The following is a 115,343-nucleotide window of genomic DNA, read 5'->3' as shown; positions in this document are numbered from 1 at the left end:
CGCTATCTGGTGATTTCCCGCCAACGATGTTGCCTTGGTCATCACGTTCAATATCCACTAATTGTGTTTCGGTATAAAAAGTTTCATCTGGAACGGAGTACCAGCCTTCATATTCATCAAGATAAATATCTCCTTGCGCTAAAAAGCGTTCAAAAATATCTGCGACAACTTTTTCATGTGCAGGATCAGTTGTGCGGATAAACTTATCATTGCTGATTTCTAATAATTTCCATAATTTTTGCATGCCTTCAGCCATTTGATCGACATATTTTTGAGGCGTAATGTTTAATTCTTGGGCCTTGTTTTCAATTTTTTGACCATGCTCATCGCTACCTGTCAAATAAAAAACATCAAAGTCTTGCATCCTTTTGTATCGTGCCATAACATCACACGCAATTGTTGAATAGGCATTTCCAATATGCAATTTTCCACTTGGATAGTAAATAGGTGTTGTAATATAAAATGTTTTTTTCTCAGTCACTTTAGGTGCCTCCTTAGTAGGTTTAACTACTCCATTCTAACCATCTATCAAACACTCTTTTAGAAAAGAAGGTACGTTTAGATAAAAAATGAGTAGGGTGCTTTTTTATTTAAATTGATTTTTCTCAAAAGCTTTCTGAAATAGTATACCACAGAAAACTACTGAAAATAGGAAATTGCGCATGAATTCTTTATATCTTAACTAAAGTTTCCCCTGATATTTCCAAGACTTTTTACGGTACTAAATTCAATTTTTGTAAACCTTTTAAAATGCCATGGTTTTCTGGAGATGCTGTAATGTCATCTGCAATTTCTTTCAACTCTGTACGTCCATTTTCCATGGCTATTCCCATACCTACTGCCTGCAACATTTCAATATCATTCAATCCATCTCCAAATGCGACTGTTTCACTTATATCGATACCTATATGTTCAATTAACTTTTGAATGCCTACTGCTTTAGACATTCCTTTCGAGATCACATCTACTGAATAGGGATTCCATCGTGTGAAATGACAATCCGGAAAAGCTTCTTGGTAAAAAGCATCATATTCTTCTGTTGTATGGATGATGCACTGGTAAATGGTTCGGTCTTCATAGTAATGTGGCAAAATCGGCTTCACTCTTTTAGAAGAGCCAACATAGCGCATAAGCAATTGCATCACTTTTTTAGGTGGAGCTATTGGAACTTGCTGAATCATTTTTTTCAATAATCCTTTTTGTCCAAAAGTAACCATAGAAGTCCCTAATATTTCATCGCTTCCACAAAACGCTATGCGTTGCTTATTTGTTTCTGCAGCTAGTGCAAGTCGTTTAACAGAATCCACCGACAATGGATTTTGGTGAATCACCTCTCCCTCATACACAACATACTGACCGTTCAATGTGATATGTGTTTGAATGTCTAAGGATGCTAGAATTTCATCAATTCTAAACGGCGCTCTTCCAGTGGCAATAACTGGTATAATCCCTTTTTTCTTCAAATCTTGAATAGCTTTTCTAGCAGAATCTGGAATTCTTTTTTTATCTGTTAATAATGTTCCATCAATATCAAAAAATATAACCTTATACATTTTAAGTGCTCCTCTGATTTTCATATTCAACTACTGCCATTTTTATTTTGTATCAATCGCAGTGAAACAAAATGTTTCGCGTGAAACATTCGTATTGTTATTTAATATACTTCAATTGTGTTTCTTTCTATCCATTTAAGTGATAAATTTTATAAAAAGCTTTTACTTTCCTTAATAATAACGGTTGCGGTACAATAAGGCTAATGATTTATTACTCAAGAAAGAAGGAGTCACAATGATTTCTATTGGTTTAACGGGTTGGTCTGATCATGACTTACTAACCGTCCGAAAATCGAAACGATTGGAAGATTATAGTTCACATTTCCCTTTTGTAGAATTGGATACCAGCTTTTATGCTATTCCTCCTGATAAAAACATTTTCTCATGGATAGAAAAAACACCAGCTACTTTTCAATTTATCCCTAAAGCTTTTCAAGCGATGACGTTACACAAAGATTGGCTGAAATTTTTCCCGACTGAACAACAAATGTTCGAGCATTACATTGCGATTTTTGAACCTATGATCACCGCGCATCGAATCAAAACTTTTCTATTTCAGTTTCCACCTTATTTTGATTGTACAAAAGAACACGTTCAGTATTTAAGGAAAGTCCGTCAATACATGGGTGAACTACCAATAGCGATCGAATTTCGTCATTCTAGCTGGTACAGTGACACGAATAAAGAAAACACATTGGCTTTTTTAACGGAAGAACAATTTATTCACACTGTTGTCGATCAACCTCAGACCCCCGGAAATAGCGTTCCTTTAACCGTCAAAGGGACCAACGACGAACTCACACTGTTTCGCTTGCACGGGCAAAACTATGAAGGTTGGTTAGATGCCAGTGGACCCAATTGGCGGGAAAAACGAACACTTTATGATTACAGTTCTTCTGAATTGGATGATTTCGTAACCATTATTCGCCAATTAGAAACAGAGTCAAAAGAAGTTGCCGTTATTTTCAACAATAATTCTGGTGGACATGCCGCGAAAAATGCAAAACAATTGCAAAAAAAATTACAGCTTACATTTGATCATCTTGCTCCACAACAAACCGAATTGAATTTATTTGAGGAAGATTTTTAATAATTTTATAGAAAAAAAACGGACCCATTAAGAGTCCGTTTTTTTAAAATTATATACACTATACATTTTCAGAATTTTTTTCATGCCAATTCCTTACTAAAACCGACAATGCGAAGCAAATAATAAAATAAACAACTGCTAAGAAACCATAAATCAAAAACACTTCAGAAGTTTTTGTTACTTTTCCTAAAATAACTTGGCCACTTCGTGTAAATTCCATGATTCCTAGTCCAGCAAGAAATGACGTATCTTTAATAGTTGTAATCACTTGTGACAGTAAAGAAGGAATAATTTTTTTGAAGGTTTGTGGCAAAATAATATACACTAGTGTTTGAAAAAATGAAAACCCTTGAGAATGAGCAGCTTCAAATTGTCCTTTCGGTATCGAATTTAATCCGCCACGCACAATTTCTGCCACTACTGCAGCTGTATAAAGAAACAACGCTATGGAAGCTTTCACTAATATCGTACTTCCTGGTATCAGGAAAGCACAACCGAGCATCCATAGTAACAATGGCGTATTACGGAATAACTCGATGTAAAATCCAGCTATTTTTCCGAAAAACTTCTTTTCATAGTTTCTGATCAACCCTAGGAGTGTTCCAAACACGATTGAAAGGATCACCACACATAAAGAAATCAACAATGTAGTCCACAATCCATCTAACAAGAACAATACGTTAGGCCGTGTAAAAACGGTTTCTATGGAGTTCATCATTCCATCACCTCCGGAATATCCACAACTAAGGAATCATTCTTTTTTAATTTCTCTTCGTATTTCCTTGAGAACGTAGCCAGCGGGAAACAGAGAATGAAGTAAAGCAATCCTGCAACCACATAGGATGGTCCATAATTCAAGCTAAATGAAGCATAAGAGTCCGCTGCATACATTAAGTCTGCTCCTGCGATAATAGCCAACACAGAAGTATTTTTTATCAAATTGACCGCTTGATTGGTTAATGGAGGCAAAATACCTTTAACCATTTGTGGCAATATGATGTAGCGCATGGTTTGTGTATAACTAAATCCTTGAGCATACGCAGCTTCTTGCTGGCCTTTAGGAACAGATAAAATACCCGCACGTACCACTTCACCAATGTAAGCTCCATGATACAACCCAACCCCTACTACCCCAATCGTAAACTCGCTCAAGACCAATCCTGCCATTGCTAATCCGTTATACATAAAGAAAATTTGAATGACAAGAGGGATATTTTGAAAAATTTCGACATATACTCGTGCAATCGAACGCAGAATCAAATTGTGGGCAGTTGATAATATCCCAATCACGATTCCGATTATCAATGATAAAGCTAATGCTAAGATGGCCACTTGGAGTGTTCTTAAAAATCCAGAACTAAAATTATCAAAATTTTGAAAAAGATCCTCCCATCTCCAAAGAGCGAATGGATTTGTACTTTTCATTATTCACTCAATCCCCACTCTGTAACCAATCCATTAAGAGTATCATCTTCTCCCCAAGTAGTGATCAACCCATTTACATGCTCTGCTAACTCCGTATTTGTTTTCTTTGTTGCGATTCCATAATCTTGCGTTGCGAAACGGTCTGGCAAAATTTCAGTTGAATCATCTAAATAACCAGCCAAAATAGATCTGTCCACACTAAATGCATCTACACGACCTGAGTCTAACGCTGCTTTAATTTCTGGATAAGTAGCATATTCTGAAAATTCTACTGTGATATCATATTGTTCAGCTTCTGATGTGATGGCTTCTGACGTTGTAGAACTTTGTGCCACACCAACATTTGCTCCATCCATATCTTTTAAACCTTCATAGTTTTTGTCTTTTTTCACTAGTAAACCAACTGCATCTTCATAATACGCATCTGAGAAATTATATGTTTCTTTGCGTTCTTCAGTAACTGTAAAAGTGGCGATAACCATATCAACTTCGCCATTATCCAATAATGGACCACGTGTTTTAGCCGTAACAGGCGTTAATTCAATGGCATCTGGATCGCCTAAAATGTCTTCAGCAATTTTTTTAGCAATATCAATTTCAAATCCTTCTATTTCTCCTGTATCTGTATTCTTCAGCCCAAAGTTTGGAACATCTTCTTTTACTCCTACTTTTAAAACGCCGGCTTCTTTGATTGATTCAATCGTTACTTGATCCGACCCTTTTGGTGTGTCTGCTTCTGTTGTTGAACCGTCATCTGACGAGCAAGCACCTAAAAATAATACACTAGACAAAATGACTGTTGCTAATAAGTTTCTTTTTTTCATTTGTTTTTCCTCCTAAGGATATCTTTATTTTTCATCTTAAAATTTTACTTAAAAATTCTTTTGTTCTTTCATGTGTAGGGTTTTCAAAGAAATGCTCTGGTGGCCCTACTTCTAAAATGGTTCCATCATCCATAAAAATGACCCGATCTGCTACTTGTTTAGCAAATCCCATTTCATGGGTCACAACGACCATTGTAATGTTCATGCTAGATAGTTTGATCATAACATCCAATACTTCTTGAACCGTCTCTGGATCTAAAGCAGATGTAGGTTCATCAAATAGAATGATTTTCTTTTCAGAACAGAGCGATCTAGCGATAGCGACTCTTTGTTGTTGGCCTCCTGAGAGTGTTGAAGGGTATGCTGTTGCTTTTTCTCGCAACCCTACGATATCTAGATATCGATAAGCCAGTTCTTCTGCTTCTTTTTTTGATTTATTCTGTAATTTTATAGGTCCAATTGTCAGATTTCCTAACACCGTCATATGCGGATAAAGGTTGAACTGTTGAAAGACCATTGCAGAAGAATTTCGCACCATTTCTAATTTGTTTTTTTCTGTTATTTGATTGCCATCTATATAGACTTCTCCTGTCGTAGGTTCCTCAAGAAAATTCATACATCTAACTGTGGTACTTTTTCCAGAACCAGAAGGGCCTATGATAACGACTTTTTCCCCTTCAGCCACCTCTAAATTAACATCTTTTAGTACATGGTGGTCGCCGAAATATTTATTTACATTCTGTAGCTTGATCAACTCTGTATCATCTCCTTTACAAAAACATTGATGGTAATTAGTAATTTTTTAAGCAGGCGAGGTCTTTCTTGCTGCTTAAATCAATAGTATAAATACACATTTATGAGAAATCAATTAACATATACCTTAATCATGTAACGTTTTCTCACATGGACTTAATACAAAAAGTCTAAAAATCCTTTATTTACCCTGTTTAAACACCATTAAAAAATTATCATCTTTCTCATTATTTTATTAAAAAATAAAAAAACCACTTCCAACCAATGACTATTCCTTGGTTGGAAGTGGAGGTGATTTATTATTTGTTTAGTAATTCTTTGGCTAATAAACGATACACATCTAAGCGTTTTTCTTGTGAATGGGGAATACTACAGATCATTGCTTCATCAAAACCATATTTCTCTTGATCTTCTAATAATTTTGCAGCGATTTCTTTTGGTGTACCTACTAAATGTAATTCGCGTCCTTGTTTTATTGTTAATTGATCAATTTCGGTTAAAGGATAATGTTGTGCTTCTTCAGGTGTCAGCAATTGACCCATCTGTCCTTTTCTCATCAATAGACGTGCAATATCTTGTGGTTTAGCTTCATATTCTGCTTCTTCTCTAGTTTCAGCTGTTGTAACAAGATACGCTACATTGATGTATGGTTTGTCCATAAATGCAGAGGGTTGAAAATTAACTTTGTATTCATCCAAGATATCTTTTGTCATTCCACCCATAAAGAATTGAGCAAACGAATAACCTACTCCCATTTGGGCTGCCTTCCGCGCACTGCTGCCGCTCGAACCAAGTAGCCAAGCTTCAGGCAACTGAATATGTGAAGGAGTAGCAATTGTTCGGGTGTATATTCGTTCTTCAGGCACTTCATCATTGATTAATTTTAATGCGGTATCGAATTTTTCATACATATTGTCCAACATCGGCTGACGACCTTCTGATAGAGCATAAATAGAATTATTATCGCCACCCGGAGCACGACCTACTCCAAAATCGATTCGTCCTGGCGAAAAAGCACTTAACGTTTTAAAAACTTCCGCTAATTTCAAAGGTGAATAATGCATCATCATGACTCCACCTGTGCCGATTCGAATATTTTTTGTTTTTGCCGCTAAATGAGCTGCAGTGATTTCAGGAGCTGAACTTGCAAAACCATTTGTTCCATGGTGCTCTGCCATCCACATACGTGTGTACCCTAATTCATCCGCTAAAATAGCTAGTTCTTCAGCTTTTGCTAAAGCATCTGCAGCTGTATTTCCACTTGTAATAGGTGCTTGATCTAAGACACTTAATCTCACTACTTTCCACTCCTTCATTATCCGAACACTTTTGTAATCACTTTTAACTCGTATCTGTCTAACTTTTTTTGCCACAGTTTGCCACAGTAATAGTTATTTTTGTTCCCATGTTCATCATTATAAAGAAACACGGGTATTATTTCTATACACACGGGTTAGCTACTGTGGAAATCATTAAAAAAAAAAACGAAACAAAGATAAGAATACCCTATTAGATTAGGTAAAAAACCAAATCTCACAAGATATTCTACGTTTTTTTGTAGAAATTAGTTCTTATTCAAAATCTTCGCTTAATATTTTCACACGATCTTCAAAAGATACTTCTTGATGGATTTCGTGCAGCATCCAAACATAACCAAAGCTGTCTAAAAACATTGCATTTGAAATACCCATTTCCTCCATTTTTGTAATTGGTTGAATAACTGTTGCTCCTGCAGCAACTGCTTTATCAAATACTACTTGAATATTGGGTACCACTACATTAAACCAAAATGATTGGTTACTATCTTCTTTTGGTGCAAACAATTGGTATTCAGGATTTTCATCGAGCATATGGAAACGAGTACCATAAATTGTGAAAACTGCTTCGTTGTTTCCTACTTTAAAATCTGTTGCCTCAACTATTACAACCTCAAAAATGGAGCTGTACTGTTCCAAAGCTGCTTTACTATCTTTTACAACAAAATCAATTTCAACTCCTGTGATCATTTATGCACCCTCCTAGTACTATTTTTTATCACTTATAGTATACCATCTATAAAAATTAGTAGAGTTATACAAGGACTACTACAACTATAATTTTTAATTATTTAGAGAGAAATAAGCAAAATGATAAAACAACTCCCATAATTCATACCAAACTCGAGGATTTTTTCCAGTTGATTCTTCAATTTTTTGGATTCTATAATTCAATGTATTTCTATGGATATGAAGTTCTAGCGAAGTATCATTGATGCTTTTATTATTTTGCGCGAAACTAATGAGTGTTTCTACATATTCCGGTGCCACTTCCTTTATCTTATTCAACAGTTCTTGGTTAGGAGGAAGAGAAAATGAGAATAAATTGGCTAAATAGCAGCTATCTGTTTTATTGACTCCTTCTTTCTTTGTGTTTAAAAAAGAGAGCATTGCATATGTCTGTTTGATTTCTTGAAGATTTTGACTAATATTTTTTTCACTAGAACTTACAATAATAAATTCTTTAGTAGTTGGTTCTAATGAATCAACGTTCTCTACAAAAATAATAAAACCTCCAGACCATTCAAACAATTCTTTCTTAGACGCAATTGCTCTTAGTATTTCCTTCCTTTCAGCAAAAACGCCATAATAAGGTTGCCCTAATTCTAGGTCATATTTTTCATGTGCTTCTTTTTTTAACGATTCTGTATATATACCTTCTGACTGGATAATTTGTTTCAAGAGGTTATTCTTTGCCACTCTATTCTCTTCTTTTTGTTTATAAATATTTAATTCTTCAATAAGGAGTAGCGAAACCGTTTTAACAATTTTTGTGAACGGACGAACTTCATTAGGGTCACCTGTAATTCCGACTACTCCAATGATAGTGTCTTCATATATTATTGGCTCGTTTGTCCCTTTTTTCTCTAAATGCGTATCTTGATAAACCTCTATGATCTTCTTTTCTTTGATTGCTCGTTCAGCTGCTCTATGCGAAGTTCCAATACGATTACTGTCACCACTTGCAATAATAATACCTAATTCATTCATAATATTGATATTGTAAGGAATATCTCCCATAAGTTTACTGACGATTAGACTAGCCTGACTACTCGTTAACACGTTACTTCTGCCACCTTTTCTATACAAAAAACAGTTTAGAATGATACATCCTAAACTGTTTTTTCTTATCTTCTAAGTTAAAGTATCTTCTTATAAACTTAAAATATCAAGTTTATCTCCTAAAATAGATGAGGCTTATTTCTGTTCACTGGTTAAGAATAAGATTCGAGCAATATTTTCACATGTTCGTTCTAGATTTGATTCGCCATTCTTCAAAGCTTCGTCAATTGATTCGGCTTTTGAGAGAATCCCAAAAATAGCCGTTATCCCCTCATCATATAGCACCTCAACATCTTTTCCAATATAACCAGCACAAGCAAAGACAGGTTTTTGATACTGTTTCGCAACTTTTGCGACCCCATATGGCGCTTTTCCGAATTTAGTTTGAAAATCCATGCCACCTTCACCAGTAAAAATAAAATCAGCTTCAGCAATCTGTTCCTCTAATTGATTGATCTCAATGACTATATCAATTCCAGGTCGTAGTGTGGCATTTGTAAAGGCTAATAAACCAGCACCTAGCCCACCCGCTGCTCCAGCCCCTGGTAGATGTTCAATAGATTTTTGAACATCTTTTTGAATGATGTGCGCGTAGTGTTTTAAATTAGAGTCTAATTGTTCCACCATTTCTGGTGTCGCTCCCTTTTGAGGACCAAATATATGAGCAGCCCCATGCTCTCCAGTCAATGGATTTGTAACATCGCTAGCCACTTCAATTTCGATTTCTTTTATTCGAGGATCTAATTCAGCAGTATCGATTGATACTAATTGATTTAAAGAACCTCCTCCTTGAGGAATCGATTGTCCGTTTCCGTCTAAAAACTTCACACCCAATGCTTCGGCCATCCCAGCCCCGCCATCATTCGTTACACTACCGCCAATTCCGATAATGATTTTTTCTACACCGTGATCTAGAGCCGCTTTAATCAATTCTCCAGTACCATACGTAGAAGTGATCAATGGGTTTCGACGCTCTTTTGGTAATAATTCTATCCCGTTTGCTTTTGCCATTTCAATCACTGCTGTTTTATTGTCACCTAAAATCCCAAAATATGCCGTTACTTTTTCCTCAGGAATCGGACCAGATACTTCAACATTGATTCGCCTTCCTTTTGTTGCATCTACTAATGAATCGACAGTTCCTTCACCTCCATCAGCCATTGGAACAAGACTAATTTCTGCATCCTTAAATACTTTTTTGATTCCTCTAGCCATCGCTTCACAGGCTTCTTTTGCGCTCATACTTTCCTTAAACGAATCTGGTGCAACAACAAATCTTTTTACCATTATATTTGCCTCTTTTCCCTTAATTAGTTAAGAATAAATCCATACAAAATAGTTGCAACTACAGTCATTGCCCCACCTACACACATCTCGTAAGGAATAACCTTCAATCTTTCTTTTATCGTCATGTTCATACTATTTGCACTAATATGGAAATAATTCCCTTGAGGAACACTATCAATAACGGTTGATCCTGTGTGAACCATTACAGATGCTGCTAAAGAAGAAGTTCCTGTATCTAGAATGGCTTGTCCAAATGATCCAGTAGCCAATATAACAGCAGTAGACGTTGATCCTACAGCTAATCCCATCAAGATACCTGAGATTGGAGCTAAGAATGTTCCAGAAATACCTATTGTATCAATTAATTTTACAACTTGAACAGATAAATCAGAAGCAGATATCAATCCTGCAATTGCACCGGCTCCAATCAAAATAAGTACCGTATCTGTTACCCGTTTAATTCCTGAAGAAGCGTATTCACTAATTTTGTTCGCATGTCCCATTGCAATCGTTCCTACGACTGAAGCAAAAGGAAGAATATATAAAGCATCAATTTTTAAATTTGTGAGGACCTCTATTTTTAGTAGGGTTCCAATTGGGTTAATCAATAAAAGAACAATTGAAAGTATCGGCGCAATCAACGCTTTTCCCAATGGCATTAATTCTTTTGCTTCTTTTTTAAGAATATCCCTATCTCTTACCATTTCACCTTTACTTTTAATTAGATTGGCCACAATAACAGCGGTTGCAAGTCCGAATAAAGCAGGGATAAAACCAGCCAACATCACACTGCTCAAATTCAAACCAAAACCATCTGCTGCTGCAATCGTATTTGGATTAGGAGAAATAATATTTCCTGCTTTCCCTCCACCTGATAAAGCCGTTAATAACGCAATCTTACTAATCCCTGTTTGTTTTCCAACGGATAATGCAATTGGAGCAACAATTAGGACTGCCACTGGAATAAATACCCCTACAGCCGTTATGATCATTGTTGAAAGAGCCAATGATAAAATGGCTTTTTTATCTCCAAGTTTCGTTACAATCGCGTTCGCAATGGATTCTGCCGCTCCAGATTCCATCATTACACCTGCAAGCATTCCTGCAGCAAGAACGCGGATAGCGGTTCCAATAACGCTTTGTGTACCACTGATTAGTATATCAATAGTATCCACCAAGGAAGCTCCACCTACTAAACAACCAACGATGGCTCCAAAAAATAAAGAATACACTGGATTGAATTTTTTCAATATAAGTAAAATTGCAACGATCAATCCAATAATTGCTGCAAACCATGGAATCGTAATATCTAACATCTTTAAACATCTCCCAACTTCATCTGTGTGCGCTTACATTATATTTTTCATTACAAGAAAAAGCTATTGTCATCTTAACAAATCTATTTGTGCAAATGCACAACCCTTAATAACAAAAAAAGCGAATTATAAGGCTAACATATGCCCATAACTCGCTTATCCCTTCCTAGAAATATTTTTTTAATTTAATATTGTTAATACTACTTGCAAATATAATTTAACAACCATATTTTTAAACCATTACGATTAATACTAACAAAAATTATGTAGTAGTTATTAACTAGTTCTTTCGGTATGATTAGAGAACAGCCACAATTGAGTATATATGCTATCAAAGGAGTGATTTCAAATAATGTATTTATTAATTATTGTAGTGTTAATCTTATTACTATTAAACTATATTCAAACAACAGAAATCAAAAAATTGAAGGCTCTATTCACATATGATCAAGATAAAATGATAGAAGATTCAAAAGAGTATTTAATGACTATGAATGAAATACAAACGATTAAGAAAATCAGAACCCAATACTATCCTATCGACTTAATTCAAGCTAAAAAAGTAGTCGACAAAGCGAATTCAATTATTAAATCATGATATTTCATAAATAATTTTTTAAATGCTGATTTTTGAATTTTTAGTATTTCATCAAGGTCATTTTCATTAGCTAATTCAAGTGTTATTATTTTCATAGTTCTAACCTCCACATCTCACTGTTTAACAAATAATTTATTGTTTAATAGTAAAATATTAAGTCCTAATAGATTTTCATTTTATTTACGATTATTTTTCAATGCTATCACTAACGCACAAATTGAAAATAGTACCGCCACTACACCATATAAAAGATTTTTTAATGTGACAGATAGGGTGCTAAATAAGCAACTTGATGTCATAAATAGAATCCAATTGCTACTTTTTGCTTTTTTTATTGTATAATCTTGTGTTGTAACTTTCATTATTTTCATTAGTGTTCGCCTCATATTATCTAACAATTTAGTTCACCTTTACTACTGTGAATTCACGACTATATAAGTTTGATGGATAGATATAGTAGAGAAATTTTTTATTATCACCAGTTTCCGACTTTACGTATACGGCTGTCTTAGTTACTTCATTACCTTTTGTTACTTTTAGCTTAAAATGATCCATTTCATTTGGAACGTTTACAAAAATGCCACCCAATGGATCAATATTACCAAATAGATGTTGTGCACTTCTTTTAGTGACCTTAGTTCCATTTTCTTCACTCCAACGGAAACTATCTCCTGTTGAGAATTTAGTTCCTTGATTTGGTTGATTACCTGCATAACCGGAAATATATTCAACTGTTTTACTAACTTTTACATATTCATATATTGGATGTTGCGGAACAGTTATTACCTTAACTTGATCATTAAAAGGGCTCGTCACACTAGTCTCTTCAATATAAATTAGATCAATCATCGTAAAAGCCAAAATAAATCCTATTAAAATAAAAAGGAACCAATAAAAAGGCTTTTTTTTCATAGACCTTATCTCCTTAGTTTATTCATTCATGTTTAAAAGTTGAGAAACAACTTCAGCACTACCGGGTAAAAACATAAAGAGTGACATTAAAACAAGTAAACTACCAAAAATAAATAGTATCATGACAAGTTTAACTTCACGTGAAACACCTTTCTTTAACCACCCCGCTACAAACAAAGCAATTCCTATAAATAATATTAAAAAATACCAAAAACCCATTAAATCTCCTACTTCCTTTAATTATTAACCTTCGTTAAATTCACTTAAAAGGCTTTTTTTAATATGATCATATTAAAAAAAGCTATAGTAAGCAACTAATTTCTTTAGTCATCAAGAAGCTTAATAGAAAAATTGCCGCATTCGATTATCAGCACTGCTTGTGAGAAAAAAATTATTTCATGTCTTAATCGATCATTATTTATTAAAGTTAATTCATCAAGTGACCATTCATCTAACCCTCGATTGAACAATATTTTTTGGGTTTCAACTACTTTATTTCTAGAAATATCAAAGTCAAAAGAATATACCGTAACATCTTTCCATGATAACTCATATAAAGTATCATCCCAGTACTTTATTTTAGCCGAAACGGTTACAATACTTTTTTGGGAGTCATCAGGTACTTCGGGAACATAGTCGTTTGATACTTTTATTTCACATACCAAACTATCATGAAATGAGGTATTTAATAAAAAATTATAAGTGTTAGCATCGAGTACTTTATCTAAAAATTTAAAATTATTCCTGTAACCCTCAATATCGTGTTTTTCTTCAGTAAAGTATTCCATAAGTTTCTCCTCACATAATGAATAATACATTTCTCCCATTTATTATCTCTAATTTTGATTGGAAAGTAACGCACCCATTGGTTTACATTTAGCAACCAACTGTTTACATCTAATGAAAATTCAATTAAATAAAGCTTTATGCTATTAGTTATCTTCAGTCCTATGTCGTTAGCGTTAGAAATTTCAGTTCTTCATAAAACAAATCATTCAAGGTTAATTCCTTATATTTAATGATCTTTTTGTGCTTTAAAGGCTCATTTTCAAAACTATTCAGACAGAATAATAGTTCAATATAAGTAGCATTAGTATGATCAAAATGATCCTTCACATAGCTCAGAAGTTCGGTTAGAGCTTTTTTATGTCGTTTGTTTATTTTATTTTCGTTTTGCTCTGGTAAGTTTTATTTAAATAGATTTTTATACACAAAAACACCTTCGATTAAGTCTTATCCTTTCGAAGGTGTTCCTCGTTGTCTCATTAACTTGTTTTAGCTTCATACTTAATAGAAATCTCTAAACTATTTTTTATTTTTTTAATTCATTCACATGAAATTGGATGTGTTCTTCTATAAAAGTCGCAATTGTAAAGTAACTATGATCGTATCCTTTTTCTGACTGATAAAAAACAGGTTTATCTCCTGCTGCTTTTAAAAATTCACTTTCTTGCAATTGCACATCATAAAAATTATCAGATGTACCTTGCGTGATTAAGATAGGAGGAACTTTATCTGTTTGTTCAATCAAGCTTGTAGAATCCCATTCTTGCCACGAAGATTCATCTGAACCTAAATAAGCTGTGAAAGCTTTTTTACCCCAAGGTACTTGTGCGGGATTTAAAATTGGTGCAAACGCTGAAATAGAAGCAAATCGTCCCGGTTCTTTTAATCCCATCATGATTGCTCCATGTCCACCCATTGAGTGTCCCATAATACTTTCTTTTCCTGAAAAATGTGGAATCAAACTATGCACTATTTGAGGAAGTTCTTCTTTTAGATACGTATGCATTTGATAATTCTCGACCCATGGACCTTCTGTTGCATTTAGATAAAAGCTTGCACCTTTACCTAAGTCCCATCCTTCATCGTCTGGTACTTTTTCTCCCCGTGGAGAAGTATCAGGGATAATCACGGCTACCGCCTGATCTGCAGCAGCTTTTTGAAACCCACTTTTTTGACTAAAATTATCATCTGTACAGGTTAATCCTGATAACCACCAAATAAGCGATAATTCCTTTTCTTCAAACAACGGTGGCAAATAAAGGCTAAACACCATTTCACAATTTAATACGTTAGAAAAATGACGGTATTTACGCTGCTCTCCTTGAAAAGAGAGATGCATTTCAAGTTGTTCGACAACCATTTAATCACTCCCCATAAGTTAAAATAGTGCGAATTGATTCACCTTTGTGCAGTAAATCAAATGCTTCATTTATGTCTTTGAATGCTAAGTGATGCGTGATAAACGAATCCAGATCAATTTCACCATCCATGTAATCTTGAACCATTCCTGGTAATTCTGTGCGTCCTTTTACTCCGCCAAATGCTGACCCGCGCCATACACGACCCGTTACTAATTGGAACGGACGTGTATGAATTTCTTTCCCAGCACCAGCAACACCAATAATAATACTTTCTCCCCACCCTTTATGGCAGGCTTCAAGTGCTGATTTCATTACCTCTACGTTACCGATACATTCAAAACTGTAATCTACACCACCATTAGTCATCTCTACTATAACTTCTTGGATTGGTTGATCATAATCAGCTGGATTAACAAAATCAGTCGCTCCCATTTGTTTAGCTAATTCCCATTTATCAGGATTTAAATCTACAGCAATAATGCGTTTTGCATTGGCTTTCTTTAATCCTTGAATTACTGCTAAACCAATTGCTCCTAGACCAAATACTGCTGTTGTAGCACCTTCTTCAACTTTTGCCGTATGTTTCACAGCTCCCAGACCCGTCGTGACACCACAACCAAACAAACAAACCTTGTCTAAAGGAGCATCTTCATCAACTTTTACTAAATTGATTTCATTGACTACTGTATATTCACTGAATGTACTTGTTCCCATATAGTGATAGATAGGTTCTCCCTTATACGAGAATCTAGTCGTTCCGTCAGGCATTAAACCTTTTCCTTGAGTCTCACGAACTGCACTACATAAATTGGTTTTACCAGAAAGACAGAACTCACATTTCCCACACTCTGGTGTATATAAAGGAATGACATGATCTCCTGATTTTACAGAAGTTACTCCTTTACCCACGGATACAACTACTCCAGCTCCCTCGTGTCCTAAAACAGCTGGGAAAATCCCCTCTGGATCTTCTCCTGATAACGTAAATGCATCGGTGTGACAAACAGATGTGTACAATATTTTCACTAGTACTTCATTTTCTTTTGGCTCTTCTACATCAATCTCAACGATTCTAAGTGGCTCATTTGGTCCAAATGCTACTGCTGCTCTACTTTTCATAATTTTCCTTCTTTCTTTCAAGCTGTTCTTTCTTGCAAATCTATTGTAGTGTATAATGAATAAAAAGTTAATACTGATATTTTTGTCACTATGAAAATCAAGCTACTTATTGAGAAAGAAGTTGTTTAAACTGATCAATTATAAAGATAAAGAATTTTACACAAGTAAAGATTTAGCTCTTTCTGTTATTGGCGGTCGCTGGAAAATCGCGATTATTTGGGCTTTACTACAAAAATCTCCTTTACGTTTGAGCGAACTACAAAGACAATTTCCAGATATTAACCAAAGAACATTAATTCGACAACTAAGAGAACTGGAAGAAGATAACATTATTCAACGGACCATTTATCCAGTAGTCCCTCCCAAAGTTGATTATACATTAACGGCTCTTGGATTAAGCTTAGAACCGGTTGTAACAGCTATATGTGATTGGGGAGATATATTCCATCAGTCTTTAGGATCTAATTAAAATTGTTGTTATATTAAGTTAAGCAGATCAACTAAATACCAGGATAAATAAGTATTAGTTAATCATATAAAAGGTTAACTGGTGTTAAGTTTTTATGTATTTTTTTATAGACCACAGAAAAAATCTTAGGAGTAACTAACTATTTTTTGTTTAGTTTGGAATGATTTACTCACTAAAAAAAGACTACAATATCTGTAGTCTTTTTGTTGATATTTTTATTTATTACTTCCAAGTTTCTGGAATAATTAAAAAAACTCAATCTAAAATCTCTCAAGATATCACAACTAGAACTTACTTTAATTCCAAATGGAAAACGTTAAGTTTATGTCCATTCGTCGTATTTGTCTAACTCTTTTTCAAATTTTTTCATTTCTTTATCATCATATTTTTCATACTTATTTACATCATGCAATATTTTTTTAATATCATGAATCGCCTTTTTTTCGTAATACCATTTTTTCAATCTATGTTTCTTCTTAGTATCATCACCCAAAGCGTCTACTGTCATTAGATTTTCGTCTAATTCCTCAATTACAGTTACCAGATTTTCCAAAACGCGTTCCTTTTTTTGTTCTAAGTCAGCCATTGTTTGTCACCTCCTTTAGTCTGATGATGTCATTTTACAACTTAAACTTAAATTTTGAAAGCGATAACTCTTCGATTTAACTATCTCCATTTATAGTTCTACTTTTTTCACACTACAATCCCTTGCATCATCACAAAAAGGGTCAAAGTAAAGATTTCTGTTTATTTTAAAAGAAGATTTTAAAAAAAGGATTCTTCTGCTTTTTAAGCGGTAGAATCCTTTTTGATTACTATTATTTAAAAAGATTAGATTTAATACTAAACTTTTTTTGCCTAATACCTTAACAAAGCTAATTCAATTACGTTTGTTAACTACTTATAAGTGTTATAGTCTGGAAAATCATTTCTAGATAGAACCCAGTAAATCATTCCTTCTGTTGCTTCATCTTCATCATTTGGAATCAAAATAACAGCATTATTTTTGTCTTTCTTGTCTGGGAAAACAAAGGAGTAACTTTTATCATCGAATTCTATTTTTTTATAACTAATATTATTTTTAAACCCGGTACCGGTTTGCTTATAAGGTACATTCCAATCATCTGATCCGTCAGAACTAAAAATAATGGAGTCATCCGTCAAAGTGATGACTATTTCTTTTCCCTCAGAATTTTCTGCATACCATTCACCCTGTATATCTTCTGAACCTTTACATCCTGTTAAAATTGCAAGCATAACTCCTAAAAAAATACCTATCATTAATTTCTTACTTTTCCTTTTAAACAAAAAAAAACCTCCTATTTTTAACTCACTTCTATCATAAGTCATTATGGATACTGTTTTCAAGTTCACTACATCTTTAAATAGACGAACCACTTTTTTGATACTTAAACCTACTTTCCTATAAATATCATCTAGTAAAAATTCTACTCTTAACATACTTATTTTCTATCTTGAATTTTCCTAGGTTTAAATTAAATAATCTGCATTCTTGATCATTCGAAATCACGTTAACTATTTAATCTTATAAAACTAAAAAAATCGATAGTTTACATACTAGCAACCATTGGTTGCTAGTATGTAAACCAATGGTTTATAGTCAACTATCCTCTCTTTCGGTATGATAGAGATAAGTAATACATAGCTAGGACTGAATGAAAAAGGAGTTACAGTAAAAATGGAAAAAACTAAATTAAATCGATTCAAAGAAGGTTTTTTATATGCGTTACTCTTTATGGGATTTAATGGATTAAAAAACCTCATTTTTGATTATGTAGAAACTAGTCAGCTTATCCGTGAATTAAGCCACGCACCAAAGGAAGTAATTGGAGTAGTTGCAATCACTCTTTTAGGTCTATGGCTAGTTATTGGTTTGCTAATTGGATTAAGTTTAATTGTTTCAGATGTTATGAAAAAATGATTTAAAAGGACTGTATATTTTACTCAATTCAAGTACATCATAAAATGTTAAATTTATTAGAAAGAAGGAATAGAAATTGTCGGATAAAGTAAAAAAAAAATTTTTAAAACATTTAGTTACGCCTATTTATCATTCATAGTAATAATTATAGGAACTAAATAGGAAGTAAACATTGTCATTGTAAATTTGCTTAGGAAGGAGATTTTGTAACTGATGAATGCTATTTTATTTCTAGTAGTTTTTTTTATTTTTTTGTATGGAGTATTTTCTATATTTTCCGATATTCATAATCGTAGAAATAAAAAAAACTAGTAAACTTGAAAACAGGATAGATAAATTTCAAACAAATAGAGGAAGGTTTTTCGTGAAAAAAAGAATATCTATGTTATTAGTAGTACCTATCCTTTTGCTAGGGATTTTTCTTGTAAATAAATCGGCACAGAAAAAAATCCCTACTTTAGTTAATTTTTCTGGCACTACATATGTTTTGACACATGAACCATATAAAGGATCTGTACAGCTTATTAAGGTCTATGTTGTTCAAAAAAAGGTAAATCGATATAGTTACCCAGAAAAGAACTTAGAATCTAATTTTTAAACCTAGGTACAGAAATCTACTTGCCAGAAGAAGCCAATGAATCCATTATCTGCTATAAACTAGATAATGGGTTATATGTGGCTAGAGAAAATCTGGATAAAAACGTAAAAACATCTCAATCTACTTTTTTATTACATCTCAAATAGAATAAAAACCGTTTATTTCTTGTTGATTTCATAATGTTTAGACTTTGTATTTCATTTAAAATCCCACTCTTCTCACAAACACGGTACATGATTTCGCTTATTACGCTACATAATAGTGTATTAAAGACCACTATAAAAATGGAACCCTATAGGTATATAATTATCTGATACACGATATTCTTAGTAAGAATAAATACTATAACTAAATAAGAAAAGTGAAATGGAGCGATTATAGTTGCTTAAAAAACAAACAAAGTTTTTTTCAACATTAAGTATCATTTTTATATCAATTTATATTATCCTATTCTTATCAACTGGCTTAGATAAAATATGGACATATAACATATGGTTTGAATTTTCATTATCTGTTTTTCTATCCGTTGGAGGATTTATTTTATCGATCTTATCCATTATTGGGAAAGGAAAACAAGTACCGGCTTACTTTCTAGTAGTATTCTCGTTTTTATTAATTCTTTTTACAGTTTTTATATATCTTTTACCTGAAGCTGGAATACCACCTTATATACCACTATTTTATTAAGCTCCTTGATACACATTTTTAAGCAACTTCATGTATTGAGATGTTTTAAAGAAATAATACATTTATAATAAAAGATAGTTAAGTACGAGGGGATAAAAAATTATGAAAAAAAAACTTAACCTAATTTTTTTTGTAGTAGTTATAATTATTATTTTATCAAGCTTATACATAAGATCTAAGGATTTGTTAGTAAATCTAATAACAAAAAATGATATTTCTGGAGAAATAGAGTATGTTTCTATTTATTCAAACGGAAGTAGCAAGGAAACAGATATGTTCAAAAGTGAAGATTTTAAGCTATATAACGCAGATTCAACTAGTTTTTCATCCTATATTTCTAACGGAAAAGTTCTTAATAAGGTACATAAAATTATACTTAAAGATTCTTTAGGAAATGTTGTCAATAATGATGAAATAATTACAGGGATTTTTCAGTCAGCAGAAAAAATAGAACATGACATTTGGGAATTCCAAATTTTCAAAGTTTTGGATGATTATTTTGTTTTAGTAAAATTAAATGTAAATTGGCAATCGCCTTGTAATTTTTATGAATACGATATAGCCGACAAAGAATTAAAGCTTTTGCATAAATTTCAAGATATTAACGTTATAGGTTTATCATTACCAAATTAATTGGATCTCTATGCAACTTAGTTCTTAGCGTCTAATTAAGGTACAAATTCATGTATCGACGAGATGCTATATTAATAATTAACAGTTTTATCATTACTCGGTTATACTGTATATTTCTTATACTATTTAAATTTATTTCTCAATGATAGTGCTTCTTGAAATCGTTCATTCATAATTATCAGCACTTCTTTATTATGTAATAAACTTCTTACAAATCAGTATACAGTATAGATAAAAATAATTAATTTATTTATGAGAACGGTAGCTATTTATATGTAAAATCATGTAGCAACAAAAATCGTACGCTATGTTATGATAATAGAAAATCGATTGAGAACGGATACATTGAAAAGGAGAGATACTATGACAAAATTAGGCTTACAAATTTCAAGCGTTAAAAAATATCTTCAAACCCCTGAGGACGTCTTGGAATCGTTCAGAAAAGTAAGCACTATCGGTTATGATACCATTCAAATCCAATGGATCAACCCTGAAGTCCCAACCGATTTCATTCAAGCTGCTCTAAAAGAAACGAATTTGAAGTGTATAGGGACACAGGATTATTATGATGTGGTCATTGAACATTTGGATGAGGTCATTGAAATGAACGACCTCTGGGGTGGTACTTATATTACCGTCAGCGGGCTACCAGAGCGCTACCAATCTTACGAGGGCTGTCTGGAATATGCAAAAGAATTGAACAAACTTTCAGAGTACCTTGAAACCAAAGGAAAAATTTTAAACTTCCATCCAAGACAGAAGGATGTGTTTCAATATGGGGATAAAAATTCTCTTGAAATCATTTTCGAAAATACGAGAAATGAATTCCAGTTTTTATTAGACATCTATCAGATCATTCACAGCGGTCTAGATCCGATTGAATGGATTTATAAGGTGCAAGGACGAAATGATGTGATCCACTTCAAGGATGGGGTTGAGGAAACAAAAGGACAACAGTTGCTTATGCCTGTTGGACAAGGTTCAATCCCATGGAAACCCATCTTTGAAGCTACAATTGAAACGGGTGTAAAGTACGCATTCGCTGAACAAGAAACCTTTGAAAAAGAGCCTTTTCAATGTTTAAAAGAAAGTTACGATTATCTTGTAATGAATGGTATAAAGTGAAACCTATTGGTAATTCTAAAAAAGAAAGCGGGACAAAAAGCGTTTAGGCCCGAATCTTCTAACGCATACCTTATCTCTAATGCGAATAAATTCGCAAGAGCTATGGTAACTGAAACGAATAAGCGCAGTATGGTCATCGACCATCGAGCATTATTCGTGAAGTGGACGTCGGGTCTGCTTTTTGGAGTACGTTTTAGAATAGGTATTTGTATATAGAGAAGAGGCTGGGATTTTGTCCCAGCCTCTTTTTTTATTTGATATTTATGCTTGAATTATTAAACTGATTTTTTATCTAAATACCTTAAAGTATCTAAATTTATGTATTCGAAGATGACTTTTCATTTAAATTGATAAAGATCTTTAATTGCCTTCTTCTTTCCTTTGTTGAAGCTTCTAACGAATTACTCGTTAGAAGGTTTACTACTTTTATTGCGTAATCACTGCTAACCATAGCATGACCTCTCATGTGTCCAGTTGCAATTGCGTGTGCAAATGAACGTGCAGCATACCTACTAACTAATGAATCCAATTTTTCGTAAGTCATACGCATTTATACTTCCTTTTATCCGCTTTTCTAAAGTTTCTATTCCTAACTCTATACGTCTATCATGTTTTAAATAGTTATCAAGATACTCCAAAATTGGGGTCGCTACTTTCAAAGCCCATTTAGCAACTAATTTTTGTGGTAAATTTTCGAGATTATCTTCAATTTTATTCCTTAACCCTACATCATCTATTATTTTAATTTTTGGTTCGCTGTATGTAAACTCGTTCTGCTTTTTCAGTTCCTGTTCATGCTTGTTCCATGCATAATCTTCAATATTCAATTTGTATACTCCCTTCATTTTTTGAAACTATTAGAAAAAGTGACAAGTAAATTACCTCTATAAAATAAATTGTGACTAATAAAAAATAACGATTTATTTCTATTATAGAGAAGATTGACTTTCGTTACTATATTTGCATTCTCCATAAAAAATAAGAAATAAATGTGTTTCATAGCCTAATTAACTAGCAATTTATTTTCAGCGAGCAAATAATATGACATCAAACAGATAAAATAGTAAACTAAATAATACTAATAGACGTAATCTACCCAAAACATACCTTATCAGATTATGTACACAATCATTGGAGGAGTCACGATCATTATGAAACTAACTGACTTATTGAAATCGGTAAAGATCGACTCTAGCTGTCATAATCAGCTTAAAACAGCATTAGATAAAATCGATATTAAAAAAATCGCTTATCATTCAAAAGAAGTAGATGCAGATACTTTATTTGTCTGTATTAAAGGCCACCAAACAGATGGACATAACTACGCAAGACATGCTGCAAGTCAAGGTGCAACAGTTATCATCGTTGAAGATTTTATTGAAGATATTGAGGTTCTTCAACTTAAAGTTTCAGATAGTCGTGAAGTTTTGGCTGTTTTATCGAGTAATTTTTTTAATCATCCTTCTAAGTCAATGAGCATATTCGGCGTAACTGCTACTAATGGGAAGACGACGATTACATACATGACAGATGAAATCTTCAAGGCTTATCAATTAAAATCTGGTTTAATAGGAACTATTTTAGTTAAAATGGATAAAGAGATTGAAATGAGTCGATTAACTACTCCGGAATCTTATGATTTGCAACAGCATTTTGCAAGGATGAGAGATCGTGAAATCACACATGTCTCCATGGAAGTTTCTTCCTCAGCGCTGGAACTTAAACGCGTTTATAATACTGACTTTGACGTTGTGGCTTTTATGAATATCAGTCCAGAACATATCAAATTGCATGAATCATTTGATGCTTACTTTGATGCTAAAGCGTCATTGATAAGAACTGCTTCTAAAACAAGTACCGCTATTTTGAATCTTGATGAACCGCTGCTTATCCCTTTAGAAAAAGAGACCAAAGCTCAAGTCGTTACTTTTGGAATCGAAAATAAGTCTGGTACGATTTCTGTCTCGGATATACAATTTTCGGCGGGGAAACCATCATTTACAGTGAATATTCGAAAACCTTTTAACACTCTAAGTGGAAAAATAATTGAGAAAACAAGTTTCGATTTAGAAATGTCGATTTTTGGCTATCATTCTATCTATAATGCACTCACAGCAGTTGTTACGGGACTGGTCAATGATATACCGATTGAAGATGTCCAACGAGGTATTAAAAATTTCCGAGGTGTAGAGAGACGATTCCAGGTACTTTACGATAAGGAATTTAAAGTGATAGACGACTTGTTATTGAATCAAAACAACATTGATTCATGCATGGAGACCATTAGTCATTTAGATTACAATGAGCTTCACCTTGTGCATGCAATCAGAGGTAGTAACGGTCCTGCACATAGTATAGAAATTGCGGAGTCTTTAACCAAATGGTTCCATAAAATGAAAATTGCTAAAATCATTCTGACGACGGCGCCATCACATGTAAACAAAAATGATGAAGTCACAGAAGAAGAATTAGCCGCTTTCTTGAAAGTGATGCACCAAAATAAAATCGACGTCACGTTTTTTAAAGAACTCGAAGACACATTGCAATTTGGTGTTGAACAGTTGAATGTTGAAGATATTCTGTTGATTTCAGGAGCGCATTCGATGGATCAGGGCGCAAGAAAGACACTAGAATTGTTAAAAGAAATTCATCCTCAAGTAGATCATGAAAAAATTGATCATGTATTAAAGAATAAAATCATTGGAATGGATTCTTTTAGAATAGCTGAAAAATCATTAAATTTGAATTCTGGAATTTAAAAACAATCAGAAATAAGACTCCTAACACTAGTTTAAACAGTGTTAGGAGTCTTATTTAACTACAATACATGTTCCTATCTAATTTAATGTATTTCAACTTGATAAATATCTTTAGTTATCTTTTCTATTTCTACCTGACCATTTTCTTTAAGTTTATCGTAACGGTTGATTTCATTATTAAAAAGAACGACATCGGGGTCAAATGTATTTTCATCATTTGTTATCAGTCCATTTTTTTCTACCTCAAACACGTCAGCGTAAAAATCCATTACCTCATAAACATTTATATTTAAATTCATAGCTGATTCTGTAGACATTTATCTCACTCCCCTATCTCTTTTATATCTCTTACACCGCTTTCATTTATAGTATACACGTTTATAACTTATAGTAAAAAGAACCACTAGTAGAATCTATTATTCTATCTATTTATATTTTAAATTATATAGTAATCCCGTTAACAAAAAAAGCGATTAGAACATCTATTGAAATGACAATTAAAATCGCAACTAACAATCTGTCTATAATTAGTTGATAAGGATGTCTATTAACTGAATGATCCTTAGATAAAGTGATTTCATCATATATCAAAAATATCGTAAAAAATAGAATAACAATTGAATTAATAGTTACCTCTGATCCTGGCATCTTCATAAAATAATAAATTGTTAAGGGACTCAATACTAATAAAAATAACCCTTTAAGTATATACTTCCCACTCAATTTAAGTCCTCCTTTCTGTGAATCATGTAACTATTTCTCTTACACTATCTATTCTATTTTTCTCCCTTGTTGATGTACTATTTATAAAATCACATATAAGTGAAGAATTTTTCTTTCTAATTCTTAAACACAATTTTTATACCTAAAACAAAAGAGAAGATTGAAAGAAGAACATACCTTACTATATTTAAAACCACTTCTAGGATATAGAGGTCAATATCCATTCCATCCTCATCAGGTATTGGATAAGCCATATTGGGTAAACGAACTACTATTAAGATAGCTGCTAACATTAAACTATAGCCTAGAATCTTTTTATAATTTTTCATGAATAATTTCCTTTCAATTTTTTGTACCTCTAACATTAATTAAACATCTTTATCTCTAAATAAGTTCCTATCTTTATTCTCTCAGTTTCTACTCCAAAAGTAACGCATCCATTAGTTTACAATTAGCAACCAATGGTTTACATCCAATAAAAATAAGGAATTATATTATTTATAGGCTATACTATAAATAATATACGAGTTTTGAAAGGAGATTATGATGCTGAATTTATTTGATTACGGTTGGCTTAATTTAGGTAGTCTAGTTCTTGGCTTAATTGCTTGGTTTATCCCAATCTTTAATATTATACGTCGTAAAAAAAGAGGAAATAGCCAATTAACTATGATTGTCTTGAGTATGGGGTCTTGTGCAACTGCCTTATGGTTTCAAATTTCTTACACTAATTATTTAGTCACTATTCAAGATATTTCTGCACTTATGGATACAACGTCTACTTTAAACTGGATATCAGCGGTACTCCTTATTGTAACAATTACTCTTAATGTCACTAGCATTATTTTACATAAAGATAAAGCATCAGAATAACAAAAGGTATTTTACAAATTTCAAGATTAAAACATACTTTTAAAAAAAGATAGAGCCACTGCATACATTTTCATGTAAGCAGTGGCTCTATCTAATACTACATAAAAGGTACTCTTAAATAAATCCATCTAAAATAGTGTAGTTACTCATTTGTTTAAAGGGATAGAATTTAATGACAACAATTACGTCTTTCTCTATTATTTCATCTTGTGTATTGAGTTTTTCTTAAACAATTCTTTGCTTTGTTTATTCGCATTAATAAAAGTTAAACCAGATTCTTTATTTTTACTGATCAATTTATCAATAGCTTCAACAGCCGTAGAATCCCATAAAGTCATAGCACTAACATCGATAACTAATTCACCTTCATGGTCAAAATCATGTACAAAAAAGTCTAAAAACTTTTCAGCTGATGCGAAATAAAGATGCCCATGCGCCTTATAATGATACTCATCATGATCTGTTCCTTTTTCTACTTGGAAATGGGTCATGTTAAAGGCTGCAAAAATAGCACTTACTAGAGTCCCAGCAACTACACCATAGGCTAGATTGTGTGTAACTAATACAATTCCAACGGTTAAAAGCATAACAAAACTTTCATTTTTAGGCATGGTATTTAATCGTTTAACCGATCTCCAGTCAATGGTTTCATAGGCTACAACGACCATTACTGCTGCAAGAGCAACGATTGGAATTTGAATTACTACTTTATTAAATAATACTACCGACATTAACATGAAGAAACCAGACAAGAATGTTGCTAAACGACCAATTCCACCATAATTAAGATTAATAATCGTTTGGCCAATCATACCACAACCAGCAATCCCACCAAAGAAACCAGATAACACATTTCCGAGTCCTTGACTCAATGATTCACGATTTTTATCACTTGGTTCATTCGTTAATTCATCCACTAATTGTGCTGTCAATAATGATTCTACTAACCCAACGATAGCAACAGAAAGCGCAGTAGGTAGAATAATTTTAAGTGTATCTATATTCATAGGCACACTTGGAATACCAAATTTAGGTAGGTCACTTGAAATAGTTCCTAAATCACCTAACAGTTGGGCATTTAAATCTAATCCCAACACAAGAGCGGTAACGACTACAATTGAAATAATCGGTGCAGGAATTTTTTTTGTTAACTTAGGAGCTAAAAATATAATGGCAATTCCAATAATCCCAAGCACAAGTAATATCGAGTTCCCTTTGAAATGATCCAATTGAGATAAAAACATCATAATACCTAATCCATTTACAAATCCCAACATAACAGGTTTTGGTATGTAACGCATTAATTTTCCTACTTTAAATAAACCTAGTACAACTTGTATGATTCCGGCTAAAATTGTTGCAGCAAACAGATATTCTACCCCATATTCCGCAACTAAATGAGCAAGTACTAATGCAACTGAGCCTGCAGCTGCTGAAATTAATCCAGTCCGACCTCCAAAAAATGCAGCCGTTGCTGTGATAAAAAATGTTGCATAGACACCTACGATGGGTTCCACACCAGCAACCAACATAAATCCAATGACTTCAGGAAATAAAGCTAAGCAAACAACAATTCCAGCTAGAATATCTCCTTTAATATTACCAAACCATTCATTTTTATACTTTTGCATAACTACCTTCCTTCTCAAACTTAGACAAAACAGCTCACAATAAAATATATTAACACATGAGTAAATAAAAACCAATAAAAATATAGTTCAGAATTCATTAAATAACCTGAAAGCAATTTTAACATTATAATGATAAATAAAATATGTTAAAATAGTTAAGCAGAAGTGAAATTTTATAGTTAAGGATGATATGATGGAAATCGGCAACAGAATTCAGGAGCTAAGAAAATTAAATAATATGACAGCAAAGGAATTATCAGAACGTATTAACGTTTCTCCCCCTTTTATTTCAGCAATCGAAAACAATTCAACAAAACTGTCCTTAAAAACACTCGCACATATTTGTGACGTTTTAGGCGTAACTCTTTCTGAATTTTTTAATTCAGAAATAAGCCCTGTGGAACAAAAACTTATTTCTCAAATCAAGCAATTACCGGAAGAAAAGCAATATGAGTTATTGGCTTTTTTAACAGGTTTGATTTAAAAAAATTTAAAATACTGTTTTCTATTTTCAAAACGAATAGAAATATGAATACATAAAAACAGCAAATCTAAATAATGATTTGCTGTTTTTTGTATTCGAGAAATATGCTTTTATCTAGTGTCATGTTTCTATAGCCACTTTGTATGTAAAACAATTAGTAATACTTTTGTTCATCTTGTTACTTAACAAAGAATAATCTTAAAAATCATACTACAAATAACTTGTTTTGTTCTATTGACACTTTATAAATAAAATAGTTAATCAAATAAAAAACTTTACTATTTTTTTCTGCACTATATAATGAGAAAAAGATTAAAAATAAAACTTGTTATCTATTGAACTATTAGGAGGAATGTTATGAAGAAAATCCTATTTTATTTAGCCTTTACCATTGTGCCAGCTTTGTCTATTTATTTTTACAATGTTTACTTAGTGTCCATTGAAAACCTTTTTTTAGAAGATCCACTTGCTATAACTAGTTCTATTCGCATAGTAAATATACTTTTCCCTCTAGTTATTGCACTTATTTTGATTTTCCTATCTTTATATTCCTTGAACTTTTCAAATTCTAAGAGCTTTTATATCATACTTACCTTCTGCTTTATAGTCTATTTGGCTCTTTCTATTTTGCCTTTATTTTTAAACATGTTATCTCTACCTACTACAGTAGAAGCGGTATATATAATAAATGAGCTTCCTTGGTATGCTGGCTATTATGGAGGTACTCTATTATTCGCTATTGTTTACAATAAAATAAGCAAACCGTCATTTAAAAAAAAAAATAAAGATGGAGGACATTTTTTTTAATGAAAACATTAAAAAATAAAAATACAACGTTGTGGATATTGTGTTCAATCGTGTTATTTTTTTTACTGCTTAGTTGTTTATATGAGCCCTTATTATCAAAATTTTTAACAATTCGAGTAGAACAGACTATGATAAATGGAGAGGTAAACTATCCGCCTTTCACTCCTCTGGAAGTTCTGCCATTTGGTACAGATATCATAGGGTTTACTATCTTTGCCAAAATCATTCAAGGATTTAAATACACTTTTTTTATTGGTTTATTATTAAGTATCGCTCAAATATTAAGTAGTTTAGTTATAACCATTCTGACTCTTCATAAATTAGGATCAAAAATTTTGCTGCCTATCTTTTCTTATTTTGATAAACTTTTTACGTTAATCCCTAAGCCTTTTTTATTACTATTATTAATTGGACCTTATTCTAACGCATTACTCTTTAATACCGATGATGTTCAACCATCGGCTAATTTGAAATTTGTGATAATCCAATTGTTTGTTTTATTTCTTGTAGGGCTGCCTAATTTAGTGAAACTTTATCATTCTGAATTAAGCGTACTTTTCAAGCAAGATTTCGCCCTTGCTAGCCAGACATTAGGGAGTTCTAAGTTTAGAATGGTTAGGTATTCTTTTAAACCACAATTAACAGAACTTACATTAAATTTATTTTTCAAAATCCTAACGCAAAATTTATCTCTCTTTATTTACTTAGCCTACTTCCAATTATATCTAGGAGGCTCCCTAGTAACCCAGTTAGATGCCAGTACCAAATATACCGTAACCATATCTAACGAATGGAGTGGGTTGATTGGGCAAAATATTAATCGACTAGCTAGCACTCCATGGACAGTGCTCATTCCGTTAGCTTTTTATGGAGCCCTTATTCTCTTGCTCAATAGAATCAAGCGCTCTTTAATGGGAGGGATGCAAAATCAATCCATTTAAAGAAATTATAAAGCAATCCATTTCGCTTATTACCCTACTGGCTGGTATCATTCTACTTGTTTGTTTAAGTCATTCATTACCTTTAAGTATGAGGAATCCAGACTTATTATTGGAAATGGTTAAAGAATCCCTTGTACAAATTTTTACATATCGTTACTTATCTGAATTATTCGTTATTTATCAACAAACTAACGGTGATTATACGTTAAAATTAATCAGTGCTAGTTTAGCCATAACATTATTTTCACTACTTGTGTACAGTTACTATCTCCCCAAATTGAAGAATAAAACGGTAACGAGATTGATACGGTATTTAGAAGACATTGAGAGTTTGCCTGTGCTTGGCATTGTATTCTTTGTCCATTGGTTGAGTGTCGTTATCTATAAAGAAACTTCCATCTATCTATTTAAAACAGTTGGTACGCCTAGAGAACCGGCGATAATTGTTCCATTAGTTATATTGAGCATTTTTCCAATTATTTTTTTGATTAAATACATGACTCCGTATATCAAAGATGTTTATCTATCCAATTATTTTGTCTTCGCAAAATCATTGGGGTATCCTAAATATAAACTATTCTTTTCCTATGTTATTCCAAATTTACTACCCTTTTTAGAAAACATTGTGAAGTTTATTTATCTAGAAATGATCACTGTAATGCTTTTTATTGAAATTCAATTCAATACAGGAGGTCTATTAACTGGCTTAAGAAATACGCAAATTATGCCTCCTAATAGTAATAGCCCACAAGTGTTAGTTATCAGTTATTTATTTTTATTATTGAGTCCATATTTACTTATGAGTCTTTTATTTAAACTAATCAATAGTCTTATTTCAAATAAATAGTAGTATAAATAAGGAGGTATAAAAATTTTCAATACTACCATCTAGTTACAAGAAAACCAATGTATGTTGGGCAAAAAATTAGTTTCGATAAAACACATAAGAATAGATTATATTACTTTTTCTTAGACAATAATTTTAAAAGTAAATCAAATGAGTCTTTGGACCAGATAATACATCATTTAGATTCAACAATTGAAAATGAAGACCTATCATTTTTAAAAGATTCTCTATCTCATACTTCCAGAGCAGTTAGAGAAGTCATTACTGAAATGATCAGATTAGAATACTTTCCTATGCTTCCTTCAAGATTCGAATGCTTATATGGATCTGATAGTCTAAAGGGCCTGCTTGAATGGAAAGAATTGTTTGAATCTTATAACAGAGATATTATTCAAATTGTCAAACTAGAAACTACCGGACCCATTTTCAAAGGAAACGCTGCTTTACTTCCATCCTTAGAAAACTCTTCTTTTTTAGAAAAAATCGAACAATCAAAAGAATACTGGAGCTCTCCTGCTGAAAATCATCTCACTGAAGTACTGATTGGTGGAGAAATTTTAGTTACAGAAATTATTGAAGATTTTCAATAATTTATTCCTATCTAACATCAATACATGGCCATATACTAGTTAACTTGATTGAAAAAAAAACTTAAAAAAACGAAAGTTGTAACCTATTTTTAAGTACAACAACTGTTTAACAAATTTATTTTTGATTGCCATAACTTGGTTTAATATCAGAAGAATTAATGAGGAAATAAAACCAATATGTAGTAAATTTTCACCTAATGTATAATTCAATACTAGTTCTTTTCGCGTTCTTAATTGTTCTTTGCTATCTATAAGATCAAAATCTTGAATAGGAATAAGTATTGCCCATAAAAAATAACCAATAATTATCATTAATGTAAATAGGACTAAACACAAAAGTATAATTTTATTTACATTAGATTTCACTATTCTTTAATCCTTTCTTATCAGTTTTATCAACTTAACTATAAATTAAGTATAAAATTACTGGTGTAAACATAAGGAAAGCCAATATTATTAATAAGGCTATTAGAATTTTTTGATATTTTTTCATCTTAGCACCTCCATAAGCTAAACATCTATTTTCATTTAAATTCTATTGATTTTTGTATAAATCTCACTGGAAACCTTCTTCTCTATTAATAATTCTCCTAAAATGTTAGTTCTTAGCTTGAATTTTATTAATAGTTTTTTGTTTTCTTTTTTTATCTATTCTATTCCTTATGAAATAAGTGATTGAAATAGATAAAAACATAAGTCCTGAAAATAATGGAATAGCTCCACTACCTACTTTTCCATTTAACATTAATTTTTCAGGAGATATCAAAAAAGTCTGGAAATTTGTATATAAGCTAATTAATCCTATAATAAAAAACAACCACGAATAACTCTTTTTATCATCATCCTTATAAAAATAAGCACTTTGATAGACACATGCATTTATAAAAAATAATGCTATTATAATTAGTAACATTATTATCTCTAGCTCTTTAGTTGTAGCCCAATGGAAATTAAAAAATAATCCAATAAGATAATTAAATACAATTAAAATAATTAAACTATTAAAGGAGTAATAACCGTATTTGTATCTCACAACCTTTTGGTATTCATCATACTTTCTCATTACTATTCCTCCTTCATTTATAACTCTTATTATCTCTTATCTTAATTGAAAAGTAACGCACCCTTTGGTTTACATCTAGCAACCAGTAGTTGACATTTATCAAAATAATTAAATTTCTACTATATTTAAATAAAACAATTTTTTAGAGGAGGATGGCATTTGAATAGAAGAAAAAAGAAAGATAGTCCTATCATTAATTTAGTTGAAGGGACAAGAAGACTTACATTTGGAATCCCTACTGACAAAAACGATACCACAAGTTGGAAAAGTACTCTTTTATTAATAGTAGTAATAATTTCAGCTTTTTTTATCTACTCACTGTTTGAAAAATGATATTTTTTCTCTAATCATTTACTTTTGTTTAATGTCCTTAATAAGTTGAATGTATTTACATATCTCAAGTAGACAAAACCCCACAATCTCAAGTGATTGTGGGGTTTTTCATTTAAAAAATTAAAGATACCTTATCAACTACTAAAATAGTAGCATCATTGAAATCTTGCACTTTTTTTCTTTACTTAAACGTAGTTAATTTTTCTGCATCTAAACAAACAGAATCATATCCTTCTTCCATTGCTTTTCCAATAGATAAAATCATAACTGGAATATAACGCTCTTTATCTAAATCAAATGCCTCTGCTAATTGGTCAGCTTCAAATCCACCAATTGCATTTGTATCATAACCATGACTACGTGCTACCAGCATTAATTGCATTGCGGCTAAACTAGAGTCAATTTTCACGACATCATTCATGGCTGATTTAGAAAGATTTTTGTAGTGAGGAATAATCGCAGCTAATTGTTGATCTCTGACTTCTGGAGGCATTTTTCCTTCTTCAACTGCTTGATTATAAATTTCTTCTCCAAATCTATGACATTCCATATCGCCAAATATCACTATCATTGCTGAAGATGTATCGTTTTGACGAGTATTAAAACGAATTAGAGGTTTCAATTTTTTCTTTTCTTCACTGCTTTCGACAACGACAAAACGCCAAGGTTGCATATTGACTGAAGAAGGTGCTGTTGTTGCTTCTTGAATCATTTCTAACATTTCTTCATGGGGAATTTTAACAGTTTCATCATATATGCGAATTGATCTTCTTCCAAAGGTTATATCTGAAAAATCATTATTCATTAATTTAGTGGTCATAATTTATGCCTCTTTCTATCTAGTTAACTTATTCAATAAGAGTAATAATTGGTTAGCTTCTTCATCATTAAGTGTAATAGCCAAATTATTGTCCAGAGAGTTATGTTCCTTTTCACAATTTTCTAAATCCAGTTTTGCTTTCTCAGTTAGCTGAACAAAAATTTCTCTATTATTTTCTTGATTGCGTTCCCTAATAACATAATCTTTTTCTTCCAATATTTTTAAATGCCTAGTAATAGCAGCACTATCTATTTTTAATTCTATATGAATCTGAATTTGAGAACATTTCCCTTTTTCTTTGAGAAACATCATTAACTCATACCTAGTTAGGCTAAAGCCGGTTTCTTTTTCAAAAAGTGAAGTAGTCTCTTGATTAGATACTTTGATTTGATAAAACAACTTACTTATTTCCCTTAAATGCATAACTATTCTCCTTCCTCCGATAATTGACAAATCAACTATTGACTTGTCAACATTAACAAGAAAAACAGTAATTGTAAAGTAAATTACTTTAGATAGTACTCTTTACTTGACTATAATATAGATGTATCAACTTATTCTAGTAGATTAAATCACCTTAAATTGCCTTCTATAAATAATATAATTGTATGAGTTTATTCATTACCACGTCGCTCTGGACTAGTCCAAGTACCTTTTCCATATCCTAATATTGTTTTTACAGCCGGAATAAATGTAATTACGATAGCTGCTGCATTCATCACCCAAAAGAGTAACATGTAGAAAGGAGAAAAGATAAAATATTTAAATTTCTTACCATTATTATCTATAAGCATACTTGTACCTAATTGCATCAAACCAGCAATCATCTCAAAGCTGACAAAAATAAAATTCATTGTAAGCATGTGATAGACTCGTTCAGTGTTTCCTTCGATCAGAAAATTTATTAGCATGATAATAAATATGAATAAGAAAATCCAAAACACAAAAGCCCAAATAATACTTAGTGTTTGATCAATGAACATGACTGTCCGCCCAATATGCTGAAAAGGATGCAATAAAACTTTTTTAAAGTTTGTTAACCAAACTTCTGTACCACCTTTAGCCCAACGTCTACGTTGGCGATAAAGCATTTTCAAATTTTCAGGAACTTCCATATAGAATATAATATCTGGAGCAAATACAGAAACCCATCCTTTAGATTGATGGTCCCAAGCAATACTAATATCTTCTGTAGCCCGATCTTGACGAAACAAATTAGCATCAATCAAAGCATCTTTTCGATACATTGTGTTTGCACCACTATAAGCGTATAAACTTCCTAAAACACCGGCTTGCGTTCTTTTAATAATTCCAACAATACTTGAAAATTCAACTGTTTGAGACTTAGCTAATATAGTTGTACGATTCTTAACATCCATATTAGCTGAAACTGCAGCTATATTAAAAGAGTCTGGTTGTATAAAGTAATTGACATATTTCCATAAGGCATCCGGCTCGGGCGCCGTATCAGCATCATTACTTAAAATAAGTTTACCTTTTGTAAAAGCAATTCCTACATTGAAAGCATGAGCTTTGCCTTTATTTTCTTCAATTCGAATTACCCTTAACTTCTCATACTGTTCCATTAATTGATTTAATATTTTTGGTGTACTATCAGTGGATCCATCATCGATTACTAATACTTCATAATTAGAGTAATTCATTTTTGTCATTAAATAGTTAACGGTATCACTAATACTAATTTCTTCATTGTGAGCAGGAATCATAATCGTAACCATAGGTTCTATTTCAGTTGGAATATCTATCCATTCATTTTGTTTATGTTTAAATCCATGTTGGTAGCATAGCACACCGATGAACCAAGAAAACCCCCCAATGACCGGATATGTCATCAATACTAACACTAGAAGTGTTAATAAAAAATCTAACCATGGTATCCCTGTATCAATTAAAGGAAACATATTATTCTCCTCCTTTAATATACAAATCAATAATTTCATTTTTTTCTATGTTTTTTTCACTTGGGACTGAGTAGAAACGAATGTTTTCTCTAAAACTTTTTTTTCCAAAACGTTCATCATAAAATAATTCTAGTGCCTCTTTATTCTTTTCAATGGCGTCCTCATCAAAAACTTTTCTTTTTTTCAATACATTTTTATATCTGTAATTGTTCCAAATAGTTAGAATTATAAATAAAACAATTATAAAGAGAAAGACAATAGATAAAAATAGCACGAAAAAATTAAAGGTTACTATTTCTTCTGAATAAACAAAAAAATTCATTTTTTTTTGCTTTTTCAGGGTAAATAAAAGGGAATTGAAGCCATATAAAAGGAAAAATAACCCCTCCCCAACCTAGTAATGTTAAAATACTTTGACGTAATTTAAGAATTAAATTACCCCGACTAAAAAATTTATCAGAAACAAGCCTATCATTTACTTCTTTTTTTGAAATCCTTTTTTGCATAATAAATATCTCCTTTCTATTTATTTGCGTCTGAATCAGGAATTTTATTGCGTCATCTCGACAGTATACTCTCTAAGGAAAGTTTTTTTAAACTCTTTATTTTTTCACATAAGAAAATCGACTTCAATTGCTTTAGGAGACATTTAATCAAGTATAGATACTACATGCTTCATTAAAATAAGATTACAATAAAATTAACCTATCTTTCAAGTAATGTTAATTAATAGGGTGCGTTTTTTAATCAATTTATTAACATTCAACTACCCGTTCTTTTAGAAAGTATTAATAAAAAAAATGAGCAAATTTATCATAAGTGGATTTTCTGTTTTTTTAATACAATTAATTGTCTAAGAGTGCAGTCATATCAATAAAAAATATTGAATACTATATTGTATTTAATTTAAGTACACTCACCAAAAGGCATAATACTTTAAAAAAATGGAATAAGATGTAAACTCATAATATGAAATCAAAGGAGGTGAAAAAACATGGCTGATTACGAGGAAAAGAAAGACCACGTGTTGAACAAGTTGGTAACTGTAATTGAGGAATTAGACGAAAATATAGCAACCGTAGAAGATTTAAGTGAAGACCCTACTAAACAACATAGATTAAAAAAATGGTATTACGAAAAAAAGGCTATTCATGATATTAAAAAAATATTGCATGATGTAAATAAATATGAGAAATATGATGATAAAGAAATGAAAAAATTTGAAAAAGAAATAGAAAAATTTGACGACTAGACATATAATTGATTTAATCAATTAACATATTCATCATTTGGTAATTTCACAATGCCAATGTTTTATGATTTTCTAGGTCAGTAAGGATTTGGGACATTGTTAATTTCAAGAAAATAACTCCGATTTATAGATAACTATTCTATAAATCGGAGCTTATTTATTGTAATTATTGTAGTCATTATCTGTCGAACTATTGAACGTTAAAACATTTTTTATAAATAAAGTCCAACATAAATAAAGCAAGCAATCATTTTTATTTACTTCTCTTCTACTAAACCATTATTTCGAATGACCTCTTGATACCAATAGAAACTATCTTTTTTGATTCGACGTAAATCCTTTAAGTCATGGTCTTCACGATTAACGTAAATAAAACCATACCGTTTTTTAAACCCTTGATGAGAACTTAGCAAATCGATTGCTGACCAAGGACAGTAACCGAATAATTCAACACCGTCGTTAATAGCATCGTGACAAGCAGCAATGTGATCACGAATATAATCAATACGATAGTCGTCATGAACGTGTTGATCTTCTGTTAAGACGTCTGGTGTTCCCAAACCATTTTCGGTAATAATCATTGGTAAACGGTATTGACGGTAGTAATCATTTAGAACCAAACGTAGACCCATCGGATCGATCTGTGCTCCATATTGCGAGGCTTTCAAGTGCTGGTTGGGTTCAATTTTGAAATATCCATATAAGTCAAAATCAATATCTTTTTCTTTTGTTCCAACCGGATGCGTTTCATCAGCTGGTAGATAACTTGCCACCAATGTGCGGTAGTAATTCACGGCAATAAAATCTGGTTTAGCACTTTTTAAGATTTCTGGATCTTCAGGTAAAGTTTCAGGATAAATTTCAAGATTTTGTAAGTATGTTTCATAATAACCAGGATAGGCTCCAAAACAATACATTTCTAAAGCATAGTTGGTCTTAAAATTATCATTCATTCTTGCTGCCCAAACATCTTCTGGTTTAGTTGAACTTGGGTATGTCATCGTTGAAGACACAGAAGGACCAATTTTACCACCTTCCACCATTTTATGGCAGTCAGTAGTTGCTAGAGCATGGGCAACAAACATATGGTAATCCATTTGTGCGCGAACTTTTTCTGCATCTTCTGGTTTCACATGATACATATTCATTCGCTCGTTTACTCGGATCATTAAGTTTTGCTCGTTATTTACTTGCCAGTCTTTAACGCGGTCCCCAAACGCTTGGTAACAAACTTGCGCGTACCGTTGGAAAGCAGTGACACATTCCCTATTTTCCCATCCATTATACTTTTCAACCAAGGCGAAAGGTAAATCAAAATGATATAAGGTAATAAACGGTTTGATATCATGCTCCACTAAACAGTCAATCACACGATTATAAAAATCAAGTCCTGCTAGGTTCACTTCTCCATCTCCATCAGGTATGATGCGTGACCATGATATGGAGAAACGGTAAACATTCAAGCCCAATTCTTTCATTAACTTGATATCTTCTTCAAAATGATGATAAAAGTCGCTGGCTACTTTTGTGTCTGCTTGAAGTGCTGACCTTTGGAAAGAATTGTAGTCAGCAACAGACATGCCTTTACCATTTTTATCCCATGCACCTTCAATTTGAAATGCTGATGAGGAAGCTCCCCATAAAAAATTATCGTTAAATTTTTTCATTGATATACACTCCTCCTATAACTTAATAAATAATAAATTATCCTCATTCGTGACTTGAGGTTGGTTGCTTGAATCTATTGTTTGATACTGTGGTGAATTCGTAATAATTAAAGAAGTTGTTAAATCATACCCTGCAGCTACAAGTGCATCAATATCAAAGGAAACAATCTTGCTTCCTTTCTCAACATGGTCACCAACAGATACAAAACTTTCAAAATGCGTTCCTTTTAATTCTACCGTATTGATTCCGATGTGAATCAACATCTCAATACCATTATCTAATACTAACCCAATAGCATGTAATGTTGGGTATAGAGCCGACACCGTACAATCCATTGGTGCACGAACTTCTCCTATTTCTGGATAAATCGCAATCCCTTTACCCAATGCTCCCGAAGAAAAAACTTCGTCCTCTACTTCTGTCAACGGAATGACCTGTCCTTTTATAGGAGATAAAATTTTTATATCGTCATTTGAGACGAACAATTCATCTGAATCAGGTTTTACAAGTTCTTGATCTTCGCTTGGCAAATCTTTAAATCCTAAAATCATTGTCAGTGCACAGGCACCAAAAAAGGCTATGCTACAACCAACAAGATAGCTTAAAAAAGCTTTGGTACCCGCATCAGCATAAACTGGAATCGTTAATACACCTTGATTAGCAAAAGCTATCCCGTAAGAACCACCCCACCCCATCAAGGCACCTCCTGCAGCACCACTGATAACAGCATAGATCATTGGTTTTTTTAAACGTAAATTCACTCCATAAATAGCAGGTTCAGTGATACCGAAGAGAGCTGTCACAGTAGCAGATGCTGCAACTGTTTTTAAGCTTTTGTTCTTAGTTTTCAAGAAAACGCCTAGAGCTGCACCAGCTTGAGAGAAGTTAGCTGCACCGGCAAACGCCAATAAATTTTGTCGGCCTGTTTGTGCCACATCGTTTATTCCGATTGGGATAATTGCACGATGAGCCCCAAAGATGACCAATATACACCAAATTCCTCCAATAAAAGCTCCTAATAAAATCGGGCTAAAATTCATAATATAATAATAAATCCAATTTATAAATTGTCCGATGTAGATTCCAATTGGTCCGAATAACAACAAAGTCGCCGGAATCATAACTAGTAAGGATAATGTAGGAACCATAATGATCTTCAAAACTTCTGGAATGACTTTTTCTAAGAAACGTTGCACATAAGATAATATGAAAACAGCAATAATAATAGGAATAACGGATGAGACATAGTTAGCTTTCGTAATACCTAAACCAAACAAGGACACTGCTGTCTCCACTGTCATTAAAGTAACAATTGTAGGGTAACAAAGTGTAGCACCGATAATCATAGCTATATATTCATTAGTTTTGAACACTTTAGCTGCCGCATAGCCTAAAATAATTGGCATAAAGTAGAAAAGTGCATCTGAAGCAGCATTTAAAATAACATAAGTATCATATTCTTTGATATCTAGTTGATAAAACGTAGTTGCCACAATTGATGCAACAGCTAAGATCCCTTTTAACATACCCGATGCAGCGATCGCTGGAATCGTTGGTGTAAAAATAGCTGTAATCGTATTTAACATTCTACTGCCTAGAGAAATATGGGGTTTTTCTTTTTTTGACTCTGGCACATCACTTAACATCGGTTCTAATTGTTCATAAACTTTTTCTACCTTATTTCCCAAAACAACTTGATACTGACCGTTGCTTTTCACAACCGAAATCACGCCTTCTACTTTGAGTAGTTTATCTTTTTGAGGCAACTCAGAGTTCTTCAATATAAACCGCAAACGGGTGAAACAATGTGTTAACTCAGAAACATTTTCTTTTCCACCAACGTAGGTTAAAACTTGTTGTGCAGTTTTTTTATAATCCAATCTATTCACTCCTTTTTTCTTTTTCCATCAGACGATGGCAAAAGGTACCACTAAAAAAACCAACAGCAACTTTTATTGGTGGCTGTTGCTGTTGGTTTTACTAATTATTTTTAACTTTTTTATCAGACCTATCTACTTTGTTGCAGAGGCTATCTTTTCTTATCTCATTGGCATACTTATACGAGCAAAATTAAATTGCTTGTTTTTTATTATCTTTTTCCAAATACCAAATTAGCTTTTGAAATACTTACTAATTATAAACTGTTATCTTACTTTTAATCAATGACAACATTGTTTTATTCATTATTAACTAATAAAGCCTATAAATTCTTTTATCTTTCAATGAAAACACTTATACTATTAGGTATAGATTTAGATTTAAAGAAAAGAGGGAATGAATTGATTACATTAAAGTCACAACGCGAAATCGATGCAATGGATGAATCTGGAACCATCTTAGCAAATATGCATATTGCTTTACGCGATTTTATTAAACCTGGCATAACGAGTTGGGATATTGAAGAATTCGCTCATAAATTTATCTTAGAGAATGATGCCATCCCGGAACAAATTGGTTTTGAAGGGTATGAATATGCAACATGTATCAGTATAAACGATGAAATTTGTCATGGTTTCCCAAGAAAAGAAGTTCTTAAAAATGGAGATTTGATCAAAGTTGATACGGTTATTAATTTGAAGGGTGCTTTATCAGATTCTTGCTGGAGTTATGTAGTGGGAGAATCAACTGCTGAGAAAGACCATTTAATGGAAGTTACTCTAAAAGCTATGTATAAAGGTATTGAACAGGCACAAGCTGGTAACCGTATAGGAGATATTGGTCATGCGATTCAAACTTATGTTGAAAGTGAAAACCTATCAATTGTTCGAGAATTCTTAGGACATGGTGTTGGGCCAACCTTACATGAAGCTCCGGACGTCCCTTCCTATGGACAAGCAGGTAAAGGCTTACGCTTAAAAGAAGGCATGGTCATTACTATTGAGCCTATGGTAAACACAGGAACATGGAAATCAAAAATGGATGATAACGGTTGGACTGCTCGAACAAAAGATGGAGGCCTCAGCTGTCAATTTGAACATACATTAGCGATTACGAAAGACGGCCCACGTCTTTTAACTTCTCAAAACGATCAATAAAGGATTTTTTTGATCTCAAACAAATTGAAATAAGTCTTCTAACACATTTTATTCTAGTGTCAGAAGACTTATATTTGGATATAAAATTTGTACATAAGCACTTTATCATAGTCGAAATTTACTTTACGCCGATTGTAGAATTAAGCTAGACAAATAAAAAAGCCATTCGTGGTACACTCAAAATGTAATTCCGACTAAAGAAGACATAGGAGTGATCACGAATGACCTACACCCATCTTACCACGGATGAATTGGTGATGATAGAGTCTTATTACCACAAAAATATCCCAGTTGCGAAAATAGCCGCTTATTTAAAACGAACGCGAACACCCATCTACAACGTCATTAACTTCTTGAAAGCAGGGCATACGGCACTTGAGTACTTCCAACAGTACAAGGAAAACAAGAAGCGTTGTGGGCGTCGCAAAATCGTGCTTTCAAAGAAACAACAGGCCTATATCAAAAAGAAAGTCACTCAAGGTTGGACTCCTGACGTCATTATTGGTCGGGCGGAAGAGCCTGTTGCGTGTTCCGTTCGTACTCTTTACCGCCAGTTCAAAGAAAAAATCTTTGATGAAACCACACTTCCAATGAAAGGGAAAAGAAAACCAAATTGTCATAAAGAACGTCGGGGAAAACAATCTTTCAAGCGGAATATCACAGAAAGAGAAAAAGATTATCCCCAGTTTAAAGAAGAATTTGGCCATATCGAAGGCGACACCATTGTAGGTGTCCACCATAAGAGTGCTGTTATCACTTTAGTGGAACGTCTATCTAAAGTCATTATTACTTTGAAACCCAATGGACGAAAGGCCAGCGACATTGAAACAGCCATGAATTACTGGTTTCACGGTATTCCAAGAAACTTATTCCGTTCTATCACCTTTGATTGTGGAAAAGAATTTTCTAACTGGAAATCGCTATGCAACCACCACGATATCGCCATTTATTTTGCGGATCCTGGAACACCTTCACAACGCGCTTTAAACGAAAATTCTAACGGTCTCCTCCGAAAAGATGGATTACCAAAAGAAATGGATTTTAATCAAGTCGACCAATTGTTTGTTTCATCCGTTGCAGATAAGAGAAATACTATTCCCAGAAAGTCATTGAATTATCAAACACCATTGGAAGTATTTTTGAGTTACATGAGTGAAGACGTTCTGTCTAGCTTAATTTGACAAATCAGATTATAATAAATCCAAACTCTTCATCGTAGATTTAATTTTCAAGAATCTGTTATAAGATAGGAGAAAAATGTAACTACTTATGAAAAACAAGTACTAGAAATAATTGAACACGATAGTAACCTCTTATCCATTTTAAGAGCGGTTGAGGAACTAAATCTAACCGATTCTTGGGTATGTGCAGGACTTATGCGGAATAAAGTTTGGGATACATTACATAATACTATAACTCCTGTAAATGATATTGACGTCATTTATTTTGATACTTCAGATATATCGTGGGAAATAGAAAAAGAACTAGAAAAAAAATTAGGTTGTTTGCTTCCAAATCAGCCATGGACCGTAAAAAATCAAGCTCGTATGCATTCGAAAAGTGGATTTGATCCTTTTACTTCATCCTATGATGGTGTTGCTCATTTTCCAGAAACTCCAACTGCACTAGCTGTAAGATTTCATCATAATAAACTTGAAATCATGGCTCCCTATGGACTAAACGATTTATTTGAACTGAAGGTAAAACCCACACCCTTTTATCAATAAGGTAGCAAATTTCATGCAATATATATTGATCGTATTCAACAAAAAAAATGGGAAGATCATTGGATAAATTTATCAATCGTACTTTAAAATTGAAAGGAGGATTATTATGTCTAATCAACTTATTCTTACATGTATGATTCTTTTTATTGTGATTAAATTAATCACTTTTATTTACGTTTCACGTGGTAAATACTCCTCAAAATTTGTAACCTATTGGACTATTTTCCCGACTAATTTAGATAACATTGATCATCTCTCGAAGAAACAACAAGTTAAATTCAACTTTCTAATTTATTTAAGCGGAAGTCTAGATGTATTGATTTATTTAGTCATTATAGGACTTATGTTCGAGAGAAAAACAGATGACTTAATTCTTTTATTATTGCTCACTCATTTGAGTTCTTATTTATTGAGCTTACCGTTAAATAAAATTTTGGAAGATCACTCTTTAGAAAATGTAACTAATGGGGATGGTAATTGATGTTTACAATTACCAAAATAATGCTTGGCTCTGCACTACCTTTTTCCATTTTTTTTATGTATAGAATTTTTAAACATTGGAAGACAGAAAAAAGTACCTACGATAGAAAATCATTTGTCGGTTCGACCTTAGGTATAAGCTATTTGTTGATTGGTTTAATTATTTTTTTTACAGGACTTTTTGATTCATTCTTTGGTAGAGGCATTTTTGATTTCTTTTGGTTATCTGCAATTATTATTGGAGTCTTTTTTTGTATAAAAGAGTTTCACAGAAGCCCTGTTCATTCATTAATCTTTCTACTCTTGTCTTATATCTATTTATTGTTAATGCCTTATATCATTATGTTTTCGTTTATGTAAATAAGAATTTAATATTACTGCGAGATATACCAACTATTTCATCATTCAAGATTTCTAAGCAAATAAATTCAAAAACAAGATTGACAAATTGTCTTTGCTTCCTCTATACTGATAACAATCTCATAACAACTTACGATGAAAGAGCATAGTAGCATCTGGTCCCTGTTTAATAGAAAGCCTATGGATGATGAAAATAGGCACAAACCAATTTGTGAAGTACACTCCGGAGTAACTTGATTAACTTCAAGCGTATTACTACGTTACAGTAAATGAGTGGCAGCGTGTTTTGCGTTAAAAACAGACTGCAATTTGGGTGGTAACACGGAAAATTTCGTCCCGATAAAAAAGATTTAGATCTTTTTTATCGGGCTTTTTTTATGCATAAAATACAGATTTAAGGAGCTGGGAAAATGAATATTATTGATGAACTAGAATGGCGCGATGCCATTAATCAACAAACTGATGAAGCAGGTTTAAAAAAATTGATTGACCAAAAAACGATAGGATTATACTGTGGGGTTGATCCAACTGGTGATAGCATGCATATTGGTCATTTAATTCCTTTCATGATCTTGAAAAGATTTCAATTAGCTGGTCACCGTCCAGTCATCGTTATTGGTGGAGCGACTGGTTCAATCGGCGATCCAAGTGGAAAATCAGAAGAACGTGTTTTACAAACTAGTGAGCAAGTTCAAAATAATTCTGATAAATTAACTCGTCAAATGGTAAAACTATTTGATGCAGGTAAAAATGAAGAATCTATTCGTATGGTAAACAATTTGGATTGGACAAAAGAAATCTCTTTACTCGATTTCTTACGCAATATTGGGAAAAGTTTTAACGTTAATACGATGTTGTCTAAAGACATCGTTGCTAGTCGTTTGGAAACCGGTATTTCATTTACTGAATTTACTTATCAAATTCTGCAATCAATCGATTTTTTACACTTGTACCGACATGAAGATGTTCAATTACAAATTGGTGGCGCAGACCAATGGGGAAATATTACTGCTGGTTTAGAATACATTCGTAAACAAGAAGGTTCTGAGGCTGAAGCCTATGGGTTGACCATTCCATTAATGTTAAAAGCGGACGGAACTAAATTTGGAAAAACTGCTGGTGGTGCTATTTGGTTAGATCCAGAAAAAACAACTCCTTATGAATTTTACCAATTCTGGTTAAATCAAGATGACCGTGATGTCGTGAAATACTTGAAGTACTTTACTTTCTTAACAAAAGAAGAAATTGAAGTTTTAGGTGAAAAAATAGCAACTGAACCGCATAAACGGGAAGCACAAAAAACGTTAGCCAGCGAAATGACTCTATTTGTCCATGGCGAGCAAGCTTTAAAAGATGCTGAAAAGATTACTGCAGCTCTTTTTTCCGGTGATGTAAAAAGTTTGACAGCTGATCAAATCGAAGAAGGATTTAAAAACATGCCTACTTTCGAATCTTCAAAAGAAGAACGGAATATTGTTGAATGGTTAGTGGATGTAGTTGGTATTGAACCTTCTAGACGCCAAGCTCGCGAAGATATCAAAAATGGTGCTCTATCTATGAACGGCGAAAAAATTACAGACGTTGAAGCTATTGTGACACCTGAAAACTCATTTGATGAACGCTTTATCCTTATTCGTAAAGGGAAGAAAAAATACTTCTTGATTAGATTAGTTTAGAAGAAAAGAGTTTTGTTTGCTGATAATGGCAGGCAGAACTCTTTTTTCATCTTCTTTCCTAGTTGCAGTAAGCGTTATTATTTTACTATCTTTATTTGCAATGCTAAAATTCACCTTATAAATACAAATAAAAGGAGCGATTTTATGCGTGCAGTAACATGGCAAGGAAATGAAAAAATGGAAGTTCGAAATGTTCCAGATCCAACGATTCAAGAACCTACTGATATGATTGTCCGCATTACAGCAACGGCTATTTGCGGATCTGATTTACATTTGTATCATAATGGAAAACCGGTAATGGAAGAAGATTATGTAGTGGGTCATGAACCAATGGGAATCGTTGAAGAAGTCGGTCCTGGCGTTAAAAAAGTTAAAAAAGGCGATCGAGTCGTTATTCCATTTAATATTGGATGTGGCGAATGTCATTTCTGTACACATGAGATGGAAAGCCAATGCGACAATTCTAATCCAAATCCAGCTTTTGACAATGGTGGTCTATTTGGTTTTGGTAAAATGCATGGAAATTATCCTGGAGGCCAAGCAGAGTTCTTACGTGTACCTTTTGCTGATTTCACCTCTTTTGTTGTTCCAGAAAATGACCTACCAGATGAAAAAGTACTTTTCTTATCCGATATTGTTCCTACTGCTTACTGGAGTGTAGAAAGTAGCGGTGTTAAAGAAGGCGATACAGTTATCATTCTTGGCTCTGGTCCAGTTGGGCTTTTTGCTCAAAAATTTGCTAAAATGAAAGGTGCTAAACGAGTTATTGCAGTTGATAATGTAAAACACCGTTTAGACCATGCTCAAAAAACCAATAATGTTGAAACCGTTAATTTTAAAGACGTTACTGAAGTTGGGAAATTTCTTTATGACACTACTAATGGTGGAGCAGATGTCGTTATTGATTGCGTAGGGATGGACGGAGTGACTCCTACCAGAGAAAAAGCTAAGACTCTTTTAAGCGTACAAAGTGGAACAATTAGTCCGCTTGTTACAGCTTCAGAAAGTGTTAAGAAGTTTGGTACGGTTCAAGTTACTGGAGTGTATATGACTCCTTCTGCTAGTTTCCCAATAAATGATTTCTTTAACCGAAATGTTATTCTAAAAACAGGGCAAGCGCCTGTTATTCACCTTATGCCAAAATTGTATGACATGATTGAGAAAAACGTTTTTGATCCGACAGACATCATTACACACACGATGCCGTTGGAGCAAGCTGCACAAGCTTATGACATTTTTGATAAAAAAGCAGATCAAAATATAAAAGTCATCCTAAAACCAGGAATGGTTTAGAAAAGTAAGATGAGAAACGTAAAATAAGCGTTCTAGTTTATGCATATGCTCATTTTATTCTGTTCATGGAGGAGTGACGAACTTTTTTGGTGCAACTCATCCATGAAGGACTGTTTCATGGATGAGTGAACAACTTTTTGGACACAACTTATCCATGAAGAGTCGTTTCACGGAAGAGTTGGACTACTTTTCTGCTTCACTCTTCCATTAGATGTCATTTCATTGTAGGACTACTCGTAAAATAACGTTTTTTGAGTCTGTTTTGGACGCTATGTTCTAAAATTTGTAAAAGAATCTATAAAAAAAGCTTCAAGGTCTCTTCTATTGAGAGACCTTGAAGCTTTTTTTAGTTAGTTAACAGTCTTATAGATTTTTTAATGCTTCATCGATTGTCGAATCACCATTTAAAAGATCAAAGGCTTTATTAAAAGTTGATTCATTATCTAAACTTGCAACTACCACTTCTGCCACGTCTTCACGAGAGATGGCGCCACCTGGCAAGTTCTCCGCTACTTCGATTTTCCCTGTAGCTGGATCGTTTTTTAACAAACCTGGACGTAAAATTGTGTAAGTCAATCCACTTTGTTTCAAGCAGCGATCGGCATAATACTTAGCAATATTGTAAGGCTTCATTTCTTCATTATCCCAAGCTGCACGATCATCTGAGTTCATTGCACTGACCATAATAAAACGATCGATACCAACTTCTTTTGCTGCATCCATAACTTTCACAGCTCCATCTAAATCAATGGACATCGTTTTGTCGTATCCCGTTTTCCCACCTGAACCAGCAGAGAAAACCACCGCATCCATACCTTCAAGAGCATTTTGAATCGCTTCAATTGGTCCTTCTAAATCGGTTAAACACGCTTCAACATCTTTCATGTCTAATGCATTAGCTTGTTCTGGTTTCCGAACCATTGCTCGTACTGAATGTTTGTCGCTATTCTGTAATTTATCTACAATCATTTTACCAATTTGTCCATTTGCACCTACTACTAATACTTTCATGACTCATAACCCCTCTCATTTCAGTTTACTCGTTAAGTGTAACAAAGAAACCAGAGGATACAAATCATTTGCATCACAGTAAAAAAAAAGATCCTTTACAGGACCTTTTCTCTTTTATCTAACGATCTCCGTTAAATATTGAATTTTTAACAATAACATAGTCAACTTTGCGAATCGACTCTACGTCATTTCCACCAGCATATGAAATAGATGATTGTAAATCTTGTTTCATTTCCAATAATGTTTCAGCGATGTCGCCTTTGTATTCTACAAGAATTTTCTTGCCTTCAACGTTCTTATGTTCACCTTTTTGGTATTCTGATGCACTACCAAAGTATTCTTTGTACATTTTGCCATCTTTTTCAATCGTTTCTCCTGGAGATTGATCATGTCCAGAGAATAAAGAACCCATCATGACCATAGATGCTCCGAAACGAATCGACTTAGCGATATCGCCGTGATCTCGTACTCCACCATCAGCAATCAATGGCTTTCTTGCAGCTTTAGCACATAAACGCAATGCAGCTAATTGCCAGCCACCAGTACCAAATCCTGTTTTTAATTTTGTAATACATACTTTTCCTGGTCCAATACCTACTTTAGTTGCATCAGCTCCAGCATTTTCTAATTCGCGAACAGCTTCTGGAGTCCCAACATTCCCTGCGATTAAAAATGTTCCGGGTAAGTACTTCTTGATATGGTGAATCATATTGATCACTAAGTCAGAGTGCCCATGAGCAATATCAATCGTAATGTATTCTGGTACTAAATTTTCTTTCGCTAAAGTTTCAATAAATGTGTATTCTGCTGCTTTTACACCTACACTAATCGAAGAATATAGCCCTTTTTCATTCATTCGTTGGATAAAAGGAATTCTGTCTTCCTCATCAAAACGGTGCATCACATAGAAAAAGTTATTTTCTGCTAACCAAATAGCTAATGTTTCATCAATAACTGTTTGCATATTAGCCGGTACGACTGGTAAATTAAATGTTCTACCGCCAAATTCAATTGTTGTATCACATTCTGATCTGCTGCTTACAATACTTTTATTAGGAATAAGTTGAACATCTTCATAGTCAAAAACTTTCATTTTCCTTAACCTCTTTCTGTTATGGCTCTAATTTTTAGGCTATTCATCATCATTTTTATAGGGAGTCAAAAACACGAACATTATTTCTTTTTGTTTTCTTCATATTTCGTCCCTAAGACAATTTACACTATATTAAAAGGTTTGTCAAAGTTATTCGTACCTTTTCATGAAAAACCTTAAAATAGTTTGTCTTTTCTATTTTTCTAAAAAAAGATTTGAACGCATTAAATAAGCTGACAAATGTTAGATTTGTCAGCTTATTGCTAATTTTTTACTGTTTTTATTTCTCTATTTTTTCTTAACGTAAATTTTTTTGGAACTGGATCATATCCGCCTTTAATAAAAGGGTGACACCTTAAAATACGGGCTGTTCCCATTACTGTACCTTTAATTGCACCGTGTTTCTCAATCGCTTCGATTGCATACTGCGAGCAGGTTGGATAATAGCGGCAACTTGGTTGAAATAAAGGAGAAATGCCTTTTTGATAGCCTTTAATGCTAGCAATAATTACTTTTTTCATGGTCTACCTCCTACCAAATTACAGTATAGCCATTGGGTTGTACTTTGTAAAGTAATCTCGTTCACTTATTCAATGGCCTTACGAAACTCAATAAAATGGATTGCGTTAGTTGTCAATAAAGAATAAAAAGACCATTCTTCATTTAAATATTCATCTTTAATATCCAGTGCTGGACTAAGAGATTGAACAATATGATCCATCATTTCATGATCAATACCGTACTTACTGTTCAGATTCCACCACTTAGAGTATAAACCTCCGTTATCTCGATCGAATTTAAACGTACGGATTTGATAATTACCTGGCTTAATCCCTTTGAGATGAATGTGTAATTCTTTGCTTCGATTTTTTACAAATAGTTCATCAATTGAGTAACGGGGACTAAATTGTCGCTCATTGAAAATAATCAGTTGATAGCCGTCTTCATTTTCAGTCATTAGATAGTCTGATCCCCGTGCAGTGACCATTCCTCTTAATCTTTCTTTAAAACGCATAGTATAAAAGGTCGGTCTTTTTTCATTAAAGAAATGAAACAAATCTAAACTATCGATTAGATTATTAGAACAATCTTGTAATCGCTCATGAATTTCACTATTGATCCAGAAACCGATTCCTGCTACATCATTTTCTAATTCTAAAACCTTTTTTAAAATTAGCGCTCCTCTAAAAAAATTCCCATTGATATATCGAGTATTTCCAGATAACATGTTCCAGTTAGTCAAAAACATTGGTCGATCGATTTGCTTTTGCTGCATATACGATTTAACTTTTTTCGTTTTATCGATAATGTAACGATGACTCTTTGAAAACTCTTCTACATTAATATCATGAAAATTAATAACGTCGTTTTGGTCTGCTTCATAGCCGATAAATTCAATTTTACTTGCATGTTCGATTTGCCACTGTTGATTTTCTGGAAGCTCTTCTTTTTGTTCATCAAATGGGAAAAATGCTCCCACTTTCATTTTGCTAGATTTATTTTTGATCACTTGCCAAACTTTTAAATAAATGCGTTCTAACTCCGTTGATTCTATTGATGAATCTTCTTTACTATAAAATAGAATTTGCCATTTTTCTACAAAATCACGCCCAAAACCTTGCAAAGCATGCTGAATGAATTGATCAATCTTTTTAAAGTAATAATCTTCGTTCTGACTAATTTGCTTATACTCTAATTTTAAGAATAAATGGATTCCTTGTTCTTTTAAAAACTGTAGGACAATATCAGAATTCGCATATATAGTTGAACTACCCGCACCTTCAGAAAGATCCGTTTCAGTTAAAGGTATCGTCTCTTCAAAGAGTTTTTGGATCCCTACAAAGTCTACACGCATTTGTTTTTTTGTTAAAATCAACTGTCTTTTAACATTTTCATTTAGTAGTTCCTTTAATTCACCAATAAATATGATGTGCTTTTCATGTTTTAACTCTTGCTCACCTTCACTATTTAGAACAATTCTACGTTCTTCAAGGTGTTCTTCATCTATCGTATAACTTTGATCTATTCCTTCATCTAAATAACTAGCCAGTCTATCTAAAATAGCGGGAGAATCAAGAACTGTGTGAGCTTCAACTTTATTGATCAACGCTTCATGCTGTTCTAATTGTTCATGTTGGTGTTCTTTTCTATATTGAGCAGGTGTTTGATTATAAATCGTTTTAAAAACAACTGTGTAGTTTTTTGCAGTCGAGAAACCATTTTTCATCGCTATTTGAAATAAATTATCCGAAGTATACAATAAGTCGTCTAGGCTATGTTTTAGACGAACTTGATTTAGGTAATTTAAAAATCCCATACCTGTCATTTGCTTAAAATAACGAGATAGATAAGAAGAAGATAGATTTTCATGTTCTGCTAACTCAGAAAGCGTCAACGGTTCTGCATACCTCTGTTCAATTAATTGAATAATTCGTGCGATCCGTTCATCACTTGTATCTACACCTTTCCAATGTGGAGCTTCTTTTTTAAAAAATCGAGTCATCAGTAACATAATCTGATACAAGTTGCTTCGAATTTCTAGCGTATTGCTTTCATCTTTTCTAGAATCTGCAATCATGATTTCAGATAACCATCGTCTTAATTGAGCAATCATTCCTTCTCTGCCAGGATCTAATTCCTTTGAAAAACAGAAAAAATTGTAATGAAAGTATTCCTTATAATGAGTCACAAAAAAATGACTGGAAATGCTTAGTGAAATAATGCAATTATCTTCACTTCCCATTACAGAATAGTTATTGGTACGATTAACAATTAAAATATCATTTTCTTCCATTTCAAAATTACGTCCTCCAAATGAAATGGTTGCAGATCCTTTAATAACAAATAAGATTCTTGTTCCATAATACCGTTGAGGAGCAGAATAACGGACATTTTCCATTTTTATGTCATAGTCTGCTGTACTTTCTCTTTTCATTCTCTCTACTCCTCCTTTTTTTCCTATTATACCTGTTTTTTACAAACAATCGATACCAAAATTCACAAAGATTTACCTAGTAGCAAAAAAATAAAAACTAGTTTTCTATTGGTTTTATCATTATTAAGTTAATTTTTCACAACTTCTTTTACTAATGCCAATTCTATAGTATACTATAATGAATAAATGATTAGAATTTAAGGAGGTGAAGAGATGTTAATGACTGGTTGGAACGTGATAACAAATAAAGAAATAGTATTTTTGTATGTTATCCGTGCCGAATTTTCCGCTTTTTAGTAAAAATTGGTGAAGTATGCCCTTTTTTAACTAAATTAAAATGGAAAAGCCAGAAAAAGCATCTTTTTACGACACGTGGAACTTCTTTAAGGAGTCTTTTTATACACCGTTGTTTCTAAAAAGAGAGGTCTTTTTCCCTCTCTTTTTTTGCTGTTTCCGGTAAACGGAGGAATTAAAAATGAGTCTATTTAATATGAAAAATGTAACACAAACTTATGGAGCTGACACGATTTTTAGCGATTTAAGTCTAGATATCACTACTTCAAAAAAAATTGGTTTGATTGGACAAAATGGTGAAGGAAAAACAACCTTACTCAAGCTTATTGCTGGTATTGAGCAACCTAGTAATGGCATGATCTCTTGGCAAAAAAACTTAACCGTTGGCATGCTTGCTCAACTTCCAAAACAAGATGATTACCTGTTAGTCTATAACATTTTAGCAAAAAGCTTCGCAGATATTTTTCTTTTGGAGAATAAAATGGAGCAACTCAGTTTGAAAATGTCAGACCCTAACGCTCCTTTAGAAAAACTTTTAGATCAATATGGACAATTGCAGCAAGATTTTGAAGAACTAGGCGGATACGAGGTAGATGCTTCCATTCGTCGCGTAACAAGTGGTTTGCATATTGATGCTCTACTGGAAAAAGAGTGGAAAACTTTGAGTGGCGGAGAACGAACAAAAGTTGGTTTAGCAAAAATTTTACTGGAACACCCTGATTTGCTTTTGCTTGATGAACCCACAAATCATTTAGATATTTTAGCTATTGAATGGTTGACTCAGTTCGTGAAGAACTATGATGGAGCAATCATCATCGTTTCACATGATCGCTACTTTTTAGATGATGTTGTACAAGAAATCGTTGAGATCGAACAAGGAGAACTGCATTATTATTTTGGGAATTATTCTGATTATGTTAAGGAACGAGAGAAACGAATACTAAACGAATTTCAAGAGTATCAAGATCAACAGAAAAAAATAAAAAAAATGAAAGAAGCCATCAAACGCTTAAAAGAATGGGCAAACCGTTCTAATCCACCCAGCGATGCAATGCACCGCCGTGCAAAAAATATGGAAAAGGCTTTGGCTAGAATCGAGTTAATCAAAAAACCGCTTCTTGAACAACATAAAATGGAGGTCCAATTAACGACTAAAAAGCGCTCTAGTAAAAATCTTTTTCAGCTAAATGGAGTTAGTAAACACTATGGAGAGAAGAAATTATTTGAAAATCTTGAACTTCACGTTCACTATCAAGATCGTATCGCCATTGTTGGGGCAAACGGAACTGGGAAAAGTACTTTATTAAATCTATTACTCGGAAAAATCCAACCGGATACTGGAAGCTTTGAAGTAGGTTCTTCTCTATCTATCGGCTATCTTTCTCAACATGCCTTTGAAATGTCTTCTCAATTTACAGTGATTGAAGAGTTTCGTGATAAAATTTCCGTTTCAGAAGGTGAAGCAAGGCATATTTTAGCAAAGTTTTTATTTTATGGACAAGATGTCTTTAAAAAAATGAATCAGCTATCTGGTGGGGAAAGAATGCGTTTAAGATGGGCACAGCTCGTTCATTTAAATCATAACGTTCTTATATTGGATGAACCTACTAACCATTTGGATATTGATTCTAAAGAAATGATTGAAGAAGCTTTAAGTCAGTTTAAAGGAACGATTATTGCTGTTTCACATGACCGCTATTTTTTAGATAAATTTTTTGATACAACCTATCTTTTGCAAAATGGAAACCTTGTAAAATATCTAGGAAACTATTCTTATGTCCGAACAAAACTAAAAGAATAGAATGGTTCCTTTATTTATTATCGTTTCTCATAACCGCTTCTTTATAGATTCTATTTGTACAAAAGTTTGAGAATTAGCCCAACAGTAAAACTCAGTTCTTTCTATAAAAAAAAAGGCAACCATATTTAAGGTTGCCTTTTTTTGTCTTACTCATTCCAATTGCGTGGACTCCATAAGGTTCCATCCAATTCGCCTTCCATTTGTCTAATTCGTTCAACTTGCTCATCAATTAAAGCAATTATAGCTTTTAATAAAGCTTTTTGCTTGTAATCACGACTTGTTTGGATTAATCGTTCCAATTCTTGAATCAACCACTCTTTTTGTTCCATTTCATTTACCGACCTCCTTAACAAGCTATTTCATTTGATCTAAAACAATCTTCAATTCATCTATTGTATCTCTATTTTCTTCTATAAATTCAATTGCTTGGTCTAGAACGAATTGATCTCCATTATTTAATTTAGTCACATCCGTCTCTGATAATTCTTGGATGAACCATCTTTCTCGAGCTTCTAAACTATCATCTTTTTCACGAGTTAAATATTGTTGATAGCGAATCAATAGACTCATTTTTTGATTTTCTGTTAAATAACTAAATTGAAAAATAGGCAATGTTTTAAGAAACGTCATTCCAGTCTTCAATGCCATCGCTTGAAAGGGTTTTGTCAACTCATCAATACTGAATCCTTCACGTCCTCCAGCTTGGTATTCTTCTTTTTTCACACCAATACTTAATACTAACCCAAATTCTTTTCCGATTAATGCTTTCCCTTTCTTACCATAAGCAAAACCATCTTCCAGTACATCATCTTGCCATTTTTTCAATAATGCAGGAGCTGTATACCAGTAAAAAGGAAACTGAAAAATGATTCGATCGTGTCTTTTTAATAGCTCTTGTTCTTTTTCTACGTCTATGTTGAAATCAGGATAAATGGATTCCAAATGATGAACGGTAATATTTTTATTTTCAGGAATCGAACTCAGCAAATACTGCTGACTTCCTGACTCCTTAATTTCAGGATGAGATAGGATCACTAGAGTTTTCATTATTGGCCTCCATTTTTGATTGATTAAAAATTACTCTTTAAAATATTCTAACATGTCTTCTTTAACAATGGATAATAAAGGCAGTTTTTGAATTGGCACCAATTCGATATCTAATGCCGTTAACATGATTTCTAAATACGTTGCAATTTTAACATAACGATTTGCATCTATTACTAGTATACCAAAACAGCTTGAAACCAGCCCTTTTTTTTTCATCAGCTGTTTAGTCAACTCCACTAATCGTTTGCTTTGTTCTTTGCGTTAATAACGGTTACAATAATAATGAAGTCAATTAAAAAATTCTCAGGGGGTCTGGAAAAAATGAAAAAAATCATCAATGATCCATCGAATATTTTAGATGAAATGCTGAATGGCTTAGCCTTTGCCTATGAAGATTTAGTTGAACGCTTACCTGAAACATCTGTCATTCATCGTAAAGTTGAACACACTGGAAAAGTTGGTTTAGTGAGTGGTGGTGGAAGCGGGCATGAACCTTCTCACGCAGGTTTTGTTGGAAAAGGAATGTTGTCAGCTGCTGTTTGCGGTGAAGTGTTCACTTCTCCAACTCCTGACCAAATTTTAGAAGGTATTAAAGCTAGTGATGAAGGAAAAGGCGTATTCTTAATTATTAAAAACTATTCTGGAGATGTTATGAACTTTGATATGGCTAAAGAGTTAGCAGAAATGGAAGACATTGAAGTTGATTATATCGTAGTAGATGATGATATTGCCGTTGAAGACAGCACTTATACTGCTGGAAAACGTGGAATTGCGGGTACTGTATTAGTTCACAAAATTTTAGGTGCTGCTGCTGAAAAAGGCTTATCTTTAACAGAAATAAAAGCATTAGCAGACAAACTTATCCCAACTGTAAAATCTTTAGGTGTTGCTTTAAATCCTGCTACTGTACCAGAAGTTGGCAAACCAGGATTTGAATTAGAAGCTGACGAAATTGAGTTTGGCGTAGGAATTCACGGCGAACCTGGTTACCGCAGAGAAAAACTTCAGCCCTCTGCTGCACTAGCTAAAGAACTTGTTAATCAATTAAAAAAAGAATTTCAATGGCAAAAAGGTGATTCATTTGCCGTTTTAGTTAACGGTATGGGTGGAACTCCATTGATGGAACAATTTATTTTTATGAATGATGTGAAACAATTGTTAACAGATGAAGGATTAACGTTAGACTTCAGAAAAGTTGGCGACTACATGACTTCTATCGATATGGAAGGTCTTTCTCTAACCTTAGTTAAACTTGAAGACTCGAGTTGGTTAGAGTATTTAAATGAACCCGTAACAACAATTGCATGGTAAAGAAAGGGGAATAAAATTTTATGTTAACTCAAGAAACAGCAAGAAAATGGATCGATCTTTTTATTGAACAAATTTTAGAGAATAAAGATTATCTTAGCGAATTAGATACGGCTATTGGTGATGGTGACCACGGAAACAATCTTGCTCGCGGAGCTAACGCACTAACTGAAGCATTACAAACCAAAAACCCTGAAACGTTACCCGATCTTCTTAAAGTAACTGGAATGACTTTAGTTAGTAAAGTAGGTGGTGCTTCAGGCCCACTACTAGGCTCTGCTTTTATTGGCATGGCTAAAGCTAGTCAAGATAGCGATGACCTAGCAACCGTCTTAGAAGCCGGATTAGAAGGCATTCAAAAACGTGGGAAAGCCGTAGCAGGAGAAAAGACTATGGTCGATGAATGGGCACCGGTTGTTGAAGCTGTAAAATCAAAAACGTTAACGAATGCTTTTATTGAAGAATCTGTTGAGAAAACTAAAGACATAAAAGCTACTAAAGGACGCGCCTCTTATTTAGGTGACCGCTCTATCGGTCACATTGACCCGGGTGCTATGTCAAGCAGCTATTTATTTAAAACAATGATGGAAGCAGGTGTTTACGATGAGTAAAGAATACGGTGTATTGTTAGTTTCTCATGTAACCGAAATTGCTGATGGCTTAGCTAAATTAATTAGCGAAGTTGCTAAAGATGTCACTGTTAAAAGTGCTGGTGGAACTCCCGAAGGCGGAATTGGAACCAGCTTTGATCGAATTGAAGAAGCTCTATCTTCATTTGAAGAAGAAAAGATTCTGGCTTTTTATGACTTAGGAAGCGCTAAAATGAATTTAGAATTAGCGATTGAAACCTCTGATAAGACCGTTAACTTATATGACACTGCTTTAATTGAAAGTGCCTATACTGCAGCTGCTTTATTGCAAGCGGAAGCTCCACTAGAAGCTATTGAAGAACAGTTGAGCACCTTAAAAATAAAATAATACCATTTAACCAAGAACCGCTTTCTATAATGGAGAGCGGTTCTTTAATTTGATTAAAAATCGTAGTGATATTTTCATGTAACTTTCATGAAAATATCACTTACGAAAGAGCTATACTTTCTGATACACTTTTTATAGATACACAAAAAAAAGGAGTTTTTCATTATTAAAGAAGTTAAAGAAAACAGATTGCCCCACAATGCCAAAGAAGGAATGTTATACGGTCTCATTATTTGTACGATAACTGTTATTATTATGAGTACAGTAAACATTGGCCTAGAATTTGGAAAGCTTGATACAGAAGTATTCATGATTATTCTCAAGTCTTTCCCTATTATCTTGATCATTGCTATGTTGCTAGAAGTACTCGTTATTGGGCGTATTGCAGAAAAATTAGTGCACTCTTTTTCCGATGATACCGATGGATTTAATGCAAAAATATTATTCACCATCTTTTTTACGGTTATTGGGATGTCATTGATTATGACAGTACTTGGCACTATGATTGGAAAAGGATTCAACTTATCTTCATTTGAATCCTTATCACATTGGCCTAGAAACTTTTCAATTGCTTTGTTCTGTGAGCTTTTGATTGCTCAACCGCCTGCACGATTTGTTATGAAAAAATTACATGAGCGCCAAGAAAACAGCACGATTGCAGACGACAACTCTTCTATAGATTTTGATTAAGCTCTTATCATTAAAATGAACTTAAAGAAACTTACCTTTCCTTTTTCATGGAAAGGCAAGTTTCTTTTCTTCACTTTTCCAAAGAATCTACTTTGATGGAAGAGTGATGACTCTTTTGTGCATCACTCTTCCATCTAGTGCTGTTGAATGGAAAAGTGGTGCTGATTTTGTTGCTTACTCTTCCGTGTAGCGCCGTTTCATGGACAAGTGAGCCCGATTTTCCGTGCCACTTATTCGTGAAGGAAACACTAATTTTTTGAAACACCTCTTAAAATAAGAAGTAGGATACAAAAAAGAGGATAAGACTTTTATCTCACCCTCTCTTAGTTTGTTATAAATTTGAAAGATCGGCTTCAGCAATCGTTTCTTCTAATTCTGCAACCATTTTTTCTTTTGTTGATGCATCCCATTGATAGTAATCAGCCATAAATTCAACAACAGCTTCTTTTATATCTAGGACATGGTGATGATCAAATAAAATGCTTTCTGTTCTACGGTCAAAGAAATCTGTAGGTGTTAGAGCCATTTCATTTTCTAAAGTGTAGACAAGGAATAACGCATCCCCTAAATCTAGGTTAGCAGGTTTTGTGAAAGAGTTAGCTCGATCAAAAATTTCGCTGGCATTTGACCCAAACCATCTAACTAATTTTTCTGCTTCTTCTTTTGAGAGACCTGCTTCTATTCCTTTTTTAGCTTGTTCTTCAACATAAGCTTCAAATTTACTTCCTAAAGGAACATCTCCACCTGATAATTTAACAACTTTGGTATCTACTTCAGGGTATTCTTTGCCCGTTTTTTCTTTCAAGCGTTTAGAAATTAATTTTAGCGAACCCTCAGCCATCTTACGGTAATCGGTTAATTTCCCTCCCGCAATCGTGATTAACCCATTTTCAGATTCTGTTAATGAGCTTCCTCTAGATACTGCTGATGGATTTTTTCCGCCGCTTTCTGCAATCAACGGTCTCAATCCAGCCCAACTTGCTTCAATATCTGTTACGGTCAACTTAGCTTCTGGGAATCGATAATTTACCGCTTTTAACAAGTAGTCGATATCTTCTTGGGAAACTGTTGGATGGTTGATATCACCAGTATAGTCCGTATCCGTTGTTCCAAAGTATGTTTTTCCATTACGTGGAATAATAAAAATCATTCGATTATCGGAAAAACTAGAATCAGTATAAATAGGACCATTCACATGCAAACGTTCTTGAGGAACCACTAAATGAACCCCTTTTGTTGGGCGCATTCTTTGTTCAGAGTCTGCTTCACTCTTTTCTCTTGTTTCATCTGACCACGGGCCTGTAGCATTCATAATAATGTCAGCTTTGATGTCAAATTGTTCCCCAGTCACTACGTCTTGGGCTTTTACACCAGCTACTTTTTGTTGATCATCAAATATAAAATCAACAGCTTTAACATAATTAGCAATGATGGAACCAAATTCATTCGCTTTTTTCATTAATTCTGTCGTGATTCTTGCGTCATCCGAAGTGTAATCTAGATAAACTCCAGCTTGTAACAGATCTTCCGTTTTAAGCGCTGGTTCACGTTCTAAAGTAGCATCTTTATCTAAAAAGTAATTTTTGTATTCTTCTTGAACATCCGATAATTCATCATATAATTTCAAAGCTACTTCTGCAGAAAATGAAGAAAATGAAGCGCCTTGTTCATCATAGATAGGCAATATCATAGGTGTGGGATGAACAATATGTGCAGCATTGTTATAGATGATTTCACGTTCCCTAGAAACCTCTGCAACATTTTCCACATCAAATTGTTTCAAGTAACGTAATCCACCATGAATCAATTTTGTTGAACGACTGCTTGTTCCTGATGCAAAATCGCCCATCTCAATTAAACCATTTGCTAAACCTTTAGCTCCAGCTTCTACAGTGATCCCAGCTCCAGTGATGCCCCCTCCTATAATAAGTAGGTCCAGTTGAGTGGATTTTAATTTTTCGATATTTTCTTGTCTCGTTTTTGCTGAAAATGCCATATGATTTCCTCCTCTAACTATTTTAAACACATCTGATTAAAGTTTATTTTTTTCTTAAAGGTTTGTGTTTGAATGCCTTTGTTGCTTCAACAGCTGATTGCCAACCGTCATATAAATCTTCTCGCACAGATTCTTCCATGTTAGGATCATATACGGCATCTTTTTCCCAAGTTTTTTTAACTTCATTTCCATCTTTCCAAAAACCTGTTGCCAAACCTGCCAAATAAGCAGCTCCTAAATTTGCTGTTTCGGTTTCTTTTTGGCGTTCAACACGTTTATTTAACATGTCGGCTTGAAATTGCATTAAAAAGTTGTTTTGAGCCGCTCCGCCATTCACGCGTAACACTTCAATTGGAATACCTGATTCTTCATTCATCGTATCTACAACTGTTTTTATTTGGTATGCAAGAGACTCTAATGTCGCACGAATAAAGTGTTCTTTCGTTGTTCCACGAGTTAAACCTAAGATTGATCCTTGTGCATCTTGATCCCAATAAGGTGCTGCTAAACCAGTAAATGAAGGCACTACGTAGACATTGTCCGTTGAAGCTACTTTTTCAGCATACGATTCAGTATCAGGAGTTGTTTTAACCATTCTAAGTCCATCTCTTAACCACTGCAATGCGGATCCAGCCACAAAGATACTCCCCTCCAACGTGTAAGTGATCTCACCATTAATTCCATAGGCAATAGAAGTCAATAATCCGTTGTCTGATTTAATTGGCTTAGTACCCGTATTCATAATAATAAAAGCACCAGTACCATAGGTTGCGTTAACCATCCCTTTTTCATGTCCTTCATGTCCCAACAAAGCTGCTTGTTGGTCAATTGCCATACTCGCAATTGGGACTTCTCCACCATAAAAATGTGAGGGTACGGTAGTTCCATAAACTTCAGAAGAAGATTTCACTTCTGGCAACATTTCTTTCGGAATATCTAGTAATGCTAAAATATCTTCATCCCATTTTAGGTCATAGATATTAAACATCATCGTACGGCTAGCATTTGAATAATCGGTAACATGTGCTTTTCCGCCTGTTAATTTCCAGACCAACCAAGAATCGATTGTTCCAAATAACAATTCGCCTTTTTGAGCACGTTCTCTTGATCCTTTAACATGATCCAATATCCATTTGATTTTAGTTGCTGAGAAATAAGAATCAACTACTAATCCTGTTTTATTATGAATAGAGTCTTCATGACCATCTTCTCTTAATTGTCTTGCGATTTCATTGGTTTGCTTAGATTGCCATCCGATAGCTTGATAAATAGGCCTACCCGTTGCTTTGTCCCAAACAACAGTTGTCTCACGTTGATTGGTAATGCCCACACTATTGATATCTGCTGGTTTTACTCCCGATTCAATTAATACTCCTGCAATAACAGACAATACAGATAGCCATATCTCATTTGCATTTTGTTCTACCCAACCTGGAGCAGGAAAATTTTGTGTGATTTCTTTTTGTGAACTCCATTTTTGATTGCCTTTTTCATCAAATAAAATGGCTTTTGTCATATCTGTTCCTTGACTGATTGACATGATATATTTTTTGCTCATATGTTGCCTCCTAAATAATAACCATATTTTTTCGACTATATAGTATTTTTTATTTCCCTTTTAACAGTTTAAATAGAATGAAAAAGAACATCCCAAATAAAAGATGTGCTTTTTCATTCTATCCCTAAATTTTAAATTTCTCAAAAATAACGGTTTATTTCCGCTAGATTTTATTTATCTTTTCTTTTAGATTTATGTTTAAATACTCGAGTGGCTTCTACAGCTGATTGCCAACCGGTATACAAATCTTCACGTTCTTCTTCTTCCATATTTGGTTCAAATGTCGCATCTTTTTCCCAATATTTTTTGATCTCATCTTGGTCTTTCCAGAATCCTGTCGCTAACCCAGCAAGATAAGCAGCACCTAAAGCTGTTGTTTCACTAATTTTAGAACGTTCAATTTTAGTATCTAAAATATCTGCTTGGAATTGCATTAAGAAGTCATTTTTCGATGCTCCACCATCCACGCGCAATGTTTTAATTGGAATGCCTGATTCTTTATTCATGGTATCTACAACATCTTTTGTTTGGTAAGCCAATGATTCAAGTGTTGCTCTGATGAAGTGTTCTTTCGTTGTACCACGTGTTAAACCAAAGACTGCTCCACGAGCATCTTGATCCCAATAAGGGGCTCCCAATCCTGTAAATGCTGGTACGACATACACATTTTCTGTTGACTCTACTTTTTTTGCATACTCTTCTGATTCTGGAGCTGTTCTAAACATTCTCATTCCGTCTCTTAACCATTGAAGTGCTGACCCAGCAACAAAAATACTACCTTCTAGGGCATAAGTGATTTCACCGTTTAAACCGTAAGCAATCGATGTAAGCAATCCATTTTCTGATTTAATCGGTTCTTTTCCGGTGTTCATAATAATAAATGCACCTGTTCCATAAGTGTTTTTAACCATTCCCTTTTCATATCCTACTTGACCGAATAAAGCAGCTTGTTGGTCACCAGCCATACCGGCAATGGGAATTTGACCCCCATAGAAATGTTCTGGAATTGTTTTGCCATAAACTTCTGAAGAGGATTTTACTTCTGGCAGCATTTCTTTTGGAATATCTAACAATGCTAAAATATCTTCATCCCATTTAAGGTCATAAATATTAAACAGCATCGTACGACTAGCATTTGAATAATCAGTAACATGCGCTTTTCCGCCTGTTAATCTCCAAACCAACCAAGAATCAATGGTTCCAAATAACAGTTCACCTTTTTTAGCACGTTCTCTTGATCCTTCAACATGATCCAAGATCCATTTGATTTTAGTTGCTGAGAAGTAAGAATCAATTACTAATCCTGTTTTATCTTTAATTAATTTTGTATGTCCATCTTGTTTTAATTGATCTGCAATATCATTTGTTTGTTTTGATTGCCAAACAATGGCGCGGTAAATTGGTCTACCAGTTGCTTTATCCCAAACAACGGTTGTTTCACGTTGATTGGTAATTCCAATACTATCAATATCAGATGGTTTTAATCCAGATTCAATCAACACACCTGCAATGACTGATAAAACTGAAATCCAAATTTCGTTCGCATCATGCTCTACCCAACCTGGTTGAGGAAAATGTTGAGTAAATTCTTTTTGAGAACTCCATTTGGGGTTTCCTGCTTTATCAAATATGATTGCTCTAGTACTGGTAGTACCTTGATCAATCGACATAATATATTCTTTTGTCATTTTATTCCCTCCAATAATGTAATACGCTTTCAAGCGTTTCACCCATAATGTACCGCTAAAGAAAACACTTGTAAAGCGATTCACCTTAGCCTTTCCATAAAGAATGTAACCGATTTTTTACAATTTCAAGTATTTTTTTCACAATCAGACTATGAAATTTAACTTAAACCGAGATTCATTTATTTATTCATTATCTATAACTGTATTTTTAAATTGATTTTCCTTTTGTTTATGCTTTAAAGTTCAATTGGATTCTAGGAACAGGCTTTACTTTCTTATTTATGTGAAAAGATTATTCAATTCCTCTTTTTATTCGTTAATTTTCCCTAAGATTTGACTATTTCCTCATTTTATTTCAATAGAGAAAATAAACCGTTTTCGGGATCATTTTTAAGGGTCGCTACAGCCATTAATTAAATCGGAGTTCTGCTTTTTATTTTGACCTAGATCACTCTATTTTCACAATTTGGACTGCTGTGCCCTTATGGATGGGGCGTGCACTTTTTTTAATGGGTTTCTATGTTAAGTAAGTAGATTATTATATAAATTAATCAAATACCAAATTGACTCTATTTTTATTTAAAGCCACCAATTATAGTCAATGATCTTTACTTTCGGTATGATAGAACAGAGAGGAAACTAAGGAGGAAGAACGATGGGATTAGGAGAACGATTAAAAGAAAGCAGAATGACTAAAGGGTATTCACAAGGAGCTGTAGCGGAACATTTACATATTTCAAGACAGTCCATTTCAAAATGGGAAAATGGCAATAGTTACCCTGATTTAGATAATCTAGCAAAGTTAAGTACCTATTACGATGTTTCGATTGACGACTTATTAAAAGGAAATCAGAAATCCAAAAAAGAAATAGAGGAAAATAAAGAGGAAACTGAAAAAAATGTTCAAAAATTAGATTTTATTCGTGGAAATACTATTAAAGACGAAGGGCTCATACTATTGATTCTTACTTGTATGGGTTGTCTAATTGCTCCATATGGCTTGTTTGTAGCGCCCATTGTGATCAAACGAAACAAAAAAACAAACACACTGCATAAGATTGTTTACTTCGCGTGTGCTTGTTGTTTGCTCGTTAATCTATTCGTTATTTATAGTCTTGTAACAGATACATTAGGGTGGGGAGGAACAACCACTGTTGAATACTTGGGCGAGTAGTCCTTAATAGGTTATAGAAATAGTACAGCCAGATAATTTAGCTCTTAAGTTTGTGGATGCTTCGCCAATTAGTAACTTTCGTTTCATGTAATATGTGGCTTACGTAGCGTTGTCTACTTTCAATTGTAAACTCTTAAAACTCCCTGTGAAGGCTTTTGCCGAAGCAAAATGGATTATGTGTAAACCATTTCTGTATGGAATTAGAGATAATTAAGGCAGCAAATTAAGGAAGATTAAAGGTGATTATTTAGATTATTCTTCCTTAAAGTATAACTCAAGTTTGGAACTTATGTTAAGTGTCCTAGAATAAATTTGCTTTTTTTTAATAACTGGATGATAGTTAATTATTCAGAAGGTATTTTTATTTTTTTAATCTCCCATCTTGTAATAATTTTTTAGCTTTAGCATTTCCTTGCTTTGCTTCCTTATCAATTTGTTTTAACGTTTCTTTTGAATAACGTGCTTCACACTGCTATTGGTACTATTTTAAGTCAATTAACTTACTTAGCTTTAGACTTTGGATTAATTTTATTTATATATAAAATACTTAAAATCTCAATCAAACAATCTATAATCGTAAAAAATAATACTCTACTTTTTTTTCGATTAAAAAAATCCTAATCCTTTTACCTTTAAGTTTACCTATTAGTTCTTTACACTTGTCATTATAAAGAACTGTTTTTTAACTGATAACTATAAAAGTAAGATAAGGAGAGCTGAATTACTAGTGATTACTTTATTAGAAAATATCAAAACAGCAGCAACAATCTTGCTGCTTCTATGTACACTCATTTATTATAGAAGTTTACGAAAAAAACGAAAGATCCAATCACTAACAACATTAGAAAAAGCTATGTACATACTAACGTCAATTTCAATGGTCTTATACGTTTATAGTTACTTTGCTCTCTATTTCGGAACCTAATAAAAAAGTGTTAGTGATCCAGCGATAATACTGATTCACTAACACTTTCTATATTAAATTCTTAAAAAGAATATTTACTACCTATCGGAGAACGATAGGTACCATTCACTCCAGCTTTTCCACCAATATCATTTAGTTTACTGATGAGGTTTTGCTGCTCCTCATTAAATTTAATTTTTTCTGTCATAGCGGTAAAATAGATATAATTTACCAATCGATTAATTAAACTGACATTTTCTTTAGTGTCATCTAATTTAGAATAAACTTTTAGAAGAACTTCTTTTAAATCTTCAACATTTGTTAAATCAGACTGCGAAATACTATTGTACAAGTTATGGACAAGTTCTTTTGATTGATTAGCCATAAGATAATACCCCTTTATAGTTTTATTATAAATTAATCGTATCTCAAATAAACTCAATGTCAAATAAACGGGAATAGAACTACAAAAGACTACTTAAATAGGTCAAAAACCACTATCAAAAAAAACTCAATTCATATGTTTATAGAGTTTATTTGTTATTTGATATACAGGATTAATTAGTTTTTTTAGTTTTCTGAATCTGATTTTCGTAGGAGACAATAGCCCCACAAAAAATAAGAATTGATACAATCTGATAACAACTTCTTTTAGTTATTTTTTTCATTATAATATCTCCCATAGTTAATCTCCTCACTACCTAATTCCTAATCTTATTATCTACTTAATCTACTAAAACTAAAAGAACGTGCTGGTTTACAAGGTAGCAACCAATGGTTGCTACCTTGTAAACCAGCACGTTATAGTCATTGATCCTTACTTTCAGTATGATAGAAATAAGTAAAGATAAGGAGGAGGAACATTGTTATTAGGCGAAAAATTAAAAAGTAGTCGAGTCAAAAAAGGGTATTCTCAAAACGATGTAGCAGAAGAGTTACATATTTCAAGACAATCCATTTCAAAATGGGAAAATGACATCAGCTATCCTGACTTAGATAACCTTGTTAAATTAAGTACCTATTATCAAGTTTCAACTGACCATTTATTAAAAGAGAAGCCCTAATAATAGATAGTCCGGACTGAAAATTAAAGGAGTAACAATTAAAATGGAAAAAACTAAAGTAAGCCGATTAAAAGAAGGTTTTTTATATGCCTTACTTTTTATAGGATTCAATATAATAAAAAAACTTATTTTTGATTATGGAGAAACGAGTCAACTTTTCAATGAATTAAGCCACGCACCAAGGTATGTACTTGGAGTACTTATCCTTACTATTGTAGTAGTATGGCTGTTTATTGGTTTGATAATTGGAGGAGTATTAATTATTTCAGATGTCTCTAAAAGATAATTAATTTCATTTACTACAGTAGTTTACGAAGTAAATGAAAGATCAAACTACTAACACTATTTCAGTATCACTATGCGTTTTTAGTTACCTAACTCTCAATTATGGAATGTCTTTCTAAGACTAACTCTATTTATTAAACTTACAGACCAGAAACGACAGCCCAACGAATCAAACTCCATAAGATAGTTAGTAAGGCACTTAAACCAATAAGAAATAAACTATCAAAAAGATACTTATACTTTTTTGATTTTGAATAATTGCTGAAAAGATAATAGACACTAAAAATAATGACTCCACGTATAACATGTAAAACAGTTAAAGGCTCATTAAAAAAAGTATTGGCTATCAATACATAACCCAGCGTTCCTCCTATAATAAAAAACCATACATTGTTAAAAATTGAAGCGAATTTAATTTTTTTGTCTATATCTTCAACAATTTCGGATTCCTCCAATAACAAATGATCTAAAGATAAGTCGTATAATTGAGCTAATCGAATTAAACTGTAAATATCAGGGAATGTTTTCCCTGTCTCCCAATTTGAAACTGATTTTTGAGAGACATATATTTTTTGTGCTACTTGTTCTTGAGTTAACTTTAGCTCTTTTCTTTTTTGTTTCAAAATGAGATTTATTTCCATAGTTCCTCCCTAAATTTTATGTAGTCGAAAACTGATCCTGCTATTAAAGTTACTTTCTAAATAGAGAGATAACAATAGAAAGAGATTACTAATCCTTTAAAATCAACATTTACTTAGTCATTATTTAATTGACTATAGTAGGATTAATGAATAGAAAGAAGGAAAACAGTTGTCAGATAAAGTGAAAAAATTTCTTAAAACCTTTGCTTATTATTATTTACCGTTTGTAGTAGTTCTTTTAGGTACTAGATTTATTTTTATGCTTAACAACAAAGAAACAATAAAAAACGCGTTTAATTCAGAATTTTTATCTAGTTTTGTTTGGGCTATTCCTTTACTACTTATAGGTGCAGCAATCAAAGTATTTGTTATTAAAAATAGAGGAAATAATAAATAAAAATCTAATTTTATTGAGTTAATTTAAACTAATCTAAAAACTAAAAAGACTATAAATTATTAATTTTATAGTCTTTTTTAATTTAAAAACCTAATCTAAAATTTAATAACGTTTCGCTAATTTCATCTTCAATAATCCCAATGTAGCGCTTAGTAATTTTTTCGCTGCTATGACCGAATATTTCCATTAGTGTGGCCACGTCTTTAGTTTTCTTGTAATAGTGGTACCCAAACGTCTTACGCAGCGTGTGCGTCCCAATATCGTCTCTTCCTAACAGCTTAGCGACCTTTTGAAACATCTGATAGACCGTATTCACTTCTATATGTCCGCCTTTGGTGCTGGGAAACAAATAATCCTCTGGTTCTAGGTCTTTCGTATACTCCTGGATCAAGTCCTGCAAACTACTTAAATACACAATACGGGTTTTTCCTGTTTTTTTCTCGACGATTCGGGGACTTTTTTGAGGAAATCAGGTCTTGTTTCTTCAATTTTACGATATCCGACATGCGCAAACCGCTATTAATGCCGATCAAAAACAGAAAAACATCCCGATCTGCGTTTTTATTGCGCCTCAAACAGAATAAAAAGTCGTTTATTTCTTGTTGAGTCCGTAATGGTTGGACGTTGTAACTCATTTAAAAGCCCTCTCCTCTCACAAAAGTGATACATGATTTTGTTTATTATACCATATAATCATGTATTGAAGGGCGTTATAAAAAAAGAACCCTATTGGAATAGGATTCCGGATACCCGTTTTTATCTAATTTCATGTATTGAAATATTTTAAAGAAACAATATATAATAAAAGATAGCTCAGTAAGGAGAGATAAGAAATTATGAAAAATAAATTCAAACTAATTTTATTTTTAGTAGTTATCGTTATCATTGTATCAAGCTTATACATATCATCTAAGGATTTGTTAGTTAATCTAGTAACAAAAAATGAAACGTCTGGAGAAATAGAGTATGTTTCTATTTATTCTCATGGAAGTATCAAGGAAACAGATACTTTTAAAAGTGAAGATTTTGAGCTATATACCGCAGATTCAACTAGCTTTACCTCTTGTATTTCTAACAGCAAAGTTCATAATAAGATAAACGAAATTGTACTTACAGATTCTTCAGGAAATAGTGTAGATAATGATGAAATAATGACAGGGATTTTTCAATCAGCAGAGCAAATAGAACATGATATTTGGGAATTTCAGATTTTTAAAGTTAGTGATAGTTATTTTGTTTTAGTAAAATTGAATGTAAATTTGCAATCACCTTGCGACTTTTATGAGTACGATATAGCCAATAAAGAATTAAATCTTATACATAGGTTTGATGATATTGACGTTATAGGTTTATCCATACCAAGTTAATTGAATTTTAAGGTAATTGTTCTATTACCTTAAAATTTTTACCAAAAGCGTGATTACTAAGCACTGAATTCATACGTTTTGCTAGTTATAAAAGGTAAAATAACTACTAATTAAACAAGGTTTTACATACACGAATTTATATCATTTCATGAATAAAATTTTTGTTCAAATAAAGAATATATTTGACAAGCAGACTTGTCTGCGTTATTCTTTATTCAGACAAACAAACTTGTCATTATAAAAGGAGGATAATTATGCAAAAAGAAAAGATATTAAAAAGTTATCGAAATGAAAAGAGCGATGAAGGTAACGATTATATCAATAATACGAGTGATGAGAAAAGTTTCTTTGCTATGTTCATGTTAATCATGCTTATAACTATCTATAAAATATATATGGAGTTGCCCTTTGGAGATACTGGTGCAATCCCATTAACTTTTTTATCTTTTCATAGCTTTAATCGTTATAAGCAAACTAAAGAAAAAAACACCTTGATATATGGTATTATTACAGGTTTTATTGGAATTTCGTTCTTAGTTTGGTATGTGATTGAAACGATATGATTAACCAAAATAAAGATTATTCAGAAGATACAGATTTAGAACTGAAAAATCATTTAAAAGACACTCGTAGAGAATTAGGGCTTTCCCAAAAACAACTCGCAGATATGATCGGTGTTTCTAGAAATACGATTGGTTCAATAGAAAGATGTGTGTTTGTTCCTACAGCAAAATTAGCATTGATATTATGTATTGCTTTAGATAAAAAATTTGAAGAGTTGTTCTACTTTGATTAAATAAAAAAAACCTTGTTAATACAAAGTTCTAGATACACGATTCTATACAATTTAATGTTTCCCTTTATATAAATAATATTTTATTGTAATCATAATTAAGTTTTATAAAAATTGTAAATGAGGAGGTGGAAAATGACAGAAGAATATTTGGAAATAAATGATTTAGAAAAGGTTATAATTACGTACGTGCATTATACAAAAGAATATTGTTAAATAGTTTGTAGGTGGCTTTATAAGTTATAAGTCTTCCCTTTCAACTTATAAAGCCATTAGATTTGCAATTTTCTATGCAAATCTAATGGCTTTATTTTTTTCATTCAAAAAAGAAAAAAGCACGCTCTTCATCTTCACCTTGCATTAAAAGAGAAGCTTGTCTACTAGATGATTTCAATGATTTCTTTTTTACTTGCAGCATTAGCAGGTGCATAACTGAAAATCAGTCCAACTAGGGAGGAAACACCTAGAGAAATCAGAACGGTAACCAGATCTACTCCAACAGAAAACGGTAATAACGATGCTGCAATAGAAGAAAATAAAAGGCCCAATAAGTAACCGATTACTCCTCCGATACTTGTCATCAGTACACCTTCTAGTACAAACTGTGCGCGGATACTTCTCTGAGAGGCTCCTAATGCACGACGAATGCCGATTTCTTTCGTTCTTTCTGAAACGGAAATGTACATCATATTCATCACACCAATCCCTGCAATAAACAGGGATATTCCGGCTACACTGGCAATAAACAGGGTAATTCCCCCTAATACTTCTGAAATGCCGTCATCTAGAGCAGACATATCAAATTGATCATAGTTTCCCATTGTTCGCATAGATCCATCTTCTTCAAGGATAGCAATGGCTTCTTCTGCTATATCTGTAGGCAATGAGCCTCTTGATACAGTTACTGTTACAGTATCTTCAACTATGTCTGATTCATGATACCGTTGATAACTATTTTTAGGAAGTTCGATTTCTTCCGCCATAAAGCTGCTCAACAATCCAGATGAATCTAGCTCGCTTTCGTAGATTCCTACGATCGTATAAAGTTGACCGTCTAGGGTGATCCCTCTTCCAACGGCCTCTTTTTCAGTCTCAAATCGATCTTCTACAACAGAAAAGGGAACGACAGCTACACGATTTTCATTTCCGTTATCCAGCATATCAATGGATCTACCTGCAATAACGGGTCTACCTTTATCCTCAGTCATAACCACATCTAAGTAAGTTTCTTCACCTGCTACCATAGTAGTTACAGAAACATAGTCAGAGTTCGCTTGATAAATTTCTGCCTCTTGAACACCGGGGATGTTCCGGATCATCTGCAGATCCATTTCTGAATAGAATGGGTCATTTGTCTCATACATCCAATCCAAATCATCTGCTGCGAACTGGATATCGACCGTTAAAAGTTCTCCCGCGTCTGGATTCAATGATTCCATGACATAATTTTCAAATCCACGCCCAATAGACATAATCGTACTGACCGCTGCGATTCCGATAACGATTCCGACCATCGTCAACAAGCTTCGTTTTTTATTTTTCCATAAGGCGTTCCAAGCTCCTTTAAAGAACACTGTTGGGTTCATACTCTCACCTCACTTCTTCGGTTAATACGCCGTCATGCATATGGATTACTCGATTGCAGAAGCGTACAGTTTCCGGATCATGTGTAACCAGGATGATTGTTACACCTTCTTCTTCATTTAACTGCTTAAATATATTCATGATATCAGCAGACGTTTGCGTATCTAACGCACCCGTCGGTTCATCTGCGATAATGAAGTCAGGGTTGTTAATTATGGCTCTGGCGATTGCCGCTCTTTGCTGCTGCCCGCCGGATAATTGTCTCGGAAGTTTATTTCCTTTATCTCCGATACCCAACTTCTCCAACAATTCCGCTACTCTTTCTTTTGTTTGCCGGTAATTCCATCCGTCATAAAGTAGCGGCAATTCAATATTTTCTCGAATCATCATGGTTTCGATCAAATTAAAATGCTGAAATATGAATCCTACTCTTTGATTTCTCAATTTAGATAAATCGTTATCTGCTTTAGAAGTAACAATCTCATCTTCTAAATAATAATTTCCCGAGTAATTTCGATCAATGAATCCAATCAAGTTCAACAAGGTGGATTTTCCTGATCCAGACGGTCCCATAATAGCCAAAAAATCTCCTTTATGGACTTCAAGATCAATATTCCTTAACACAGGAATCAGCTCATCATCTGCTTTGTACGCTTTTCTGATCTTCTCCAGCTTAATCATACATCACCATAACTTCTTCACCGTCTGTAAGGGCAGCGTCTGGATCTAATAACACTTCTTCATCTACTTCCAGCCCTGATTCGATGACATAAAGGTTGCTTTCTTCTGAAACCTTTACTTCTCGTTTTTCTGCAATACCCTCTTTATTTACGTAAACGACTTTTGTACCGTCTTCCTCTTCAATCACTGTATTTTTAGGAAGATACATAACGCCTTCACTGTATCCTATTTGGACAGAAAAGCCATATTGGATCGCTTCTTCTGGAAGAACGGCAAAGGGATAGCGAGAAGAAGTAGGCCCTTCTGCTGCCGCTTGCATCGGCAATGAATCAATCTTAGTAATCTTTCCTTTTAACTCACGATCAGAGTTCATTAAATAAATGTCGACTGGACTATCTACTGAAAGCTTATTGTAATCAAATTCAGATACGGAAGATTCGATTTTTAAATCATGCGACATCAGACGTACGACGGGCTGTTCGCTTGATTGCAAGCTTGTAGGATCAGCTTTATTCAGTTCCACCACACCTTTAAAATCAGCTTGAATCGTTGTAGTGACCCCTTGTCTTAATTTTTCTATTTCATATGAAATGTCTTCCATTTGGTCCTCTAATTCATTCAGCGACATATCAGTATTTTCAATCGCTGCTTCTGCCTCTACCTTGTCTGCTTCAGCTCCTATCAATTTAGTTTGAACGTCTTCAGTTTCAGGGTCGATTACTATCTCTGCTTCACTATTTTCACTAGAAGGCTTGATTTGACGCTTGTTTTCTTCAATATTCGCATTTGCTTTATTCACTGCTTTGTTTGCATTCGCAAGTTCCGTCTCCAATTCAGCATACCGCTCTTCTAACCGACTATACTGACGGTTTTGTTCATCTAGTAATTGTTGATTTTCTTCATTTGTATAGGTAAACAAGTCCGTACCGACTTCTACTTCCTGTCCATTTTCTACAAGTAATTCAGCAATCACACCTTTTGAAGCGTCATAATATTCTTCTTGAACTTCCGCAGCTTGAACTTTCCCATCAAATAAAATAGGATCTTCTTCTCTCACAATATGGACAGAGTATGCTTGCTCTGCTTTACCCTCCGTTTCAGAGTTTTGAAAGAACTGGACAATCAAAATAATGATTATGATGATCCCGATGATGCCTATGGTTAAAAGTCCTTTTTTATCTCCTACACGCTGTAAAAACGGACGGTTTATTTTTTCTTTAGTTGTCTTTTTCAATGTGATTTATCCTACTTTCTACTAAATTCCTAGATTACTAACAAACATTAATATAGATATACTGACAATAAGACCTAATACTAACCACACTATTTGCACAATGGTAATGGCTTTTTTTACATTGCTTTTCTTTTCCTCACCTGAAAAGTAAAAGAATAGAAATAATCCCGTTGTTACCAAACTAATCAATACACTCACAATAAAATTCTCTTGCAAGTTGAATTGTTGTATCAATACGTTCATTACTGAAGCAATCGTACTAGAATAAAAAATAGCCGACCAGATATCATACTTATAGACGTTTTTTTCTTTAGAAATCCATTGTGTTGGAAATTTTGAAAATATATATTGCAAGCCTGCACCAATAAACGCAGTTACTAGACTTGCAATTCCTCCGAAAATATTAGCTCCAGCAATTAGATCTGACCCTAACTCTGTTTCCAATGTAACAGACGCATAAATCCCGACCATTAAAGAAGCTACCGCAAAAATCGTCGCTGCTCCCCAAGGAAATTTTTTATTTTGATTCAGTTCGATTTCTTGATTCATCTTATATTCCTCCATTTATGTAATCTTGTTCTATACCTGTTTATATTTTATGTAAAGTTTAATCTAATTTACCTCTTCCTTTGTTGGTTTCATAGAAGAAAATGCGTTTCTTTAAAAATCAGCTAAAATCTTCGATGAACTAACAAAAGTGTAACAAACTACCTATAAAATAACAATGTGCTTTATTAAATGCTTCTTACTCTTAGCTATTGTTCTAGTTAATATAGTTTAAGCTCACTTCAAATACTCAACTAGTTCGATTTCTTCTATACTCATTTGTAACGGAACTAACACATTCATTAATCTGTTTCTAAATGCTCTATCTTTTACAATGTCTAAAAAAACAATCAATATTTGATAAATCCAATTTATAAAACATGTTTATAATATTATAATTGTCGTCTAGAATAAAAAATACAGATTTATGCATTTCAACAAGACATTGTAGAGAATGCTATTGTTGCTTTATAGAGAGGATTAAGAATAACTCGCATACCAGCTAATTAATTTGAATATCATATTTTTAAAATTTATTTTGATTAGCTTTCATCTATACACTTATGTTGTTTAGAATTTGAAACTGTGTTAGAACTATCTATTTTAATTTATTATTAGAAAAAAGAAAGAAGTTTTGTCCCAACCTCTTTCTTTTTTTTACACACGCGATGAGATATTGATAAATATTACTTTGAAAAAATTACACTTTAAAAATAAAGATGATATTTACTATTAATAAAACTAGTTTAACTCCTGATACTGTAATTATTTCCCGTGTATTTTTTACATTTGTTTTATACAAAAACACAAAAAGCACATACTCTAGTGTAGAAGTCACAAAAGACAGGATAAAATAATCTATAGTAAAGAATTCTGATAAAAGTAAAGAGGTAACAGCTGAAAGACTACTCGATAATAATAGTGTCACTAAGAGGTCTTTTTCGTGATGAAACTCTTTTTTTAAAATTATCTGTGTACATAATTTTAAAATAAGAAAGGTGACAATTATAATCATTGTATTCAGTAAAACCACTATGGTTACCATAAAAATTGAAAATCTAAGAGAATCTATTTTTAAAAGAAGCTGACTTTCTTTTAATAAAGTACTTAGAGATGGATTTGCTGATATTATTTCAAAAAATAATATCACATTAGCAATTATATATGTAAAGAAAAAAGCTAATATTAATCCATTGCTTTTTTTAGATTCATTTACCATTCTGAACTAATCTCCCTTCGGCTAATTCAATAACTGTGCTTTTATATAAATATTCTCTTTCTAAGCTGTTATGAGATACTACTAATATACAAGTACCTTGCTTCACTAGATTCTCGCATATTTCTAATAATAAATCTCTGCTAGAATAGTCTATACCAGAAAAAGTTTCATCCAGTATTACAAGATCCCAATGATTTTGTTTTGCTAGTAATGAGCATCCTACCTTTAATTTCATTCCTAAAGAGGCATTCTCTGATACTGTGTTTAATTGATCCGTAGTGTAAAACGATTTTATTATTTCTTCTTCTTTACTTGTTAGTACTATCTTGTGAATACTGTACAATAAAGATATATTTTCTGCTATGGTTAAATAATGATGTGTCAAGCTTTGATCAGTAAGATATAGTATATTTTTAGCTTTATTTTTATAATTACCTGATGAAAACTCTTCTACAGTTGCTACCGATCTTAATAAGACACTTTTACCACTTCCGTTATCACCTTTAATAAAGTGCATACCGCTAGTCAAAGAGAATGATATATTAGATAATACTTCTTTATCGCCATACATTTTAGTACAGTTTTCCATTAATACTAGTGTCAAAAATGAATCATCCCTTCTATTAATCCTGCTAATATTATATTGATTATACTTAATATATATAATTTATAGTTATCTTTCATAAAGATAAAAACATCATCTAGATTAAACTTCTTATAAAAGACAACCATGCATTTCAAAGAAAGAAGCATATATAGTACCATATTCGGAAATTCAATAATTCCATGCATAAATAACAGAATAAATGTATGCTCACCTCCAAAAACGTTAATTCCTAACCATATTTGATAGACTATTATGAATATATCAACAATTACTAATACTGGTGAAATAAAGAAAAAAGTAAGATATTGAAAAAAATTTTTCAAATTATTTATAATAATTTCTAGTGCATACTTAAATCCATACTCATTTAATATTGTTGTAGTATTACTAAGATTTGTGTCTATAAAAACAAAATTAATACTAATATACAGCATGAAAGCAATCATTAGTATACTCAATAAAAATATGACATAATTTTTTGTTGTAACGTTATTAATAAAAACTTCTCCTTCCGTTTTAAATATATGCCTACATTAAAAAACAAAGTTTTTTATTGTAAGAAATGAAAGTACGATAACTATTATAATATATTGAAATAATATATTATTAAATTTTTTTCTATTGTTTACTACACTTTCAGTTGAAATATTATATATTAAGCCTATGAAAAACATAATAAGTATAGCCATTAGATTACCAATAATTTGAGTAGTACCAACGGAAAAAAAAGTCATCCATAAAATAAGAGTGCTATAAATAACCATCTTATGAAAATGTTCAGTTAAAAAAAAATTTTTTAATTTACTTAGTGGGCTTAAATACGCTATATAAAAGTGTGCAGATGTTTTCTCAAGTTCTCTGAATTGTTGATCAGCAATTAATTCTAAATCGAATATATATAAAAATATTAAAATACTTGCAATATCAATATCTATAGAAAACTTCTTTGTACCGATTATATATAATAAACTTAATAAAATAATTGTTATGTAACTTTTAATTGAAAAGTGTCTTAAATATGATATGAATAACTTAAAATACATATTTTTATAGTTAAAACTACTATTTTTCATTTTTTTATATGTATGATTTTTATTAATGATTAAATAATAAATCATGCTTTTTTTTGATTTTATTATAAGAAAAGAAATGAATAATAGCATTAATATTAGAAACATATTTATAATTTCATTTGTTATAGATAAATTTATAAGTATGGATAAAGTAATCACTAGTACTTGTACTACTTTAATAAAACTATTTTGTATTAACTTACTGAAAATAACATTTAGTTGAATTAGCACCGTTAAAACCACTGATAATAATAATTGCATATCGTTTAATGAAAATATCACCATTAACAAATTAAATAACCCAGCAATTACAATTAATGGATTATTCTTCACGAATATAAATATAAGATATTTATATTCTACTGATTTTGAATAACTATAATGTAAAGATGTGTCCGCTTGGAGTGTATTAATAATAACTGGGACATTATATTGAAATAACAAAAAGTTTATAATTAGCAAAAATATAAAACTTTCCATAATTAAGCTTGCTATTAATAGAAGGAATATTAAAAATAATGAACTTAATCCGCTTAAAGTATAAAATATTATAGGGTCTTTGATTAACTTAAATTCTTTAAAAATGGAAGTAAATATATAACTCGTCATATGTACACCTCATTAATGATCTTCAAATATATAGCATTAGCGCAAGTTCTCACGCTAATGCTATAAACTTTATATTTTACCATGCAGCAGCATACTTTTTACCATATTTCTTAACCAAAGCCTTTGCTGTAGCTAAAATTCCAACTCCAATACCACCACCGCCAACAACTGCAGCAATGATTCCAACAACTGCAGCCACACTAGAAGCAGCTGAAATAATATCAATTACTTTTTTTGCAGCGTATGTACTAAGTCCTAATGTACTGGTTAAATCTGGCGAAACAAAAAAGAATCCCGCAGTAAAGACTGTAGCTAATACAAATAATTTTTTCATAATTATCACCTCCTTCTCATTAAAGATAACATTATCTATTTTTTCATTATAAAAAAGTAAACAATAGTTAACTTTTTTATAATGAACTTTCTTATGACTCCTTTTATTTTAAAAAAATACCCATTAATTTCACTAATATATGTCGTAATTAACTAAGCTTTTTCCCCGGGATGAATAAAAACAATTTCATATTTTTTATTCACCTTATTACATTAATACACTTTCAAAAACATTTTGGCTAATGATGTTGAAAGACATGTCATAATATTTTTGAATTATAGTTTAATTATTGATACTACAAAAATTGACAACATTAAATTTAATATTGTCAATACGTTATTACATTAAGTATCTACATTTACAATTGAAAGTAAGATATCAACTATTATTGACTGAACTGGTTAAATTATTACTCTTCACAGTCTCATGTAATAAAGAGCATTGTTTTGCTTTTAAGGGCATATTTAAAAAATTGAATATAGAAATAATTTTTTCTACTTCGTTCGTTGACTCCCTTTTTGTTTTCATTATCTGTAATAGATAATTCAAAAAAATGATCATCGTTTTTTCATACATTTTATTATTTGTTTCGGAAGTGCTATTTAAAAGTTCGTTGTAAAAAAAACTACTTTTTTCAATATCATTTTTTTCTATAAAAAAGATTAAAATATTTAATACTAGTACAAAAACTTCATTGTTATATTTTCTGATTTGTCTAAATGAAACTAACTTCTTTTTTGCTCTTTTAAAAAGTAATAATATCAAGTCTTCAGAAAAAAAATCTAATGCATTAGTAAATAATATTAACTCATAATAATTCCACTCTTCACATTCAATAAGATATTTTTTTAATACTTCTAAGCTCTCGCTATTTACTTCTTTTTGAGAAATATAACTAATTGTTAAGTCTGCTAAGGCAGAATAATGTAAATTTTTTATTTTATTAGTTTTATCAAATGCTTTCTTACTGTTATTTCTAATTATTAATAACTTTTCAATATTAGCAGAGTAAAACGATTCAAAATATTCTTGAAGAAAAATATTTTCCTCTTTTACTTTGTCGATATTATAAATAAAATAAAATTCTTCCAATGTAATATTTAAGTTATCTAATATCTCAAATAATTTATCCGTCGTGGTATCACTTATCCCCTTCTCAAACTTTGAAATAGCAGGACGACTTAAAATATTTGCATATACACTTTTTGCCTTTAATTTTTTCGATAATCTAATGTATCTAATAACTTCCCCGGATTTCACAAATTTTTCCTCCAGCACTTTAAGTTAACAATAGTTAACATAAACTTTAATTATAGTACCCCCACTTTAACATATATGTATGAGAGGGGGGTACTTATAATGAGACTTTTAGTTTGGGACGTCATTGGAATAGGTTAATTTTAATTAAGTACTTTAATATATTTTGTTGAAAAGTCATATATATAGTTATAGAGAAGAAGTGATTTATATTTTATAAAAGAAATACATAAATAGAAAAAGTAGCTATTAAAGTACTATATCCTTACTTATTTTAATATAGATAGCTATCAATATAGATTTCAGTATGCTTAATAGGATCTAAATAGGATCTAAATAATCAAATTTTTGTGTATAAATAGATACAAATAATCTTTGTAATGAAATATTCATGCATTTATTTAGTTTAATACTATGTCCATTAGTAAGTAATTTATATATCAAAATATCATTGACCAAAGATATCATCATCTGAACCTTAAAAAAAGAGCAGAAAATCCATTAATTTTCTGCTCTTTTTTCGTTTGTCAATATAAGCTAGACAAATCTGTTCGTGTACGTAACTCAAAAATATTCCCAAAGGTGTTTGATACTTCAGTATTTATTTAGTGTAATCAACTAAAGTTAACTATTTCTTCGATACATTAATCTATGTAATTTAATGTATGGTTTTAAATCGTTTTAACATTTACAGAAGGGTTTTATTTAGAAGTAATCGTATTTTGAAGAATAGTGTTAGCTCTTAGCAGAGTCTAAAAGTACCGCTATACTGACCATAATTCAAAATACTTAGACAACAGACTACTAATTATTATAAACTATAGGTAATCAGAATGTGAGGTAGATAGAATATGTTAGAAATATTACCGTTTACAGGTATCATAGGTGGTTTAATTTTATTCAATAGTAATGAAAGGAAAGGTTTCGTAAATAAATTATTATTTTTTATGTTTTGGTTTTCATTAATAGCGCCATTTATTTTAGGCCTACTTGACCCATTTATAGGAAAGAACTCAGCTATTTTACTAATTTTATCTATCATGAATATTTGTTCGATCATTATCTTTTCAGTTAAACTAAACTTTAATAGTTTAACCATTTTTAATAAAATTTGTGTTGTACTTGTATATTTAAGTACTTTTATGTATCTATTGTTATTTTTTTTACATATGTAATAAAGTATAAAATGAACATTAGATAATAAAATAGAGCACCCATAATTAGGGGCTCTATTTTTTATTTAAAGAACACGATTCTATCTAATTTTATGTATCCGTAACTATAAAAAGAATGGAGATTTGAAAACTATGTTCAAAAATTTAACTTATTCTACTAAAAAATTTATTGGAGCTATATTTGATTTAATTTCTACTATCGTTTTTGCTTTATTACCTTAAAATTTTACCTAAAACAGGGTGTCCTAAAATAAAAAAAGGATTTGTCTTATTATGACAAACCTTTTTTTATTAAGTCGCAAAGACTGATATAATAACGTTGCAATTGAGATTTGCTAAAAATATGTGAGCTAGCAATTTTTAATTGCTAGGAGACCTTTTCAAAACACATTATTCTAAATTTGGGAGATAAATACAATGCTAAATGAGATTTTAAAAGAAAAAAGAAAAGAGCTTGATCTAACTCAACAGCATGTTGCTGATCATTTGAATGTCACACGACAAACAGTGTCAAGTTGGGAAGTTGGAAAAAGTTTCCCTGATATTTCAACATTAATTAAAATCAGTGATTTTTATCAATTATCTTTAGATTATATGTTAAAGGGGGATGTCAATCTTATGAAAAAAATCAAAAAAGATACAAATGATTTAAAAAAATATCAAAATATAAAAGAGATTTTAAAGATAATTTGTTATGGCTTACTCATAATAGCTTTCTTTTATTTAGCTGGACATGCAATTGGAAAAGGTTGGGCTTACTATACTCAATAAATTACTTGTTAGGCTAAAATGAACCCTTTGGTTAACGGGTTCATGATACACGTTTTTAAGCAATTTCATGTGTTTAAAATATTTTGATCTACTTGAATAAGTACGTCAAAATAAAAGAAATTAAAAGGAGGAATAGCTTAATCGATCGTTAATCCTAATCAAGCTAGAAAAGTCTTTTACCCATTATTGAAAGACGTCAACCAAACCAATGAACCCATTCACATACCAGGTAACAATGAAGAAAGTGAATCGGTTATGGTCAGTAAAAAGACTGGGTCGCTATTCAAGGATATCGATTGGGATACTCTGTAAAATTAACTATGAAAGACCTTAAAAATTTAAAGATATAATGGAATTTTTAAAAGAGAAACCGTTAGTATCTTCAATCAAGAAATATACAATGGGGGAAAACTCGTTCGTTATGAAGAATTGAAGTAAGAATCGAAGAATATATTGATTGGTCTATTCACGTTCAATCAAAAGAAAAATTGGCTGGTTTAAGTTCGGTCGAATACCGAACTCAAACCAGCCAATCAGCTATACAATAAAAACTCTAGCTTTTAGGGGTCAGCACCTTGTTTTATATTATTTTTGCTTATTCTGCTTCTATCCATGTCCATTTGTAACTATCTGGACCGAAAACACGTTTATAATAGTCTTTAACTTTTGAATTCAATAAGTAAGAATCAGCTGATTGGTATAACGGTGCCAAAGCTGCATCTTCACCTAAAGAAACCTTTTCAATCTCTACTAGTGTTTCCCAACGTGCTTCGTCATCATCAAACGTTGCCTTTGCTGTATCTACTAAAGCATCTACATCTGGGTTCGAATAATTCATACGATTGATGTCTGTATCAAAGCGCTCTACATAATTGATTGGATCTGCAAAGTCAGCGATCCATGAGTTGACAGCCATATCATAGTTTCCTTCACGTACTGTTTCTAATTTCATACTGAAAGGCATACTTCTCAATGTAACAATCAGTCCTGGTAAATTCTTTTGCAATTGATCCTGCAAATATTCAGCCAAACGTTTTGAATCTTCTGTATCTGAGGTGATTAACTCTAATTCAATACTATCTGTTCCTAATTCAGATAACCCAGCATCCCAAGCTTCTGTAGCTTTTTCTAAGTCATAGGGCAATAAATTTCCAGCATCTTCACGGAAATCTGATTTTGATGTTGGATTACTTGCTAAACCAGCAGGAACAAATCCATCGATAGAAGCTGATCCGTCTTGTAAGACGTTATTAACATAGCCATCTTTATCAATTGCAGATGCAATCGCTAAACGAATATTTGCATTGCTTAATTCTGTTTCTTCCTCGTTATTTAAGCGATTCATTTCAATATAGAATGTTGTCGCATTTAGTGAAGAATGAAAATTAGGGTCATCACTATATTGTGAAACAAAATTCCCAGATAAAAAGGCAATGTCTGTATCGCCATTTTCAAATAAATTCAACTCAGTTGTTACTTCTTTGATTACATCAACTGTTACCGTGTCTAAAACAACTGAGTCAGCATCCCAATAATCTTCATTTTTTTCAAACGTCCATCCAACACTACTTGCTTGATTCCATCCTTCTAATACAAAAGGCCCATTATAAACTAATGTTTCATTCGTACTGCCATATTCATCCCCTTGTTCTTGGGCAAATGCTCTATTTTGAGGAAAGAAAAACGGCAAAGTCAATAATTGATCAAAATAAGATGTGGGCTGCATCAATGTGATCTCTAATTCGGTATCGCTCAGCGCTTTAATACCTAACTCAGTTGGATCCATTTCGTCATTGATAATTTCAGTAGCATTTTGAATTAACCCATCAAACATATATGCATACCCACTAGCTGTTTCAGGTGCCACAACTTTTTGCCAGGCATAGACAAAATCATCCGCAGTTACAGGTTCCCCATTGGACCAAACTGCATCTTCTCGTAGCTTAAAAGTGTACGTTTTTCCATCTTCACTAATAGTAGGTTCTTCAGCTGCCACACCTAAGACAGGCTCAGCATCTGGTCCTAGAACATATAGTCCTTCAAATACATTGTTCATAACGGTAAAACTGGTTAAATCGGTTGCTAAAGCTGTATCCATAGATGGAATTTCTGATGCTGCAGTTAAACGCAGTTCTTGAGTGTCTGCTAAGTTTTTTTCTCCATCAGCTGAATTGCTTTCTGTTGATGACCCATTTGTTTCTGTACCTCCGCATGCAGTTAATAAAACGGCTAAACTAAGTATTCCCAAACCTTTTATTTGATAGTTCATTGATTTTCACCCTTTCCTCTTCTTTTTTATAATTTTAAAAAAAACGTCTGACTGCACATAATTCTTTTTGATACTTAGTCCCTTCAAGCTTTGTTATGATTACTTTTGATCCAGGAGTTTGTGAATGAATCATTTGATCCTCTCCTAGATAAATGCCTACATGATGCACTTCTCCATTGCCTTCTTGATAGGCAAAAAACAACAAATCTCCAGGAATTGCTTCTTCATACGAATGAACTTCTCCTTCAAAAACTTGTTCTTGAGCATCCCTGCTCAACCAAATATTAAACGTTCGAAACAAGGTATAGACAAATCCGGAGCAATCGAATCCAGCAGCACTTGTTCCCGCCCAAACATATCTCAAATCTAAAAATGATTTTGCGAGACCAATCAGTTGTTCAGCAGCATTGATTGAAGAGTTTTCAACTAAATGAGCATCTTCTTTTGCTACAAATCCAATCCCATCTGGTGTCATAACTTTGTATTGACTAGGTGTCTCTTCCATTAAAGATAACATCGTCCCTATCGAAACGAATTGAAAAATTTGTTTATCCTCGGTAAATAGGATTTTTGCTGTAGGTTGATTGACAGCAATTTGTTCTAATTCTTCTGACCATTCCTGTGGTACAGGAACGAGGTTTTTAGCTATCACCCAGCCGGGATATCCCTTAGGTTCATTTTTAAAAGCTTGTTTTAGAACGGTTACCTTTGCGTATTCTCCTACAATTTCAGAGACTTCAACAATATCCCCATAAAGCAATTCTGAATCTACCAAGCGATCCTTATAAAGGCTTAAAACCTCCTCATCGGATAATGTATAAAACTGTTGTTTTGTCTGTTGTTTTTTTATTTTTTCCTGAACCGGATGATCCTTATTTTTTGACCATAAAAAAGTTGTCGCCACATTAACCATTTTTTTCATTTAGTTGTTCTCTCCTTACTGCCAATTTTTCAATTCTATCAGCTAGAAGGATGGTGATTAGTCAGCATTCGTTAAAAATTTAAACGCTAATTTTCCTAATTCTTGCATCCATTCAATTGCCTTGGCTTCTTCTTTTACATTTTTATTTAAGGCAGCGATATATACTACTCGATCGTTGTACCGAAATAAAGCAACATCGTGGCGAATCTCATTGTCTTCGCCAGTTTTATTTAACATCTCTAGAATAGGAATCTCTCTCTCATCTAAATATCCTGGAAGACCTGTTCGAAACTGCTGCAATAAAAATGGTTTTTCTATCTGATTTTTCCATAATGGATAGTTTCTTCCAAGTTCCATGATTTCTTTTAAAACTGACACAGCTCCTTGTGGTGTCACTTCATTGACTAAACCAGACTCATAATCCATTAAGTATCGTCTTAAAGCCATTTCTTCATTCCATGTTTTTTCTTTTATCCATGCTTGCAAGTTCTCTAACCCCGCATAAGAGATCAGCTGATTTGTTGCTTCATTGTCTGAAACAGCAATCATTAATTGTAAGAGTTCTTCAACACTCCAGTCTTCAATGGAGGTCAAAACGTGCATTACTCCAGATCCATTAGCACGCCCTTTGTTTGATACGTTCACTCTATCCATTAAATTGAATTTTCCTTGAATGGCTTGTTCATAATAATAGAGGTAAATAGGAAGCTTAATAATGCTTGCTGAAGGAAACAACTCTTCTTTGTTTTTGCTAAATAACAGTTTCATTCCATCATGGATGTAAATTCCGCTTTCCATATAAGAAGAAAAATCAGTTTCTAAGCCTTGTATTTCCTTATTCCAGTCCATCTTCACCCTCATTTCTTTTAAATCCTAAACTATCTCACACCAAAAACTCATATATTTGTTACTTAAAATTAATTATATAGAATTCCTTTGTTTACCACAACATAATTGTAACGCTTTCATGTCAGGTACATTATCTGCTTTTATTTTTAATACTCTAAAAAATGCAGAGCATAAAAAAAATAGCCATTACTCAAAATAATTGAGTGTTGGCTACTTTTTCTACTTATAATTTATTATGCGTATTTTTTAACGAATTTGACTTCTTTTTTTTTTTGAATGATTTGCAAGGAAGAACGATACCATACAGATGATCATCAATACAATACATACAGTAATGGTTAATTGGTAAGTTCCAGTTAAGTCATACAATAGACCTAAAATTGGATTTCCAATGGCTAAACCGATATTTGCTGCAAGGGCTAGCATTCCCCAAATTGCAGTAAAGTCTTTTTTCCCAAATAAATCTAAGGTAATCAATTGATGTAAAACATTTGGCGTACCTGCACACATGTAATACATCAGTAATGCTACAAATAAAATGATTGGCGAACTTGTTGAAAAGAAAATGATGAAGGCTGTAGTAAAGATAACCGCTAAGCCTATATACGTCGTTTTCGAACCAATTTTATCACTTATAGATCCCATTGCAATCTTAGATATGATCATAGCAATTGAAGCCATAGACATCATAGCACCAACTTGAACGATATTAATTCCAGTTGAAACTAAGAATACTTGTAATTGTTGGGTAAATGTACTAACCATTACAAATGAGATAAAGGCAATTGCTGCAAAGTAAAAAATAGGTGAACGGATTGCTTCAGCAAAAGTTAATCCTTCAGGTACAGCTTCTTCTAATTCATTGGTTACCATTGCTGCGTTCGGTTCTTTGACAGTTGATTCTTCTTTACCATACGCTACTGCTCCTAAATCTTCAGGTTTATCTCTAAGCAGTAAAGCTCCACCAAGAACATTTAGTTAAATATAATACAAATTTTCTGATGGATAGAATGGATCACATGTGATATCCAATCCTAATTTACGAAGTGTTTGTTCATCATCTTTATTCAACATTACAGTTGAATGTGCTTGAACGTCTTGCAACTCAGCTAGTTTATTGTAAGCTAATTGAGCTGTTGGATTCGTTACTGCACTAATTGCAAGAGCAATCAAAACTTCATTGGCATTCAAAGCCGTCATTTTACTATGAAGATCATTTACTTTTAATTTTTGAATCGTTTCTAAGATGTTTGGAGATAACAAATGGATTTCATCTGAGATCTTAGCCAAAACTTTAATCGAATTTAAAATAGCTGTAGAGCATGAATCCATTAACTCAGTCGTTCTCCCAGTCACAATTTGGCCGTCTGGCAATTCAAATGCGATAACTGCAGGCATATCTGTAACTTCAGAATGTTCTCTTATCTTTTCAGCATATTTACGGGCAGGTGCCACAGGAACTCTATCTTCTTTTTTCAATTCGACTTCTTCCATAATCAATTTCATATGATTAAGAATTTCTTCATCAATCAAACCTTTTTTAAAATCACATTCTGTTGAAAAACTTCTACGAATAATCTCTTGTTTTGAAGCATCTTTAACCACTTCATCATCAATGATACCAAATCCCACACGGTTAACACCCATATCTGTTGGAGATTGGTATACCGATTCTTTACCAGTAATTTTTTCAATAATTCGTTTAATAACAGGGAATGTTTCAAGATCACGATTATAATTAACCGCCACTTGGTTGTATTTTTCAAAATGAAAATTATCCATCATATTTACATCTTTCAAGTCTACAGTAGCTGCTTCATAAGCAATGTTCAGCGGATGCTTTAATGGAACATTCCAAACTGGAAATGTTTCAAATTTTGAATATCCAGCTGTATTCCCTTGGTGACGTTCATGATAAAGCTGATTTAAGCAGGTTGCTAACTTTCCACTTCCTGGACCAGGAGCGGTAACGACTACAATTGGTTTAGTTGTTGGAATATAGTCATTTTTTGCAAATCCTTCGTCGCTTACAATATTTTCGATATCAGATGGATACCCTTCAATTGCAGCATGTGTGAAGACTTTGATGTCTCTTCTTTCTAGCTTATTAATGAAAAGTTTTGTAGAAGGTTGACCGTTATAGCGAGTAATAACTACACTGTTAACTTCTAAGCCATATCCTCTTAGTTCGTCTATTAATCTTAATACATCCATATCATAAGTAATCCCGTAATCGCCACGAATTTTATTGCGTTCGATATCTCCAGCATAGACACAGATAATGATTTCAGCTTGATCTTTTAATTTTTGCAGCAACTTAATCTTTGCATCTTCATCAAACCCTGGTAATACACGTTTAGCATGTTTGTCACCAATCAGTTTGCCACCAAATTCAAGGTATAATTTATCATAGTCATTTACTCGTTCTAGGATATATTTTGATTGTTCTTCAATGTACTTCTGTGGATCAAATCCTGTTTTTTTCATATGCTTTCCTCCTGTATTATTGCTGGATTTTAGCAGCTGCCTTTTTAAACAAAAAAAAGTTAGACGATTTTTGTCGTACTAACGGTTTTTATTTTTTAACTACTATTAAGAATAAATAAGTTCAATTACATCTTGCTCGAAACTAACGTCCTATTTTTACATCCTTTTCAATTATAGTGGTTTATTATTTATAATCAATGTATTTTCTCTATGAATTTATTAATAGTATTAAAAAAAACCATCTGAACTTCTGCTTTTGAGTACAGAAATTAAGACTGATTTTTTTATTTGCTTTTTGCAATCAACTGACTATTCGCGCCAAGCTATAGCTAGACCCTTTAAAAAGTTTCGGGCGTATCGATCGCCACATTCTTTGTAGTTTCGGTGCCCTTCTTTTCTAAGGACCGCACTCAATTCACTTTTTGAAATCTGTACTCCAGCATTTCCTAAAACACCTAACATATCTTCACTTGTAAGAGACAGTGCAATTTTAATTTTTTTAAGCAACATATTATTTACGTTTTTATCATTTATCACCATTGGAACTAGCTTTTCTGGCTCATTTACTGCAGACTCTTGTCTACCTCTTTTAAAAATAATTAAACCATTTAAAAAAGATTCCAACGTTTGGTTAGAACAGTCTTTTACGTAATCATTTTTTTGAAATTCCTCTTTTTTTATAGTATCAGAATTTTCATTTTTTGATTTAGTCAGCATTTTCTTTACATCTTCTTTTGTTATCTCTAATCCGCCTAATTTAAAAATCTCTACCATCTCGGTATCTTTAATATCTAAAGCGTATCTTAATCTTACTAATCGATCATTATTGTTCATCTTATTAACCCTCCACAAGCTTTTTCAAATTATTATCTTCCATTAGTATAAAGCTTTCTTGGCTGTATTGCATCCTTTGCCAGAAGATAAAGGTTATTCTAATCTTCACTTGAGAACTAATCATGCTCTTTTTTTGGTATGCCTGCTTTCAAGAGTTGTTCATCTTTAAACATAAATAGCGTCAGGATAAACAACAATACACCTGAGACCACTAGAAGCCATTCTATTCGAATAATATCTGCAAGTGGACCAAAAATTAACATTCCCAACGGCATCATTGCTGTGGCAATCATGGTTTGTACACCAAATACTCTTCCTAAATAATCCTCTGGTACCTTTTCTTGCAATATCACGATTGTCGGTGCATTTAACAGTGGCATAACGATTCCAAAGACAGCCATAAGGAGTGAGTATATCAAAAAATTAGGAATCATTCCCAAAAGAACCGTGCATACACCCATCACTAAGATAGAAAAAGTAATCGAGTGCATTCGATTCTTAAAACCTCCCCAAAAGGCTATTAAAAAGCCTCCCAGTATCATTCCTATTGAAAAGGCTACCTCAATTGTAGTCAACCTCCATACGTCTTCCCCAAAGGTTCGCGTTACTTGCAATGGTGTTAAAAAAGAAACTGGAGCAGCTAATAAATAAGCCAGTGAGAAGTAACGAAATAATTTTTTCAAATATGCTTGATTATCAATGTAAGAAAACCCTAATTTAAGATCTGTAAAATAAGAATTCACTTGAATTTGTTCCGCTTTTTTATGTGTAGGAATATCTAAGAAAAAAAGCAACACGACTATAGCCAGTATTGCAGTAAGAACATCGATTGAAAAAATAACTTCCATTGAAGCAAAATTTAATAATACTCCACTCGCCATTGGTGAAATCAACATTGTACCTGCCTGGATGCTTCCATTAATACCATTCACTTTAGTGAGTTTCTCTTCTGGTACAATTTGAGGCAATACTGCGCTAACCGCTGGTGTCTGTATTCCCGCGCCTAGAGCTCGAACAGCTGAAGCAAACAGTAAAGCCCCTACAGAACCAGAACCGCTTAGAAAAAGGAAAATCAGGAGTAAGGTTGAGAGAGCAATCACTGCATCTGAAAGGATGATAAGTTTTTTTCGATTATAGCGATCCGCCCACACACCGGCAAATGGAGAAAGGAAGAAAGTCGGCAAAAAACCAAAAATAACTGCCAGCATCATAACTACGCCTGATTGTTCTCTCAATGTAAGGTACCAAGTAATAGCATATTGGACTAATAAAGAACCAAACAATGAAATCGTCTGACTGATCAGAAACAGAGCAGTTGTTCGTTGCCAATGTTCCTTTAGTTTTCTTCCCTGCTGATTCACACTATTCCCCTCCAATAGGTGTAACGATTTGTTACCTTTGTTTGTTTACTAATAGTATACATGAGTCTTTCTTAAATCAGTTACTACAATCGTTAAGTATTTTAAATTTTTCAATAAAACATTCTCCCGCTTCACCTTACTAAAGGGTGTACTCATAAATCTCATTCTTCTATCTAAATAACAATAGCTTATTGTAATTCCTATCCTTTACTGCTAGAATAAATCAAAGCAAAGTCCTTTTAAATTAATCCAGAGAGATTAAAAAGGGTAACAAGTCAATTTATGATACGATACCTGAGGTCCTTTTGCGAATACACCATTCATAAAGGGCATTTTTTGTGCCCAAAAATAGGAGGAATCGTATATGTCAAGCAAGAAAATTATTCAAGTAGATGAAAAAGTCCCAGGAAAATTACTGGTCCCTTTAAGTTTACAGCATACATTTGCTATGTTCGGAGCTTCGGTATTAGTACCCATTATCTTTGGTATTGATCCTAGTATTGTTTTATTAATGAACGGAATTTCTACGTTATTATTTATTCTTATCACCAAAGGAAAAGCTCCTGCTTATCTTGGTTCAAGTTTTGCCTTCATTGGACCTGCAAGTATTATTATTGCGAATCAAGGATTTGCTTATGCTCAAGGAGGTTTTGTCGTCTTAGGGATCATTGGTTGTCTCTTAGCCTTATTCATTCGACGTGTAGGTACAGCATGGATCAACATCGTTCTTCCACCAGCAGCAATGGGCGCAGTCGTTGCTTTGATTGGTTTGGAACTAGCTGGAAACACCGTTCAAGGCGGTGCAATCGGTGCAAACTTGATGACCGAAACGGCCTCATCGCAAGACTTCATTGTCTTTTTCATTACTTTAGGTGTAGCGATTTTAGGTTCGGTACTGTTTAAAGGATTTTTATCCACTATCCCAATTTTAATCTCAATCGTTGTCGGTTATATCTCTGCTGCCGCTTTCGGAATGGTGGACTTTACACCTTTAATGGAAACGTCATTGTTTACCTTGCCCCATTTTCAATGGGCAAAATTCGATGTGAATGCCATATTAACGATGCTGCCGGTTCTTCTTGTCTTAACTTCTGAACACATCGGACATCAGGTCGTCACTTCAAATGTTGTCGGCCATGATCTGATAAAAGATCCTGGGTTGCATCGCTCTTTATTCGCCGACAATTTGGGAACTGCTTTATCTGGTCTAATTGGTGGGGTTCCAACAACAACTTATGGAGAAAATATTGGCGTCATGGCGATCACACGTGTTTACAGTGTTCGAGTAATCGCTGGAGCAGCCATCTTTTCAATCTGTATGGCTTTCATTGGACCTTTAGCAGCGTTTATCTCGACGATTCCAGGAAATGTCATTGGTGGAGTAACCTTCCTGCTTTACGGAATGATCGGAACAAGTGGATTGCGCTTATTAGTGGAATCTAAAGTAGATTATAGCAAATCAAAAAATTTAATTTTAACTTCTATCGTTCTTGTTGCTGGTTTAAGCGGATTAACGGTTAATTTTGCGGGAATCGAATTAAAAGGGATGATTCTTGCGAGTGTAGTCGGAATTATTCTAAGTATCGCCTTTTATTTATTTGAAAAAGCCGGCATAATGAACGAATCAGACGAAGACTAAATACAACTAAAAAAAGCTGAGTTACATTTCTCTCTATTATTACTAAATAGAAGAAATCGTAACTCAGATTTTTATTTATAGTTTTTTAATTTGTCATTCAATTTTTCGTAAACAACTTTCATCTCTGGCTCAGTACAAGCTTCAACAGCTTCCTCGAGTTTCATCCATTTTATTGCACTATTTTCGTCCTCTTTTACCCTTGTTAATTCCGTTTCACTCGCTTCAATCAAGTAGGTTATGTTTAAATGCAGATGTGTTGCGATAGGAACTCCTTTTTTCATGTGGCTCGGAACACCTAAAATTTCTAACGAATAAATCGTGTTTGCTAAAGGAATGATATTCATTAAACCGGTTTCTTCTGTTGTTTCTTTCAAAGCCACTTGTAACAAATTTGCATTGCCATCTGCATGTCCACCAATCCAAGACCATGATTGATAGATGTTGTGATAGGCCATTAAAACTTTTGTACGTTCTGGATTAACGATCCAAGCTGAAGCCGTAAAATGCGCAAACTCATTTTCGCGCGTCAGCAAATTGTCAAAAGTATCCATATACTTTAGGATAACTTCTTTTTCTTTAGCTTCTTGAGTAGTATAAGGTATGTAATGGTTGATTTGTTCTCTTAAGTTCATCTAAGATTCTCCTTTATTAAATTCTATTTATAACATTGAACCATTCAACTACTTACTGATTTCAATTTCTATAATTAAATAGGTCATTTTAAGTCTACTTTTGTTTAAAGTACGCTTAGTAATTATACCTCAAATGCTAAATTGCATTTAAACTATGTATATCTCCGAAACCTATGTTAATCGACTTAATTCTTTGTTTATAATACTGTAAACTCATGGTACTAGTATCTTTGTCCGTTTTTAGAATTCTTAAAAAAGAGTTTAGGTGCCGTATGTGATATGCTTTCTCACACATACGGCACGCAAGATGAGTTTACCTATTTATTTTATCGATAGAAATTTAAAGGTCTTAAAGTACTCAAAAAAACACTTAATTGCTTGTTGTAAAGGCACCTTAGTATTTTTTACTGTTAAAATTGAGATGTTAATAAAAACATAAGCGGCATCTTTTTAACCTGTTCCTACAAAAATCCCAGCATTATTCAGCAGGTTGTTCTGTGTCTGCTTGCTGCTTAGGATAAATGATTGTTGAACCTTCAATGACAGCTTTCGCCCCGTACATTCCGATCTCATGCAAAATTGTTTTTTTCTCCGTCATAATATGGTGAACAGTCACTCCTTTTAATGCCAAGGTATTTGAAACAATCAACCGGTGGCACCTCCAAGGAACACTTTCAGAACACATATAACAAACCCGTTCTTTACCTTCGATTGCCATTAAGTCGCTGATTCCTTTTTCATAGTCTTCTGTTAAACTATACGCAGCATAATTGCGAAAGGATGCGTTTCTCCATCCATCAATCAATGATTCCTCTATTTCACGGTTTTTCTTTCTTCTGCCGCCTAATTCAGGCATATGCAGGTAGTGAATACCGTGATCAGGCACCCATTTTTCAATATTTTCTTTATTAAACTGCGGCATATGTTTACTGCCTGGATAAGAACGAATATCAACCAATGTCTCTATCTTATAAGTTTTAAGCAAATCAATAAATTCCTCGCTGCTATGCGTTGAATGTCCAATAGAATAAATGTCCATTTTAATCCTACCTTTCCTTTTGTCTTGATCATTTACTATCTATCACTACAACTATACTAAATCAAAAAATTGATTAATTAAAAGAAGTACACTTTTTCAATAACTCGTTATATTCATCTAGTATATTATTCTATTTTACTTCTAACCATTCAGAAAGGTATAATAAGTGTATAGTGTGTAAATTGTTATGCCTATTTTTATAAAGCAATATATTAGGAGAGATCAAATTGGAAAACACAGTAGGAACAGTAGTACGCGGCCTTCGCGGTCCAATCATCAATAAAGGCGACGATATTGAACAAATTGTAGTGGAGACTGTATTAAATGCAGCTAAGAATGAAGATTTTTCTTTTGAAAATCGGGATATTGTTACTATAACCGAGTCAATTGTGGCACGTGCACAAGGAAACTATGCATCAATTGATGATATTGCTGAAGATATCAAAGCAAAATTCGGCGATGAAACAATCGGCGTCATTTTTCCAATATTAAGTCGTAATCGCTTTGCAAATATCTTACGCGGTATTGCAAAAGGTGCAAAAAATATCGTTTTAATGTTGAGTTACCCTTCTGATGAAGTAGGGAATCAACTTGTTGAGATCGATGAACTGGATGTCAAAGGTGTGAATCCATGGACAGATGTTTTAACTGAAGCTGAATTCCGTGAGCATTTCGGTTATAAAAAACACCGATTTACTGGGATCGATTATATCGATTACTATAGAGAGTTGATTGAAGCTGAAGGCGCAACTTGCGAAGTCATTTTCTCAAACAATCCCAAAACTATTTTAACGTATACTAAACATGTCCTAACGAGTGATATACATTCACGTTTTAGAACAAAACGTATCTTATCAACTAATGGTGCTGAAACAGTATACGGCCTTGATGATATTTTAACAACATCAATCAACGGCAGCGGCTTTAATGAAACTTATGGCCTGCTTGGATCAAATAAAGCAACAGAAGATACCCTAAAACTCTTTCCAAATAATTGCCAGCCAATTGTTGATGGTATTCAAGCCAAATTAAAAGAACTAACAGGTAAAACAATTGAAGTCATGGTATATGGTGACGGGGCATTCAAAGATCCAGTTGGTAAAATTTGGGAACTTGCAGATCCAGTTGTTTCGCCTGCATACACCATAGGACTTGAAGGCACTCCAAACGAAGTGAAGTTAAAATATCTAGCCGACAATAACTTCTCTCATCTTCGTGGAGAAGATTTAAAACAATCTATTTCTGAATACATCCAGAATAAAAAGGAAGATCTAGTTGGTACGATGGAAGCACAAGGTACTACTCCACGTAGATTAACAGACTTAATCGGTTCGTTATCTGATTTAACCTCTGGTAGCGGAGATAAAGGAACACCTATCGTTTTTATTCAAGGTTACTTCGACAACTATACAAAATAAGTTTAATATAAAAAAGACGTATTTCAAAATAAGTCATCCCCTAAAAATCTAATTTTTAGGGGTTTCTTTGTATAAAAATACGATTAATAGCTTCAAATTATTTAATTCAGACTTTTATTTGACTTGTATAGACCACCTTCTGTATAATAAGAATCGCGTGAATTTTCACGACTATATATTTAGAGGAGATTTACAAAATGGATAAAGATAAATTAGGTAAAACAGTTACCTTTAAGGAAATAACTTCAAACCCTGCTCCACTTGGACTTCTGGGTTTCGGAATGACTACCGTATTGTTAAATCTTCATAATGCTGGATTTTTCCCAATGGATTCAATGATTTTTGCAATGGGAATTTTTTATGGCGGATTTGCACAAGTTATTGCAGGAATTATGGAATGGAAAAAGGATAATACTTTTGGTGCTACAGCATTTACATCATATGGATTCTTTTGGCTATCATTGATTGCAATAAATATTTTACCTACTATGGGTCTAGGCGAAGCTCCTTCTAGTCTATCTATGGCAGCTTACTTATTCATGTGGGCTATCTTTACATTTGCTATGTTTATTGGAACACTTAGAATCAGCAAAGCTTTACAAGTTGTTTTTGGATCATTAGCACTTTTATTCCTTTTATTATCTTTAGGTCATTTTACAGGCTCTGCACTTATTTTAACAATTGCTGGTTATGAAGGAATCATTTGTGGATTCTCAGCAATTTATGCTGCAATGGCACAAGTTTTAAATGAACTTTATGGAAAAACAATTATGCCACTTGGCGAAGTAAAAAAATAAACTAATTATTATTAAAAAAACAGCCTATCCGGTTTACAATCGGATAGGCTGTTTTTTTGTGTTCATCAATCAAGATAGTAACTATTCGTAATTACACTAAATCGGATGACAACATCTTTATTCCATAATAAATTCACCAATCAGTTTATTAACACGTTCAGGTTCTTCATGGTGCACCCAGTGAGTAGCTTCACCAAGCAATACTCCTCGGCCATTTTCACAGAATTCAAGACTTTTACTGGCCAATTCAGGACCTAAAAATTGATCTTTAGCTCCCCAGATCAAGAACGTTGGGACAATCACTGGAGATGGAACATCTGAACTAGTATAGTTGGATACCAAAGCACGGTACCAATTGATCATTGAACGCATAGCACCTGGCTGAGACCACGCAGTTCGATATTTTTGTAAGTCTTCTTCACTGAAGGTTCCTTTTCGGCTGCTGGCCACTAATGTCTTCTCCACAACTTTCCAATTAGACATGCCAAATATTTTTTCCGGCAATCCTCGCAATTGAAAGAAAGCAATATACGAACTTTTTAGAATTTGTAACGGGTGTGTTAAGAGTTGGTTACTCATAGCCATTTCGTGTGGAGCGTTAAGAATAACCAACTTATGCAATAACTCAGGATATTCTCTTGCTACTCTCCAAGCCACGATTCCACCCCAGTCATGACCTACTAAAATTACTTTTTCTTTACCGGAAGCTTTAATTAAACCAGCAACATCTGCAGCTAAATGATCCGTTCGGTAATCACTTACTTTTTTAGGTTTATCGCTAAGATTATAGCCTCTTTGATCTGGAGCCCATACTCTAAACCCTTTATTTGCCAGTTCAGACATCTGATTGCTCCAACCATACCAAAATTCAGGAAACCCATGCAGTAAAATCACTAACTGTCCATTTTCAGGTCCTTGTTGAACAACATGCAGCTTGATTCCATTCGTCTCAATATACTTATGCTCTTGTATTCCCATATCTTAGAACCTCCTGTGTGAAGCTAATCTTAACACCTTACATATTTACGTTTAAAGCCTATTCTTCCTTTTTCTACTTGTTTTTGAATACTCTCATAAGCATTTAAGGTACTGTTTTTTTTGTTTTCACGTTTGACTTCTACTGTACCTACTTCCATTGCTGTCTCAAGTGCCTTTTCATGTAAAGGAGAAAATGAAATCCCAACCGTGGATAGGAAATTGTTCATGGACGCTTTCGTGCGTTCCGGCGCATCATGAATCGTCTTTTTTACATGATCAAGCATGTCAGAGATCTTGCCTTCAGAAAATTCATTGTCTGAACGATTTCCTAAAAGCCAACAATAACAACTCCAGCCCGCAGACATTCTCAATTCTTGACCACTTGCGATCCATTTATCCGCAACGTCTTGTGCAATATCTGATTCAGATAATGTTACAGCTACCACAAAATCAGACAACATATAGAAATAAGCTGCATCCATCCAGCGATCAAAATCAGACTCCGTCATAATTTTGGGGTCCGAAATAACACCAGCAAAATACATAGCATCATAATTACCTGTAGCATAAAGCTCTTCCGCTAAAGGTTGATTTTTTTTTATCTTCTTTGACATAGGTTTCATTTCACCCGTAGTTACACCAAAAAGCGGCTCTTGTGCACCATTGGACAGATATATTTTCTTCATTCTTGGCTTACTTAAGTCTTCAAGCTCCTGCATAACTGTTTCAAAATTCATAATTGTTTGTATCTCCTTACTTAATTTAGTAAAAAATTAGTGTCAGGATTTGAAAGAATACCTAAAACTCATCACGAGCATCACGCAACTCTTTAAAGTCCTCCATCTTCTCTGCTTGCAGAAACAGATTGATTTTTTTCTCTTTACCAATTGTTGTAGGTAAAGTTGGTTTTCCTTTTGCGCGCATTTCATTGACTTGGTTTAAGGCTTCAGAAATGGCTGTGTTCGATGGCTGCATAGAATGCGCAAAACGTAAATTGGTTTGCGTATATTCATGTGCGGCATATACTTGTACCTCATCGTCTAATTGTTTGAATTTCTGTAAGGCATCATATTGAGCTTGATAATCTTTTGTAAAAACTCGGCCACAGCCTGCTGAGAATAAAGCATCCCCGCAAAAGAGAACATTATCCATTAAGAAGCTGATATGTCCCTCGGTGTGTCCGCCCGTTTTTAATACTTGGACATTTTTTCCTAACAAATTAAAGGAGTCTCCGTCCACTACGATATGGTCTGCTATGTCCTCTGTTTCTTTCGGCCCATAAATTGAGGCATCTGGGTATTTTGCTGAAATTTGCTGAACTCCTCCGATATGGTCGTCGTGATTATGCGTTAAAAGGATGGAGTTTAACTGTAGCTGCTTTTCCTCTAAGTAGTCCATTACTTGTTCAGCTTCTCCTGGATCGACTACCACTGCCTCTGTACCTTCTTCAATAATCCAAATATAATTATCAGAAAATGCTTTTACGAGATTAATGTCCATAATTCTGTCTCCTCAATTTAAATTTTAGTATCCATAGTTGAAAAGTACTTTTTAATATATTATTAATTATACCAGAAACTTACATTTATCAAGTAGTTACCATAATCACTACCTTACTACCAAATCTTTTTTATTTTTAGTAATACTATACAACCATTCCATTTTTCCTATTGAGTGATGAACACAGGTACGTAACTTTGATGTGAAATTTTGATAAGTAATTTCTCATAAGAAGCTTTTTCTGATATTATATTCTTATAACGATTTAATGGAGGAAAATTAATCATGATGGAATTCAAACAAAATATTCGTGGAAATGTAGCTTTAGGTATAAATCCACTTGGATGCAAACAGGAAGTATTGAATCAAATTGACTATGTAAAAGGCAAAGGAACTTATGAAGGTCCAAAAAAAGTATTGATCATTGGCGCATCATCAAGCTACGGCTTAGCTACCCGAATCAGCTTAGCTTTCGGTACTGGAGCAGATACAATTGGCGTTTCTTTTGAAAAGGGTCCAAAGAACGAAAAGAATTTAGGTACAGCTGGCTGGTACAATAATATTGCTTTTCGAGAAGCCGCTGAAAAAGAAGGTCTGATTGCTAAAAACTTTGTTCAAGACGCCTTCAGCCACGAAAGCAAGCAAGAAGTCATCGATTATATAAAGAACGAATTTGGCGGTAAAGTAGACTTAGTCGTTTACAGTCTGGCAAGTGGTCGAAGAACAGATCCTACTACTGGAGAAACATATACTTCTTCGATTAAAGCCATTGGAGAGCCCGTGGTTGGACCTAATATTAATATGCAAAATCAAAGTTATTACACAGAAACACTAGACCCCGCAACTGATCAAGAAATCGCTAGTACAGTGAAAGTAATGGGTGGCGAAGACTGGGAACTATGGATGAAAGCACTAAAAGAAGCAGATGTTTTGACGGATGGAGTTCTAACAACAAATTATTCTTATTTAGGAACTGAATTGAATCATGATTACTATGGTGGGGGTACTCTTGGTCTCGCTAAAGCGGATTGTGATGAAAAGACAAACAATATTAATGAGTTACTAGCTGACATAAACGGCAAAGCTCAGATTGTAGTCGCTACTGCAGTTACGACTAAAGCAAGTTCAGTTATTCCTTTTTTCCCGGTGTATTGCATCGGTCTTTACAAAGTGATGGCAGATAAAGGCACCCATGAAACACCAATTATGCATCAAGACCGCATTTATAGAGAAATGATTTATGGCAACAAGCCTGAATACGATGAAGTGGGCCGTCTTAGACCTGATAACTGGGAACTTGACAGCGACACTCAGGCTAAAACGAAGGAACTTATCCTAAAATTAAATGAAGATAATTTCAATTCTAATCTGACAGCTTACGACATCTTTTATAAAGAATTTTCAAATTTAAGTGGCTTTATGGTTGATGGCTATGTTGATCAAGATGTTACTATAGAAGAATTAAAAGCACTACACTATTAAGCAGTTGTGACTCTATAAATAAACAAAGAACCCCCTCACAGTAAAATGCGAGGGGTTCTTTGTTTGGATGGATTACAAGAGTCTTTTTGACTTCAGATCGTTGGCCATATAAATTTTGTACAGTTTAGTGTAGACAATCCAATCTAAGTCTATTTTAAATAATCAAATAAGTTTTTTCCGTTTATTTCAAATTCATCATGGGTTGATTTTACGTAATTGACGTGATGATACAATGAGAAATATAAGAGACCAAGAAAGAGGTATAAGCTACTTGCTACAAGCCAAATATCAACGTTAGTATATAGCAATAAGCCGGCACCAACTATGCTACCTAATAGAAAGAAGCTGAGATTCAGTAGTTGGAAACGGGCCTTCCATAACTCGGATTTTCGTCCTGCTAAACTTCTACCTAAAGCCAAACCAGCATCAGTTAGGTTTCCAGACATATGTGTCGTACGAACAATCATCCCTTTATAATAGACAAACATACCATTTTGCAGACCTAAAATCAGGGTTGTCTCTAGCAAACGCCACCAAGGATCCTTAAGCATAATGCTTCCCGCTAAAATCGCTAAACCGGATAAGATTTGAATATAACCATACCGACGTTTCAATTTAAAGACCTGTTCTGGAAATAGGAATCCACTCAACATCGTTCCTAAGAAAAAGGCTAGTATAACGATTATCAAACGAATAAAACCCTCGAAATCCCCTTTTACTAAATGAATCATACTGTTTGATAAACTCCCCGTATGATGGGAGCTAGTAGCTGAAAATAAAATAATCGTTACAACGTTCATAAATCCTGCAGTTGCAGTTAAGAGGAAAATCCAACTCGTTAACTGAATATTTAGTGCTTTTTTTCTCAATACAAACCCTACTATCATAAACATTTTTATCTATTACATACCTCAAGTGTAACTTAAATCTACCTATAATAAATTATTTTTGCAAGGTATTTATAGAGAATCCTAGTATTGGTGATAATTTATTGTTGTCTTGTTTATTATAATACAGTGCTGATTGTCTATTTCTTTTTAATCAAAATAGATTGTTAAAACCCTAAAGTAATAAAATATGATACAAACTATTCTTTAATTGATTGAGACTCTGCTGCCAAACCTTTTTGAACACCTGGTCGTTCTGCAATGCGCTGAGACCATTCTAAGAGATGGGTATATTCATCTAGATTCAAAAATTCATATGATCCTTCATATAATTTTCCTAAAGCTAAACGGCCGTACCAAGACCATATAGCAATATCTGCGATAGTATAGGTATCACCAGCTATATAAGGTCGGTTTGCTAAGGTTTTATCAAGTAAATCTAACTGACGTTTCGTTTCCATCGTGAAGCGATCAATCGGGTATTCCATAGGCTCTGGAGCATAAGGACCTGCTCCCATTTGCCAGAATAACCAATTAAGGGTTTCAGTCCGACCGTGAATATCTTTCGGAATCAGTTGGTTAAATTTCTCCGCTAAGTAAAGAAGAATGGAACCTGATTCAAAAATATTTAATCGAGGACTTTGACTTTGGTCAACAAGGGCTGGAATTTTAGAATTAGGATTGATTTCAACAAAATCTGAACCAAATTGGTCGCCTTCGCCAATATTGATAGTATACAAATCATAATCTGCGCCTTCTACACCCAACTCTTTTAGCTCTTCGAACATGATCGTGACTTTAATGCCATTCGGTGTTCCTAATGAATAAAGTTGAAACGGTGCCTCTCCGACTGGTAATTTTTGTTCAAAACGACTACCAGCTGTTGGACGATTGCCACCTTTTTTTGAATTCTCTTCTTCCCACTGCCACACTTTTGGTAATTTATATTCTGACATTTTAACACTCCTCATAATATTTATTCATAACTTCATCATACTACGCAAGCACCATTTTGCCCAAATTTTAGCCTTTTCATTTACTTATACTAAAATTCTTATTGATGCATTAAAACAGCTACAACGAACATAACTAAACATACTCTATCTATAAATCTATCTTTTCTCCATTAACACTAAACTCAATTATTTCCGCAATTTTATAATCATCTCTGTGTTCAATTACGTAAGCAACTTCATAAAGTTCTCCATCTACGTCTAGCTCGTGCTGTACAAAGGTAGTTAAATTTCCCTCATCTAAACTAGATCTACTGCTAGAATGTTCGATTTTTTCCCCCACGATGTTTTTTTCAATAATCTCAGTAGTTAATTTACTATAAGCCTCTGACAAAATAGCATAATTCCCATTATCACCATGCACTTTTGCATCCCAAATCTCTAACCAATCAAAATATAACTCTTCAGGATCTTCTCCGTATTCTTCAGCTATCTCGTATACAGTCTCCCGATCACCTGAGAAATCATCTATAGCATTTAATCTAGTTATAATGATATCGCACCACTCCAGGTCTTCTTCGGTAAGATGTCTTAATCTAGTTACTTCTGGATAAAAAGTTGTTGTCATTTCATCGGCTACAATACTTTTTTCTTCAGTTTCTTCAACTGCCTCTACGGTCTCTACTACAGCCTCATCTGTTGTATTCTTTGAGCTTTCTTCCATGTCAGTTGCTGCAGAACAAGCACCTAGCACCAACCCTAACGATCCAATTAATACCAATTTATTAACAATAAATCCCATTCTCTTTCTCCCCCTAAAATAGTAAATCAAAAATATCATACTTAATAATTACAATTGACTGTTATTTTATCACTAAACTCAATTATATTTCTAGGGTATCTGCAAAACTCTGTTCACAAGTATAATTTACTTTAATTATTCTCAATATTTATACCGTATATATGCATTATTGTACTAAAATCCTAAATGATTTATATCAATAACAGCAGAAAAAGACGGAGATAAGCCATCATTTAACAATGGCTTATCTCCGTCTTTATTAGTTTTCATTACAGTTTAAAAATCGTGAATGCCAACATAACTGCTCATCCGTTGCACTGCTATGGTCGTTAGTTTTAGTTAATAATTTCCCCTTTATTCTTAGCTAATCTTTCATCCCATTCCTGTCGTTCTGAATGAGTCAGTTTTTCCCAGTCTGTTACTTCTCCCAAAACTTTTAGAGGGTCTTGTGAGCGATAAGAACGTGTTAGGTTACCGGGAAACTTCTTGTCAGTTACATTAGGGTCATTTTCAAATTCACCGATAGGTTCTATGATGTAAACACTTTCGTTTCCTTCGCCTTTTGATAATGCTGCAGCAAGTCCCGCACCATTGATATTTGCTGTGAAATAGATATGGTTCATTTTAAGATCTTTTTCGTAATTTGATTCCTTACCCGCTGTTAGCAAATCGCCAACTTGCAAATCTGCCTTTGACCCATGATAAAAAGGACCAGCGTCAGTCGGTCTACCTTGATATGAATGAGACAATTCACTATTTTTTCTAGCATTTGTAGTATCATTCATTGCTTCATAACATTTAGCGATAGTTAAATATAAAGTTGGATAAGCACTCTTAACATCATCATCATTAATTTTTAGAGCAAAGGCCAAGGATTTTTCCATCCATTTCAACTTATCATTAACATTATTTTGTCTTAATCCTAAATGATAAGCTGCAATAAATCTTTCATAATCATCACTTGTTTGGTTCCATGCTTTAAGAAATGCTTCGATGGCATCATCCAAATTCCCGCTTTCTTCTAGGGCCATCCCTTTCATACAGAGCTGGATAATAGGATTACTTGGATCAAATTTCATCCTCATCTTATTTTTCCTCCTAATTAACTAAATTTTTTATTACTACTTATGATACGGATCGCTCAACTTCTTAGTAAGCTCTGCTTCCTTTGTTACTCCATTTAGTCTACGAATTATTTCTTTGTCGAATATAATTTTGTCAATGAATGCTCGTATTAACAGATTAAACTCTATGCTTTTTGCCTATTAAGGTAATAGAAAGCACTATAGAAGATAACAAGGGCGTGCCTATATGACCTATTCATGCTAGAATAAAAATAAGAAACTATTGGAGGATGATATGATTATGAACCAAGAACTCGTTGAGATTTGCCTGCGTGTCAGAGATATTGAGGCTACTTTAGACTTTTATACTAATCTGTTCGATTTTGAAGTTGCCAGCCGCAGAGAATTCCCTGAAGATAAATTTGATTTAATTTATCTGAATTCTCCCGGTTCTTCTGTACAAATTGAACTCACTTATAATTACGATGCCGAGCCCTATAATGTAGGAAATGGCTTCAGTCATTTAGGTGTAACTGTCAGTGACTTAGAAAAAATGCATGAAGTTTGTAAAGCTTCTCCTTACGGAACAGGTGATTTAAGAGGACTTTCAGGCGGCACACCTTCTTATTTCTTTGTGACGGACCCTGATGGCTATCGAATTGAAGTAAAGCGTGCAAAATAATTTTTCGAATCTTTTAAATGTAAGCTTATTGGTTATTGCCAATATGCTTACATTTTTTTATTCCTTCTTATCATTATCCGCGTTTGATTGATTAACAAGCATCTTAAATTATCTCGTAAGCACCGAATCCTTTTGTTTGATAGACTCCCATTTCGTTTAAATAATTTCACAAGACTTCAATCGCGTATATCTCTAATTTTATTTTGCGTATATAAATCACACCTTATCACCACTCAAAATTTCTTATTAATTCATTACTATCTAAAAACCTCATTTACTTATGGTACGGTTCATTCCGAACAATTTTGAATCCACGATAGATCTGTTCAATTAAAACTAATCGCATCAATTGATGAGGTAGTGTCATTTTTCCAAAAGAAATAGGTGTATTGCTTCTTTTCATTACTGCATCGCTTAAACCTAATGACCCACCTATCACAAAAACAATCGTACTTTTCCCTTGAACGCCTAGTTGTTCAATTTCTTTAGCAAATTCTTCTGAAGTACGTTGTTTGCCTTCAATAGCTAGTGCAAAAACAAATGCTTGATCTGGAATCTTCGCTAAAATACGCTCGCCTTCTTTTTCTTTGACTTGCACCATTTCAGCTTCACTTAATTTTTCAGGTGCTTTTTCATCTGAAACTTCGATTAATTCTAATTTACAATAGCCTCCTAATCGTTTCGCATATTCTGCAATACCCATCTTCAAATATTTTTCTTTTAACTTACCCACAGTTATTATTTTGATGTTCAAAAAAGTTATCCTCCTATAATCACAGGTTATCCACAAAAGTTATACACATGTCCACAACTTTAAATCATTATATAGTGGTAGAATGCTTGTTCGACACTACATATATTGCATCCATCTCGCAATAACCACATTTTTGTTTTGAGTTATCAACAGGCAATAATTGGTCTAGTACCGGCAGTTCAAAACCTCCATAAACTGCGTCATCTAAAGCTTCTTCCACATGTTCCTTACAAGCTAAAATTTTATCCATCCACAACACCTTCCTCATTTTGTGGATAAATTATTTCGTCTCCACATACCTACCTCTATTATTTTACAGCACTTATCCACAATGTTCAAAACTTTTCACACTTACTTGTCCACAAAAATTTAAAAAACCAATTAAAAATTGGTTTATTTCATCATTTTTCCAGGTTAAAAAATTCGTTTCCAATTTTTTTACGAAGCCCTAGACTTTTTATATTCTACGCCTTATTCTTTTTATATAGAATCTTCTTTTCTTATTACTAAACTGCTAGGAGGAATTTTTTATGAGAGAATATCAAAATAAAACTGAATTAATAAACACCATTAAAGAACACTACCAAAAATACATTACCGAATTTGATTCTATCCCTGAAGAATTTAAAGACAAGAGAATCATAGAAGTAGAACAAACTCCTTCTGAAAATTTATCTTATCAGCTTGGTTGGATCAATCTCTTACTTCAATGGGAAAAAAATGAACAACAAGGAAAAACTGTTCAAACCCCTACTGAAGAATACAAATGGAACAATCTAGGTGGATTATATCAGTCTTTTTATCAAGAATATGGGAAATACTCTTTAGTAAAACAAAAAGAACTGTTAACTCAGTTAGTTGAAGAGTTCTGCCATTGGGTGGAAAGTCTCTCTGATACTGAATTATTTGAACCCGAACAACGAAATTGGGCTACTACAAAAGCCAAATGGCCTATTTGGAAGTGGATTCACATAAATACAGTCGCACCATTTACAAATTTCAGAACCAAAATTCGTAAATGGAAAAAAGTAATTAGCTAATGACAAAAAAATAGAGTCTGAGTTATTAACACTCAGACTCCATTTTCATTTTGAAATTTTATTATAGAGTTGGTTCTGAAGCAGTCATTGTGACTGTCGTTTTTTGAAGTTCACCATTACGATAATACTCGACTTCAATTTCTTTTCCAAGTTCAGAAGCATAAATTTCTTTACGCAATGATATTGAATCTGTCACTTCTTTACCATTGAATTTCACAATAACATCGTATTGCTCTAATCCAGCGACTTCAGCTGCTGAGTCTGGTTGAACTTCAGCTACTACAACACCAGAGGTAACATCTTCAGGTAATTTCAAGACTGTTTCTTGTTGTTGTTCAGATATTTCACTTAAATCCAATAAACTAATTCCCAATACCGGACGAACCACTTCACCATTTGCTTCCAATTGATTAATGATGCTAACAACGTCATTACTTGGAATAGCAAATCCCATTCCTTCGACAGTATCACTAGAGATTTTCATTGAATTGATTCCAATTACTTGACCAGCTATATTGATCAAAGCACCACCAGAATTACCTGGATTGATAGCTGCGTCGGTTTGAAGAGCTGTAACTTCCCAATCTACTACGCCATCGCCTGTAATATCCGTTTCAACACTACGATTTTTAGCAGATATAATTCCTTGAGTAACAGAAGAAGCAAAGTTTGTTCCTAGTGGAGAACCGATTGCAATTGCAGGTTCGCCAACAGTCACTGCATCTGAATCGCCAAAAGTAGCAACTGTAGTTACCTTTTCAGAAGGAATAGACAATACGGCTAGATCTGTCCAGATATCTGTTCCAATTAATTCAGCTTCAACTTTTGTGCCATCTTTCAAAATAACTTCAATTGCATCTGAACCATCGATAACATGATTATTGGTTACGACATAAGCTGTATCACCGTCTTTTTTATAAATCACTCCACTACCTTCACCCGCTGTTTGTAAGTTGTCTTCTTCCTCCTGCGCGTTGTCTGTCTCAAGTGCACCTTCTAGTCCTCCATCAGCTTGTGATTGCATATTAACAACTGATACAACTGAATCTTCTACTTTAGCAACAGCTTCTGTTACATCAGAAGTCACATCTACGCTGACATTGGTTGTGATCACTTCTCCTGTGTCTTTATCGACCATGCCTGTACCGGTTTCAGTATTGATTCCATTATCCGTTGCTGCTAAATATCCTCCGCCTAGTGCCGCTACTACAAGTCCACCTATTAGCCCTCCGACAAGTCCATTTTTCCAAGAACCTCTTTTTTTGTTTTTTGTTTCCTCACTCATTAATCTTCACCCCTCGTAGTCTTTTTATGATGCTAGTATAATCTTTACATTTGAATTTTATATGAAACTTTTGGGACATTTTTATTAACTCATTATTATATTAACATTAAATCTTCTTTACACGATAGTGAATGAACTTATATAAAATCGAAAACCTCTCTTGACCTTTAAGTCGAGAGAGGTTTACTTTTCAAACTTTAAACAACAAATAAAGATGTAGGTACGACTGGATCTGTATCAAATACTAAAAATTTGTCTTCTACTCCTGTTTCTTTTTCTTTTAAAATATTTACAGCTGTTAAATGTGCCAACTCTTTTAAATTATTGTCTTTACTTAGATGACCTAAGTAAACTCTTTTCGTAGCATCACCGATGATTTCAGCTAAAGCTAATGCACCATCTTCATTTGAAAGATGCCCTTTGTCTCCCAAAATACGTTGCTTTAAATGCCACGGGTAATTTCCCATTCGCAGCATTTCAAGATCATGATTGCTCTCGAATAAATACGCATCCGCATTCGAAACAATCCCTCTCATACGATCACTGACATAACCCGTATCAGTCAACATCACAAAACATTTATTGTCTTTATGAAAACTATAAAACTGAGGTGCGATCGCGTCATGTGAAACTCCAAAACTTTCCACATCTATATCGCCAATGGTCATTGTTTTTCCCATTTCAAACAAGTATTTCTGTTCCGTTTTAATTGTACCAATTATAGGGGTCATAGCTTCCCACGTTTGCTCATTAGCATAAACGTCTAGATGGTATTTTCTAGCTAAAACACCTACACCGTGTACATGATCACGGTGTTCGTGTGTGACTAATATCCCATCTAAATCTGCTACATTTCGGTCTATTTTTTTTAGCAATTCCGTTATTTTTTTTCCACTTAATCCACTATCAACTAAAATCTTCTTTTTTTCAGATTCTATATACGTTACATTTCCTGAACTTCCGCTGGCAAGAATACTAACCTTTAAACCATTACTTTCATTGGATACCATCTAAAAAATCCTCCTCTATTACCTCTATCATTTTACATCAAACTTATATAATTTCAAGTTTTCACAACGCAAAAAAAGACCCAGAGAAAGGCAGTGTGACAAGACATTTCTTGTACACCTCTTACTTTGGGTCCAACTTTAAATTAAGAAAATCGATTTTTTATTTTCCATTTCAATTTTTGAAGTTATTGTGCTTCAGATTCTTTAGTAGCTGGTGTCTCACTCGTTGGCGTTCGTATTATACTGCCGCTTAGCGCATCTACTCGCTCGATTTCAGTACTTCCACTGTTAACAATTTCAATGTACCATATTGGCGCGTACATGCTTAATTTCTGTAGCGAAAGTGTTTTCGAGTATGTTAATTTGGGTTTTCTTACGGTAGCATTTGCTTGTATTTCGTCATTTTGATATAAAATTTCGACGGCATTTTTATCTGTTATCAACTTTCGACTTTCTCCTTGAACGGTAACTGGGCCTGCATACGTTTGATCATAGGAGATAACTTCTTTCTTATTATTCAAATGAAATACAATTTCTGATGTTCCATCTGCAATCGGAATATTGTTCGCTATTTGAGCATACACTATTTTTTGCTCTGTTGGGCTATAGCTAAAATACCGATACTCTTCACCAAAGAAAACTTGATCACTTAACACATATTCATCTAGCAACTCAATATCTTCCTTAGTTAATTCTTGCTCTTCTGACAAAGCAAGTGGATTAGAAAGGAGACTCATGTAAAGTGAACCGTCTTTTTCAACTGTTCCAGAACGATTTTTTAACTTATCTACATTATCTTCTAATAAACTATTGGTTTCAGCTTGAACATACGGTACTTTGTTCTCAGTTTCTGAAAAATTTGGCAATTTAATATTCTCATTTTCCATTTCTTCCATAAAATCAATTAGTTGATTAGAACTGCTCGTATAATAATTTTTATTTTTATCTAAATACGTGAATATCAAAAAAGTATTTAGAAAGAGAAATGTAATAATAAAAATAATTTGAATTCGTTTAAAATCCATTTTACTGACCTCCTTCATTGAAAAGAAGGCTTTGAGCAAGTTGCCATTTACCATTGATTTTAACATACCAATTAGGCTCTAAGTTGATCACACGATCCGATTCCGTACTATTTATCCAAGTATAACCGATTTTTAAATCATCGATTTCTTCACTAGGATAGCCACTTGCCGATAGAGATTCCAAAATACTCACACCGCTTTGAAGTGTTTTTTGTTCTTCAACATCGGAAATAGGCGTTTGAGCAATAACTAAAGGAACTTGTAACCGTGACAATCCATCTTCAAAAACGGTTACATGAGTCGTTCCATAGTCAGAAAATTCACTAAACACTGGAAATCCTGCAATATAACGACGATAAGTGACTTCTCTCGTAGAATCATTATAGTCAAAATAATGAACATCCGAAGCCCAGTTTTCATACTGGATCAATTCGTTGTAACTTACTCTAAGCGTTTCTGTAATGGATAACTTATTTTCAGCATTTCGATTACGATAATACGTTAATATATCGGTGTTCTCATTTATTTGCAACTCACTCACGTAGTCATTGTAGCTAACAATATTTTCATCGTTAGCACTGTTTTCTCTTACTTCTGAAGTATCGTCAAATAACCGTTCAATAAATAATTGATTCGTTTGTCTTTCAACTAAATAACTTAAATAAGGCAATTCTATTTCCTCTGCTGAAGTATAAACTTGTTTGCCTTCATCTAGAACAGCATTTGCCAAATATGATATAGCATTTTCTTCTTCTATCAGTTTATCTATTTTACTTTGATCTATTCCTTCTATTGCTTCACTGTAAAACAACTTCGAATGTGTGTTATAAAAATAGATCTGATTTAAATTATCTTTTGAAAAATAGATACGATTAAACGACCGATCTTGGTATTCGCCTGCAAGATCATTAAATAAATCTGGGAAAACACCAAATGAAATATTTTCAACAAAAACCATTTCTAACGCATTGGTCTGACTTAACTTTTCTTCGTATTCTTCATTCGTTAATTCAATCGGTTCTTCAATCGTATCTACTTTCCATTTAGTAAATTCTCTAGTTATAGCCGTTACGATTTTTGTTTGAGTAAATGCATTTATTTCTCCATTTTTATGAAGGACAATTTGAGTTGGTCCAAATACTTGTGACATATCGCGTGCGATAGACACAGATGAGGTTGTTCCTTGATTCGCATTTGTTTCTTCATTAAATTGGCTAGGCATAGTCCATATCATAAAGGTTAGAAACAGACTCAATACGATAAGAGCTACTAGAACAACTTTTATTATTAAATCTTTCTTCATTCCCAATCATCCTCCTCATATGGAAGATACGGCAGTGAAATATAAAAAGTCGTTCCTTTTCCCTCCGTACTTTCTGCCCATATTTTACCTTTATGTTGATGAACAACTTCCTTAGAAATGGCTAAACCTAATCCAGTTCCACCCATTGAGCGTGCTCTAGCTTTGTCGACTCTAAAGAAACGATCAAATACATTTGCTAGATCTCGTTTTGGAATACCAAGACCTTCATCACTAATGCTGAAAACGACGCTATCATTTGTTTCGAAAAGTCCACAAGTAATCGTTCCTCCATCTGGAGAATACTTAATAGCATTATTCATGATATTATCTAAAACTTGAATCATTTTATCAGCGTCCACTTCAACCCATAATTGTCTATCCGTAAAGTTTCGTTTGATTAAAAAATCTTTTGTTGATTTGTCAGAAGATTGTATCATCATTTCAAAACGTTTGATGACATGATCAAACAATTCATTTACATTTAGATATTCTAAATCTAACGTGCCTTTGCCAGAATCCATACGGGATAAATCCAGCAGATCTTTGATCATTCGAATCATACGATCTGTTTCTTCTTGTGTCACTTGTAAAAATTGCGGAGCGATTTCCGGATCTTTCCATGCACCATCAAGTAACGCTTCTAAATAACTTCTCATACTTGTTAAAGGTGTTCTAAGTTCATGGGAAACATTTGAAACAAACTCTTTTCGCTCATTTTCTATTTTTTCTTGCTTTGTTACATCATGAAGTACACAAACGATTCCACTAATAAAACCAGTTTCTCTTTGAATAAGAGTAAATTCACCTCTTAAAGTTACGGGTACATCATCATTTGAAAAATCAAAATACATATCATCTTCATTTTCCAATAATTTACGCAACGTATATTCCTTATCTATTTTCAATACTTTTAAGATTGAAACACCTAGCGCCATTTCCTGGGAAATATTCAACATTTCCATAGCTTTGTCATTGATAATAACAATAACTCCTCTTCGGTCTGTAGCGATAACTCCATCTGTCATGTGTGTCAACACACTATTTAAACGTCTCCGTTCAGATTCTGTTGTTTCTTGGGCTTCCTCAACCTTAGTTGACAAATCGTTGATAGCCATAGATAAAATCCCCAGTTCATCTTTACTATAGACTTTAACGTGTCCGGAATAATCTCCATCTGCCATTTGAATGGTTTGTTGTGTCATTTCAGTGATTGGTTTTGTTATTGCCCGGGAAATAAAGAGTGCCAAAATAACGGTTAATGCGATTGCTATTAAAGAAGAATTAAGAAAAATGAGCGTTATTTCGCTGATTTGTTCATAGACACTTTCAATATTTGTCGTTAGCGCTATTACACCCAATATTTCATTTGAGCCATCACTTGCAATAATAGGAGAAACCAACTTCCAGATTCGGTCGTTGGTCGTTTGATCTCTGTATTGGCTAGTGACTGTATTTCCCAGCAGTAATGCTTGTTGAACATCCTTATCATTTGTTTTACTACCAACACTATTTTGCTGTGTACTATCACTAGTTCCTAATAAATAGTGTTGGGCATCAATGATCTGAACTTCTAAAATCCCATTTCCTGAGAAGTCTTCAATCAACCGTTCAATCTCGGTACTATCTTCTGCTGTTTCATCATCAAATAAAATAGGCTGAATAGTGTTATCTAAAAAACCTACTTGAAGTCTTTTTTCTTCTTGGAAATTAGTGACTAGCTGTGTTTCTAATTGTCTAACAAAATACGTTCCAATTAATTCTAATGCCACCAGTAATAGAATTATGAACACGAAAATTATTTTGAAATCAATAGATTGAAAAAAAGTGATTTTTTTCTTCATGAAACATTACTCCTGTTCAGGATTTCTTAAATAATAGCCAACTCCACGTCTTGTTACAAGCCAAGTTGGGTGACTAGGGTTGTCTTCTATTTTTTCTCTTAATCTTCTAACCGTTACATCGACTGTTCTTACGTCACCAAAATAATCGTAGCCCCAAACCGTTTGTAACAAATGTTCTCTAGTCATTACTTGACCTAAATGTTTAGCTAAATAGTGCAACAATTCAAATTCACGGTGTGTTAATTCAATTGTAGCCCCTCTTTTAGAAACAATGTATGCATCTGGATGAATCGTTAGAGCACCTACTTCAATATCATTTGTTTCAATTTCTTCAACAACAGGTGTCTTAGCGTTATCATGTCTTCTTAAGTTTGCTTTTACACGTGCTGTCAATTCTCTGTTAGAAAAAGGTTTTGTGACATAATCATCCGCACCAAGTTCTAATCCAAGTACTTTATCGATTTCCGAGTCTTTTGCTGTAACCATAATAATAGGCATATCATGATTTTTGCGTACTTCACGACAAACTTCTAGTCCGTCTTTTTTAGGCAGCATTAAGTCTAAAATGATAAGATCTGGCAAGACTTCTTCTACTTTTTCTAAAGCTTCTTCTCCATCATATGCAGTAAATACTTCATATCCTTCTTTTGTTAAATTAAATTTAACGATATCTGAAATTGGTTTCTCATCATCAACTACTAATATTTTTTTCAAAATGAAACCTCCTTGGAATTTCTACTTTTTTATGATTGTTTTTTTATATTAATGGTTTATTACTTTTCAATTAATTTGCTATAAGAATGACAAACTATTCTACCTTTCATTATACCGAACATACGGTAAGAGTGCAAAAACAAAATCAAGAGCTGTATATAGGCTCTTGATTTTGTATCATTGATTGGCTAATTTTTTAATAACCTTCAATAGTTAATGCAATTGTTTTTCCATATTGAGCTTCGACTTCATTATTTGGTTTGAATACGTAACGGTAATTTTCATTTTCTCCATTTATCACAATGACTGGTATAAACAATCGGCAACCGCGACTAAGTAGGTATTCCTTATCGAACTTTACCAGCGGGTCTCCTTGTTTAACAGTCATACCTTTTTTTAAATGCGTTTCAAAACCTTCTCCATTTAAGGTTACTGTATCTAAACCAACATGTATGAGAACTTCTAATCCATCATCTGTGCGGATTTCAAACGCATGAGATGCATCTGCTACTTGAAACAACTTTCCACCAATAGGTGCGCAGACTACATTAGAAGTCGGAATCATAGCAAAACCTTCTCCCATCATTTTTTCAGAAAACACAAGATCTGGCACTTCTTCTACAGGTATCACACTACCATCTGTTACAGCTACTAATGATGCCTTTTTCTTCCCTAGCAATTCGCTTTGTGCTTCTTTTTTTGAAGATAAGTCCATTCCAATAAATCCTCCAATATCTATCTCTTTTTTATTCATTTTTTGATCTTTCCTCATTATTTATTTTATCTTTAATTGTACCGGATTCTAAATGCTTTGACCATCTTTAAAAAAATCTATTTGAATTCATTCGTTATTTAATCCAACGGTAATTAAGAACTTTAAGTTTGTCTTCTCTTTTATACGTTAGTCAAACTTTACAATAATGCGATTTCATTTTATTTGGCTATTCCCATATTTAATGGTATTCTTATAGAAAATAAAGGTAAACTGATACTCGTTGATAAAATGAGTGGCTACTTTACCTATTTCTTATTAAGTTAAACCAATTTCAACTCTATCTTTAATGAAAGGAGCGTAAAAGCTAAATGTCAATCGAATTTATCATAGCTATTGGTATCGTGGTTTTAGCCTTGGTTGCTTTAGTTATTGTCGGAATACTCATTGGTAAAAAGGTAGGGAGTTTGATGAAAGAAATTAATTCAACTCAGACTACTGTTCAAGATCAAATAACTCATTTTACAAAAGAAACAGATGCTATAACAAGTAAAATAGACCATATGACCACTCGAGTAGATAGTATGACAAAAGATGTAGCTGTTAAACAAGCTTATATTTCTGATTTTACTCAGACAACAGCTGATTTTGGAGATTCTATCAACGATTTAAAACAAAATAGCACTAAAGTCGCTTCATACTTTCTTTCTAGTTCAAGGAGAAAAGTAACAGTTACTCCTCCTCGAATAACCAAAGTTGGAAAAACTGCTTTAAAGATGTACCAGAGTAGAAAAAACAGAACAAAAAAACGTTTTTCATTTAACTAAACTAAATCAATTTAGAAAAGGGGAACTTTGTTATGGCTAATAGTTTTACTAGAACTTTATTTGTAGGAGCTGCTGCTGCAGTTACTGCTTTATTACTCGCTCCTAAATCAGGAAAAGAATTACGACAAGATATCAAAACGCAAGCAAACGATTTGAAAGACCAAGCAATGGATCAAGTAAACAGTTTTGCTGATGAAGTAAAACAAAGTTACAAAGAAGTTGAAGAAGAAATCAGTTATACTGATCCTGAATTAGCTGCTACTATTGAAGATATTGAAACAGACTTAAATTTACACTCTGAACCACTTGATAATTCAGAATTTTCAGGTGCTGTGGAAGTTCCACCAACATCTGTAGTTGAAGACTTATCTAATGCTCCTGACTTATCTGTTGAAGATAGACGTGGACAATTATAAACCTAAAAAACACTCCCGCTAATGAGCATATCATTAGCAGGAGTGTTTTTCCTTTTTATAGCTATTTAGCTGGGTCTATAATTTTTAGTGTTGATAGATTATTCAAAATACTCACTAAAGATTTCTGGGGGAATAGGGTTGCTTGTAGCCCTGTATAGGATTCAATGAGAATTATAAACCGTTAGCGCTTCAGCGATCACGGTTTATTTGAAGCTTGAAAGTCTGTAAGTCTACAGGTTTACAGGCGGTCCCATGGCTCCACAAGCAAACGCGTCCATTCCAGAAGAAATTTTATTTTGAAGCATCCAACCATTTGTCGTACAACCATTTAACTAATAGAGAACTGGTACTAGACCCTTTAAATCATTAATTTATTTTTTCGTTAGAAGGAGATTCTTGACCGTTTGTCCAATATCTTTACTATGACAGATATCTGAAATAACAGCCACTCCGTCTGCTCCTGAAAAACGAACGTCATTAGCATTTTCTTCTGTAATTCCGCCTATACCCACGATTGGGAAGTTACCAATCTGTTTTCGCATAGCCTTTAAAAAATGCAAGCCCGCAGGAGGTTTCGCATCTTTTTTAGATTGCGTTTTATAGATTGGTCCAATTCCTATATAATCTGCTCCATTAAGTAGGGCATGTTCCATTTCTTTAGAACTGTGTACAGAAACACCTACTATTTTTCCTTTCGCTTTTTTACGAAATGTAGCAAGAGCTAGATCTTCTTGTCCAATATGAATACCATCAGCATCTAGTTTTAGTGCAAGTTCAACATCATCGTTGACGATAAACGGCACTTGATATGCTTGACACATTTTTTGGCAAGTACGGGCAAACTCTT

121 protein-coding genes, 3 pseudogenes and 1 other annotated feature (2 of these 125 cut by a window edge) are annotated in these 115,343 nt (G+C 33.2%); of the genes and pseudogenes, 45 read left to right on the top strand and 79 right to left on the bottom strand.

Annotated features, from left to right (window positions below):
• A protein-coding gene (gene metG, locus ABS916_RS08190) for a methionine--tRNA ligase (RefSeq protein ID WP_350451412.1) crosses the window boundary here: on the bottom strand, nt 1-481 show its 5' end (the start). It extends 1,544 nt beyond the left edge of the window; only the first 481 of its 2,025 coding nucleotides appear in the window; it begins with the start codon at nt 479-481; the stop codon falls past the left edge of the window.
• 232 nt (nt 482-713) lie between these two features.
• Nucleotides 714-1,553, bottom strand: a complete 840-nt coding sequence (locus tag ABS916_RS08185) for a Cof-type HAD-IIB family hydrolase (protein WP_350451411.1) — start codon at nt 1,551-1,553, stop codon at nt 714-716.
• A 235-nt stretch (nt 1,554-1,788) separates the two neighbouring features.
• Between ABS916_RS08185 and ABS916_RS08180 the strand changes: the two genes are divergently transcribed.
• A complete protein-coding gene (locus ABS916_RS08180; RefSeq protein ID WP_350451410.1) occupies nt 1,789-2,643 on the top strand; it encodes a DUF72 domain-containing protein in 855 nt (284 codons plus the stop codon).
• A 58-nt stretch (nt 2,644-2,701) separates the two neighbouring features.
• Here ABS916_RS08180 and ABS916_RS08175 read toward each other — a convergent pair whose 3' ends face one another.
• The 9 genes from ABS916_RS08175 to ABS916_RS08135 form a co-directional block, all read right to left on the bottom strand.
• The gene (locus tag ABS916_RS08175) at nt 2,702-3,361 is read right to left on the bottom strand and encodes an amino acid ABC transporter permease (protein ID WP_350451409.1); all 660 of its coding nucleotides are present in this window, start codon (nt 3,359-3,361) and stop codon (nt 2,702-2,704) included.
• Nucleotides 3,358-4,068, bottom strand: coding sequence for an amino acid ABC transporter permease (locus tag ABS916_RS08170; protein ID WP_350451408.1), 711 nt, complete (start codon nt 4,066-4,068; stop codon nt 3,358-3,360). Before ABS916_RS08170 ends, ABS916_RS08175 begins: the two co-directional genes overlap by 4 nt.
• Complete coding sequence (locus ABS916_RS08165; RefSeq protein ID WP_350451407.1) at nt 4,068-4,892, bottom strand: transporter substrate-binding domain-containing protein; 825 nt, start codon at nt 4,890-4,892, stop codon at nt 4,068-4,070. The genes ABS916_RS08170 and ABS916_RS08165 overlap by 1 nt, the downstream gene beginning before the upstream one ends.
• A 31-nt stretch (nt 4,893-4,923) precedes the next feature.
• Nucleotides 4,924-5,646 carry an amino acid ABC transporter ATP-binding protein gene (locus ABS916_RS08160; protein ID WP_350451406.1) on the bottom strand — a complete coding sequence of 241 codons (723 nt, stop codon included), beginning with the start codon at nt 5,644-5,646 and terminating at the stop codon, nt 4,924-4,926.
• Nucleotides 5,647-5,944: 298 nt separating this feature from the next.
• Nucleotides 5,945-6,943, bottom strand: a complete 999-nt coding sequence (locus ABS916_RS08155; RefSeq protein WP_350451405.1) for an LLM class flavin-dependent oxidoreductase — start codon at nt 6,941-6,943, stop codon at nt 5,945-5,947.
• A gap of 273 nt (nt 6,944-7,216) precedes the next feature.
• Nucleotides 7,217-7,651, bottom strand: a complete 435-nt coding sequence (locus tag ABS916_RS08150; protein ID WP_350451404.1) for a VOC family protein — start codon at nt 7,649-7,651, stop codon at nt 7,217-7,219.
• A gap of 93 nt (nt 7,652-7,744) precedes the next feature.
• A complete protein-coding gene (locus ABS916_RS08145) occupies nt 7,745-8,743 on the bottom strand; it encodes a CdaR family transcriptional regulator (protein WP_350451403.1) in 999 nt (332 codons plus the stop codon).
• Between the two features lie 135 nt (nt 8,744-8,878).
• A complete protein-coding gene (locus ABS916_RS08140; RefSeq protein WP_350451402.1) occupies nt 8,879-10,030 on the bottom strand; it encodes a glycerate kinase family protein in 1,152 nt (383 codons plus the stop codon).
• Nucleotides 10,031-10,053: 23 nt separating this feature from the next.
• Nucleotides 10,054-11,346 (bottom strand): GntP family permease, encoded by a 1,293-nt coding sequence (locus ABS916_RS08135; protein WP_350451401.1) that lies wholly within the window; start codon nt 11,344-11,346, stop codon nt 10,054-10,056.
• 352 nt (nt 11,347-11,698) lie between these two features.
• Here ABS916_RS08135 and ABS916_RS08130 point away from each other — a divergent pair, with 352 nt between their 5' ends.
• Nucleotides 11,699-11,944: a hypothetical protein gene (locus tag ABS916_RS08130; protein ID WP_350451400.1), complete on the top strand. Its 246-nt coding sequence runs from the start codon at nt 11,699-11,701 to the stop codon at nt 11,942-11,944.
• A 399-nt stretch (nt 11,945-12,343) separates the two neighbouring features.
• Here the strand turns inward: ABS916_RS08130 and ABS916_RS08125 are convergent, their stop codons facing one another.
• The 5 genes from ABS916_RS08125 to ABS916_RS08105 all read right to left on the bottom strand — a co-directional run bounded on the left by ABS916_RS08125 (nt 12,344) and on the right by ABS916_RS08105 (nt 16,122).
• Nucleotides 12,344-12,856, bottom strand: coding sequence for a hypothetical protein (locus ABS916_RS08125; RefSeq protein WP_350451399.1), 513 nt, complete (start codon nt 12,854-12,856; stop codon nt 12,344-12,346).
• 18 nt (nt 12,857-12,874) lie between these two features.
• Entirely contained in the window at nt 12,875-13,075 is a 201-nt protein-coding gene (locus ABS916_RS08120) for a hypothetical protein (protein WP_350451398.1), read from the bottom strand.
• A gap of 104 nt (nt 13,076-13,179) precedes the next feature.
• Nucleotides 13,180-13,683, bottom strand: coding sequence for a hypothetical protein (locus tag ABS916_RS08115; protein ID WP_350451397.1), 504 nt, complete (start codon nt 13,681-13,683; stop codon nt 13,180-13,182).
• Nucleotides 13,684-14,168: 485 nt separating this feature from the next.
• Nucleotides 14,169-15,002: an S-formylglutathione hydrolase gene (fghA, locus tag ABS916_RS08110; RefSeq protein ID WP_350451396.1), complete on the bottom strand. Its 834-nt coding sequence runs from the start codon at nt 15,000-15,002 to the stop codon at nt 14,169-14,171.
• Nucleotides 15,003-15,006: 4 nt separating this feature from the next.
• Nucleotides 15,007-16,122 (bottom strand): S-(hydroxymethyl)glutathione dehydrogenase/class III alcohol dehydrogenase, encoded by a 1,116-nt coding sequence (locus ABS916_RS08105; RefSeq protein WP_350451395.1) that lies wholly within the window; start codon nt 16,120-16,122, stop codon nt 15,007-15,009.
• A 130-nt stretch (nt 16,123-16,252) separates the two neighbouring features.
• Between ABS916_RS08105 and ABS916_RS08100 the strand changes: the two genes are divergently transcribed.
• Nucleotides 16,253-16,591, top strand: coding sequence for a winged helix-turn-helix transcriptional regulator (locus ABS916_RS08100; RefSeq protein ID WP_502880595.1), 339 nt, complete (start codon nt 16,253-16,255; stop codon nt 16,589-16,591).
• Between the two features lie 322 nt (nt 16,592-16,913).
• Here ABS916_RS08100 and ABS916_RS08095 read toward each other — a convergent pair whose 3' ends face one another.
• The gene (locus ABS916_RS08095; protein WP_350451394.1) at nt 16,914-17,177 is read right to left on the bottom strand and encodes a hypothetical protein; all 264 of its coding nucleotides are present in this window, start codon (nt 17,175-17,177) and stop codon (nt 16,914-16,916) included.
• A gap of 311 nt (nt 17,178-17,488) precedes the next feature.
• Nucleotides 17,489-18,052: a hypothetical protein gene (locus ABS916_RS08090; RefSeq protein ID WP_350451393.1), complete on the bottom strand. Its 564-nt coding sequence runs from the start codon at nt 18,050-18,052 to the stop codon at nt 17,489-17,491.
• 238 nt (nt 18,053-18,290) lie between these two features.
• Between ABS916_RS08090 and ABS916_RS08085 the strand changes: the two genes are divergently transcribed.
• The 5 genes from ABS916_RS08085 to ABS916_RS08065 all read left to right on the top strand — a co-directional run bounded on the left by ABS916_RS08085 (nt 18,291) and on the right by ABS916_RS08065 (nt 21,576).
• Nucleotides 18,291-18,533 carry a hypothetical protein gene (locus tag ABS916_RS08085; protein ID WP_350451392.1) on the top strand — a complete coding sequence of 81 codons (243 nt, stop codon included), beginning with the start codon at nt 18,291-18,293 and terminating at the stop codon, nt 18,531-18,533.
• Nucleotides 18,534-18,897: 364 nt separating this feature from the next.
• Complete coding sequence (locus ABS916_RS08080; RefSeq protein ID WP_350451391.1) at nt 18,898-19,131, top strand: hypothetical protein; 234 nt, start codon at nt 18,898-18,900, stop codon at nt 19,129-19,131.
• Between the two features lie 381 nt (nt 19,132-19,512).
• Nucleotides 19,513-19,818, top strand: coding sequence for a hypothetical protein (locus ABS916_RS08075; protein WP_350451390.1), 306 nt, complete (start codon nt 19,513-19,515; stop codon nt 19,816-19,818).
• A 102-nt stretch (nt 19,819-19,920) separates the two neighbouring features.
• Complete coding sequence (locus tag ABS916_RS08070) at nt 19,921-20,451, top strand: hypothetical protein (protein WP_350451389.1); 531 nt, start codon at nt 19,921-19,923, stop codon at nt 20,449-20,451.
• Between the two features lie 363 nt (nt 20,452-20,814).
• Nucleotides 20,815-21,576: a sugar phosphate isomerase/epimerase family protein gene (locus ABS916_RS08065; RefSeq protein WP_350451388.1), complete on the top strand. Its 762-nt coding sequence runs from the start codon at nt 20,815-20,817 to the stop codon at nt 21,574-21,576.
• Nucleotides 21,577-21,892: 316 nt separating this feature from the next.
• Here ABS916_RS08065 and ABS916_RS08060 read toward each other — a convergent pair.
• Nucleotides 21,893-22,421: pseudogene (locus tag ABS916_RS08060) on the bottom strand (putative immunity protein).
• Nucleotides 22,422-22,694: 273 nt separating this feature from the next.
• Between ABS916_RS08060 and ABS916_RS08055 the strand changes: the two are divergent.
• Complete coding sequence (locus tag ABS916_RS08055) at nt 22,695-24,335, top strand: Mur ligase family protein (RefSeq protein ID WP_350451387.1); 1,641 nt, start codon at nt 22,695-22,697, stop codon at nt 24,333-24,335.
• An 83-nt stretch (nt 24,336-24,418) separates the two neighbouring features.
• On the opposite strand, the gene ABS916_RS08050 is transcribed toward ABS916_RS08055, so the two are convergent.
• The 3 genes from ABS916_RS08050 to ABS916_RS08040 form a co-directional block, all read right to left on the bottom strand.
• Nucleotides 24,419-24,652, bottom strand: coding sequence for a hypothetical protein (locus tag ABS916_RS08050; RefSeq protein ID WP_350451386.1), 234 nt, complete (start codon nt 24,650-24,652; stop codon nt 24,419-24,421).
• A gap of 124 nt (nt 24,653-24,776) precedes the next feature.
• The gene (locus ABS916_RS08045; RefSeq protein ID WP_350451385.1) at nt 24,777-25,058 is read right to left on the bottom strand and encodes a hypothetical protein; all 282 of its coding nucleotides are present in this window, start codon (nt 25,056-25,058) and stop codon (nt 24,777-24,779) included.
• Between the two features lie 116 nt (nt 25,059-25,174).
• Entirely contained in the window at nt 25,175-25,423 is a 249-nt protein-coding gene (locus ABS916_RS08040; RefSeq protein ID WP_350451384.1) for a hypothetical protein, read from the bottom strand.
• 181 nt (nt 25,424-25,604) lie between these two features.
• Here ABS916_RS08040 and ABS916_RS08035 point away from each other — a divergent pair, with 181 nt between their 5' ends.
• Complete coding sequence (locus tag ABS916_RS08035; protein ID WP_350451383.1) at nt 25,605-25,931, top strand: hypothetical protein; 327 nt, start codon at nt 25,605-25,607, stop codon at nt 25,929-25,931.
• A 197-nt stretch (nt 25,932-26,128) separates the two neighbouring features.
• On the opposite strand, the gene ABS916_RS08030 is transcribed toward ABS916_RS08035, so the two are convergent.
• Nucleotides 26,129-27,562: a SulP family inorganic anion transporter gene (locus ABS916_RS08030; RefSeq protein WP_350451382.1), complete on the bottom strand. Its 1,434-nt coding sequence runs from the start codon at nt 27,560-27,562 to the stop codon at nt 26,129-26,131.
• 193 nt (nt 27,563-27,755) lie between these two features.
• Here ABS916_RS08030 and ABS916_RS08025 point away from each other — a divergent pair, with 193 nt between their 5' ends.
• From ABS916_RS08025 to ABS916_RS08005, 5 genes are all read left to right on the top strand, one after another.
• Nucleotides 27,756-28,046: a helix-turn-helix domain-containing protein gene (locus tag ABS916_RS08025; RefSeq protein ID WP_350451381.1), complete on the top strand. Its 291-nt coding sequence runs from the start codon at nt 27,756-27,758 to the stop codon at nt 28,044-28,046.
• Nucleotides 28,047-28,403: 357 nt separating this feature from the next.
• A complete protein-coding gene (locus ABS916_RS08020; RefSeq protein WP_350451380.1) occupies nt 28,404-28,853 on the top strand; it encodes a hypothetical protein in 450 nt (149 codons plus the stop codon).
• A complete protein-coding gene (locus ABS916_RS08015) occupies nt 28,853-29,794 on the top strand; it encodes a peptide ABC transporter permease (RefSeq protein WP_350451379.1) in 942 nt (313 codons plus the stop codon). The genes ABS916_RS08020 and ABS916_RS08015 overlap by 1 nt, the downstream gene beginning before the upstream one ends.
• 88 nt (nt 29,795-29,882) lie before the next feature.
• Nucleotides 29,883-30,641, top strand: a complete 759-nt coding sequence (locus ABS916_RS08010; RefSeq protein WP_350451378.1) for a peptide transporter — start codon at nt 29,883-29,885, stop codon at nt 30,639-30,641.
• 8 nt (nt 30,642-30,649) lie between these two features.
• Entirely contained in the window at nt 30,650-31,231 is a 582-nt protein-coding gene (locus ABS916_RS08005; protein ID WP_502880594.1) for a DUF2441 domain-containing protein, read from the top strand.
• A 598-nt stretch (nt 31,232-31,829) separates the two neighbouring features.
• Here ABS916_RS08005 and ABS916_RS08000 read toward each other — a convergent pair.
• On the bottom strand, nt 31,830-32,294 hold the full coding sequence (locus ABS916_RS08000; RefSeq protein WP_350451376.1) for a hypothetical protein: 465 nt from the start codon (nt 32,292-32,294) through the stop codon (nt 31,830-31,832).
• A gap of 159 nt (nt 32,295-32,453) precedes the next feature.
• Here ABS916_RS08000 and ABS916_RS07995 point away from each other — a divergent pair, with 159 nt between their 5' ends.
• Nucleotides 32,454-32,627: a DUF6366 family protein gene (locus tag ABS916_RS07995; protein ID WP_350451375.1), complete on the top strand. Its 174-nt coding sequence runs from the start codon at nt 32,454-32,456 to the stop codon at nt 32,625-32,627.
• Nucleotides 32,628-32,808: 181 nt separating this feature from the next.
• Here ABS916_RS07995 and ABS916_RS07990 read toward each other — a convergent pair whose 3' ends face one another.
• The 5 genes from ABS916_RS07990 to ABS916_RS07970 all read right to left on the bottom strand — a co-directional run bounded on the left by ABS916_RS07990 (nt 32,809) and on the right by ABS916_RS07970 (nt 35,875).
• Nucleotides 32,809-33,447 (bottom strand): nitroreductase family protein, encoded by a 639-nt coding sequence (locus ABS916_RS07990; protein ID WP_350451374.1) that lies wholly within the window; start codon nt 33,445-33,447, stop codon nt 32,809-32,811.
• 15 nt (nt 33,448-33,462) lie between these two features.
• Entirely contained in the window at nt 33,463-33,870 is a 408-nt protein-coding gene (locus ABS916_RS07985; protein WP_350451445.1) for a MarR family transcriptional regulator, read from the bottom strand.
• A 191-nt stretch (nt 33,871-34,061) separates the two neighbouring features.
• Complete coding sequence (locus ABS916_RS07980; protein ID WP_350451373.1) at nt 34,062-35,369, bottom strand: glycosyltransferase family 2 protein; 1,308 nt, start codon at nt 35,367-35,369, stop codon at nt 34,062-34,064.
• Nucleotide 35,370: 1 nt separating this feature from the next.
• Nucleotides 35,371-35,556 (bottom strand): hypothetical protein, encoded by a 186-nt coding sequence (locus ABS916_RS07975; protein WP_350451372.1) that lies wholly within the window; start codon nt 35,554-35,556, stop codon nt 35,371-35,373.
• 94 nt (nt 35,557-35,650) lie between these two features.
• Nucleotides 35,651-35,875 (bottom strand): hypothetical protein, encoded by a 225-nt coding sequence (locus tag ABS916_RS07970; RefSeq protein ID WP_350451371.1) that lies wholly within the window; start codon nt 35,873-35,875, stop codon nt 35,651-35,653.
• Between the two features lie 488 nt (nt 35,876-36,363).
• On the opposite strand from ABS916_RS07970, the gene ABS916_RS07965 reads away from it, so the two are divergent.
• Nucleotides 36,364-36,621 carry a hypothetical protein gene (locus tag ABS916_RS07965; protein WP_013709825.1) on the top strand — a complete coding sequence of 86 codons (258 nt, stop codon included), beginning with the start codon at nt 36,364-36,366 and terminating at the stop codon, nt 36,619-36,621.
• Nucleotides 36,622-36,878: 257 nt separating this feature from the next.
• On the opposite strand, the gene ABS916_RS07960 is transcribed toward ABS916_RS07965, so the two are convergent.
• Both ABS916_RS07960 and ABS916_RS07955 read right to left on the bottom strand, forming a co-directional pair.
• Nucleotides 36,879-38,288 carry a glycoside hydrolase family 1 protein gene (locus ABS916_RS07960; protein ID WP_350451370.1) on the bottom strand — a complete coding sequence of 470 codons (1,410 nt, stop codon included), beginning with the start codon at nt 38,286-38,288 and terminating at the stop codon, nt 36,879-36,881.
• Between the two features lie 15 nt (nt 38,289-38,303).
• Complete coding sequence (locus ABS916_RS07955) at nt 38,304-40,169, bottom strand: beta-glucoside-specific PTS transporter subunit IIABC (RefSeq protein WP_350451369.1); 1,866 nt, start codon at nt 40,167-40,169, stop codon at nt 38,304-38,306.
• A 399-nt stretch (nt 40,170-40,568) separates the two neighbouring features.
• Here ABS916_RS07955 and map point away from each other — a divergent pair, with 399 nt between their 5' ends.
• From map to ABS916_RS07925, 6 genes are all read left to right on the top strand, one after another.
• Nucleotides 40,569-41,324 carry a type I methionyl aminopeptidase gene (gene map, locus ABS916_RS07950; RefSeq protein ID WP_350451444.1) on the top strand — a complete coding sequence of 252 codons (756 nt, stop codon included), beginning with the start codon at nt 40,569-40,571 and terminating at the stop codon, nt 41,322-41,324.
• A gap of 221 nt (nt 41,325-41,545) precedes the next feature.
• Nucleotides 41,546-42,505, top strand: a complete 960-nt coding sequence (locus ABS916_RS07945) for an IS30 family transposase (protein ID WP_350451368.1) — start codon at nt 41,546-41,548, stop codon at nt 42,503-42,505.
• A 108-nt stretch (nt 42,506-42,613) separates the two neighbouring features.
• Nucleotides 42,614-43,051 carry a nucleotidyltransferase family protein gene (locus ABS916_RS07940; RefSeq protein ID WP_350451443.1) on the top strand — a complete coding sequence of 146 codons (438 nt, stop codon included), beginning with the start codon at nt 42,614-42,616 and terminating at the stop codon, nt 43,049-43,051.
• A gap of 106 nt (nt 43,052-43,157) precedes the next feature.
• Nucleotides 43,158-43,532 carry a hypothetical protein gene (locus tag ABS916_RS07935; RefSeq protein ID WP_350451367.1) on the top strand — a complete coding sequence of 125 codons (375 nt, stop codon included), beginning with the start codon at nt 43,158-43,160 and terminating at the stop codon, nt 43,530-43,532.
• A 485-nt stretch (nt 43,533-44,017) separates the two neighbouring features.
• Nucleotides 44,018-44,233 (top strand) — a binding site (T-box leader).
• Between the two features lie 68 nt (nt 44,234-44,301).
• Entirely contained in the window at nt 44,302-45,567 is a 1,266-nt protein-coding gene (tyrS, locus tag ABS916_RS07930) for a tyrosine--tRNA ligase (RefSeq protein WP_350451366.1), read from the top strand.
• A 144-nt stretch (nt 45,568-45,711) separates the two neighbouring features.
• The gene (locus ABS916_RS07925) at nt 45,712-46,860 is read left to right on the top strand and encodes a zinc-dependent alcohol dehydrogenase (RefSeq protein WP_350451365.1); all 1,149 of its coding nucleotides are present in this window, start codon (nt 45,712-45,714) and stop codon (nt 46,858-46,860) included.
• A 363-nt stretch (nt 46,861-47,223) separates the two neighbouring features.
• On the opposite strand, the gene ABS916_RS07920 is transcribed toward ABS916_RS07925, so the two are convergent.
• The 4 genes from ABS916_RS07920 to ABS916_RS07905 all read right to left on the bottom strand — a co-directional run bounded on the left by ABS916_RS07920 (nt 47,224) and on the right by ABS916_RS07905 (nt 51,899).
• A complete protein-coding gene (locus ABS916_RS07920; protein WP_350451364.1) occupies nt 47,224-47,871 on the bottom strand; it encodes an SDR family oxidoreductase in 648 nt (215 codons plus the stop codon).
• A gap of 118 nt (nt 47,872-47,989) precedes the next feature.
• Nucleotides 47,990-48,964, bottom strand: coding sequence for a GMP reductase (guaC, locus tag ABS916_RS07915; protein ID WP_089977555.1), 975 nt, complete (start codon nt 48,962-48,964; stop codon nt 47,990-47,992).
• 263 nt (nt 48,965-49,227) lie between these two features.
• Nucleotides 49,228-49,485 (bottom strand): membrane protein insertion efficiency factor YidD, encoded by a 258-nt coding sequence (gene yidD / locus ABS916_RS07910; RefSeq protein ID WP_350451363.1) that lies wholly within the window; start codon nt 49,483-49,485, stop codon nt 49,228-49,230.
• Nucleotides 49,486-49,550: 65 nt separating this feature from the next.
• On the bottom strand, nt 49,551-51,899 hold the full coding sequence (locus tag ABS916_RS07905; RefSeq protein ID WP_350451362.1) for a helix-turn-helix domain-containing protein: 2,349 nt from the start codon (nt 51,897-51,899) through the stop codon (nt 49,551-49,553).
• A gap of 475 nt (nt 51,900-52,374) precedes the next feature.
• Here ABS916_RS07905 and abc-f point away from each other — a divergent pair, with 475 nt between their 5' ends.
• On the top strand, nt 52,375-53,994 hold the full coding sequence (gene abc-f, locus ABS916_RS07900) for a ribosomal protection-like ABC-F family protein (RefSeq protein WP_350451361.1): 1,620 nt from the start codon (nt 52,375-52,377) through the stop codon (nt 53,992-53,994).
• Between the two features lie 146 nt (nt 53,995-54,140).
• On the opposite strand, the gene ABS916_RS07895 is transcribed toward abc-f, so the two are convergent.
• The 3 genes from ABS916_RS07895 to ABS916_RS07885 are packed head-to-tail and all read right to left on the bottom strand — an operon-like array spanning nt 54,141 to nt 55,278.
• Nucleotides 54,141-54,323, bottom strand: a complete 183-nt coding sequence (locus ABS916_RS07895) for a hypothetical protein (protein ID WP_350451360.1) — start codon at nt 54,321-54,323, stop codon at nt 54,141-54,143.
• A gap of 25 nt (nt 54,324-54,348) precedes the next feature.
• Nucleotides 54,349-55,041, bottom strand: a complete 693-nt coding sequence (locus tag ABS916_RS07890; protein ID WP_350451359.1) for an NAD(P)H-dependent oxidoreductase — start codon at nt 55,039-55,041, stop codon at nt 54,349-54,351.
• Between the two features lie 30 nt (nt 55,042-55,071).
• Nucleotides 55,072-55,278, bottom strand: coding sequence for a hypothetical protein (locus tag ABS916_RS07885; protein ID WP_350451358.1), 207 nt, complete (start codon nt 55,276-55,278; stop codon nt 55,072-55,074).
• Nucleotides 55,279-55,362: 84 nt separating this feature from the next.
• Here ABS916_RS07885 and dhaK point away from each other — a divergent pair, with 84 nt between their 5' ends.
• The 4 genes from dhaK (at nt 55,363) to ABS916_RS07865 (ending at nt 58,017) form a co-directional block, all read left to right on the top strand.
• Nucleotides 55,363-56,352, top strand: coding sequence for a dihydroxyacetone kinase subunit DhaK (dhaK, locus tag ABS916_RS07880; RefSeq protein ID WP_350451357.1), 990 nt, complete (start codon nt 55,363-55,365; stop codon nt 56,350-56,352).
• Between the two features lie 20 nt (nt 56,353-56,372).
• Nucleotides 56,373-56,960, top strand: coding sequence for a dihydroxyacetone kinase subunit DhaL (gene dhaL, locus ABS916_RS07875; protein WP_350451356.1), 588 nt, complete (start codon nt 56,373-56,375; stop codon nt 56,958-56,960).
• The gene (gene dhaM / locus ABS916_RS07870; RefSeq protein WP_350451355.1) at nt 56,953-57,327 is read left to right on the top strand and encodes a dihydroxyacetone kinase phosphoryl donor subunit DhaM; all 375 of its coding nucleotides are present in this window, start codon (nt 56,953-56,955) and stop codon (nt 57,325-57,327) included. Before dhaL ends, dhaM begins: the two co-directional genes overlap by 8 nt.
• Nucleotides 57,328-57,540: 213 nt before the next feature.
• Nucleotides 57,541-58,017, top strand: coding sequence for a DUF2798 domain-containing protein (locus ABS916_RS07865; RefSeq protein WP_502880591.1), 477 nt, complete (start codon nt 57,541-57,543; stop codon nt 58,015-58,017).
• A gap of 331 nt (nt 58,018-58,348) precedes the next feature.
• Here ABS916_RS07865 and ABS916_RS07860 read toward each other — a convergent pair whose 3' ends face one another.
• From ABS916_RS07860 to glpK (ABS916_RS07850), 3 genes are all read right to left on the bottom strand, one after another.
• Nucleotides 58,349-60,013 carry a glycerol-3-phosphate dehydrogenase/oxidase gene (locus ABS916_RS07860; protein WP_350451353.1) on the bottom strand — a complete coding sequence of 555 codons (1,665 nt, stop codon included), beginning with the start codon at nt 60,011-60,013 and terminating at the stop codon, nt 58,349-58,351.
• Between the two features lie 43 nt (nt 60,014-60,056).
• A complete protein-coding gene (gene glpK / locus ABS916_RS07855) occupies nt 60,057-61,571 on the bottom strand; it encodes a glycerol kinase GlpK (protein WP_350451352.1) in 1,515 nt (504 codons plus the stop codon).
• 170 nt (nt 61,572-61,741) lie between these two features.
• Complete coding sequence (gene glpK, locus ABS916_RS07850) at nt 61,742-63,259, bottom strand: glycerol kinase GlpK (protein WP_350451351.1); 1,518 nt, start codon at nt 63,257-63,259, stop codon at nt 61,742-61,744.
• Nucleotides 63,260-63,914: 655 nt separating this feature from the next.
• On the opposite strand from glpK (ABS916_RS07850), the gene ABS916_RS07845 reads away from it, so the two are divergent.
• Nucleotides 63,915-64,433, top strand: coding sequence for a helix-turn-helix domain-containing protein (locus ABS916_RS07845; RefSeq protein WP_350451350.1), 519 nt, complete (start codon nt 63,915-63,917; stop codon nt 64,431-64,433).
• Nucleotides 64,434-65,419: 986 nt separating this feature from the next.
• Here ABS916_RS07845 and ABS916_RS07840 read toward each other — a convergent pair.
• Nucleotides 65,420-65,722 (bottom strand): bacteriocin immunity protein, encoded by a 303-nt coding sequence (locus tag ABS916_RS07840; protein WP_350451349.1) that lies wholly within the window; start codon nt 65,720-65,722, stop codon nt 65,420-65,422.
• Nucleotides 65,723-66,200: 478 nt separating this feature from the next.
• Here ABS916_RS07840 and ABS916_RS07835 point away from each other — a divergent pair.
• Both ABS916_RS07835 and ABS916_RS07830 read left to right on the top strand, forming a co-directional pair.
• Nucleotides 66,201-66,392 (top strand): annotated as a pseudogene (locus ABS916_RS07835) (helix-turn-helix domain-containing protein); the annotation flags it as partial.
• A gap of 52 nt (nt 66,393-66,444) precedes the next feature.
• Nucleotides 66,445-66,687 (top strand): hypothetical protein, encoded by a 243-nt coding sequence (locus ABS916_RS07830; protein ID WP_350451348.1) that lies wholly within the window; start codon nt 66,445-66,447, stop codon nt 66,685-66,687.
• Nucleotides 66,688-66,826: 139 nt separating this feature from the next.
• Here the strand turns inward: ABS916_RS07830 and ABS916_RS07825 are convergent, their stop codons facing one another.
• On the bottom strand, nt 66,827-67,327 hold the full coding sequence (locus ABS916_RS07825) for a helix-turn-helix domain-containing protein (RefSeq protein ID WP_350451347.1): 501 nt from the start codon (nt 67,325-67,327) through the stop codon (nt 66,827-66,829).
• A gap of 169 nt (nt 67,328-67,496) precedes the next feature.
• On the opposite strand from ABS916_RS07825, the gene ABS916_RS07820 reads away from it, so the two are divergent.
• Complete coding sequence (locus ABS916_RS07820) at nt 67,497-67,724, top strand: hypothetical protein (protein WP_350451346.1); 228 nt, start codon at nt 67,497-67,499, stop codon at nt 67,722-67,724.
• Between the two features lie 82 nt (nt 67,725-67,806).
• Here the strand turns inward: ABS916_RS07820 and ABS916_RS07815 are convergent.
• Nucleotides 67,807-68,359, bottom strand: a pseudogene (locus ABS916_RS07815) (tyrosine-type recombinase/integrase).
• A gap of 201 nt (nt 68,360-68,560) precedes the next feature.
• On the opposite strand from ABS916_RS07815, the gene ABS916_RS07810 reads away from it, so the two are divergent.
• The 3 genes from ABS916_RS07810 (at nt 68,561) to ABS916_RS07800 (ending at nt 69,887) form a co-directional block, all read left to right on the top strand.
• Nucleotides 68,561-69,091: a hypothetical protein gene (locus ABS916_RS07810; protein WP_350451345.1), complete on the top strand. Its 531-nt coding sequence runs from the start codon at nt 68,561-68,563 to the stop codon at nt 69,089-69,091.
• A gap of 254 nt (nt 69,092-69,345) precedes the next feature.
• Nucleotides 69,346-69,654 carry a DUF6442 family protein gene (locus ABS916_RS07805; RefSeq protein ID WP_350451344.1) on the top strand — a complete coding sequence of 103 codons (309 nt, stop codon included), beginning with the start codon at nt 69,346-69,348 and terminating at the stop codon, nt 69,652-69,654.
• Complete coding sequence (locus ABS916_RS07800; protein ID WP_350451343.1) at nt 69,651-69,887, top strand: helix-turn-helix transcriptional regulator; 237 nt, start codon at nt 69,651-69,653, stop codon at nt 69,885-69,887. The genes ABS916_RS07805 and ABS916_RS07800 overlap by 4 nt, the downstream gene beginning before the upstream one ends.
• 377 nt (nt 69,888-70,264) lie before the next feature.
• Here the strand turns inward: ABS916_RS07800 and ABS916_RS07795 are convergent, their stop codons facing one another.
• From ABS916_RS07795 to ABS916_RS07755, 9 genes are all read right to left on the bottom strand, one after another.
• Nucleotides 70,265-71,470, bottom strand: a complete 1,206-nt coding sequence (locus ABS916_RS07795; protein ID WP_350451342.1) for an ABC transporter permease — start codon at nt 71,468-71,470, stop codon at nt 70,265-70,267.
• Nucleotides 71,471-71,474: 4 nt separating this feature from the next.
• On the bottom strand, nt 71,475-72,149 hold the full coding sequence (locus tag ABS916_RS07790; RefSeq protein ID WP_350451341.1) for an ABC transporter ATP-binding protein: 675 nt from the start codon (nt 72,147-72,149) through the stop codon (nt 71,475-71,477).
• Nucleotides 72,142-73,383 carry an efflux RND transporter periplasmic adaptor subunit gene (locus ABS916_RS07785; protein WP_350451340.1) on the bottom strand — a complete coding sequence of 414 codons (1,242 nt, stop codon included), beginning with the start codon at nt 73,381-73,383 and terminating at the stop codon, nt 72,142-72,144. The genes ABS916_RS07790 and ABS916_RS07785 overlap by 8 nt, the downstream gene beginning before the upstream one ends.
• Before the next feature lie 21 nt (nt 73,384-73,404).
• Nucleotides 73,405-73,932, bottom strand: a complete 528-nt coding sequence (locus tag ABS916_RS07780; protein ID WP_350451339.1) for a hypothetical protein — start codon at nt 73,930-73,932, stop codon at nt 73,405-73,407.
• 697 nt (nt 73,933-74,629) lie between these two features.
• Nucleotides 74,630-75,148, bottom strand: coding sequence for a hypothetical protein (locus tag ABS916_RS07775; RefSeq protein WP_350451338.1), 519 nt, complete (start codon nt 75,146-75,148; stop codon nt 74,630-74,632).
• Nucleotides 75,138-75,752: an ATP-binding cassette domain-containing protein gene (locus ABS916_RS07770; protein ID WP_350451337.1), complete on the bottom strand. Its 615-nt coding sequence runs from the start codon at nt 75,750-75,752 to the stop codon at nt 75,138-75,140. Before ABS916_RS07770 ends, ABS916_RS07775 begins: the two co-directional genes overlap by 11 nt.
• Nucleotides 75,753-76,288: 536 nt before the next feature.
• Entirely contained in the window at nt 76,289-77,437 is a 1,149-nt protein-coding gene (locus ABS916_RS07765; protein WP_350451336.1) for a hypothetical protein, read from the bottom strand.
• A 76-nt stretch (nt 77,438-77,513) separates the two neighbouring features.
• Entirely contained in the window at nt 77,514-77,771 is a 258-nt protein-coding gene (locus tag ABS916_RS07760) for an uberolysin/carnocyclin family circular bacteriocin (protein ID WP_350451335.1), read from the bottom strand.
• Between the two features lie 378 nt (nt 77,772-78,149).
• A complete protein-coding gene (locus tag ABS916_RS07755; protein ID WP_350451334.1) occupies nt 78,150-79,031 on the bottom strand; it encodes an Rgg/GadR/MutR family transcriptional regulator in 882 nt (293 codons plus the stop codon).
• A gap of 1,589 nt (nt 79,032-80,620) precedes the next feature.
• Between ABS916_RS07755 and ABS916_RS07750 the strand changes: the two genes are divergently transcribed.
• Entirely contained in the window at nt 80,621-80,974 is a 354-nt protein-coding gene (locus ABS916_RS07750) for a helix-turn-helix transcriptional regulator (protein ID WP_350451333.1), read from the top strand.
• 186 nt (nt 80,975-81,160) lie between these two features.
• Nucleotides 81,161-81,286 (top strand): hypothetical protein, encoded by a 126-nt coding sequence (locus tag ABS916_RS07745; RefSeq protein ID WP_350451332.1) that lies wholly within the window; start codon nt 81,161-81,163, stop codon nt 81,284-81,286.
• 283 nt (nt 81,287-81,569) lie between these two features.
• On the opposite strand, the gene ABS916_RS07735 is transcribed toward ABS916_RS07745, so the two are convergent.
• The 7 genes from ABS916_RS07735 to ABS916_RS07705 all read right to left on the bottom strand — a co-directional run bounded on the left by ABS916_RS07735 (nt 81,570) and on the right by ABS916_RS07705 (nt 89,696).
• A complete protein-coding gene (locus tag ABS916_RS07735) occupies nt 81,570-83,243 on the bottom strand; it encodes a peptide ABC transporter substrate-binding protein (RefSeq protein WP_350451331.1) in 1,674 nt (557 codons plus the stop codon).
• Between the two features lie 34 nt (nt 83,244-83,277).
• Entirely contained in the window at nt 83,278-84,165 is an 888-nt protein-coding gene (locus ABS916_RS07730; RefSeq protein WP_350451330.1) for a C40 family peptidase, read from the bottom strand.
• Between the two features lie 57 nt (nt 84,166-84,222).
• The gene (locus tag ABS916_RS07725; protein WP_350451329.1) at nt 84,223-85,014 is read right to left on the bottom strand and encodes a serine hydrolase; all 792 of its coding nucleotides are present in this window, start codon (nt 85,012-85,014) and stop codon (nt 84,223-84,225) included.
• 246 nt (nt 85,015-85,260) lie between these two features.
• The gene (locus ABS916_RS07720) at nt 85,261-85,887 is read right to left on the bottom strand and encodes an MFS transporter (RefSeq protein WP_350451328.1); all 627 of its coding nucleotides are present in this window, start codon (nt 85,885-85,887) and stop codon (nt 85,261-85,263) included.
• A gap of 105 nt (nt 85,888-85,992) precedes the next feature.
• Nucleotides 85,993-87,501, bottom strand: a complete 1,509-nt coding sequence (locus ABS916_RS07715) for a DUF1846 domain-containing protein (protein WP_035021047.1) — start codon at nt 87,499-87,501, stop codon at nt 85,993-85,995.
• A gap of 309 nt (nt 87,502-87,810) precedes the next feature.
• Entirely contained in the window at nt 87,811-88,335 is a 525-nt protein-coding gene (locus ABS916_RS07710; RefSeq protein WP_350451327.1) for a YehS family protein, read from the bottom strand.
• Nucleotides 88,336-88,451: 116 nt separating this feature from the next.
• Nucleotides 88,452-89,696 (bottom strand): MFS transporter, encoded by a 1,245-nt coding sequence (locus tag ABS916_RS07705; protein ID WP_350451326.1) that lies wholly within the window; start codon nt 89,694-89,696, stop codon nt 88,452-88,454.
• A 364-nt stretch (nt 89,697-90,060) separates the two neighbouring features.
• Between ABS916_RS07705 and uraA the strand changes: the two genes are divergently transcribed.
• Nucleotides 90,061-91,335 (top strand): uracil permease, encoded by a 1,275-nt coding sequence (gene uraA / locus ABS916_RS07700; protein WP_089977508.1) that lies wholly within the window; start codon nt 90,061-90,063, stop codon nt 91,333-91,335.
• Nucleotides 91,336-91,406: 71 nt separating this feature from the next.
• Here the strand turns inward: uraA and ABS916_RS07695 are convergent, their stop codons facing one another.
• A complete protein-coding gene (locus ABS916_RS07695) occupies nt 91,407-91,967 on the bottom strand; it encodes an NUDIX hydrolase (protein ID WP_350451325.1) in 561 nt (186 codons plus the stop codon).
• Between the two features lie 478 nt (nt 91,968-92,445).
• The gene (locus ABS916_RS07690) at nt 92,446-93,006 is read right to left on the bottom strand and encodes a DUF488 domain-containing protein (protein WP_350451324.1); all 561 of its coding nucleotides are present in this window, start codon (nt 93,004-93,006) and stop codon (nt 92,446-92,448) included.
• A 227-nt stretch (nt 93,007-93,233) separates the two neighbouring features.
• On the opposite strand from ABS916_RS07690, the gene ABS916_RS07685 reads away from it, so the two are divergent.
• A complete protein-coding gene (locus ABS916_RS07685; RefSeq protein WP_350451323.1) occupies nt 93,234-94,424 on the top strand; it encodes a coenzyme F420-0:L-glutamate ligase in 1,191 nt (396 codons plus the stop codon).
• A gap of 197 nt (nt 94,425-94,621) precedes the next feature.
• Nucleotides 94,622-95,221: an acetate uptake transporter gene (locus ABS916_RS07680; protein WP_350451322.1), complete on the top strand. Its 600-nt coding sequence runs from the start codon at nt 94,622-94,624 to the stop codon at nt 95,219-95,221.
• A gap of 117 nt (nt 95,222-95,338) precedes the next feature.
• Here ABS916_RS07680 and ABS916_RS07675 read toward each other — a convergent pair whose 3' ends face one another.
• From ABS916_RS07675 to gloB, 3 genes are all read right to left on the bottom strand, one after another.
• Entirely contained in the window at nt 95,339-96,199 is an 861-nt protein-coding gene (locus ABS916_RS07675; RefSeq protein WP_350451321.1) for an alpha/beta fold hydrolase, read from the bottom strand.
• Nucleotides 96,200-96,228: 29 nt separating this feature from the next.
• Nucleotides 96,229-96,918, bottom strand: a complete 690-nt coding sequence (locus ABS916_RS07670; protein ID WP_350451441.1) for a DNA alkylation repair protein — start codon at nt 96,916-96,918, stop codon at nt 96,229-96,231.
• Between the two features lie 79 nt (nt 96,919-96,997).
• Nucleotides 96,998-97,699 (bottom strand): hydroxyacylglutathione hydrolase, encoded by a 702-nt coding sequence (gloB, locus tag ABS916_RS07665; protein ID WP_350451320.1) that lies wholly within the window; start codon nt 97,697-97,699, stop codon nt 96,998-97,000.
• A 288-nt stretch (nt 97,700-97,987) separates the two neighbouring features.
• Here gloB and fabV point away from each other — a divergent pair, with 288 nt between their 5' ends.
• A complete protein-coding gene (gene fabV, locus ABS916_RS07660; RefSeq protein ID WP_350451440.1) occupies nt 97,988-99,181 on the top strand; it encodes an enoyl-ACP reductase FabV in 1,194 nt (397 codons plus the stop codon).
• Between the two features lie 149 nt (nt 99,182-99,330).
• Here the strand turns inward: fabV and ABS916_RS07655 are convergent, their stop codons facing one another.
• The 4 genes from ABS916_RS07655 to arr form a co-directional block, all read right to left on the bottom strand.
• Entirely contained in the window at nt 99,331-100,050 is a 720-nt protein-coding gene (locus ABS916_RS07655) for a YoaK family protein (protein ID WP_350451319.1), read from the bottom strand.
• 218 nt (nt 100,051-100,268) lie between these two features.
• Nucleotides 100,269-101,024, bottom strand: coding sequence for a glutathione-dependent disulfide-bond oxidoreductase (gene yghU, locus ABS916_RS07650; RefSeq protein ID WP_350451318.1), 756 nt, complete (start codon nt 101,022-101,024; stop codon nt 100,269-100,271).
• Nucleotides 101,025-101,172: 148 nt separating this feature from the next.
• Entirely contained in the window at nt 101,173-101,823 is a 651-nt protein-coding gene (locus tag ABS916_RS07645) for a hypothetical protein (protein ID WP_350451317.1), read from the bottom strand.
• Nucleotides 101,824-102,158: 335 nt separating this feature from the next.
• Entirely contained in the window at nt 102,159-102,908 is a 750-nt protein-coding gene (gene arr / locus ABS916_RS07640) for an NAD(+)--rifampin ADP-ribosyltransferase (protein ID WP_350451316.1), read from the bottom strand.
• 280 nt (nt 102,909-103,188) lie between these two features.
• Between arr and gloA the strand changes: the two genes are divergently transcribed.
• The gene (gene gloA / locus ABS916_RS07635) at nt 103,189-103,569 is read left to right on the top strand and encodes a lactoylglutathione lyase (RefSeq protein ID WP_350451439.1); all 381 of its coding nucleotides are present in this window, start codon (nt 103,189-103,191) and stop codon (nt 103,567-103,569) included.
• A gap of 274 nt (nt 103,570-103,843) precedes the next feature.
• Here gloA and rlmH read toward each other — a convergent pair whose 3' ends face one another.
• Both rlmH and ABS916_RS07625 read right to left on the bottom strand, forming a co-directional pair.
• Nucleotides 103,844-104,323, bottom strand: a complete 480-nt coding sequence (rlmH, locus tag ABS916_RS07630) for a 23S rRNA (pseudouridine(1915)-N(3))-methyltransferase RlmH (RefSeq protein ID WP_350451315.1) — start codon at nt 104,321-104,323, stop codon at nt 103,844-103,846.
• 67 nt (nt 104,324-104,390) lie between these two features.
• Complete coding sequence (locus ABS916_RS07625; protein WP_350451314.1) at nt 104,391-104,573, bottom strand: CxxH/CxxC protein; 183 nt, start codon at nt 104,571-104,573, stop codon at nt 104,391-104,393.
• Between the two features lie 280 nt (nt 104,574-104,853).
• Here ABS916_RS07625 and ABS916_RS07620 point away from each other — a divergent pair, with 280 nt between their 5' ends.
• A complete protein-coding gene (locus ABS916_RS07620; RefSeq protein ID WP_350451313.1) occupies nt 104,854-105,363 on the top strand; it encodes a ClbS/DfsB family four-helix bundle protein in 510 nt (169 codons plus the stop codon).
• A 61-nt stretch (nt 105,364-105,424) separates the two neighbouring features.
• Here ABS916_RS07620 and ABS916_RS07615 read toward each other — a convergent pair whose 3' ends face one another.
• The 7 genes from ABS916_RS07615 to ABS916_RS07585 all read right to left on the bottom strand — a co-directional run bounded on the left by ABS916_RS07615 (nt 105,425) and on the right by ABS916_RS07585 (nt 113,313).
• Nucleotides 105,425-106,648: a S1C family serine protease gene (locus ABS916_RS07615; RefSeq protein ID WP_350451312.1), complete on the bottom strand. Its 1,224-nt coding sequence runs from the start codon at nt 106,646-106,648 to the stop codon at nt 105,425-105,427.
• Between the two features lie 197 nt (nt 106,649-106,845).
• Complete coding sequence (locus ABS916_RS07610; protein WP_350451311.1) at nt 106,846-107,658, bottom strand: MBL fold metallo-hydrolase; 813 nt, start codon at nt 107,656-107,658, stop codon at nt 106,846-106,848.
• A 185-nt stretch (nt 107,659-107,843) separates the two neighbouring features.
• Nucleotides 107,844-108,683 carry a two-component system regulatory protein YycI gene (locus tag ABS916_RS07605; RefSeq protein WP_350451310.1) on the bottom strand — a complete coding sequence of 280 codons (840 nt, stop codon included), beginning with the start codon at nt 108,681-108,683 and terminating at the stop codon, nt 107,844-107,846.
• 1 nt (nt 108,684) lies between these two features.
• Nucleotides 108,685-109,986 (bottom strand): YycH family regulatory protein, encoded by a 1,302-nt coding sequence (locus tag ABS916_RS07600; protein WP_350451309.1) that lies wholly within the window; start codon nt 109,984-109,986, stop codon nt 108,685-108,687.
• Nucleotides 109,983-111,827 (bottom strand): cell wall metabolism sensor histidine kinase WalK, encoded by a 1,845-nt coding sequence (walK, locus tag ABS916_RS07595; RefSeq protein WP_350451308.1) that lies wholly within the window; start codon nt 111,825-111,827, stop codon nt 109,983-109,985. Before walK ends, ABS916_RS07600 begins: the two co-directional genes overlap by 4 nt.
• A gap of 6 nt (nt 111,828-111,833) precedes the next feature.
• Nucleotides 111,834-112,541: a response regulator YycF gene (gene yycF / locus ABS916_RS07590; RefSeq protein ID WP_013709718.1), complete on the bottom strand. Its 708-nt coding sequence runs from the start codon at nt 112,539-112,541 to the stop codon at nt 111,834-111,836.
• A gap of 196 nt (nt 112,542-112,737) precedes the next feature.
• A complete protein-coding gene (locus ABS916_RS07585; RefSeq protein WP_350451307.1) occupies nt 112,738-113,313 on the bottom strand; it encodes a PTS sugar transporter subunit IIA in 576 nt (191 codons plus the stop codon).
• 311 nt (nt 113,314-113,624) lie between these two features.
• Between ABS916_RS07585 and ABS916_RS07580 the strand changes: the two genes are divergently transcribed.
• Both ABS916_RS07580 and ABS916_RS07575 read left to right on the top strand, forming a co-directional pair.
• Nucleotides 113,625-114,080, top strand: a complete 456-nt coding sequence (locus tag ABS916_RS07580; RefSeq protein WP_035021013.1) for a DUF948 domain-containing protein — start codon at nt 113,625-113,627, stop codon at nt 114,078-114,080.
• A gap of 32 nt (nt 114,081-114,112) precedes the next feature.
• Nucleotides 114,113-114,496, top strand: a complete 384-nt coding sequence (locus ABS916_RS07575) for a YtxH domain-containing protein (RefSeq protein WP_350451306.1) — start codon at nt 114,113-114,115, stop codon at nt 114,494-114,496.
• Nucleotides 114,497-114,867: 371 nt separating this feature from the next.
• Here the strand turns inward: ABS916_RS07575 and thiE are convergent, their stop codons facing one another.
• On the bottom strand, nt 114,868-115,343 hold the 3' portion of the coding sequence (gene thiE, locus ABS916_RS07570; protein ID WP_350451305.1) for a thiamine phosphate synthase. 154 nt of this gene lie beyond the right edge of the window; the window shows 476 of its 630 coding nt (coding positions 155-630); its start codon lies off the right edge, out of view; its stop codon occupies nt 114,868-114,870.

The organism is Carnobacterium sp. (genome assembly GCF_040274945.1).
Lineage (GTDB): Bacteria > Bacillota > Bacilli > Lactobacillales > Carnobacteriaceae > Carnobacterium_B.
Note: the sequence above shows the minus strand (reverse complement) of the source record. Positions and strands in the feature narration are given on the sequence as shown.

Excerpts from the sequence above, each read along its gene's own strand:
- ABS916_RS08180 (WP_350451410.1), top strand. The coding sequence starts at position 1,789 with ATGATTTCTATTGGTTTAACGGGTTGGTCTGATCATGACTTACTAACC.
- ABS916_RS07895 (WP_350451360.1), bottom strand. The coding sequence starts at position 54,323 with ATGGAACAAAAAGAGTGGTTGATTCAAGAATTGGAACGATTAATCCAA.
- ABS916_RS07605 (WP_350451310.1), bottom strand. The coding sequence starts at position 108,683 with ATGGATTTTAAACGAATTCAAATTATTTTTATTATTACATTTCTCTTT.
- ABS916_RS08095 (WP_350451394.1), bottom strand. The coding sequence starts at position 17,177 with ATGGCTGACTTAGAACAAAAAAAGGAACGCGTTTTGGAAAATCTGGTA.
- ABS916_RS07750 (WP_350451333.1), top strand. The coding sequence starts at position 80,621 with ATGCTAAATGAGATTTTAAAAGAAAAAAGAAAAGAGCTTGATCTAACT.
- ABS916_RS07795 (WP_350451342.1), bottom strand. The coding sequence starts at position 71,470 with ATGAACCCAACAGTGTTCTTTAAAGGAGCTTGGAACGCCTTATGGAAA.
- abc-f (WP_350451361.1), top strand. The coding sequence starts at position 52,375 with ATGAGTCTATTTAATATGAAAAATGTAACACAAACTTATGGAGCTGAC.
- ABS916_RS07610 (WP_350451311.1), bottom strand. The coding sequence starts at position 107,658 with ATGGTATCCAATGAAAGTAATGGTTTAAAGGTTAGTATTCTTGCCAGC.
- yidD (WP_350451363.1), bottom strand. The coding sequence starts at position 49,485 with ATGAAAAAAGTAATTATTGCTAGCATTAAAGGCTATCAAAAAGGCATT.
- ABS916_RS07925 (WP_350451365.1), top strand. The coding sequence starts at position 45,712 with ATGCGTGCAGTAACATGGCAAGGAAATGAAAAAATGGAAGTTCGAAAT.
- ABS916_RS08030 (WP_350451382.1), bottom strand. The coding sequence starts at position 27,562 with ATGCAAAAGTATAAAAATGAATGGTTTGGTAATATTAAAGGAGATATT.
- fabV (WP_350451440.1), top strand. The coding sequence starts at position 97,988 with ATGGAATTCAAACAAAATATTCGTGGAAATGTAGCTTTAGGTATAAAT.
- ABS916_RS08000 (WP_350451376.1), bottom strand. The coding sequence starts at position 32,294 with ATGAGAAAGTATGATGAATACCAAAAGGTTGTGAGATACAAATACGGT.
- ABS916_RS07845 (WP_350451350.1), top strand. The coding sequence starts at position 63,915 with ATGGGATTAGGAGAACGATTAAAAGAAAGCAGAATGACTAAAGGGTAT.
- ABS916_RS07830 (WP_350451348.1), top strand. The coding sequence starts at position 66,445 with ATGGAAAAAACTAAAGTAAGCCGATTAAAAGAAGGTTTTTTATATGCC.
- ABS916_RS07765 (WP_350451336.1), bottom strand. The coding sequence starts at position 77,437 with ATGACGAGTTATATATTTACTTCCATTTTTAAAGAATTTAAGTTAATC.
- ABS916_RS07905 (WP_350451362.1), bottom strand. The coding sequence starts at position 51,899 with ATGAAAAGAGAAAGTACAGCAGACTATGACATAAAAATGGAAAATGTC.
- ABS916_RS07810 (WP_350451345.1), top strand. The coding sequence starts at position 68,561 with ATGAAAAATAAATTCAAACTAATTTTATTTTTAGTAGTTATCGTTATC.
- ABS916_RS07990 (WP_350451374.1), bottom strand. The coding sequence starts at position 33,447 with ATGACCACTAAATTAATGAATAATGATTTTTCAGATATAACCTTTGGA.
- ABS916_RS07980 (WP_350451373.1), bottom strand. The coding sequence starts at position 35,369 with ATGTTTCCTTTAATTGATACAGGGATACCATGGTTAGATTTTTTATTA.
- ABS916_RS08085 (WP_350451392.1), top strand. The coding sequence starts at position 18,291 with ATGGAAAAAACTAAATTAAATCGATTCAAAGAAGGTTTTTTATATGCG.
- ABS916_RS07580 (WP_035021013.1), top strand. The coding sequence starts at position 113,625 with ATGTCAATCGAATTTATCATAGCTATTGGTATCGTGGTTTTAGCCTTG.
- ABS916_RS07730 (WP_350451330.1), bottom strand. The coding sequence starts at position 84,165 with ATGAAAAAAATGGTTAATGTGGCGACAACTTTTTTATGGTCAAAAAAT.
- uraA (WP_089977508.1), top strand. The coding sequence starts at position 90,061 with ATGTCAAGCAAGAAAATTATTCAAGTAGATGAAAAAGTCCCAGGAAAA.
- ABS916_RS07760 (WP_350451335.1), bottom strand. The coding sequence starts at position 77,771 with ATGAAAAAATTATTTGTATTAGCTACAGTCTTTACTGCGGGATTCTTT.
- ABS916_RS07720 (WP_350451328.1), bottom strand. The coding sequence starts at position 85,887 with ATGGTAACCAATGAATTAGAAGAAGCTGTACCTGAAGGATTAACTTTT.
- yghU (WP_350451318.1), bottom strand. The coding sequence starts at position 101,024 with ATGTCAGAATATAAATTACCAAAAGTGTGGCAGTGGGAAGAAGAGAAT.
- ABS916_RS07805 (WP_350451344.1), top strand. The coding sequence starts at position 69,346 with ATGCAAAAAGAAAAGATATTAAAAAGTTATCGAAATGAAAAGAGCGAT.
- ABS916_RS07620 (WP_350451313.1), top strand. The coding sequence starts at position 104,854 with ATGAGAGAATATCAAAATAAAACTGAATTAATAAACACCATTAAAGAA.
- ABS916_RS07960 (WP_350451370.1), bottom strand. The coding sequence starts at position 38,288 with ATGAAAAAATTTAACGATAATTTTTTATGGGGAGCTTCCTCATCAGCA.
- glpK (WP_350451351.1), bottom strand. The coding sequence starts at position 63,259 with ATGACAAAAGAATATATTATGTCGATTGATCAAGGTACTACCAGTACT.
- guaC (WP_089977555.1), bottom strand. The coding sequence starts at position 48,964 with ATGAAAGTTTTTGACTATGAAGATGTTCAACTTATTCCTAATAAAAGT.
- ABS916_RS07710 (WP_350451327.1), bottom strand. The coding sequence starts at position 88,335 with ATGAACAATAATGATCGATTAGTAAGATTAAGATACGCTTTAGATATT.
- dhaM (WP_350451355.1), top strand. The coding sequence starts at position 56,953 with ATGAGTAAAGAATACGGTGTATTGTTAGTTTCTCATGTAACCGAAATT.
- ABS916_RS08105 (WP_350451395.1), bottom strand. The coding sequence starts at position 16,122 with ATGAAAAGTAGAGCAGCAGTAGCATTTGGACCAAATGAGCCACTTAGA.
- ABS916_RS07625 (WP_350451314.1), bottom strand. The coding sequence starts at position 104,573 with ATGGATAAAATTTTAGCTTGTAAGGAACATGTGGAAGAAGCTTTAGAT.
- ABS916_RS07825 (WP_350451347.1), bottom strand. The coding sequence starts at position 67,327 with ATGGAAATAAATCTCATTTTGAAACAAAAAAGAAAAGAGCTAAAGTTA.
- ABS916_RS08165 (WP_350451407.1), bottom strand. The coding sequence starts at position 4,892 with ATGAAAAAAAGAAACTTATTAGCAACAGTCATTTTGTCTAGTGTATTA.
- ABS916_RS08140 (WP_350451402.1), bottom strand. The coding sequence starts at position 10,030 with ATGGTAAAAAGATTTGTTGTTGCACCAGATTCGTTTAAGGAAAGTATG.
- ABS916_RS07675 (WP_350451321.1), bottom strand. The coding sequence starts at position 96,199 with ATGGGAATACAAGAGCATAAGTATATTGAGACGAATGGAATCAAGCTG.
- ABS916_RS07725 (WP_350451329.1), bottom strand. The coding sequence starts at position 85,014 with ATGGACTGGAATAAGGAAATACAAGGCTTAGAAACTGATTTTTCTTCT.
- gloA (WP_350451439.1), top strand. The coding sequence starts at position 103,189 with ATGAACCAAGAACTCGTTGAGATTTGCCTGCGTGTCAGAGATATTGAG.
- ABS916_RS07790 (WP_350451341.1), bottom strand. The coding sequence starts at position 72,149 with ATGATTAAGCTGGAGAAGATCAGAAAAGCGTACAAAGCAGATGATGAG.
- ABS916_RS08010 (WP_350451378.1), top strand. The coding sequence starts at position 29,883 with ATGAGGAATCCAGACTTATTATTGGAAATGGTTAAAGAATCCCTTGTA.
- ABS916_RS07735 (WP_350451331.1), bottom strand. The coding sequence starts at position 83,243 with ATGAACTATCAAATAAAAGGTTTGGGAATACTTAGTTTAGCCGTTTTA.
- ABS916_RS08020 (WP_350451380.1), top strand. The coding sequence starts at position 28,404 with ATGAAGAAAATCCTATTTTATTTAGCCTTTACCATTGTGCCAGCTTTG.
- ABS916_RS07690 (WP_350451324.1), bottom strand. The coding sequence starts at position 93,006 with ATGGACATTTATTCTATTGGACATTCAACGCATAGCAGCGAGGAATTT.
- ABS916_RS07615 (WP_350451312.1), bottom strand. The coding sequence starts at position 106,648 with ATGAGTGAGGAAACAAAAAACAAAAAAAGAGGTTCTTGGAAAAATGGA.
- ABS916_RS08025 (WP_350451381.1), top strand. The coding sequence starts at position 27,756 with ATGGAAATCGGCAACAGAATTCAGGAGCTAAGAAAATTAAATAATATG.
- ABS916_RS07575 (WP_350451306.1), top strand. The coding sequence starts at position 114,113 with ATGGCTAATAGTTTTACTAGAACTTTATTTGTAGGAGCTGCTGCTGCA.
- dhaK (WP_350451357.1), top strand. The coding sequence starts at position 55,363 with ATGAAAAAAATCATCAATGATCCATCGAATATTTTAGATGAAATGCTG.
- ABS916_RS07840 (WP_350451349.1), bottom strand. The coding sequence starts at position 65,722 with ATGGCTAATCAATCAAAAGAACTTGTCCATAACTTGTACAATAGTATT.
- ABS916_RS08170 (WP_350451408.1), bottom strand. The coding sequence starts at position 4,068 with ATGAAAAGTACAAATCCATTCGCTCTTTGGAGATGGGAGGATCTTTTT.
- ABS916_RS07715 (WP_035021047.1), bottom strand. The coding sequence starts at position 87,501 with ATGAAAAAAACAGGATTTGATCCACAGAAGTACATTGAAGAACAATCA.
- ABS916_RS07970 (WP_350451371.1), bottom strand. The coding sequence starts at position 35,875 with ATGCAAAAAAGGATTTCAAAAAAAGAAGTAAATGATAGGCTTGTTTCT.
- ABS916_RS07935 (WP_350451367.1), top strand. The coding sequence starts at position 43,158 with ATGTCTAATCAACTTATTCTTACATGTATGATTCTTTTTATTGTGATT.
- fghA (WP_350451396.1), bottom strand. The coding sequence starts at position 15,002 with ATGGTTGTCGAACAACTTGAAATGCATCTCTCTTTTCAAGGAGAGCAG.
- ABS916_RS08065 (WP_350451388.1), top strand. The coding sequence starts at position 20,815 with ATGACAAAATTAGGCTTACAAATTTCAAGCGTTAAAAAATATCTTCAA.
- dhaL (WP_350451356.1), top strand. The coding sequence starts at position 56,373 with ATGTTAACTCAAGAAACAGCAAGAAAATGGATCGATCTTTTTATTGAA.
- walK (WP_350451308.1), bottom strand. The coding sequence starts at position 111,827 with ATGAAGAAAAAAATCACTTTTTTTCAATCTATTGATTTCAAAATAATT.
- ABS916_RS07585 (WP_350451307.1), bottom strand. The coding sequence starts at position 113,313 with ATGAGGAAAGATCAAAAAATGAATAAAAAAGAGATAGATATTGGAGGA.
- ABS916_RS08040 (WP_350451384.1), bottom strand. The coding sequence starts at position 25,423 with ATGTTAGAGGTACAAAAAATTGAAAGGAAATTATTCATGAAAAATTAT.
- ABS916_RS07920 (WP_350451364.1), bottom strand. The coding sequence starts at position 47,871 with ATGAAAGTATTAGTAGTAGGTGCAAATGGACAAATTGGTAAAATGATT.
- ABS916_RS08070 (WP_350451389.1), top strand. The coding sequence starts at position 19,921 with ATGAAAAAAAAACTTAACCTAATTTTTTTTGTAGTAGTTATAATTATT.
- ABS916_RS07890 (WP_350451359.1), bottom strand. The coding sequence starts at position 55,041 with ATGAAAACTCTAGTGATCCTATCTCATCCTGAAATTAAGGAGTCAGGA.
- ABS916_RS07775 (WP_350451338.1), bottom strand. The coding sequence starts at position 75,148 with ATGGTAAATGAATCTAAAAAAAGCAATGGATTAATATTAGCTTTTTTC.
- ABS916_RS08135 (WP_350451401.1), bottom strand. The coding sequence starts at position 11,346 with ATGTTAGATATTACGATTCCATGGTTTGCAGCAATTATTGGATTGATC.
- ABS916_RS08150 (WP_350451404.1), bottom strand. The coding sequence starts at position 7,651 with ATGATCACAGGAGTTGAAATTGATTTTGTTGTAAAAGATAGTAAAGCA.
- ABS916_RS07670 (WP_350451441.1), bottom strand. The coding sequence starts at position 96,918 with ATGCAGGAGCTTGAAGACTTAAGTAAGCCAAGAATGAAGAAAATATAT.
- ABS916_RS07800 (WP_350451343.1), top strand. The coding sequence starts at position 69,651 with ATGATTAACCAAAATAAAGATTATTCAGAAGATACAGATTTAGAACTG.
- ABS916_RS08185 (WP_350451411.1), bottom strand. The coding sequence starts at position 1,553 with ATGTATAAGGTTATATTTTTTGATATTGATGGAACATTATTAACAGAT.
- ABS916_RS07645 (WP_350451317.1), bottom strand. The coding sequence starts at position 101,823 with ATGGGATTTATTGTTAATAAATTGGTATTAATTGGATCGTTAGGGTTG.
- ABS916_RS07860 (WP_350451353.1), bottom strand. The coding sequence starts at position 60,013 with ATGGCATTTTCAGCAAAAACGAGACAAGAAAATATCGAAAAATTAAAA.
- ABS916_RS07945 (WP_350451368.1), top strand. The coding sequence starts at position 41,546 with ATGACCTACACCCATCTTACCACGGATGAATTGGTGATGATAGAGTCT.
- ABS916_RS08115 (WP_350451397.1), bottom strand. The coding sequence starts at position 13,683 with ATGGGAGAAATGTATTATTCATTATGTGAGGAGAAACTTATGGAATAC.
- ABS916_RS08015 (WP_350451379.1), top strand. The coding sequence starts at position 28,853 with ATGAAAACATTAAAAAATAAAAATACAACGTTGTGGATATTGTGTTCA.
- tyrS (WP_350451366.1), top strand. The coding sequence starts at position 44,302 with ATGAATATTATTGATGAACTAGAATGGCGCGATGCCATTAATCAACAA.
- glpK (WP_350451352.1), bottom strand. The coding sequence starts at position 61,571 with ATGAGCAAAAAATATATCATGTCAATCAGTCAAGGAACAGATATGACA.
- arr (WP_350451316.1), bottom strand. The coding sequence starts at position 102,908 with ATGAGGATGAAATTTGATCCAAGTAATCCTATTATCCAGCTCTGTATG.
- ABS916_RS08120 (WP_350451398.1), bottom strand. The coding sequence starts at position 13,075 with ATGGGTTTTTGGTATTTTTTAATATTATTTATAGGAATTGCTTTGTTT.
- ABS916_RS08035 (WP_350451383.1), top strand. The coding sequence starts at position 25,605 with ATGCTGAATTTATTTGATTACGGTTGGCTTAATTTAGGTAGTCTAGTT.
- ABS916_RS07865 (WP_502880591.1), top strand. The coding sequence starts at position 57,541 with ATGTTATACGGTCTCATTATTTGTACGATAACTGTTATTATTATGAGT.
- ABS916_RS07695 (WP_350451325.1), bottom strand. The coding sequence starts at position 91,967 with ATGAACTTAAGAGAACAAATCAACCATTACATACCTTATACTACTCAA.
- ABS916_RS08125 (WP_350451399.1), bottom strand. The coding sequence starts at position 12,856 with ATGAAAAAAAAGCCTTTTTATTGGTTCCTTTTTATTTTAATAGGATTT.
- ABS916_RS08090 (WP_350451393.1), bottom strand. The coding sequence starts at position 18,052 with ATGTTAAGAGTAGAATTTTTACTAGATGATATTTATAGGAAAGTAGGT.
- ABS916_RS07985 (WP_350451445.1), bottom strand. The coding sequence starts at position 33,870 with ATGCATTTAAGGGAAATAAGTAAGTTGTTTTATCAAATCAAAGTATCT.
- ABS916_RS07965 (WP_013709825.1), top strand. The coding sequence starts at position 36,364 with ATGGCTGATTACGAGGAAAAGAAAGACCACGTGTTGAACAAGTTGGTA.
- gloB (WP_350451320.1), bottom strand. The coding sequence starts at position 97,699 with ATGGACATTAATCTCGTAAAAGCATTTTCTGATAATTATATTTGGATT.
- ABS916_RS08050 (WP_350451386.1), bottom strand. The coding sequence starts at position 24,652 with ATGTCTACAGAATCAGCTATGAATTTAAATATAAATGTTTATGAGGTA.
- ABS916_RS07600 (WP_350451309.1), bottom strand. The coding sequence starts at position 109,986 with ATGAAGAAAGATTTAATAATAAAAGTTGTTCTAGTAGCTCTTATCGTA.
- ABS916_RS08175 (WP_350451409.1), bottom strand. The coding sequence starts at position 3,361 with ATGATGAACTCCATAGAAACCGTTTTTACACGGCCTAACGTATTGTTC.
- ABS916_RS08130 (WP_350451400.1), top strand. The coding sequence starts at position 11,699 with ATGTATTTATTAATTATTGTAGTGTTAATCTTATTACTATTAAACTAT.
- ABS916_RS08055 (WP_350451387.1), top strand. The coding sequence starts at position 22,695 with ATGTACACAATCATTGGAGGAGTCACGATCATTATGAAACTAACTGAC.
- ABS916_RS07780 (WP_350451339.1), bottom strand. The coding sequence starts at position 73,932 with ATGAATCAAGAAATCGAACTGAATCAAAATAAAAAATTTCCTTGGGGA.
- ABS916_RS07680 (WP_350451322.1), top strand. The coding sequence starts at position 94,622 with ATGGATAAAGATAAATTAGGTAAAACAGTTACCTTTAAGGAAATAACT.